Here is a 115,343-nt window from a genome sequence, read left to right as displayed (position 1 = left end):
CGGTGTCGACAAGATCGCCTGGGAAGTCGGCCAGGCCGGCACCCGCGTGCAGAAGCTGGACGTGGCCTGGACCGGCAAGGGCTACCAGTTTTCGCTGGACGCCAACAAGGCCGCCTACGACGGCATCCTCGACAACTCCGACAGCCGTCCGTTCATCTGGACCGTGATGGGCTGGGCCGGCACCCAGCGCTACGCCGTGGCCTGGACCGGCGACCAGAGCGCCAGCTGGGACTACATCCGCTGGCACGTCCCGACCCTGGTCGGCTCCGGCCTGTCCGGCCAGGCCTATGCCAGCGGCGACGTCGATGCGATCTTCGGCGGCAGCCCGGAAACCTATGTCCGCGACCTGCAGTGGAAGAGTTTCACGCCGGTGCTGATGGGGATGTCCGGCTGGTCCGCCGCCGAGCGCAAGCATCCGTGGTGGTTCGAAGACCCTTACCGCAGCATCAACCGGCGCTACCTGAAGCTCAAGCTGCGCCTGACGCCTTACATGTACACGCTGGCGCGCGAAGCGGAAGACAGCGGCGCGCCGCTGGTGCGCGGCCTGATGTGGGACTACCCACAGGATCCGGCGGCCTTGAGCGAACGCTATAAATACCAGTTCCTGCTGGGCCGCGACCTGCTGGTGGCGCCGGTCTACCGCAGCCAGGCCGCCAGCGGCGGCTGGCGCAAGGGCATCCACCTGCCGCAGGGCACCTGGTACGACTACTGGGACGGCCGCCAGGCCACCGCCGGCGCCGAGGGCCGCGACCTCGACATGCAGGTCACGCTCGACAAGCTGCCGGTGTTCGTGCGCGCCGGCGCCATCCTGCCGATGTACCCCGAGACGCTGTTCGACGGCCAGAAGCCGAAGGACCGCGTCACCTTCGACGTCTACCCGGCGGCGCGGGAAGCATCCGAATTCGTCCTCTACGAAGACGACGGCAACACCCGCCGCCAGCGCATCCGCATGCATGCCGAAGGCGCCGACCTGCAACTGGAAGCGGGCGCGGTCGACGGCAGCTACGCCGGCCAGGAAGCGCGCCGCGGCTACGGTCTGCGCATGCCGGCCGCGCAGGCGCCCGCTTCCGTGCTGGCCGGCAGCCGCAGCCTGCCTGCCCTGCAGAATGCCGCCGTGCTGCAGACCAGCGCCGAGGGCTGGTTCTTCGACAAGGCGGAGCGGGGCGGCACCCTGCACGTGAAGACCGCGCCGCAGGATATCCGCCAGCCGCTGGCGATCAGCGTGCGCGGCGTGCTGGCGGCGCGTGCCGACGATGCCTTCCCGGCCGCGCCGGACTTGGGCCGCGCGATTCCCGCGGATGCGATCGTCGTCGTCGGCCGGCCGGCCGAAGAACCGGGCCAGGGCCTGGAGCGCGCCTTCGACGACAAGCCGGATACCTGGTTCCGCACCGTGCGCAGCCAGGCGGTGCGCAGCGGTCCGCACGAATGGGTGCTGGGCTTCAGCGAGCGCCGCCTGCTGGACGGCATCGAACTCGCCCCGCGCAACGACAAGCACTGGAAGAGCGGCCAGGTACGCGACTACGAAGTCTACGTCGCCGACAGCAATGGCGACTGGGGCGTGCCGGTGGCGCGCGGCCGCCTGAAGCTGGCCGAGGGCATGCAGACGATTTCCTTCCCGCCCAGCGCGGGCCGCCTGCTACGCTTCCGCGTGCTGAGCGTGCACAACCCGGACGGCGACGGCGCCAGCGCGCTGGATCCGATGGTGACCGCCGCCAGCGGCAGCGCACCGGCCCGCGCCTTCGATGCCGCACTGCCGGCCGATGTGCCGCCGATCGCGCTGTCCGAATTCCACGTGCTCGAGCACCGCACGCCGGACCGTCCGGAAGTCCAGCGCTACCTGTCCGAGCTGCCGCTGCCGAAGACGGTGGCGCGCGACCGGCCGGCCAGCAAGGCGCTTGAGATGCGCATGAATGGCCTGCGCTTCCGCAAGGGCCTGGGCGTCGGCCCGAACAGCCGCATCGACCTGGCCCTGAACGGCGACTGGACACTGCTGCGCGCCGACCTCGGCGTCGACGACAGCTGCCGTACCGCCGGCGGCCTGCAGTTCCAGGTCTGGAGCGGCGCGAAGCTCCTGTACGACAGCGGCCTGGTGAAAGCGCCAGGCGTGGTCAAGCCGGAAATCGATGTCCGCGGCCTGCGCGAGCTGAGCCTGCGGACCCTGGGTGCGACAGGCCCGAGTCCGGGCAAGGTCTGCGCCAACTGGGCCAATGCCCAGCTGACGGGAAGCGAAGGCGCCACCGTCAACCCTCGCTGATTCAATCCACTAGACAAAAGCAGGCCCCTGTCCCGAACAGGGAGGGGAGCCTGCATCCTTCACCAAGGGAGAAGTGCATGAAAACGAAGCGTCTCACACTCCGCGACGATGCCATCAGCCGCGCCGCCGCCATCCTGATCGCACTGGCAGCCGGCGGCAGCGGCCAGGCCTGGGCCCAGTCGAATGCCACCACTACCATCTTCGGCGAGGTCCGCGCACCGGCCGGCGCCACGGTGGTGATCGAGAATTTGGCCACCGGCGCGCAGCGCAGCCTGACCCCGGACGCCACGGGCCGCTACGTGGCGAGCTCGATGCCGCCGGGACGCTATGCGGTCAAGGTGCTGCGCAGCGGCGCGGTGGAAGCCAGCCGCGAGGTCGAGGCGGTGGTCGGATCGGGCGTGGAAGCCAGCTTCGGCGCCGGCGCGGATACCGCCGCGACCCAGACCGTGCTGGTGAGCGCGACGCGCCAGGTGATCGATGTCTCCAACACCAATAATGGCGTGGTCTTTACGGCGCGCGAACTGCGCGCGCTGCCGGTGGCGAACGACATCGCCTCGGTGGTGCAACTGACCCCGGGCGCCAACCGCGGCACCAACGGCCAGTACGGTAACGCGCCTTCGATCTCGGGCTCCGGCCAGTCCGAGAACGCCTTCTATGTCAACGGCTTCCCGGTCACGAACATCCTGACCCAGGTCGGCGCTTCCGAACTGCCCTTCGGCGCGATCTCCAACATGCAGGTGCTCTCGGGCGGCTACGGCGCCGAGTTCGGGCGCTCGACCGGCGGCGTGATCAACGTGACGACCCGCAGCGGTGGCAACAAGTTCGAGTTCGGCGGCAAGCTGCAATACCTGCCGGCGCACCTGCGCGCGGCCCCGGAAAATGTCTACTGGCCGCAGACCGGCGCCCATCCCGACACCGACGGCAAATTGCTGTACTGGAATCGCGACAACACGTCCCGCAGCCGCATCGCCGGCCTGTACGGCAGCGGCCCGATCCTGCGCAACAAGCTGTTCGCCTTCGTTGCGCTGGAGCGCACCGTCAACGACGGCGAGGCGGTAGCCGCGTCCACCGATTCCAGCGCCGCCACCAAGGCCACGTCCGGCTGGAGCAGCACGCACAGCGTCACCAACCGCTACCTGGCCAAGCTGGACTGGAACATCACCGACGACCACCACATCGAGTTTACCCGCCTGTACGATCGCACCACCGGCAACAGCAGTTCCTACGGCTACGACTACGCCACCTTCACCAAGGGCAGCACCGTCACCGCGGTCAACCCGACCACCATCAATTGCTGCGGCGGCGGTTCGGCGCCGGGCGCCGACGCCAGCATCCTCAAGTACACCGGCTACCTGAGCGACAATCTGACCGCCACCGCGCTGTATGGCGACACCCGTTCGATCCACCAGCGCATCCCGACCGGCTACGATCCGACCCTGGCCCAGACCTCGTCCAGCATCACGACCCAGGTGCCGGGCCTGGTCTACAACAACCCGCAGAAAGTGACCGGCAGCCTGCCCGATCCGGCCTCGGAAGACCGCCAGAAAGGGCTGCGCCTGGACCTCGAGTACAAGCTCGGCGCCCACGCGCTGCGCGGCGGTATCGACCGCATCGAGGTGGAGTCCTTGGTCGGCAACGTGCTGGCCGGCGGCTACCGCTGGACCTACCGCAAGACCGCGAATCCGACGCGTCCGATCAACGGCGCCTTCGAAACCCCGGCCCAGGGCGGCGGCTACGGCGTGCAGGGCTATTACGTCAGCAAGGACCTCGACACCAATCTGGCGAAGCCGACCAGCGTGCAGTCGGCCCAGTACCTGCAGGACCACTGGCAGGTGAGCGAGCGCGTGCTGCTCGACCTCGGCCTGCGCCGCGAGCAGTTCACCAATTACACCAGCAGCGGCGAAGCCTTCATCTCCCAGCGCAACATGATCGCGCCGCGCTTCGGCGCCACTTGGGACGTGATGGGCGACAGCTCGCTGCGCGTGTTCGCCAACGCCGGCCGCTATCACCTGCCGGTGCCGTCGAACCTGTCCAGCAACATGGCAGCGCCGCTGCTGCGCACCAGCCAGTTCTACACCTACACCGGCGTCGATCCGGCCACCGGCGCGCCGACCGGGCTGCATGCGATCAGCGAGCCGTACTCCGCCAATAATGCCTATGGCAAGGGCCGCGATGCGCGCGAGGTGACTGCGATCGGTCTCAAGCCGCTGTCGCAGGACGAAGTCTCGCTCGGCTTCGAACGCGCCTTCAACAAGCGCCTGGTGGCCGGCGCCAGCGTCCTGTACCGGCGCTTGAACGACACCAACGACGATACCTGCGACGCCCGTCCGATCGAGGCCTGGGCCGCGCGCAACGGTGTCGACACCAGCAACTGGGGCGGCTTCCAGTGCGCGATCATGAACCCGGGGCGCGACAATAACCTGTACGTCGACTTCGCCGACGGCAAGGGCCTGCGCCGGGTCGACATCACGGCGGCCGAGTGGGGCAACCCGCTGCCCAAGCGCACCTACAAGGCGCTGACCGTATTCGCCGAGCACCCATTCGCGGACGGCTGGTACGGCAAGCTGACCTACACCGTGTCCGCGCTGAAGGGCAACATGGAAGGTCAGACCGACACCATCGGCGGCGGCGACGTCGCCCTGACCGTCAGCGACGACCACAAGGAGCTGATGTACAACGCCTACGGCTACCTGCCGGGCGACCACCGCCACCAGATCAAGGCCTATGGCTTCATGCAAGTGATGCCGCAGGTGACGGTGGGCGCCAACCTGGCGCTGATCTCCGGCTCGCCGCGCAACTGCATCGGCGAGCTGCCGGCCGAGCTGCACTTCGACGATGATTACGGCGCAGCCTATTTCTACTGCGAAGGCAAGCCGGCGCCGCGCGGCAGTCGCGGACGCACGCCCTGGCAGATGCAGCTGGACCTGAACGCGGCCTGGAACCCGGTCTTCGCCAAGGGCATGAGCCTGAAGCTGGACGTGTTCAATGTCCTGAACCGCCAGACCGTGACCCGCTACAACGAGACCCGCGAGGACGGCAGCGGCGACATAGCGCGTAGCTACCTGCAGATCGCGAGCCGCACCGCGCCGCGCTCGGTGCGCGTGAGCGCCGAATATAACTTCTGAGCAGCAAGGGAGAAACGATGAAACGACGCGAATTCATGTTAAACGGTGCCAAGGCCGGCGGCGCTGTGCTGGCCGCGGGCATGGCCGGCCCGGTGTTCGGTGCCGCCCGCGAGCGCCTGCGCCTCGGCATGATCGGCACCGGCATGCGCGGCCAGGTGCTGCTCAAAGAACTGCTGCGCCGCGACGACGTCGACGTTGTCGCCCTGTGCGACATCGAACCGGTGATGCTGGGCCAGGCCCTGGCGCAGGTGGAGAAGGCCGGCAAGCCGCGTCCACGCGTGTATGGCGAGGACCGCGACAGCCGTGCCTACGGGCGCATGCTGGATGCGCGCCAGCTGGACGGCGTGATCATCGCCACTCCCTGGGAATGGCATGCGCCGATGGCGATAGACGCCATGCGCGCCAAGGTACCGGTCGGCTGCGAGGTGGTGGCCGGCATCACCCTGCAGGATCACTGGGACGTGCTCGACACCCAGGTCCAGACCGGCACACCCTACATGCTGCTGGAGAACGTCTGCTTCCGGCGCGACGTGATGGCGGTGCTGCAGATGGTGCGCGCCGGCGTGTTCGGCGAGATCGAGCACCTGCAGGGCGGCTACCAGCACGATCTGCGCGCCGTGAAACTGAACGGCGGCGATGCGGCGCATACCTATGGCGGCGGCGTCGAATTCGGCAGCAAGGGCTGGTCCGAAGCCCGCTGGCGTACCGAGCACTCAGTGCGGCGCAACGGCGAGCTGTACCCCAGCCACGGCATCGGTCCGTGCGCGATGTATACCAACATCAACCGCGGCAACCGCTTCACTTGTATCAACAGCTTCGCCACCAAGGCACGCGGCCTGCACGACTACATTGCCAGCCAGGCGCCGGACCACCCTAACGCGAAAGTGAAGTTCAGCCTGGGCGACGTGGTCACCACCACCCTAGCGACCGCCAACGGCGAAACCATCATCCTGCAGCACGATACCTCGCTGCCGCGCCCTTATTCGCTGGGCTTCCGCGTGCAGGGCACGAAGGGTTTGTGGATGGACGTGAATCAGGGTGTACACGTGGAGGGCATCAGCAAGGCGCACAGTTGGGACCCGTTCCAGGTCTGGCAGGACAAGTACGACCACCCGCTGTGGCGCCGCCACGGCGAGCGCGCCGCCGGCGCCGGCCATGGTGGCATGGACTTCTTCGTAATCCACGCGTTCGTCGAAGCGCTAAAGGCGGAGGCGCCGATGCCGATCGACGTGTATGACGCCGTGACGTGGAGCGCCATCACGCCGCTGTCCGAACAGTCGATCAAGCAGGGTTTCCAGACCATGGACTTCCCGGACTTCACGCGCGGCGCCTGGAACAAGCGCAAACCGATCTTTGCCTTCGACGACCGCTACTGATCCGCTGCTCCAGCGACGCATCTTTATCCAGGGCATGGCCGCGATGGCGCTGCCCTTGGTTTCTATCGCGCAGATTGCGCCGGCCGTGCGAATCCGCATTCCGGCGCGGGCCATCGGCGCTACGGTGCCGCAGTTCATTGCCGGCCTTGGCTACGAGATCGACAACCTGCGCGATCCGCGCTTCTTCGCCGCGGCGAACACGAGCCTGGTCGAAGCCTTCCCGCGCCTGAACCCGCAAGGCGTGCTGCGTCGGGGTGGGAACACCAGCGACCTGGCGCGTCCGGCAGGCTTCGATCGACCGTTGCCCGTGCTGCACCCGCTGTACCGCAAGCGCGACCAGATCCAGCCCTATTACGACGTCACACCGGCAGCGCTCGATGCGCTGGCCAGCTTCCTCGACGCCACCGGCTGGAAGCTCATCTTCGGCATCAACATGCGTGCACGGCTGCGCCGGCATCTGCTGGTGATTCAGCTCGGCAACGAGGCGAACAACTACTTCAAAAGCTACGAGGCCTATAAGGCGGCCTGGGCCCGTATCGTCGCGCCGCTCGGCCGCGCCGGCATCGCCGGGCCGGACAGTGGCGCCAATACCGACTGGGTGTGCCTGGCGTCGCGTGGCGCTTGCACTGCCACGATTTGCCGCCGGTTGCGCGGGACGGCAGTATCGAACTCAACCTGCCTGGCGGCTCCATGCTGCTGCTGCACACAAGCTGATAACCATGGCGAAGAGAGAACATCAAGTTGAAGGCGATAAACATGCCTGGAACCTATTTGGGCGCCAGTACGCGCTGTCGGCGGCCTACAAGTTCTGGTAAGCGGCAACACCTCTGAAATGCCCGGCCGCTTCGATAAAGTAGCCGGGCTTTTTATTTTATACGCGCTTGGCGCGGCGGCGGCTTGCGCCCACGCCGGCCAGGCCCAGGCCCAGCAGCGCAATGGCCGACGGTTCTGGCAGTTGCACCGACAGGCTGTCGATGCCGATGTAGTTGGCGCTGTCGGACGGGCCAGTGTAGCGGATCGCGAAGCGGCCCACGCTGCCGGCGATGCCGGTGCCCGCGAAGTCGAGGGTATAGCGGGTCCAGTCGCCGGTGGGCGCCGCCGTCAGCGCGCCGAGCACGAAATCGGCGGCACCGGTGCCGCCCGTGCTCAGGCCGAACTGAAAGCTGTCGACATAACCCGGATCCGCCCCGGCGCGCGCATAGAAGGAGATGGTGCCGCGGGAAGCGGTCGAGAACTCGGGGCTGATCAGCCAATCGTCGATGCTGCCGCCCGCGGCCGCGCTGTCGTAGTTGGCGCCGAGGTAGGCGTTGGACGCGCCATCATAGGCGCTGAACACACGGCTGTTCCCCTGGAAGAAAGCATTGGTGCCGGCGGGCGTGCTGGCATTGCGCAGGATGAAGCCTTTGGCGGCCAGACCGGCGACGTCGTCGAAGCTTTCGATGATGCTGGCATGTGCGGCGCCGGCGCAGGCGAGGAGTAGGGCGCAGAATAAGGTTTTGTGCATGTGGGTCTCCTGGATGGTCGTGATCACTGCAGCGGCAAGGCGTTGAGGTCGACGCTCGGCGCCGTGCCGGTGGCCGGGCGCGTGAAGTTCTGGTTGATCGTCACGTAATTGCTGAAGAAGCCGCCGTTGCGCAGGTAGAAGCGGCTGTTGCGCAGGCCGCCGGCGTAATCCATGCGCTGGGCGTTGGCGGCGGTGGCGTCGCCGGTGAAACGGGCGCTCGTGATCTCGGTCCAGTTGCTGGCCGCTGTACGTGCCCACTGGTTGCCGTAGTCGGCCGAGCGTTCCATGTAGCCGTTGGTGTCGATGAAGTTTTCGAGGAAGGAGTAGACGCCGGTCAGGTAGCTGTTGGTTGTCGCAGGGCGCTTCCACGTGGCGATGTACTTCCAGACCCCGGTCTCGGGCGCGAAGAACCAGGCAGAGTAATCGGTGCCGCCAGCGCCGTCGGCGTGAGCGCGTGTGATGAAGCGGTAGGTATTCCCGGCCACCCAGGGGAAGCTCAGGTAAGACTGGCCGCCCGTGCCTTCGCCGCCGAAGCCGTTGTCGACCACGCCGCCGCCCTTGCCGACCAGGGTTGTCCTGGCGCCGTTGTCGGCGTCCCAGACCGAAAACAGCATCCAGCGCTCGCTCGCCGACTTCACTTGCATGCCGAAATAGCCGCCATTGAAGCCGTTCGCCATGAAGTAGGAGCCGATCTTGTCCTGGCCCTGCGGCACCGTCACCTCGTTGTAGAAGTACTCGGTTTGTGCCGGCACCGTAAAGCCGAGGTGCACCGAAGGACCGCGCCGCGACCAGTAATAGTTGGCCGGATCGTTCGCGTAATTCAGCGTGGCATTGGTCGATACGCCGATAGACGACACGTCGCCGAAATAGCCACCGTCCTTGCTGACGCCCTGCAGGTCGACCTTGACATAGCCGGCGGGGACGATCAGGGTGCCGACCGCGTAGTTTTTGTTGACGTTTCCGGACAGCTTGACGTCGAAAGGCACGCCGTTGACGCTGACGCGCACGGTGCTGTTGTTGCTGCCGGCCAGGCGCGCGTTGAGCGACACCGTCACCGACGCTGGGCAGCTTCGCGAGCAGTTCGGCGACGCGGCCACGCGGAAGTAGGTGCTGGTGACGGTGCTGGCGCTGGTCCAGTTTCCCAGACCGTTCGAGGTGATGACTTCCGCGGCGTTGGGCGCGGCGCTGGTGATAAAGGCATTCCCGGCTAGTGCGACGACGGCGTCAGCGGCATGGGCCAACAGCGGCGCGGCGGCCATTGTGGCGGCAAATGCGGCCGCTTTCAACAACATGATCCTGTGTTCCATTCTTATCTCTCCTTGTGGTTTGACATACGCCCCGGCAGCGGGCAAGAATACCCACGCAACATTAAACGAAAGAAAATTACCAAAAAAAGTTTCCTTTTATTTATGTTTGCATAAGTAATCTACGAACAAAAGAAAGTTAGGTCAACAAAAAGATAGGTTAAATGGATTTAATTGGTAGAATTCATGTTATAAAATTTCGTTTTATTAAAATGTGGATTTTTTTCTTTCGATTGCATCGGGATTAGTTGCATAAATCACACTCGGTCGGCGTAAGACGCGTAGGTTCGGCTATGTGAGCGGGATGAAACCAGCTCCCACATAACCACATGACAAACTTAGACGTATAACGAAGCGCTGAAATAAAGCGGTTTGCTGCCCCTCTGGTTCGACCCGACGACAAACGAGCGTGAGTAACCGAGGGGCAAACGAGGGCGCAGCCAGACGTTCAGCCACGAGGCGGTCCAGTTCTGGCTGAGCATCATGTTCCTCTTAAATTTGCCACTACATCAGAGTGACCGACAACAGTGTCGGCGATGCACCTGAGCTACCGGCGCTGCTCAATCAGGTTACTGATAACGAGCGTGTCGCCAGCGTCAGTGGCGATGGCATCGCCTTGCGCGCTGCGCATGCCACTATCCCGACATGCCGGAATGTGCCGTCCTGGAAGTCAAACCGCTGCGGTGTCGATGCACGCAACGAGATCCTGCGACCAAAAAGGTGGGCCGCGTAATCTGGACGCGATAGTCCCCCCGGTCACGGTCCTGGTGCTATTACAAATAGCGTCAGCAAGGCCGGGGCCGTTTTGCTCAACAAAGGCCGATCGACATAAAATTTACTGATGAGTAATGCCGTTGTTACTGGGTCAAGAATCGATGACCTTGGCATGGTATCGTGAATGGTACTGGACTAAGAGTGCCACGAAAATGCTAAGCAGTTCAAAGGCCTGGCTCAGCCATTGATGATCGAGTGAGATTAGTGAGGGCGTGGACTCCGCTCCCACGACGATTGCCGAGGCAGATAGCGATGCTTTCGTTCCTCCGGTCGCGTCTCCGCAGGGGGACAGGGACTACCAAAAGAATGTTCTCCCGACCAACGGGACGCTGACCTTCGATCACCGCCAGTTCTTCTATTACATACAGGTCAACATGCGCCTGCCGGCCAGGACCACCGGCCCAGTCACAGTGGCATACATCACGCTATTCTAGGCGCGGTTACCAACGCGGAGTGAATGAGCAGGCGCTCGTGTTTGCCGATGCATGCAGGAACGCCTGCTCCCACTAGGTAGCAGGCAGGACTGCTTTTTATTCCCAGTTGAGTTCGTTTGGACATCACATCGAAGCGCAGCGCACCCCACGCATGGACCGCCTGCAGGCCGCCCTTGATCTGCCCCCCCGGATGCGTTCCAATGAACGAAAAAAGCCGCCTGGAAAGCGGCCTTTTGTCTGCATCGGTATGGACCTGCCATCGCCCTCCAGCCTGCAGCAAGCGCGGCGTCAGGACCGTGCGCGCGTCACTTCGTGCCGGTTGCGGGTGCGGCTGCCGGCGGCGTGGTGCTTGCCGCCGCGTTGGCAGCCGCCTGCTTCTTCTTGGCGGAATGGTGGCCGATCGCGCACCCGATGGCCGCACCGGCGACGCCATGCTTGCCGGCGACGTGGCCCACCACGCCACCCGCCACGGCGCCTTTGCCGCAGCCCGCGCTGGTGGTGCCTGCGGCGAACATCAAGGCTGCAGAGACGAGGGCAAGTTTGCATTTCGTATTCATGACATTTCTCCTGGAGTGGGGTGAAAATCCAGCTTAGGCACCCGGTCCGAGCCGCACTGTACGCCGCTTAACGTAGTCCCGGGATCCTCACTCACATTACCAAATCGTAATCCTGGGCTCGAGGTCAGGCTGGTGTTCCGCCACCATGCACGAACCTTTCGGAACTGTAATCCGGGGCCGGCGTGCGCGCACATGAAACGGGTGCATACTCATTCGATGCAAAAACGACGTGATGTACGATGAGAACCGGACCGGCCCTTGAACGGCAGATACGCGAAGTCTGGATTGCACGCGGGGCGATCCTGGTCACGGCAGCGCTCAATGGCTTCCTGATCAATAACCTGACGCCTTTCCCATGGTGGCTGGCATCGGCGGTCGAGGTGGCGCTTCTGGTGCCGCTATCGGTGGCAACCGCCTGGACGCACAACCGGATGCGCAACGCGACCAGCGAACATCACTGGATGCGCATCCATCATCACCGGCGCATCATTCGCCGCGCCGCCCTGGTGCTGACGGCCATCATCACGCTCATCAACTTCCAGGCGCTGTTCGCCGTCCTTCACGCCCTGCTATACGGCGCAAAAGGAACGACCGGACAAAGCCTCCTGATCGACGCGCTCAACATCTGGTTGACCAATGTCGTCGTCTTCGCACTCTGGTTCTGGAACATCGACAGAGGCGGCCCGGCTATGCGCGGCCTCGCGAAACAGCCGGTGGCGGACCTCATGTTTCCGCAGATGAGCCCAGACTGTCCGGGAAGCCAGGGATGGACGCCGGGTTTCTTCGACTACGTGTTCGTGTCCTTCACCAACGCGACCGCGTTTTCTCCCACCGACACGATGCCGCTTTCGGTGCGCGTCAAGCTGCTCTTCATGGTGGAATCGAGTGCCTCGCTGCTGACCGTGGGCCTGGTAGCGGCGCGCGCCGTGAACATACTCTCATGAGGCCTGAACTGGCCGGAAGGTGAAATGGACGACGATTACGACATGCCCACGCCGCACGAGCACGCGCTCGAGGAGGCCGCCGAACGGGGAAGCGACAGCCTCGCACAGAAAGTCGCGTTGATGACGGCGATTCTGTCGACTCTGGGGGCACTCATCAATTACCAGAGCGGCAACGCGCAGACGGAAGCCATGTTTCTGAAGAACGAAAGCATCCTCAAGCAGGCCCAGGCCAGCGATCAGTGGGCTTATTACCAGGCCAAGTCCACCAAAGCGCACATCGCCGACGCTGCCGCGGCGATGGCCACCGTGCCTGCGGTGCAGGCACGCTTCATCGACGAAAGAAACAAGGAAAACAGGGAAAGGGGGGAAGTCCAGCGCGCGGCAGCGCAGCTGGAGGCGGCGTCGCGCAGGCTGGCGCTCGAGTCCGACGCCAAACTGCGGCCGCACGAACGGCTTGCCCTCGCACTCAGCTGTGTGCAGATAGCCGTTGCCCTGGCGGCGATCACGGTGCTGACGCGGCGTCGCTGGCTGTTGTGGGGGACCGGGTGCGCCGCGCTGGTAGGCATCGGGGCCGCGGCCTCGGCCTTCTTCATGTCATGGTGACCCGTCGATGCAGATGCCACCGGGTACCGCTAGCCGAACCATTTGTTTGAGGCGGTGTCAGCGACCCGGGCGGTGCGGCCGGCCATGAGGTGCGGATCGTGGCGCGGGCGCGTCGCCGGTCGGCATGGCCGCTTCCCATGCCCGCCGCCGGCGCTCGCCGTTGATCCGCCTCACGCGTGCATGCCGCGCGTGGCCGATGTCCAGGCAAAGAAGAACGGCGATTGCCGCCCCGGCGCCCAGCACCGGCACGCCGAAAGCCAGCGCCTGCATGCCCAGTACCACCGCGGGCGACTGTGCGGTGCCCGGTACATATCCCAGCGCCGCGAGTGTCCAGCCAATGGTTGCCAGGCCGGCGGCGCCACCGCCCTTGAGGAGTACCAGCATGATGGCAAAGGCGATGGTTTCACGCCGCTCGCGGTGACGGAATTCGGCAAAGTCGATGATATCCGCCAGGATGCCCCACGGCAGCATGAAGACGCCGGCCAAGCCGATGCCTGCCAGCGCGGCGCATGCGTGCAGCAAGGGACGATGCGCGCCCGCCGCCGCGAACAAGGCGATGCCGACGGCGGCCACGGCGTGGCTGGCCGCCAGCAGCCTGGTCTTGTCGTGGCGGCGCACCAGCGCGGTCCAGAGCGTCGCGCCGGCGATCTGGCTGACGGCCAGCGTGAGCAGCACATGGCCTGCGAAGGTGGCATCCTGCAGCACATAGGTGCACAGGTAGAGCAGTGTCTTGCCGAACATCGGTACCGCGAAGCCGGTGACCAGCGCCACCAGCGCGAGCGCACCGTACAGCTGGTCGGGTCGTGGCACCAGGCGGCGCGCGGGGGATGGCGCGGGCGGTACGTAGCGTGTACTGCATGCGGCACGGGACGACCAGGCCGAGACCAGCAAGGTCGCGCAGAACAGCAAACCCGCGCCGACACCCAGCCAGGCCAGGCGTCCGGCAGTCGTTGCGTTGGCGGCGACATGCATGGTCGGTGCGACGACCGTGGCCACGACGACGCCGGCGCTGGCGCTGAACAGCGTGCGGTAGCCCGAGGCCCGTCCACGCGCGCGGCTGTCGCTGGTGACGCGGGCCAGCAGGGTGTTGTGAGGCACATCGATCAGCGCGTAGGTTCCCCGCAGCGCCAGCAGCAGTGCGGCGACGAGGATGAACGCCTTCAAGTGGAGCAGCGGCAGCGCATACAGTACGCCGAACGCAAGCGAGCATGGTAGCACGCACAGCGCAATCAGGCGTGGATAGCCGATGCCACGGCGCTCGGCCCACGCTGTCACGACACCGGCGCCGAGGTCGAACCCGAGATCGCCGAGCAGCACGATCAGCATGAGCAGACTGACGTCGCGCGCCGGCATCCCGATGATGTCGGTGAGGAGGAACAGGAGCGTGACGTCGATGCTGCCGAGGAAGATCGCCTTTCCGAAATTGCCCGAGGCATAGCCGATGACGTGGCGGTCGTTCTTCAACTGGGCGATGGCGGAGCGGCGTTCTGGCATCGCGCCCATGATACGCTGCGACGATGACAGTTTGATGTACGGCGCTATTGATACACCAGGGCGGTCGCCGCATGGATCGGCAGCAGTGCGGCGCCGAGCGCGATGGCGCTGCCGCCCAGCTTGGACACCCGCACCTGGCCGCGCGCCCGGTATTCGGGCCAGCGCAGGGGCAGGGCGTTCAGGCGCGCCGCCAGGCGTGCCACGACCCATTCCGGCAGCGGGCTGGAAAATACGATGTCATCCGGGTCGAACCAGGCGATGGCACCGTTGACGAGGCCTTCCAGCTGGCCGGCGGCGCGCTCCAGCCATCCTTCGATGACGTCGGCGTAGCCGGCCGTGAGTTCGTCGAAGCGTGCCACCGACTCGATCGGGCAGCCGGCCGCGCGCAGCACCGACAGCAGGTCCAGCGTGCTCGGGCGCGGCGCGTCGCCAGGATACAGGCGCCCGATTTCGCCGGCGCCGCCGAACTCGCCCCTGACCAGGCGTCCTTCCTCGATGACGCCGGCACCGATGCCGTAGCCGAGCAGGATCAGGACGACGGTGGCCGCCTTGCCGGCCGTGCCGTCCAGGTAGTACTCGGCCAGTGCCGCTGCCTTGGCATCGTTTTCCAGCAGGACGGTCGTGCCCAAGGCTTCGTCGAGCAGGCGTCGCAGCGGGACGTCGCGCCATCCCGGCAGTTCCATGACGGTATGCCAGCGCTCGCCCATGCGGGTCATCGCCGGTCCCGGCACGCCGACACCGATGCCGAGGAAGCGCATGCCGAGCAGCCGGTGCTGCACCGAAAGGGCGTGGATGCGCTGCTCCAGGATGTCGGCAAACTCGGCCGGATCGGGCGCGCCGACCTGCTCGCTGGTGAGGGCAATGACGCCGCCGGCAAAATCGACGAGCGCGATCTCGAGCACACCCTTGTGCACCGTCGCACCGGCCGCGAATCCACCCGTGGCGGCAATCCCCAGGGGAACGGTAGGGCGGCCCCGCGCCGGCGCGTCGGCTGCGGCCCGTTCCTCGACCAGCCCCAGGCTGATCAGGTTGTGCGACAGCTTGGTCAGTGCCGAATTGCTGACCTGGAGCGACAGCGCCAGTTCGGTACGCGGCATCGCGCCCTTCGTGCGCAGATGCCAGAGCAGGCGTTTTTCTTCCGACAGCAGGTGCAGGCGCGCAGCCTTCATCCCCGCCTCCCCGATTATGACAAGAATATTAATCTATTTATTTTACAAGTAATAAATAAAGCGGTCAAAATTCCTGCTTATCCTGTGCCTCGATATCGAACCCACAAACCAGGAGTCAAGATGATCAGGAAGAAAACCACAATCGCCGTCGGCTGTGCACTGGCCGCGCTGGCGTGCCCGGCGTTTGCGCAGGAGAATCCGCCGACGGCCCAGGCCGCGGGCGCCGGCACCGAGGGCGGCGATGCCCAGGTCGTCGTCGTGACCGGCTCGGCGCGTCCACAGCGCCGTTTCGACGTATCGTATGCCGTGAACGCGCTGTCGCAAAGCGATATCCAGAAGCTGGCGCCGCAGAACATGGCGGACCTGCTCGGCAAGATGCCGGGCATCCAGGTCGAGGCCACCGGCGGCGAAGTGCAGAACGTCACGCGGGTGCGCGGCATTCCGACCGACGACGGCTACGCGCTGTTCCAGCAGGACGGCTTGCCGCTGATGACCGAAATCAATGGCTTCTTCTTCCGCGGCGACAGCATGAACCGCTATGACCTGATGACAAAGTCCATCGAAGTGGTGCGCGGCGGTCCGGCACCGATCTATGCCAGCCAGGCGGCCGCGATCGTCAACAGCACGACGGTGACCGGTACCGACAAGACCAAGGTCAAGGCCCAGGTCACGGTCGGCACGACCGGCCTGAAACGCCTCGACGCCTACCAGTCCGGCAAGATCGACGACCGCACCTTCTATGCGATCGGCGGCTTCGTGCGCAAAGACGACGGCCACCGCGACAACGGCTTCCCGAACGACCAGGGCGGCCAACTCCGCGCCAACATCAAGCGCGTGACGGAGGCGGGCACGTTCAAGGTCAGCGCCAACTACCTGAACGACCACAATGTCTTCTACCTGCCGATCCCGACCGCCGACCCGCGCAATCCGTCGGTGTCGCTCGACCCCTATATCGATTACTTCAAGGGCACGCTGAATTCGCCGGCGCTGCGCAACGTCCCGCAGAAATACCTGGACGGCACGGGGGCGCTGCAGACCGACCGGCGCGACCTGGCCAACGGCCGCCACCTGGAGTACGCCAACATCGGCCTGCAGTACGACGGCGACCTGGGCCCATGGCAGCTCTCGGTCAAGGGTGGCCTCACCAAGGGAAGCCTCGATTTCGACGCGTTCTATTCCACCTCGAACCCGGCCGACGCCCGCACCTTCGCCAACGGCTTCCTGGCTGCGGCGAAAACCGCCTTTGGTCCAGTGGACCACCTGGGCTACGCCTATGCGGGCACGAACGGCAGCCAGGCCTACGATCCGTCCGGCGCATCCGGCCTCGTCATGCAGGGACAGTACCGCGCGGCCGGCGCCGACTTCCGTTCGAACCAGGTCGACGTCAATGTCACCCGCAACTTCCAGACCGGCATGGGCAGCCACGACGTCAAGGCCGGGTTCTACGGCAGCGTCTATGGCACCACCAGCAAGTCGGTCTACAACGACATGCTGATCGAAGTGCAGAGCCGGCCGCGCACCCTCGACCTGGTCGCCTATGGCGCCAACGGCGCGGTGCTGGGATCGGTGACGGACAACGGCGTACTGCGCTACACGACGACGCTGAACCAGGGCGACGTGCATGCGCGCATGGGCGCGCTCTACCTGAACGACACCTGGGACCTGACCGAGCGCCTGCGCCTGGACGCCGGCGTGCGCACCGAGCGCTATCGCTACGAGGGCTACGCGCTGCTGACCCGCCAGGCCAACCTGGGCGATGCCGCCACGCTTGCCGACGACACCACGCGCGCGTTCACGGGCCAGCGCCAGGCGCATGTTTACACGCCGCACACGACCAACTGGACGCTGGGCGCCAACTACGACTTCAGTCCGCGCCTGGGCGGCTACGCGCGCATCTCGCACCTCGAAGTGCCGCCGACGATGAACGTGGCATCGACGGTCGATCCGCTGGTGCTGACCACCAAGGCCGACCAGTACGAAGCGGGCTTCAAGGCGACCTTCGGCCGCTCCTACCTGTACGTCACCGGCTTCTATACCGAGTTCAATCCGCTGAATGCCTCGTTCGCCGCCTTCAACCCGGTCACGGGCCGCAACGACCAGACCGTCCCGTTCTTCGGCAAGGCCGTCGTGCGCGGCGCCGAGGCGGACGGTGCCTGGTACGTCACCGACCGCTTCGCGGTGCACGCCTCGCTGACGCTGCAGGATCCGCAATACCGCAACTTCGTCAGCGCCACCGGCGCCGATCCGTCCAAGGTGGTCGGCAACCAGATCATCCGCGAGCCCAAGGTGTTCGGCAATGTCCGCCCGAGCTACAGCTTCAGCGCCGCCGGCAACCAGGTCGACGTCTACGGCAGCTATGCCTACACCGGCAAGCGCTACGTCGACTTCTTCATGGCGACCGAACTGCCGGCGTACCACTCGCTGGGCGCCGGGATCACGGTCACGCGCGGCGACTGGCAATTCCAGCTCACCGGCGACAACCTGACGAATGCCAAAGGTCTTACCGAAGGCAATACCCGCACCGATACGCTGGCGGGACAGGGCAGCAGCACGGCCATCTACGGCCGTCCGGTGTTCGGCCGCAGCGGCCGCTTCTCGATCAGCAAGGCATGGTGATTCGATGTTCAAACGACTCCTGACCACGGCCGCACTGGCCACGGCGCTTCCCCTGCAGGCCGCGCCGGCCGTCGACCAGCAATGGGCGCTGATGGCCACGCGCATGTTCCCCTTCGTCGCCAGCGTCAAGGCCGGCGCCGGCCAGCCGTCCGCGGCGCTGGCAAGCGTGCTGGACGCGCGCAGGAAACGCATCGACGCCTGCTCGCTGGCACCCAAGTGCCTGTTCCTGGCCGCGACCTGGACCGACGCTGAAATGGACGCGGTGGCGGCCGCCGTGCCGCCGTCGGCCAATCGACCGGCGCTCGCCGACGACGGCATCCGGGCCCAGGTGGTGCGCGAACTGCGCGGCCTGAACGCGGTGCTCCAGACCTACGGCTTCGGCACCCAGGCGCGCTACCCGATGATCGACGGTCCGGTGGAGCAGACCGGCGGCGCCGACTTCAAGGCGCTGGTGGCGGACGCCATCTGGCTGGCCGACGCCGGCAAGAACGATCCGGCCGTGCGCCTGGACCCGAGCCTCGCGCTGGCGATCGCGCTGGTCGACGCCAGCGAGCGCCACGACGCCGTGGCCTTCGAGCCGCTCGACGCAGCCCACAACGCGGCCCCGTTCGCGCTCGCGCGCACGCTCGATTGGAAGCGCTACCGCTACAGCGCGATCATCATCCCGGGCGTGGGGCCGGAGAATCCGACCATCTCCTTGAGCGCGCGCGGCAAACTGCACCTGCAGCTGGCGGCGCGCCGCTTCGCGCAGGGCGACGTCGCCTTCATCATCACCAGCGGCGCGGCCGTGCATCCCAAGGGGTCGCATTTCGTGGAAGCGGTGGAGATGCGCAAGGCGCTGGTCGAACGCTACGGCATCCCGGCCGAGCGCATCGTCATCGAACCCTACGCGCGCCACACGACGACCAACCTGCGCAATGCCACGCGCCGCCTGCACGCGATGGGGGCGCCGCTCGACAAGCCGACGCTGATTGTCGCCAATGCCGACCAGAGCCGCTACATCACGAGCCCGGAGTTCGCGGCGCGCAATCCGGCGGAGCTGGGCTACGACCCCGGAACGGTCGGGACGCGGCTGTCGCCGTACGAGGTGGAGTTCACGCCGTCGCTGCGTTCGCTGCGTGTCGATCCGTGGGATCCGCTCGATCCCTGACGCAGCCTGCGGCCGGGTGCTTCATCGCGCGACGCCGTAGCGTCGCTTGCACGCTTCGACCCCCGCGCCGTAGTCGACGATGGGCGCCGGGTAGTCGGGAATCGGCTGGCCCCGGCGCGCCGGCTCGTGCAGATGGCGGGGTTCGATGCCGGCCAGCCTGGGCAGCCAGTGCTTGATGTAGGTCGCGTCCGGATCGTAGGTCTTCGACTGCGATGACGGGTTGAAGATCCGGTAGGGGGGCTGGGCATCGGCGCCTGTCGACGCCACCCATTGCCAGTTGCCGTTGTTGTTGGCGTGGTCGTAGTCGTTCAGCTTCAGGGCGAAATAGGCTTCGCCCTGGCGCCAGTCGACGCCCAGGATCTTGACCAGGAACGAGCCGGCGATCAGGCGCGCCCGGTTGTGCATGGCGCCGGTGCTGTTCAATTGCGTCATCGCCGCGTCCACGATCGGGTAGCCCGTGGCCGCGTTCTTCCATGCGTCGAGGAGGCGCTCGCCGGCCTCGCCCCCGACCCAGTCGAGCCGCGCGTACTTTTGCAGGTAAGGGCCGTTGGCGACGCGCGGCACGTGGTACATCAGCTGGGCGAAAAACTCGCGCCAGCAGACTTCGCGGATCCAGCCGGCCAGGCTGGCATCCTGCACATCCTTGCGCTTGCCCAGTTCGCGGAAGATTTCCCGGATCGAGAGGGTGCCGAAGCGCAGATGGATATCCAGGCCGGAAGTGGCCGGCAGCGCCATCACATTGCGCAATGCCATGTAATCGTCGACCTTGCCGACGAACTCGTCCAATACCCGGCGCCCACCACGCGTGCCGGGGTACAGGCTCAGGCTCTCCAAATCGACTTCGTCAAAGCCGAGCTGCGCGAGTGGAATGTTGGACGGACCCGGCACGCTGGCATCCAGACGGCGCTTGAAAGGGGCAGGGTCGTAATCGCCCAGTATCCGCTGATCGCGGCCCAGTTCGCGCAGCCACGCATTGTAGTAGGGTGTGAAGCGCGTGTAGGGCGTGCCGGACTGGCTGAGCACCTCCTCCTTGTGCAGCAAGACCTGGTCTTTGGATAACAGCAATGCGCGGCCGTCATCCGCGAGCGCTTGCGCGATCGCCTCGTCGCGCCGGCGCGCGGCAGGTTCGTAATCGTCGTTCGCAAACACGCGCTCGGCGCCGATGCGCTGCGCGAATTCCGGGATAACGCGCCGTGGATCACCTTCCAGCGTGAGCAGTTTGCCGCCGAGGGCGGCAATGTTCGCGGCCGCCTCGCCGATGCTGGCGTGGATGAAGGCCACGCGCCTGTCCTGGCGCGGCAAGTCGTCGAGAATGGTGCGGTCGTAGACGAAGACGCAGACCACCTGGTCGGAAGTCGAGAGTGCCGCGTGCAAGGCCACGTTGTCGTGCGCCCGCAAGTCGCGCCGCATCCAGAAGATCGATCGTCGGTGGTTCATGACTCGTGGGTCCGCTTGTTGGTGTATGTGCATTCTAACAACCACCGGTAAGGCTGGCGCACTGCTGAGCAGGGCCGGCACCGTGCTCGCCACGCTGCATCGACATCCATCTCGAGCAGGGTCGTTGCTCAATTTCGACAAAAGATCATTTATTGCCACTTGGTAATAATAATGGATCGGAAATTCGGTTAGTCTAGATTTGCAGGGCCGGCCTGCTGCTGGCACCCGTTGTCGCGTTCGACGGTCGAACGCATCGATCACTTCGCTTCCCCGTAGAGCACGACATATCATCAAAAATGACAAATAAACTGACAATTCGCGCGCGCCTGGTCGCGACGATGGCCTTGCTCGGCCTGATCATCCTCGCCTTCGGTGTGCTGTCCATGTTCGGCATGCGTGCACTGCAAACGTCGCTGGACGATGTGTATTCGAACCAGCTGATGTCCAGCATCGCGATCAATAATTCCAAGAACTTTCTAGCGCGAACACGCTTCGCGATCGATCGCGCCGCCCTGAATCCGCACGCCGCCGACGTCGCGGCCACACTCGAGCGGGCCCACGGCTTTCTCGTCGAGTCCGACAAGGCCTGGGCGGCCTACATGGCGCTGCCGCAGGACGACGAAGAGCAGCGGCTGGCACAAATCGTGGTCGCGAAGCGCGCGGTCTACATCAACCAGGGCTTGCAGAAATTCGCCGACGCCGTGGCGCGCGGCGAACCGCAGGCGATCGATGCGATAAGCCGGGGCCTTGTCGGCGTGTTCGGAGCGTACAACGATGCCTCCAACACGCTGGATGACTACCAGATCAGGCAGGCCAAGAGCCAGTACGAGGACGGCGAACAGCTTGCCCATCGTGGGCGTTTCATCGCGCTGGGCGGCATCGCGCTGGGCGCCGTGCTGATCGTGGCGGCGTCGCTGTCCCTGATCCGGGCCATCATGCGGCCGCTGGACCAGGCCCTTGCCCATTTCGATGCCATGGCGCGTGGCGACCTGTCGAACGTCGTCAGGATCGAGCGGCAGGACGAGCTGGGCAAACTGCTGGGGGGCTTGGCGACGATGCAGGACAAGCTGGCCGCGACCGTCGGCACCATGCGCGACAGCAGCGGCGCGATCGCGGGCGCCAGCAGCCAGATCGCCGCGGGCAACCTGAACCTGTCGCAGCGCACCGAGGAACAGGCCGGCAGCCTCGAGGAAACAGCGTCCTCGCTGGAGGAACTGACGGCGACGGTGCGCCACAATGTCGACAACGCGCGCCAGGCCAGCCAGCTCGCGCTGGACGCGTCGAGCGTGGCCGTGCGCGGCGGGCAGATCGTGGAGAAAGTGGTCGACACCATGGGTGCCATCAGCGCTTCTTCGCGCCAGATCGTGGAGATCATCAGTGTCATCGACGGCATTGCGTTCCAGACCAATATCCTGGCGCTGAATGCCGCGGTGGAAGCCGCCCGCGCCGGCGAGCAGGGACGCGGATTTGCGGTGGTCGCCGGCGAGGTGCGCAGCCTGGCGCAACGGTCGGCCGCCGCCGCCAAGGAAATCAAGACCCTGATCACGACATCGGTGGCGAATGTCGAGGTCGGCTCAAGCCTGGTGGTGCAGGCCGGCAGTACGATGCAGGATATCGTGGCGAGCGTGGGTCGTGTCACGACCATCATGACCGACATCACAGCTGCGAGCGAGGAACAGTGCGCCGGCATCGAGCAGATCAACCAGGCGGTCGTGCATATGGACCAGGTGACGCAGCAGAACGCGGCGCTGGTGGAAGAAGCCGCCGCGGCTGCCGCCGCGCTGCGCGAGGAGGGCGACCACTTGCTGGGTGCGGTATCCGTGTTCCGGATCGACACCCGTGCACCCGCGCGGCAGCCGACATCGACCGCGGGTGGGCGGACAGCGCCGCTGGCGCTTGCCGTCCACTGAGGCTAGGACTCTTTCGACGCCCACTCCTTCACCTTCTTGCGCATTTCCCGTTCCTGGCGCTCGAGCCGGTGCTGGTCCTGCTGCATGGTGCGCCACAGTGACCACACCATCAGCAGGATGACCAGCGCAAACGGCAAGGCAAACACGATGGTGGCCGTTTGCACGCCCTTGAGTCCACCGGCCAGCAGCATGCTGATCGCGATCCCCGCCACCAGCAGGCCCCAGACGATCTTCACCCGCGGAGCAGGGTTCGGATTGCCGCCGGAACTCATCATGCCCAGCACCAGCACCGCCGAGTCGCCCGAGGTGACAAAGAAGACCAGCACCAGCACGGTCGCCACTACTGACATGACGATTCCGAATGGCAATGCGTTGAACAGGGTGAACAGCGCGGTCGACGCGTCGGCCTTCACCGCTTCACTGAGCGGCACGTGCTGCCAGATTTCCATGTACAGCGCGGTGCCGCCGAAGATCGAAAACCACACGAAGCCGGCCAGCGACGGTGCCACCACGGTGCCGATGATGAATTCGCGGATGGTGCGTCCGCGCGACACGCGCGCGATGAACAGGCCGACGAAAGGCGACCACGCAATCCACCAGGCCCAGTAGAAGACGGTCCAGGCGCCGACCCAGTTACTGTCGCGGAAAGGCGTGGCACGCAGGCTCATGCGCACCAGTTCGCTGAGGTAGCTGCCGAGCGTGGTACCGAAGGTGTCGACGATGGCAACGGTGGGCCCGACCAGGAACACGGCCAGTGCGAGCAGGAGCGCCAGCACCATGTTGAAGTTCGACAAATACTTGATGCCGCGGTCGACGCCGCTCACGGCCGAGGTCACGAACAGCAAGGTGGTGACGACGATGATCGCGACTTGCGCCATCGGCGTTGTCGCGATCCCGAACACGGCCGAGAGGCCACTGTTGATCTGCAGCGCGCCCATCCCCAGGGAAGCGGCCACGCCAAAGGCGGTGGCGACCGTCGCCAGGCCGTTGAAGGTGCCGGCAAGGCGGCGCAGTGGTGCCCAGGGCAGGGCGCGGATCGACTCGCTGATCAGCGCGGCGCGGCCATGGCGGTACTGGAAGTAGGCGATCGCCAGCGCCACGATGCTGTAGACCGCCCACGGATGCAGGCCCCAGTGGAAAAAGGCGTAGCGCATCGCCGCGCCGGCGGCCTCGGGCGTGGCGGCGGTCAGGCCCGGCGGGGCCGTGGTGAAATGCGAGATCGGTTCGGCCACGCCCCAGAACACCAGGCCGATGCCCATGCCGGCCGCGAACAGCATCGAGAACCAGGTCGCATTCGAAAACTCGGGTTCTTCATCGTCCTCGCCCAGCTTCAGGTTGCCGTAGCGGCTGAACGCGAGAAAGCCGGCGAAGAGTACCAGGCCAAGCACCAGCCACAAATAGAACCAGCCGAAATTGCGGGTGATGGCGGCCAGCAGCATGTCGAACAGGCCTGCCATACTCGCCGGGGAAAAGATGCCCCATAGGACGATCAGGAAAATGAAGCCTGTCGTAAGAATTAATTGCATGCGAACGTAGACATGGAGTCTTTACAAAAAGTCATCTCATCCTACCCGCTTTGCGGCGCCTTGTCAGGCGTGGCGCGGCAAGCGTGTCCGCCCCTGCCCGCCACGCCTCCGCCTTACACCGGTGAGCGACCGGCGCACCGGCGCGCAACCGCTTGCGTGACGCGCACCAGGTCGTCCAGTTGCAGCGGCTTGGTGATGTGCTCGTCAAATTGCGCCGCGCTGGTCAGGTGGCGGTCCTCTTCACGGCCCAGTCCGGTGAGTGCGATCAGCGGCAGTTCGCGCCCGCGTGGCGTGGCGCGGATGCGCAGTGCGACTTGCACGCCGCTGATGTCGGGCAGGCCGAGATCCAGGAAGGCCATGTCGATCCGGTGGTCGGCGGCGCGTGCGACCGCATCGACGCCATTGAATGCCAGCACCGCCGTATGGCCCAGTGCTTCGAGCAGCAGGGCCAGCGTGCTGGCGCCATCGACGTTGTCGTCGACCACCAGCACCGTCAGCGGCGCCTGCACGACCGCCGGCGCCTCCGGGACGGCGAGCGGCAGCGCGGCGGGCTGCGCCGCCAGCGGCAACACGACCGTGAAACAGCTGCCTCTGCCGGCTCCTTCGCTCGACACCGTCACACACCCGCCATGCAGTTCGACCAGCTGCTTGACCAGACTGAGGCCGATACCCAGGCCACCCTGGGCATGGATGCCTGTCGCATGGACCTGGACGAACAGTTCGAAAATGTCGTCGACCACCGACGCGGGCAGCCCGATGCCTTGGTCGCGTACATGCACGACGACCTTGTCGCCGTCGACGCCGGCGTCGATGGCCACGGGTGCGCCGGGTGGTGAATACTTGGACGCATTCGCCAGCAGGTTGTTGAAGATCTGCGTCAGGCGCAGCAGATCGCCGCTCACCCAGAGCGGTGTCGGCGGCAAACGGTAAGCGACCGGCTGCTGCTTCTGCTCGAATAAAGGGCGCGCGCTTTCCAGGGCGTGGTCGATCACGGTCTGGATGGTGACGGGCTTGCGTTCGATGTCCAGCTTGCCGGCGCTGATGCGGCCGACCTCCATCAAATCGTTCACCAGTCCGGCCAATTGCGCCACCTGGCGCTCGATGATCTCGCGCGCCTTGTCGCGCACCTGGCGGTCGGTGGAAAAACGGATCAGGTGCGCCGCCGACGAGATCGGCGCCAGCGGGCCGCGCAGTTCATGGGCCAAGGTCGCCAGGTATTCATTCTTGCGGCGGTCCGCCTGCCGCAGCGCCGCACCGTCTTCGCGCACCTGGCGGGCGTCGCGTTCGCGCTCGGTGTGGTCGCTTGCCACCGTCAGCACGGACTCGACCCTGCCCTCGGGGTCGAACGAGGGCAGGGCGCGCGTGATGAAGAAATGGCCGCTGCCGTGCTGGTCGACCAGCGTGAAGTCGAATTCGCGTGGCGCGCCGTCGCGCATGACACTCTCCAGCACGGCGCTCCAGCGCGCGGCGACGTCGGCCGGCAGCTTGAAATCGCCGCACGACTTGCCGATATAGGATTCGGGTGCTTGTCCCGTCAATTCCATGATGCGCGACGACATGAATACACAGCGGCAGTCGCGGTCGAAACGGCAGATGATGTCCGGCAGGTGCATCGCGATGGCAGCCAGCTCGCGCTCGCGCTGGCGCGTCGCGTTCTGGGCGATGGTGGTCTCGGTGACGTCGATCACGGCGCCATTGACGCCGGCGGCGCGGCCATTGCCATCGGTATCGACCCGCCCGCTACCGCGTACATAGCGGATCGAGCCATCGTCGAGCCGCAGGCGGAAGCGCATCGCATAGTCGGCGCGGTCGCGCAAGGCGGTCTTGATCGTCGCATCGACCTCCGCCAGGTCGTCGGGATGCACGCGCTGCCGAAACATCGCATGGGTGACCGGCGTGCCGGCGGGCCAGTCGAAGATGACGTAATGGCGCTGCGACCAGCGCACCGAATCGCGCGCCAGGTCCCAGAAGAAGACGCCGATGTCCGCGGATTCGATGACATGCTTGAAGGCGTCCAGGCGGCTCGCCAGGCCGGCGCGGCGCTCGGCCGCGCTGGTGGACGAAGGCGTGGCCGGCGTGCGACGCCGCCGGATGATCGATAGCAACCAGGCCGCGCCCGCGCCGGCCGCGAATCCAAGGACTGGCCCTGCCACCTCTGCCCATTGCATACGCTTATCCTTCGAAAGTGCTTGTCCAGGGTTCCGGGAACATCGACCTCACTGCAATGGATACACCGCACGCGTCCTCGCGGCAAAACGCGCACCGCGTGCGGCACTGGCGTCCACGCCCAGGCTGCCGCCGAGGGCGTGCACGATCGATCGGGACAGCGCCAGGCCCAATCCCATGCCGGGCGTGGCCGCGCGCGCTTGCGCGCCGCGATAGAACCGATCGAAGATATGCGGAAGATCTTCCGGCGCGATACCGGGGCCCTGGTCGTCCACCACGAGCATCACATCGTCGCCGGCCTTGTAGACAGTGACCTCGACCTCGCTTCCGGGCGGAGAAAACTTGATCGCATTGTCCAGCAGGTTGGTCAGGACCAGGGCAAGTGCCGGATGCACGCCGGCGCCGCCTGCGCTGCCCATGATGTCCAAGCGGATGCGCATGCCGCGATCTTGTGCAGCCGGCTGGAGGCGGCCGACGACGGCCTGCGCCATCATGGCGACCGGCAGCGTATCGGCACCGCCTTCCTGCGTACCGGCGTCGATGCGTGCGAGCGTCAGCAGCTGGTCGACGAGGCCGGACAGGCGCAGCACCTCTTCCAGGCAGGATCGCAGGGCCTCGGCATAGTATTCCTCGCTGCGCGGCCGGCGCAGGGTCACCTCGATTTCCATGCGCAGGCGCGACAACGGCGTGCGCAGCTCGTGCGAGGCATCCGCGGTAAAGCGGCGCTGGACCATGAAGGCCGATTCCAGCCGGCTCAGCATCGCATTCAGTGTGTCGACCAGCTTGCCGATTTCGTCGTCCGTGCCCTGGTGGGGAAGGCGTTCATGGAGGCTGGCGTCGCCGATCAGGCGCGCCCGGCTGACCAGGCCGTCGATGGCACGCAAGATGTCGCGCGTCAGCAGCAGACCGGCGCCGCTCACCGCAAGCATCAAGGCAGCCGCCATTGCGGCGAATAGCAGCCCTGCCGCTTGCAGGGTGTGGTCGACGTCGTCCAGCGAGCCCGCCACCTGCACGGCAAGCGTACGGCCATCGATGACCGTGGGCAGCGATACCATGCGCAGGGGTTCTTCGCCGGCGTGCGGCAAGGTGTCGAACACGGTCTCGCCGGCCGCGAGACGGGCCTGGAGTGCCGTTTGCAAGGGCAGGGTCCCATTCGCCAGGTTGCTGCTGCGTGCGAGCACCCGGCCTTGCAGGTCGACGATCTGGATGAGGCGATCGAGCCGCGTCAGGGACGGCACGTTGCCCGAAGGCGTGTCGTGTACCCGCACGGGCGTGCCGTGGGTGGCGACCAGGATGCCGGCTTCGGCTTCGGCCAAGGCAAGCAAGGCACCATCGAGCTGGCCATGAAGGGAGCGCGACAGTTGCCACCAGCCCGCCAGCGCCGCGCAACCGACGATGATCAGGACCGCGCCCGCATGGCCCAGCACCAGCCTGCCGCGCAGGCTAAACACAGGCCGACCCGCCGAGCCGGAATCCCTGTCCCCGTACCGTTTCGACCAGGACGCTGCTGTCGGCGCAATGGAACTTGCGGCGCAGGTTCTTGATATGGACGTCGATCAGGTTATCGATCGCGATCAGGTCGACGTGCCAGACCTGCTCGGCCAGTTCGCGCCTGCTGACCACGTGGCCAGGCCGTGCGTCCAGCAGGATCAGGATCGCGTATTCCTTCGGCGTCAGCGACAGTTGCCGGTTTTCGCACGTGACCTTGTGCGTCAAGGGATCGATCGCCAGGTCGCCGATGAAGCGGCGCTGCAGCGCGGGCAGCGCCGCCCGCCGCAGCAGGGCACGCACGCGTGCCAGCAATTCATCGAATTCGAACGGCTTGACCAGGTAATCGTCGGCGCCGCTGTCGAGTCCTTCGACACGATCCTGCAGGCCGTCGCGCGCCGTCAGCATGAGCACCGGCAGCCGTATCCCGCGCTGGCGCCATGCGCGACACAGTGCGGCGCCGCTCTGTCCGGGCAGCATCCAGTCGAGGATGGCGATGGCATGGCCGTCGCCTGCCAATGGCGCGGCTTGTTCCGCCGATGCCGCCACGGTGACCGCGTAGCCGTCCTCCTCGAGACCGCGCGCCAGCAGGCGCGCCGCTTTCGGATCATCTTCCACCAGCAGTATTTTCATGGCTCATCCTCGCTTCGCCCGGAGTATAGCAGCGGCCACGTGCGGGTTTCCTGAAGAAGAATTCATGATCCCCGGCGGGCGAAGTGCCTACCATGCCGGGCATCGGATATACCGGAGTGGATGTGGTCATGAATACGAAAATCTTGCGCCACCGGCGGCGGCGCCGGCTGGTCGCGATCGGCGGCGCCTGCATGGCGGCGCTGTGCGCCTGGCGCTGGGGCCTGCTGCATGCCGAGGAAACGCAGTCGCCCGCGCCCCAGCCGGCGCTGCGCCGCGAAGGCACGCAGCTCGTCGTAGGGCCGGAGTCGCCGCTGCGCGCGGCGCTGGCCGTGGCCGCCGTGGCGGAAGAACGGATCGATGCCCGCTTCACGCTGCCGGCGGTCGTCGAAGCCGATCCGGCACGGGTCGTCAAGGTGACGACCCCGGCGCCCGGCCGCATCGTCACCCTCGACAAGCGGCTCGGCGACGTGGTCAAGGCGGGCGATGTCCTGTTCACCATCGACGCGGCGGACCTGGCGCAGGCCAGGGCCGACGACGCCAAGGCACGCGCCGCGCTGGACCTGGCGCGCAGCAATCTGGCGCGCCAGCGTACGCTGGCCGGTGCCGACATCGCGGCCACCCGCGACCTCGAACAGGCCCGTGGCGACTACGAGCAGGCCGACAGCGAGGCCGCCCGCACCGCGGCGCGCCTTGCCCAGCTCGGCGCGCGCGGCGCCGCGCCCGGGCGCGCGCTGGCGGTACGGTCGCCGATCGGCGGCCGCGTCGTCGAACTCGCCGCCGGGGCCGGCGGTTACTGGAACGATGCGACCGCGGCGCTGATGGTGGTGGCGGACACCTCCCGCGTCGACGTCACCGCCAACGCCAGGGAGCAGGATCTTGCGCACATCTACGAAGGACAGCGGGTAGCGGTGCGTGGCGCCGGCTTCGGTGACGTGACGGATGCCCGCGTGGCCACCCTGGGCTGGGCGCTCGATCCGGACACGCGCACGCTCAAGGTACGCCTGCCGGTCGCGAACCGCGACGGACGGCTGCGCCCCGGCATGTTCGCGCAGGCCGATTTCGCCGAACGGCCGCGCCGCGGCATCATGCTGCCCCTGGCGGCGGTGGTACAGGACGGTTTCGCCAGCCGGGCTTTCGTCGAGGTCGCGCCGTGGCGCTTCGAAGCGCGCGCCCTGCACCTGGGCACCCAGGTCGGCGAACGTATCGAGGTCACGGCCGGCCTGCGCGCCGGCGAGCGCGTGGTGGTCAGGAACGGGGTGCTGTTGAATGATTGAGCGCATCGTCACGCTGTGCTTCCACAAGCGTGGGCTGGTCGGCTGCCTGTTCATGCTGATCGCCGCGTATGGCGCATGGTGCTGGACCCAGTTGCCGCTCGAGGCCTATCCCGACATCGCGGATACGACCTCGCAGGTGGTCACGCAAGTCAACGGGCTGGCGGCCGAGGAGGTCGAGCAGCAGATCACGATCCCCCTGGAACGCGAGATCATGGGCACCCCCGGGATGCAGGTGATGCGCTCCAAATCCACTTTCGGACTATCCCTGATCACGGTCGTCTTCAAGGACGGGATGGAGGATTACTGGTCGCGCCAGCGCCTGCAGGAGCGTATCGCCGCCGTCAGCCTGCCGTACGGCGCCCAGCCCGGCCTCGATCCGCTGACGTCGCCGATTGGTGAAATCTACCGCTATACGCTGGAGTCGCCGACGCGCAGCCTGCGCGAACTGTCCGAGCTGCAGCGCTGGAAAGTGATCCCGCGCCTGAAGCAGGCGGCCGGCGTCGTCGACGTCAGCAACTTCGGCGGCATCACGACCCAGTTCCTGCTTGAACTGGATCCCGCCGCCCTGTCGAAGTACAAGCTGACGCTGGCGCAGGTCACGCAGGCGATCGCCGCCAACAACGCCAGCGCCGGCGGCAGTGTCATCGCCCGCGGGGAGCAGGGACTGGTCATCCGCGGGACCGGGCTGATCCGCGGCATGGACGATCTCGGCAACATCGTGGTGGCGCAGAAGGCGGGCGTCCCGGTCCTCCTCTCGGACCTGGGCCGGGTCACCCTGGGCAGCCAGGAGCGCCATGGCATCCTTGGCAAGGATCGGATACCGGATACGGTGTCCGGCATCGTCCTCCTGTTGAAGAACGAAAATCCATCCGAGGTCATCGCGCGCGTGCACGAGGCGGTGCGCGACCTGAACGACCATGTGCTGCCGAAGGACGTCAAGGTCGTACCCTACATGGACCGCAGCATGCTCGTGGACGCCACCGTCGGCACCGTCGGCAAGACGCTGGTCGAGGGAACGGTGCTGGTTTCCGTGGTCCTGGTCCTGTTCCTCGGCAGCCCGCGCGCGGCACTCATCGCCGCGACCGCCATTCCGGTGTCGCTGCTGTTCGCGTTCGCCATGATGCGTCAGTTCCACGTGCCGGCCAATCTTCTGTCTCTCGGGGCCATCGACTTCGGCATCATCGTGGATGGCGCGATCTTCGTGCTGGAAGCGATCCTGCAGCGGCGCGAAGCGCAGCCCGACGGTCCGCTTGCCGCCTCGGAGGCGCTGGGCGCGGCCTTGCAGGTGATGCGGCCGACCTTCTTCGGCATGCTGGTCATCATGATTGCCTACCTGCCGCTGTTCGCGTTCCAGCGGATCGAATACAAATTGTTCTCACCGATGGCCTTCGCCGTGGCCTTCGCGCTGCTGGGCGCGCTGTCGATGACGCTCATGCTGATTCCCGGCATGGCGTACGCGGCATTCCGCTCGCCCCGCAAGATCTTTCACAACCCCGTGCTGGCCTGGCTGATGCCACGCTACCAGGGGCTCCTGGAGCGCCTCGTTGGGCGTTCAGGAACCGTCCTGTCGCTGGTCGTCGCCACCTTCGCCGCCGTGGCGGTGCTGGGGGCCACGGTGGGCCGCGATTTCCTGCCCGTCCTCGATGAAGGATCGATCTGGCTGCAGGTGACCCTGCCGCCCGGGATCTCGCTGGACAAGGCGACGCAGATGGCGGACGCCTTGCGCGCCGCCACCCTGCGCGAACCGCAGGTGGCGCACGTGGTGACGCAGCTGGGACGCAATGACGACGGCACCGATCCGTTCACGCCGTCGCATATCGAATGCGCCGTCACCTTGCTGCCCTACGAGCGGTGGCCGTCCGGCATGCGCAAGCAGGACCTGATCGACCGGCTCGCGGCACGCTACCGCCGGCTGCCCGGCACCGACGTCGGATTTTCCCAGCCCATGATCGACGGCGTGCTCGACAAGCTGGCGGGCGCGCACAGCGACCTGGTGGTCAAGGTGTACGGCGACGACTTCCGCGCCACGCGCCGCCTGGCACGCGATGTCGAACGGCTGCTGCGCAAGGTGCCCGGGGCCCAGGATGTCATCGTCGACCAGGAGCCGCCGTTGGCGCAGGTGCGCGTCGAGGTCGACCGGGCGGCCAGCGCGCGCCTCGGGGTCAACGTCGCGGACGTGATGGCGCTGATCCAGACCGGTATCGGAGGAAGTCCCGTCGGCCAGGTCTACCTGGACGACCGTAACTACGACATCGCCGTGCGCTTTGCCGGGACCGCGCGCGCCGACCCGCAGGCGATCGCCGGGCTGCCGCTGTCGACGCCCGGCGGTGCCCAGGTGCCGCTGTCCCAGGTGGCGCGCGTCACGATTGCCGAAGGCGAAACGACGATCACGCGCGAAATGGGGCGGCGCCACCTGACGGTCCGTACCAACCTGCGCGGACGCGACCTGTCGTCGTTCCTGGCGGATGCGCAGGCGCGCATCGAGCGCGACATTCCCTACGACCACGCGCGCTACCATATCGCCTGGGGCGGCCAGTTCGAGAACCAGCAACGCGCGCAGGCGCGCCTGGCGGTGATCGTGCCCGCGGTCCTGGCCTTGATGTTCGTCTTGCTGTATTCGCAGTTCGGCAACTTGCGGCAGCCTGGTCTGATCCTGGTCGCCGTGCCCCTGTCCTTGCTGGGTGGCCTGGCCGCGCTGCACCTGCGCGGCATGACCCTGAACGTGTCGTCGGCGGTGGGCTTCATCGCCCTGTTCGGCGTGGCGGTATTGAACGCGGTCGTGATGATCTCCAACCTCAACCGTTGGCGCGCCCTGGCGCCCGATGACTTGCGGGGGGCCGTGATCCAGGGCGCGCGCGAGCGCGTGCGGCCGGTCCTGACGACGGCCACCGTGGCCGCGCTGGGCCTGGTGCCCGCCGCCCTGGCGCATGGCCTGGGCAGCGACGTGCAGCGGCCGCTGGCGACGGTGGTGGTGGGCGGCCTGGTGACGGCGACCATCCTGACCTTGCTGTTGCTGCCGGCACTGTACTACCTGGTCGAGGAATGGCACGGGCGGCGGCGCGCCGGCGCGCCGTCGTATGAAGGAGATCTCGCATGAAACCGGCTCGTTTGCTTGCGGCGTGTTCGATCGCCGGCCGTTTGATCTTGCCGGGCGTGCTGGCGGGCGCCCTCGGGGCTTGCGCGGTCGGGCCAGACTTTGTCGCGCCCGCCGCCCCGTCCGATACCGGCTATACCGCGCAGCCCTTGCCGGCGGCGGCGGTCGGCGGGCCCGGCCCGACCGGCACCGCCCAATACTGGGTGCCTGCGCAGACCGTCGAGCCGGACTGGTGGAAGGCTTTCGCCTCGCCCCGGCTGGATGCCTTGCTGGCCGCCGCACTTGCCGACAGTCCCGACCTCCAGTCGGCCGATGCCGCCTTGCGCGCGGCCGGCGAACTCGCGGCCGCACAGCGCGGCGCCTTTGCGCCGAGTGCGAGCCTGGAATTCCTGCCGACGCGGCAGCGGGTCGCGTCGACCCTGTCGAGTCCAACCGCCTCGGGTGCCAACCTGTATACATTGCACACGGCGCAGCTGAGTGTCGCCTACGCGCCCGACGTGTTCGGTGGGCAGCGCCGCCAGTCCGAGAGTGCGCAAGCCCAGGTCGACACGGCACGCTTGCAGCGCGCCGCCGCCCGCCTGACGCTGGCATCGAACCTTGTCAACGCGGTGATCAACCAGGCGGCACTCGAGGAACAGCTCGCGGCGGACCGCGCCATCGTACAGGCCGCGCAGGCCTGCCTCGACGCCATGCGCGCCGCGCGCCGCGCCGGGCAGGCGGGTGCGGCCGATGTGGCGGCACAGGAAGCGTTGCTGGCCCAGGCGCAGGCCGCGCTGCCGGCACTGGAGCGGCAGCTTGCCCAGCAGCGTGACCTGGTGGCCGCGCTGGCGGGGCGGACGCCGGCGACGGATCGGCTGCCGCGTCCGTCGCTGGACGACTTGCAGCTGCCAGCCAGGCTGCCGCTCACGCTGCCGGCGCGTCTCGTCGAACAGCGGCCCGACATCCAGGCCGCGCAGGCGCAAATGCGTGCCGCGTCGGCGCAAATCGGTATCGCCCAGGCGGCGCGCTTGCCGAATATCGCCTTGAGTGCGGCCATCGGCAGCGCCGCGCTGACGCCGGGCACGCTGTTCCAGTCGGGGGGCGGTTTCTGGAGCATCGGCGCCGACCTGGTGCAGCCGCTGTTCCAGGGCGGCGCACTACGGCATCGCCAGCGCGCGGCCGAGGCATCCTACGAGGAGGCGGCCGCGCAGTATCGGCTGGTCGTGCTGGGCGCATTCCAGAACGTCGCCGATGTGCTGTACGCGATCGACGCCGACGCGCGCGGCCTGCAGGCCGCCCTGGCGGCGCAGCAGGCCACGCAGCGTGCACTCGCGATCGCGCAGGCGCAATGGCGGGCCGGCCAGCTGGGGCATCCGGCGGTATGGCAGGCCGAGCAAGCCTGGCAGCAGGCGCGGGTGGCGCTGATCCAGGCGCGCGCCAGCCGCTTGAGCGATACCGTCGCGTTGTTCCAGGCGCTGGGCGGCGGCGCGGTGGCCGCGCCATGAGGACACTCGCTGCTTGCATGTGCGCGGCTTGCCTGGCAAGCGCTTGCGCCGATGTCGGCGATGCACGCTATCCGCAGCGGGACGGGTGGCGCGTTGGCATTGTCGAGTCGATGGCGCCCGCCGGCAGCACGCCGGGCAACGGCTGCGGCGAGGCAGCCCCGCTCGACCAGGCCGTCTACGTCCGCTACTACGCGGGCATGCGGCCGCGGCGCACCGTCGTTGCGATCGTGCCCGGAACCGACTGGCCTGCCGGACAGCGCCTGTACTTCAACCTGCGCGACTGCCGGCGCCAGGGCATTGCCATCCCGGACGCGGGTCGGCGCATTCAGCTTGCCAGCGGCGAGTCGGCCCAGTGATGCAACAAGGTGCCCGGGTCATCATAGATTGCCGCCGCATCGGAAAAGGCCGCATCGTCCCAGTAGCCGCCGCAACGCAGTGCGATGCCCCGGACCCCGGCCGCCTTGGCAGCGGCGATGTCGTAAGGCGTGTCGCCGATCATCACGGCCTCCGCCGGTTGCACGCCGGCCTTGCGCAAGGCAACTTCGATGATGTCACCGTCGGGTTTGGAGTCCTGCAGTTCATCGGAAGAGACCGCCGTATGGAGCAGATCGTCCACCTTGGCCTGCGCGAGCAACGCAGGCAGCTCTTCTCCACTGGATGAGGCGATCACCAGGCGCAGGCCCGCGGATCGCATGCGTTCGACCAGCAGTCTTGCGCCCGGTGTGGGCTTCAAGTTCGGGACAAAGCTGTTCAGTAATAACTGCGTACGCTCGGTTGTGATCTGTTTCGCGAGGGGCGAGTCCGACTCGATGCCGAGCAGCTCGGCGAACACCTTGTCGGATCCCTTCCCGATCAAGCGCCTTATCTGCTCGTAATCGACGGCGTGGCCGTGGCGTGCCAGGGTTTGCACCCATGCTTGCGTATGCGCATCATTGCTATCGATCAGCGTGCCGTCGATGTCAAAAAATACAGCTTTCAATCCAGTCTTGTTCGTCATTTAATTTAATTAAGGGGCATCTTCACTGTTGATGTTGGTAGCGACTGTTCAGCCCGAGGAACAAAATTCATGGCTCTATACCGCTGACATGCCCGGGCCGCAGCACTCTCCGCCATAGTGTGCTCCAGCTCGCGCGGTCCTGTCGCGTTATTGAGAAGACCGGCAGACTACACGGGGCCGTCCTGTGCCCGCCGGAGCGGCGTACGGTTCTTGCCGGCCGAGACCGAAATTGACGAATTCCGATGAAAAGATGCGAGATTGTCATGAATTGTTGCGTAGTAAATACATAAATCTCTCCTGCATCATTATTTCTTTATGGAAATTTGATCATTGCTCGACCGACTATCGACGCTCATGGATACTGAACACGTTTCCAATATCCACACCGATCATGGTCCATGTTGCCCCGTATCCCAAGCTGGTCGCTGCGCTCTCCCTGATGTTGTGTGGCTTGGCACATGCCGCAGGAGATGACACGATTTCCACCGATCGCCCGGATTTCGTCGAGTCCAGCCAGGTCGTCGGCAGGGGCCGGATCCAGCTCGAAACCAGCGTCCAGTGGGACCGCCAGCGCGATGGCACCAGCCGCGAGCGCTCACTCAGCACCCCGACACTGCTGCGCATCGGCATGGGCGACAGCACCGAGCTGCGCATCGAAACCGATGGCCGCACCGTCGTCCATGACGACGCCGCCTCGAGCGCCGCGCGTACGAGCACTGCCGGTTATGCGGATACCGCGATCGGCGTCAAATGGCATCTCGCGGATCAACAGGATCGGCAAGCGTCACTCGGAGTACTGCTGCATGCCGAGTTGCCCAGCGGTAGCCGCGCGCTGCGCGGCCATGGTGTGCGGCCGTCACTGCGCCTTGCCGCCGAATGGGACCTGCCGCAGGACTTTTCCTTCGGCATCATGCCGGGCATTGCCGTCGACCGGGATGACGCGGACAAACGTCACGGTTACGGCATCCTGGCCGCAACCCTGGGCAAGGAGTTCGGCGAGCGCGTGCGCGGTTTCGTCGAGCTGGCGGCGCCGCAGATCGCGCGCGCGTCGTCCGGTGGCACCCAGGCCAGCGTCGACACCGGCCTGACTTACCTGATCGAGAAGAATATCCAGGCCGACGTCCTGCTGATGCATGGCCTGAACCGCCGCACGCCCGACACGAGCGTGGCCATCGGCCTGTCGGTACGCATGTAACAGCAACAGAGAGCGACATGAAGAGCATGACTATCAAATTGCGCCTGCTGGCGTCCAACCTGGGTGCAATCACCTTCGTGGTCCTGGTCGGCGCAATCGGCTACCTGAGCGTCGGTGAGCTCGATGCGGCCATGGATTCGATTACCGACAACGGCAGCGCGATCAAGGACCAGATGGGCGCCGACCAGGTACACGATGCGCTGCGCGCCGACGTGCTCGCGGCTCTGCTGGCAGGCACCAGCGGGGATGCCGCCGAACGCGACGGCATCCAACGCGACACCGCGGCCCATATCGCGCTGTTCCGCAAGCTGATGGCCAGCCTGGACAAGACCACCGATCCGGCTATTCGCCAGGCGATTGCGGAAGCCCGCCCGGACGTCGATCCCTACCTCGACAGTGCGCAGAACATGGTGGCCCTGGCATTGTCCGACGGGGCGGCAGCGCGGCGGGCGCAGCCGGGCTTCATGGCCAATTTCCACAAGCTCGAGCAAAGTATGGAAAAGCTCAGCGAGCGTATTGCGCAGGCATCGGAAACGACGCGCGCCGCCGGCGACGATACGGTGGCAAAAGCGAAACGGCGCATCCTGCTGAGCGCACTCGCGGCCGCCCTGGTCGTCATGGGCAGCGGCCTGCTGCTGTCGCGCTCGATCCGCCGTCCTCTCGACGATGCGATCGGCTTTGCCGGCCGCATTGCCGAAGGCAGGCTGGACACCGACATCGCGTGTGCGCCGGATGATCGCACCGAAACCGGCCAGCTCAAACTGGCCCTGCGCAGCATGCGCGACAGCCTGCGCCAGATTGTCGGCGACGTTCGCGGCGGCACCGATTCCATCGCCACCGCGGCAAGCCAGATCGCCGCCGGTAACAGCGACCTCTCGACCCGCACCGAGAGCCAGGCCAGCGCGTTGGAGGAGACCGCTTCCTCGATCGAGCAGTTGACCTCGACCGTCCGGCAGAACGCCGACAACGCCCGCCAGGCCAACCAGCTGGCACAGTCGGCCTCCAACGTCGCGGTGCGCGGCGGCGAGGTGGTAAGCCAGGTGGTGCGAACCATGAACGCGATCGACAGCGCGGCGCATCGCATTGTCGATATCATCGGCGTGATCGAAGGTATTGCTTTCCAGACCAATATCCTCGCGCTGAACGCGGCGGTGGAAGCCGCCCGGGCCGGCGAGCAGGGGCGAGGCTTTGCGGTGGTAGCGGGAGAGGTACGCACTCTGGCCCAGCGCGCCAACAGCGCGGCGCGCGAAATCAAGCAGCTGATCGACGATTCCGTGCGCCAGGTCGGCCTCGGGAACAGCCTGGTCGGCGAGGCCGGCAGCACGATACAGAGCGTCGTCGAGAGCGTACGCCGGGTCAGCGACGTGATCGGCGAGATCAGCGCCGCCAGCCGCGAACAGGAAGACGGTATCGGCCAGGTGAACCGCGCCATCGCCGACATCGACAGTGCGACCCAGCAGAACGCCGCCTTGGTCGAGGAGGCCAGCGCGGCCGCCACGGCGATGGAGCAGCAGGCCAACCAGTTGCGCCGGCTGGTCGGCAGTTTCACGTTGGTCACCAGCGAGGACGACGGCGGTTTGACCAGACGATTCGCCAATCCATTGATCATCGAGTCAGGGCAAGCGCGATTCAGTGCTTACCTGAACCGATAAGATCATGTGAAACACCTTTGATCATCGATGAAGATAATCAACGGCTTTTTCATTACCGCCGCCGGATGCCGGCGCCCCGCATCATGCTTGCCGGTCCGCGACCGCGTCAACGCGGCGTCGTCCCGGTCCGCACCTCGTGCTGTCCCAGAGTCGGTCTGACTCCCCCCTGGCGCAAAACCGACTGCGGCTGGTTCAAGGGCCGCGACAACGCCGAGCGCCGCCCGACGGCAAAGTCGCTCGGACGATTCAACCCGGTGGCCACCACGGTCACCCGCATCGCATCACCCAGCGTATCGTCGAACACCGCCCCGAACTTGATGATGGCATCGTCGCTGGTCTGGGCGCAGATCGTGTCCATCACCAGCCGGGTTTCACGCAGTTTCAGGCTTTCCTCGGAGGCGGCGATGTTGACCAGCAGCCCGCGCGCGGCGCGCAGGTTGGAGCCGTCGAGGAGGGGACAGGAGATCGCCTCCTCGGCCGCCTTGACGGCGCGGTCCTCGCCCTCGTGCTGGGCCGAGCCCATCATCGCCATGCCGGTCTGGCGCATCACGGTGCGGACGTCCTCGAAATCGACGTTGACCATGCCGGGCACGGTGATGATGTCGGCGATGCCGGTGACTGCCTTGGCGAGCACCTCGTCGGCGGCGGCGAAGGCTCCCTTTTGCGTGATGTCGTCGCCCAGGACTTCCTCGAGGCGGCTGTTGAGGACGATGACGAGCGAGTCGACGCAGCGCGCCAGCACCGCGATGCCTTCTTCGGCCACGCGCATGCGGCGCGGGCCTTCGAACTGGAAGGGCTTCGACACCACGCCGACGGTCAGGATGCCCAGCTCGCGCGCCACTTCGGCCACCACGGGCGCGGCGCCGGTGCCGGTGCCGCCGCCCATGCCGGCGGTGAGGAAGACCATGTCGGCGCCCTTGAGCGCGTCGGCGATGACGCTGCGTTCGTGCATCGCGCTTTCGCGCCCGGCGACCGGGTCGCTGCCGGCGCCGAGGCCGCTTTCGCCCAGCTGGATCCGTTTTTCGGTACGGGTGTTCGACAGCGCCTGCGCGTCCGTATTGGCGCAAATGAATTCGAAGGCGGACAGGTTGGAGGACGCCATGTGGCTGACGGCATTGCCGCCGGCCCCGCCTATGCCGATGATTTTGATAACCGTTTGCGGTTGAGGAACATTAGTGTCGGACAAGGAAGACTCCGTTTGAAGAAAAAGCGATCGGCCCGCCGTGAGGCGCCGTCACGAGCCTGGCTGGTACCGAGCCCATTAGGTTACTTGCTGAGCCGCACACGCGAAAGTTAGGAAAAGTTTCAATCGAAACCTTTTGTAATAGCGCGTGCAATCCCGGCAAAAGGATGCAGCTGAGGTGCGGCGCTACGGCACCAGGGGAGGAGGGATGCCGGCGTCAATTTATTTGGGTCGAACATTCGTTGCAATCGGGCAATTTTTTTCATGGCATGCGCACAAAAATCGATAGGTTTTTGACAAAGCGTTGCTTTTATTGAACGCTTCGACTTTTCGCAATCTTTCGCGTGTCGTCCGTCAAAAATGGGCACAAAATGATGTGGCTCGCAGTAGACCGCTGTCTATTGAAGATGTGTGGCCACTGCATGTGTTCCGCATCATCTCCGGTCAAGCCAACCGGCGATGGTCACCTTGTGAAGGATTACCATGCGCCCCTCTTTCAAAAAAGTGAGCCTGGACCAATTCTCCGAGTTGCTCACCCGTTTTCCGTTCTCGCGTTCCATCAACGCCGTCCACATGCACCATACGTGGCGCCCCGACCGCCGCGGATTCAAGGGGGAGGACACGATTGTCGCGATGTGGCGTTATCACACCGAGCACAACGGCTGGAGCGATATCGCCCAGCACATCACCATCGACCCGAACGGCGAGATCTGGCTGGGGCGCGACTGGAACAAGCCGCCGGCGAGCGCCAAGGGTTTCAACGGCGACGATCGGGCCGGACCCTTCATGTTCGAGATGATCGGGGACTTCGATGTCGGTGCCGACCCGTTCAACGGCAAGCAGCGCGCCACCGCGGTCGGCGTGGTCGCGATGCTGCAGCAGGCCTTCGACTTGCCGCTGTCGACCCTGAAATTCCACAACATGATGTCGGAGAAAACGTGTCCGGGCGACAGCATCGACTATGAGCGCATGCTGGACGACGTCATGCGCAAGCGCCGCGAGATGGGACAGGCGCGGCGGGCCTTGCCCGAGAGCGAGCCGCCGTTCCATCCCGATGCCATGGCGGCCAACGCCGTCATCACCGACTTGCTCGACGAGATGAAGAGCCGGGAGGGCGGCGTGATGGCGGCCTTCGAGGCCGATGCCGACGCCTGCACCCACCACCCTGAGCATCACGAACATGCCGAAGCGCCCGCGGCTTACGCCGGCCAGGGCCGGGACGCAGCGCTGCCGCTGCGCAAGCCCGACCTCAGGCCGCACCTGGTCAACCTGTCGATGGGAGAGCTGTCGAGCGGCGGCGAATGGAGCACCACCCGGCAGGACGTCGAGGCGATCTTCTCGGAACACCTGCCGCGCGCGCTGGAGCGGGCCCAGGCCGCGAAGCGGCCTCTGCGCCTGATGTTCCAGGCCCACGGCGGCCTCAACTACGACGCGGCCGGCCTGGCGATTGCCCGCAAGAGCGTCGCCTGGTGGCTCGAGAACGACATCCATCCCATCTATTTCGTATGGGAGACCGGCCTGTTCGAAAGCGTCGGGCAACTGCTGCAGCGGGCGATCTCCGGCAAGCGCGACTTCGCCGACTATACGAGCGACCCGCTGATCCAGGAAACGGTGCGCTTTCTCGGCGCCCCCAAGATCTGGGGCGTGATGAAGCAGAATGCCCGCACCGCGTCCTCGCCGGACACCCTGGGCGAGACGCGCCAGGTGCAGCCGGGACGAGAAGGCGGCGCCTACCTCGTCGCGCAGCAGCTTGCGGCATTCTGCAAACGCTACGGCGACGCCGTGGAGCTGCATGCCGTCGGCCACAGCGCGGGCGCGATCTTCCATGCCTGGTTCATCCCCTGCGCGCTCGACCTCGGCGTGCCCGAGTTCCGCTCGCTCCACCTGATGGCGCCCGCGGTCCGGGTCGACCTGTTCAAGGAGAAGCTTGCACCCCTGGTCGGCGATCGCGCCGGCATCCGCGATCTGACGGTGTACACCATGAGGGAGGCGCTCGAGGCGCGCGACAACTGCGCCGGGATCTACAACAAATCGCTGCTGTACCTGATCTTCCATGCGCTCGAGCCGCAGCGCAAGACGCCGATTCTCGGGCTCGAGGAAAGCCTGCGCGCCGACGCCGACTTGAGCCGCCTGTTCGGCTTGAGCGGTGGACTGGGCAGGGCGGAGGTCATCTGGTCGCAGACGCCGCCAGGGATGGTGGACAGTGCCAGCCGCTCGACGACGCACGGCGGCTTCGACGACGACCGCGCCACCATGAACAGCATCGCCCGCCGCATCCTGAGCCGCGGCGACGACGGCACCATCGTCGAATACCCTGCCGCCGAAGCCGCGGACCGCGGCATGGCGCCGGCACCGGCCACGCCGACGGTACGCGACTTGGTGAAGCAGGACCGGCGCAGCGACGATATCCGGATCGACGAGCGGCGTGGCGCCAGGCGGGCGCTGTGCGTCGGTATCAATGCCTACGCCGGCCAGCCATTGGCAGGCTGCCTGGCGGATGTCGAATCCTGGTACCGGGTCCTGGACCGTGCCGGTTTCGCGGTGACGCGCCTGCTCGACCAGGATGCCACGCGCACCAATATCATGGGCCAGCTGAAGCGGCTGATCGCCGACAGTGTCCCGGGCGACGTCATCGTGTTCCAGTATGCCGGGCATGGCACCCAGATGCCGGACCGGAACGGCGACGAGAAAAAGAGCGGCTGGGATCAGGCCATCGTCCCTTACGACTTCCAGACCGGCGCATTCGTGCTGGACGACGAACTCGGCGAGATCTACGCGAGCGTTCCCGCCGGCGTCAACCTGACGTGTTTCACGGATTGCTGCCACTCGGGGGACAACCAGCGCCTCTTCATTGCCGACGGCGACCAGCGCCAGCGCTTCATGCCGCCGACAAAAGAGTTGATCAATGCGTTTTACGACTATCGCGAGCGGGTGGTCGGCGACGCCGGCGCTGCCCGGGCTTTCGTGGCCGGCGTCGAAGAGAAGGTGACCAACGAGGTGAGCTTCGCCGCCTGCAGCCGCGACGAGTCCGCGTGGGAGAGCCAGGGCCAGGGCGAGTTCACCGTCCGCGCCACCAGGATCCTGGAGACCGCCGGTACCAAGCTGACCAACAGCGCCTTCATCGAACGGGTCCGGGCCGACTTCGGCAAGACGCCGCGCCAGCATGTCCAGCTCGACGCGAGCTCCCGCGCGGCGGCCAAGCGGCCCTTTCTGCAGCCGCTGGTACAACCGTCACCCGCGCGTCCCGAGCGCGCAGCCGTGCCGCCACCCGGGCCGTCGCCCGTACCCGAAGGTGGCGAACTGCTCGGCGTGTTGCGCAGCGTCGAGCGCCTGCTGCAGCAGATCCAGCTGCAGCAGACGTCGGCGAGCGACTTGCAGCGCCCGAACGGCGGTATCCAGCACCCGCCGCCGCAATCGCTGCAGTCGGGCGGACAGCAGAACCGGTGACCAAGCATGGCCACAGGTCAGCAACAGCTCGACAGCTCCACCCCGCAGGCCACGGCTGCGCAGGCGCAAAGCCGCGATGGCACGGGCGCTTTGCCGCCGCCCGTGCATGGTCCGCCCAGCGCCCAGCGCCGAGCGCGACGGGCTGGGCGTGCGCTTCCAGGTGGCCGCTTCGGTCACGCGCGCCGTCGCCAGGCCGTTCGCGCGCAAGGCAGGCGACCCCTTGTACCGCCCATTGAAGGTATATACCAGCGATCCCGCCGCCTCGCGGATGGAAGCGGCGGTGACCCTGATCAATGTGCCTTACGAGCCGCTGGCGCCGGGGCCCGACGGCAGCCTGTTCAAGGTCGACAGCCAGGATCCCCAGCAGAACGGCAACGGCACCGGGATATACCCGCCGGGCGAGCTGCCGGCCGACCTGACCGAATTCCTGGCGCATGCGGCCAGCTCGCTGGCCGGCCATTTCCAGGCGCTGATGATCCGGGCCGTCGACTATTGCCCGCCGGTGGACATTACCCTCGGTGAATTCCTGCGCGCCCTGGTCACGGCAGACTACGACCTGGTCCCGGATGACCCCTGGGGATACCGCGAGGCCTTGATCGACGCCTTTTCCAGGCGCGCGATCTATCCGCGCCACGTGCCCACGCTGGCCGAGGATGCGCTGCTGTGGCGCGCCCCGCGGCGCGTGATGCCGCCCGTGATCGCGCTGGACGCGGCGCACCTGGTGTTCGATTGCGACATGGCCTGCGGCGCGGCGCCGGCCGAACTGACCCGGCAGGCGAGGGCCCTGGGCGAATTCGCCACCCGGCCCGAGCACCTGCAGGAATTCGGCCTGCTGTCCGGCAGCGAAGCCGAGGCACTGGGCGGCAGGGCCGAGCTGCCGGTGGTGGCGTCGGTCCGGATCGCCCGCCGTGCCGGTCCGGATGGCCAGATCGTCAACGACCTGGTTGCGGAGATTACCCAGCAGGTGATGATGCAGCCGGGGGCCGGCAAGGCGGACTACGCACTCGTCGGCGGCACCACCGTCATCCTGGGACCGAACGGGGAAATACGCTACCTGATCTCGAAAAGCGCCGTCGGCAGCGAACGGATCCAGCGGCGGCGTGCCTTCCTGGACTCGCTACAGGGACGACAATTCTGGCAGCTGCGCGGTACGGCCTACCAGGAAAAGCGGCCCCTGTACGAGGCCTTGCACGCCGGCGCCTAGTCCAGGCCGAGATCGCTCGCCAGCTGCTCGCGCAGCAGGTACTTCTGGATCTTGCCGGTCACCGTCATGGGAAACCCCGATACGAAGCGGATATAGCGCGGCACCTTGTAGTGCGCGATCTGCCCCTGGCAAAAGGTGCGGATTTCGGCTTCGTCCGCAAGCGCCCCGGGCCGCAATATAATGCAGGCGCACAGCTCTTCCCCATATTTACTGTCCGGTACCCCGACGCACTGCACGTCCAGCACCTTGGGATGCCGGTACAGGAATTCCTCGATCTCGCGCGGATAGATGTTTTCCCCACCCCGGATCACCATGTCCTTGCTGCGCCCGACGATGGCGGCAAACCCGTTCTCGTCGATGACCGCCAGGTCGCCGGTATGCATCCAGCGGCTGCGATCGATCGTTTCCAGGGTCTTGTCGTCGTCGCCCCAATACCCCAGCATCACCGAATAGCCGCGCGTCAGCAGCTCCCCCTTGACGCCGCGCGGCACGATGCGGCCCTCGGCATCGACGATCTTCACTTCGAGGTGCGGATGGACGCGGCCGATGGTCGTGACGCGCAGTGCGACCGGGTCGTCGACCGAACTCTGGAACGACACCGGCGAGGTCTCGGTCATGCCGTACGCGATCGTAATCTCGTGCATGTGCATCTTCTCGATCACACGGCTCATCACCTCGGCCGGGCAGGGCGATCCCGCCATGATCCCGGTGCGCAGCGTCGACAGGTCATAGCCGGCGAAATCCGGCTGGTCGAGGATCGCGATGAACATGGTCGGCACGCCGTGCAGCGCCGTGCAGCGTTCCGCCTGGACCGTCCGCAGCACGGCTTGCGGATCGAAGCCTTCGCCGGGATACACCATCGCGGCGCCGTGGGTCACGCACGCCAGGTTGCCCAGCACCATGCCGAAGCAGTGATACAGCGGCACCGGGATGCAGAGCCGGTCGCGGCTGCTTAGCTTCATCGCCTCGCCGATGAAGAAGCCGTTGTTGAGGATATTGTGGTGGCTGAGCGTAGCGCCCTTGGGTGCGCCCGTGGTGCCGGAGGTGAACTGGATATTCACCGGATCGTCGAACTGCACGCGCGCCTCGACCTGGGCCAGGCGATCGAGCAGGGCGGCGCCCGGCGCCACCAGCAGGCTATCGAAATTCAGCATCCCGGGCGTACGCTCGGCGCCCAGGCGGATCACATGGCGCAGATGCGGCAGGCGTGCCGACCGCAACGCGCCCGGCGCGGCATCGCGGATTTCCGGCGCCACGTCCTGCAGCATTTCGATGTAATTGCTGGACTTGAAGGCGGGCGCCAGGATCAGCGCACTGCATTGCACCTTGTCGAGCACGTATTCGAGTTCGGCACGGCGGTAGGCCGGATTGATGTTCACCATGATCAGGCCGGCGCGCGCGGTGGCGAACTGCACCAGCACCCATTCCGCGCAGTTCTGCGCCCAGATGCCGACCCGTGCACCGGGTTCGAGCCCCAGCGACAGCAGGGCCGCGGCCAGCCAGGTCACTTTGTCGTCGAATTCGCGGTAGGTCCAGCGGATACCCTGGTAGGGCACGACGAGCGCGTCGCTGTCGCCGTATTGCGCCGCGATGGATGTTAAGTAGGGGCCGATTGCCTGTCCGATGAGCGGTATGTCGTGCGCGCCGTGCACGTAGCTCGCTTGCTGTTCCATAGGAGGTCTCCGTTATTGTCGTTCGAGGGCGTACCCGGCACAGAATACTGTATTGACAGGACGTCCAGATTCCCGGACGAGTAGAATGTTAAAACCTTTTCGACTCGACAAACAAAATCATGAAACAAATTCAATCATCGATGGTCACTTACAAGCGTCCGGACGGCCAGGAAGTGCAAGGCTATCTGGCCCAGCCGGAGAAGCTCGAAGGCGCACCCGCCGTCGTCGTCATCCAGGAGTGGTGGGGACTGAACGACCAGATCCGCGGTGTCGCCGACCGCCTGGCCCTGGCCGGCTATTTGGCCCTGGTGCCCGACCTCTACCGCGGCAAGATGACGGTGGAAGAGGAGGAAGCCCATCACCTGATGGACAACCTGAACTTCGGCGATGCCGTCAGCCAGGACATCCGCGGCGCCGTCGCCTACCTGAAGGAGCGGGCGCCGGCCGTCGCCGTGACCGGCTTCTGCATGGGCGGCGCACTGACGCTGCTGGCGGCCTCGCAATTGTCCGACCTGTCGGCCGCCGTGGTCTGGTACGGCTGCCCGCCGCTCGACTATATCGACGCCGGCAAGATCACGGCGCCGCTGCAGGCCCACTGGGGTACCCAGGACGCGTTCTTCCCGATCGCCACCATCGACGAACTCGACAAGAAGCTGGCCGCCGCCAACGTCGACTACGAGCCGCACCGCTACCTGGCGCATCATGCCTTCGCCAACGAGGAAGCCGTCGGCGCCGGCCGCATCGCCGGCACCCAGTACGACCCGGCTTGGGCGCAGGTGGCGTGGGACCGCACGCTGACCTTCTTCGGCCGCACCTTGTGGAAAAACGCGGCCTGAGGCACAACGCCTGAATGGGCGATGACGGGCGCGCGGCGTTTCAGCCACGCGCCTTCTTACTCAGGACAAACGTAGGAAAATTTGCATGCAGGCTGGCAGCGCAATGCTGCCCTCGACGCCTGTGGAAGGCCGTGCGCGCCGGGCCATCCCGAGCAGGCAAAAAAAAGCCCGCTCGGAAGCGGGCTGAATCTATCCTTTTTTGAGGAGAATAGAGGAGACAGGTGCAGTATGGCGCCCGGCACACCAACCGTCCAATGTTTGTTGGTGATGCCCGCGATTCAGAATTCGAATGTCTTTCCTCGCGTCATCAGCCAGGCGCCACCGCCGCCTGTGTCTGCACGCATGACACCTCACCCCGCATGGAGCCTGGTCCAACCAGAATCGCTCACGCGTGCGCGTCGTCGTCCGACAGCTTGTAGCGTACGTAGTCGATATGCGCCTGCATCGCCGTGCGGGCTTCTTCCGGACGGCGTTCGCAGATCGCGTCGCAGATCGTGCGGTGCTGCATCAGGAGCAGGTCGGACAGGGAGCGGTCGATTTCGCGCAAGCCATCGACGTTCAGGATGATGTGCTCGCGCAGCATCTTGGTGATGCTGCCGTGCAGGTGCAGGAACATGCTGTTGCCCGAGGCGAGCGCGATCGCTTCGTGCAGTTCGACGTCGATGCGCGACTCGCCGGCGACGTCGCCGACCTGGCGCGCATGTTCGAGCCTGTCCATCGCGTCGCTGATGCGCGCGCGGTCCTCGTCGCTGCAGCGCAGCGCCGCGAAATACGCGGTCGCCCCCTCTAGCACGCGGCGGAATTCGAGCATGTCCTGGTGCCGCGCCGGGCTGCTCGATATCAGGTGCGCCCAGGGCGATGGCGCAGCGCCGGTGCGCATGCGGTCCGACACGAAGATGCCGCTGCGCGGCTTGATCTGGATGAGGCCGCGCGCCTCCAGTTGCCTGATCGCCTCTCGCACCGTGTTGCGCGACACCCCGTGGCGTTCTGCGAGCTCGCGCTCCGACGCGAGCTGGGTGTTGGCCGGCGCGCTGCCGTCGAGCAGCGTGTCTTCGAGTTTGGCGATCAGTTCGGCGACGCGGCCGCGTTGTTGGCTTTTTGGCATTCCGTGTAGTTCTCCTTCATCTGGCCCAACCAGTTTGTTTTGTTACGAGAATAGCGCAAATATTTACAAACTTAAAGAAAAACAAAAATCGGACACCTTGCCGGTGACTGCCGGCCTGTGCCATATCCCCCTGGCTGTGTCCTCCGAAGCTCTGCCCGACAGACTTATTCAATAAAAATGAGGAGACACATATGGCATGGCAACAAATTTATGATCCATTCCGCAGTATGCTTACATCGTCACTGCTGGCAGCGATACCGGTGGTGGTGATGCTGGTCGCGCTCGGCTTCCTGCACATCAAAGCGCATGTGGCGGCCGCCCTCGGGCTGGCGGCGGCGCTGCTGGTGGCCGTGTTCGCGTACCAGATGCCGGCCGGGATGGCGGGCAGGGCGGCGTTGCTGGGTGGGTTCACGGGCTTGTTGCCGATCGGTTGGATTGTGCTCAATATCATTTTCCTCCAACAGTTGTGCGTACAGAACGGCAGCTTCAAGGTGCTGCAGGCGTCGCTGTCGGGCATCACCGGCGACCGCCGTCTGCAGCTGCTGCTGATCGCGTTCTGTTTCGGCGCCTTTTTCGAAGGCGCGGCCGGCTTCGGCACGCCGGTGGCGGTCACGGCCGGCGTGCTGATCGGCCTCGGCTTCTCGCCGCTGGCGGCGTCCGGCCTGTCGCTGATCGCCAACACCGCGCCGGTGGCCTTTGGCGCGCTCGGCACGCCCGTGATCACGCTGGCCAAGGTGCACGGCTACGACCTGCTGCCGCTGACCGCGGTCATCGGCCGCCAGTTGACGGTGTTCTGCCTGCTGGTGCCGTTCTGGCTGATCTGGGCCTTTGCCGGCCGCAAGGCCATGATGGAAATCTGGCCTGCGATCCTGGTGACCGCGGTGTCGTTCGCGATCCCGCAATACCTGATGTCGAATTTCGTCGGTCCGGAACTGGTGGCGATCGTGGCGGCGCTGGTCTCGATGACCTGCCTGATCCTGTTCCTGCGCGTGTGGCAGCCGAAGACGATCTGGACCTCGACGACGATGCGCGGGCGCGACACCAGCAATGCCGCGCAAGAGGCGCCGGCCGCGGTCGAGACCTATTCGCGCGCCGAACTGGTACGCGCCTGGATGCCCTGGCTGATCCTGACCGTGTTCGTCTTCATCTGGGGCCTGCCGCCGGTGAAGGATTTCCTGAACAGCCTGTTCGCGCCCAAGTTCCCGATGGACGGCCTGCACAACCTGATCATCCGCGTGCCGCCGGTGGTGCCCACGCCGCATCCGGAAACCGCTGTTTATACGCTCAACCTGCTGTCGGCGACCGGCACCGCGATCCTGCTGTCGGCCATCGTCGGCGCGCTGTTCATGAAGTTCAACCCGGTGCAGATCGTGAGCGCCTTCTTCCGCACCGTGTGGCTGGTGCGCTATTCGCTGCTGACCATCGTGCTGATGCTGGCGCTGGGCACGCTGACCCGCTATTCGGGCTCCGACACGACGCTCGGCCTGGCCTTCGCCAACAGCGGCGCGCTGTATCCCTTCTTCGGCACGCTGATGGGCTGGCTGGGCGTGGCGATGACCGGATCCGACACCGCTTCCAACGTGCTGTTCGGCGGCATGCAGCGGGTCGCCGCGCAGCAGCTCGACCTGCCGGTGAACCTGATGGGCGCCGCCAACAGCTCGGGCGGCGTGATGGGCAAGATGATCGACGCCCAGTCCATCGTCGTCGCCTCCACCGCCACGCGCTGGGTGAACCACGAAGGCGACATCCTGCGCTTCGTGTTCTTCCATTCGCTGGCCCTGGCGGCGCTGGTGGGCATACTGGTGACCCTGCAAGCCTACGTCTGGCCCTTCACCCTGATGGTCTCCAATTAACTCGAGGATGAAAAAATGAACGCTCCCGTTTCCGCCGACACCCATGCCGTTCCCCATCGGGAAGCGCTGGCGGCCCTGCGTGCCGTGCTGCCCGACCGCGTGATCCGCGCCGACGAAGAGGAACTGCGCGCCTACGAATGCGACGGCCTGGCCGCGTACCGCCAGATGCCGATGATCGTGCTGTTGCCGGAAAACGAAGCGCAGATCGTGGCGGCGATCGGCGTGTGCCGCCGCCTGAACCTGGCGATCGTGCCGCGCGGCGCCGGCACCGGCCTCTCCGGCGGCGCCATGCCGATCGCCGGCGGCGTCGTGCTGTCGACCGCGCGCCTGAACAAGATCGTGAAGCTCGATCCGAACGCCCGCATCGCCGTGGTCCAGCCGGGGGTGCGCAACCTGGCGATCTCGGAAGCGGCGGCGCCGCATGGCCTGTACTACGCGCCGGACCCGTCGTCCCAGATCGCCTGCACCATCGGCGGCAACGTGGCCGAGAATTCGGGCGGCGTGCACTGCCTGAAATACGGCCTCACCGTGCACAACGTGCTGCGGGTACGGATGGTGACGACCGACGGCGAGATCGTCGAGCTGGGCGGCGAGACGCTCGACGCCCCGGGGCTCGACCTGCTGGCCGTGGTCATCGGCTCCGAGGGCATGCTCGGCGTGGTCACCGAAGTGACGGTCAAGCTGGTGCCGAAGCCGCGCGTGGCGCGCGTGGTGATGGCCTCGTTCGACGACGTCGTCAAGGCCGGCGACGCGGTGGCGCGCGTCATCGCCGCCGGCATCATCCCGGCCGGGCTGGAAATGATGGACCGGCTGTCCACGAAGGTAGCCGAGGAATTCGTCCGTGCCGGCTACGACACGGATGCCGCCGCCGTCCTGCTGTGCGAATCGGACGGCATCGCCGAAGAAGTGAACGAAGAGATCGCGCGCATGGACGAGGTGCTGCGCGAATGCGGCGCGACCGCGATCGCGGTGTCGGGCGACGAAGCCGAGCGCCTGCGCTTCTGGTCCGGCCGCAAGAACGCCTTCCCGGCGGTCGGCCGCATCTCGCCGGATTACTACTGCATGGACGGCACCATCCCGCGCAAGCACCTGGCCCATGTGCTGCAGCGGATCGAACAGATGGAGCAGCAGTACGGCCTGCGCTGCGCCAACGTGTTCCATGCGGGCGACGGCAACCTGCACCCCCTGATCATGTTCGACGCCAACGCGCCGGGCGAATTCCACGCCGCCGAACAGTTCGGCGCCGACATCCTCGAACTGTGCGTCGAAGTCGGCGGCACGATCACGGGCGAGCACGGCGTCGGCATCGAGAAGATCAACTCGATGTGCGTGCAGTTCTCGCGCGACGAACTCGACATGTTCTTCGCCGTCAAGCGCGCCTTCGACCCGGCCGGCATCCTCAATCCCGACAAGGCCATCCCGACGTTGCGCCGCTGCGCCGAATACGGCCGCATGCACGTCCACCAGGGCCAGATGAAATTCCCCAACCTGCCGCGTTTTTGACATGGACACCACATTACAACGATTCTCCGACCAGATCGCCGAAGCCTCCGCCAGCGGCGCATCACTGCGCATCCGCGGCGGCGGCAGCAAGGACTGGTACGGACAGGACCTGCACGGCACGCTGCTCGACACCACCGTCTACCGCGGCATCACCGACTATGAGCCGACCGAACTGGTGATCACGGCGCGCTGCGGCACGCCGCTGGCCGAGATCGAAGAGCACCTGACGCCGCACGGCCAGATGCTGGCCTTCGAGCCGCCGCACTTCGGCCCAGGCGCCACGCTCGGCGGCATGGTGTCGGCCGGGCTGTCCGGCCCGCGCCGCCAGGCGGCCGGCAGCGTGCGCGACTTCGTGCTCGGCGCCGCGCTCATGAACGGCCGCGGCGAACTGCTGCGCTTCGGCGGCAAGGTGATGAAGAACGTCGCCGGCTACGACGTGTCGCGCCTGCTGACCGGGTCGCTCGGCATGTTCGGCCTGATCGCCGAGGTCGCGCTCAAGGTGCTGCCCAAGCCGGTGGCCGAGCTGAGCCTGCGGCTGGAAATGCACCAGGACGAGGCGCTGCGCCGCCTCAACGAATGGGGCGGGCAGCCGTTGCCGATCTCGGCCTCGGCCTGGGTCGACGGCGTGCTGGCCGTGCGCCTGTCGGGTGCCCGCTCGGCGGTCGACGCGGCGCGCGCGCGCCTCGGCGGCGAAGTGATCGACGAGGCCGACGCCTGCTGGCGCTCGCTGCGCGAGCAGGACAATGCCTTCTTTGCCGAGGCGCGGCAGCATTCGAACGGCCTGTGGCGCCTGTCGCTGCCGTCGAGCGCGGCGCCGCTGGCGCTGCCCGGCACGCAGCTGATCGAGTGGGGCGGCGCCCAGCGCTGGCTGCTCACCGATGCCGATGCCGCCACGATCCGCGCCGCGGCGAGCCAGGCCGGCGGCCATGCGACGCTGTTCCGTGGCGGGGCCAGGGATGCCGGCGTGTTTCATCCGCTGGCGCCTGCGGTCCGTACGATCCATAAACAGCTGAAGGATGCATTCGATCCGGCCGGCGTGTTCAACCGCGGCCGCATGTACAGGGAGTTCTAACCATGCAAACCAATCTTGCCGATTTCATCCGCGATACGCGCGACGGCATCGAGGCCGATGCCATCCTGCGCAAATGCGTGCACTGCGGCTTCTGCACCGCCACCTGCCCGACTTACCAGTTGCTCGGCGACGAACTGGACGGCCCGCGCGGCCGTATCTACCTGATCAAGCAGGTGCTCGAGGGGAAACCGGCGACTCGCGCCACCCAGGTCCACCTGGACCGCTGCCTGACCTGCCGCAACTGCGAATCGACCTGCCCGTCGGGCGTGCAGTACGGGCGCCTGGCCGACATCGGCCGCCGCGTGGTCGAGGCGCAGGTGCCGCGGCCGCCGGCCCAGCGCCTGCTGCGCACGGTGCTCAAGGAGACCCTGCCGCGCCAGTGGCTGTTTGCGCCGGCGATGAAGACCGGGCAGGCGGTGCGCGCCCTGCTGCCGCAGGCCCTGAAGGACAAGGTGCCGGCGCCGCAGCCGGCCGGCGCCTGGCCGACGACGCAGCATGCACGCAAGATGCTGATGCTGGAAGGCTGCGTGCAGCCGGCGATGTCGCCCAACATCAATGCGGCGACCGCGCGCGTGTTCGACGCGGCCGGCGTGCAGCTCTTGACCGCCAAGCGGGCCGGCTGCTGCGGCGCGATCCGCTGGCACATGAACGACGCTCCCGGCGGCCTGGCCGACATGCGCCGCAACATCGACGCCTGGTGGCCGTTGATGGAGCAGGGCGTCGACACCATCGTCATCAACGCTTCCGGCTGCGGCTCGATGATCAAGGAGTACGGCCACCTGCTGGCGGACGACCCGGCGTACGCGGAAAAGGCCGCGCGCATATCGGCCGCGGCCAAGGACGTCAGCGAAGTGCTGCCGGAATTCGAGGCGCGCCTGACGCAAAAGCTCGCCGGGCGCAAGACGGCGCAACGCGTGGCCTACCACCCGCCGTGCAGCCTGCAGCACGGCCAGAAGATCCGCAGCAAGGTCGAGTCGCTGCTGACTGCCGCCGGCGTCGACGTCAGGCTGTGCGCCGACAGCCACCTGTGCTGCGGTTCGGCCGGCACCTATTCGGTGCTGCACAAGGAGATCGCTACGCAGCTGCGCGACGACAAGCTGGCCAAGCTGGAAGCGACCGGGCCGGAACGCATCGTCTCGGCCAACGTCGGCTGCATCAACCACCTGCAATCGGGCACCGCCAGGCCGGTGGAGCACTGGATCGAGCTGCTCGACCGGATGCTGGCTTGATCGCCGGCCGTGACCGCCGTCCGCGGGTCAGATCCAGAACGAGCCGCGCCGCTCGGCGAATTTCCAGCCGCTTTCCGTCAGGCTGAACCTGTCGTGAAAGACGCCGGGCACCGGCGCCTCGGCGGGACCCGGCGCCGCATCTTCCTCAGACGGCCGTTTCGTGGACAGCAGCAGGATGCGCGACTGCGCATGCGCGGACGTGGCGTCATCGACGGTGACGATCACGTCGGTGCAGAGGTGGAAGGTCATCATGTCGGCCGGCCGCTTGCGGAAGGCGGCGAGGATGTCGTCGTGGCCGGCAATCGCCGTGTCCGGCGCCGAATGCCGGAACAGCAGGGCGTCCGGCGTGAACAGCGCCGCCAGTTCCTCGAAGCGGCGCCCGTCGTTCAGGTAGGCGTACTGCGCGATCAGGCGGCTGCAGGCCCGTTCGATGGCTGCGTGGTCGTCGCTATGCATGTTCATCGTTCCTACGCCGATTCCGGCACGCGCCGGGTTTTCAGGAAGTCTTCCAGCGTCTCGCCGCGCATGCTGGCGTAGACCGCCAGGTTCGACATCTTGACGACGCGCGCGAATTTTTCCAGCACGAAGAAGCTCACGCCATAGCGGATCAGTCCCAGCCAGTCCTGCCCGGTCACCAGGGCGCGCTCTTGTTCGGTCAGCTGCAGTTCGTCGAAGGCCGCGTGCAGGTCGCGCGCGACCAGCGCGCGGAAGGCCGGCTCCCGATGGCGCCAGAAGAAGCGGTTCAGGCGCGCCGCGTGCAGGCTGGCGTGCAGGTCGAACGGGTAGGTGCCTTCGAGCGCATCCAGTCCCGCCAGCTGCGGATTGCCGTGCACCGGCGCGGCGGGCGCCTGGCCGTCGCCGGCCTGTTCGTAGACGGCGACCGCCATGTTGGTGGTGGTGGCCAGGTAGTGGTTCTGGTGGATGCAGCGGATATTGTCGTTCAGGGCGCCGCGCATCGCCAGCCACATGATGACCTCGGCGCTTTCGGCGCCGCCCAGTTCCACCAGCTCGGCGTGGCGCATTTGCGCCAGTTTTTCGGGATCGTCGACGATCAGGCGCAGGAATTCCTCGTCCCACTCGACGTTGTTGAAGCCGGTGCGTTCACCGTGGATCTGGTGCGACAGACCGCCGGTGCCGACGATCGCCACCTTCAGGTCTTCCGGATAGGATTCGATGGCGCGCCGCACCGCCTTGCCCAACTTGTAGCAGCGCGCGGCCGTCGGCAGCGGGTACTGCAGCACGTTGATCGCGATCGGCACGATGGCGCCGGGCCAGGCCGGTTCGTGCGGCCACATCAGCGCCAGCGGCGAGTTGCAGCCGTGGTCGAGCGGGCGGTCCTGGAACACCGCCATGTCGAATTCGTCGTTGACCAGCGATTCCATCACGTGGATCGCCAGTTGCGGATGGCCCTGGATGTCGGGCAGCGGGCGGCGGCCGGCGCCTTCGTCGGCCATCTCGAAATTCGGCGAGATGCCGACCGCGAAGGTCGGGTAGCAGTCGAAGAAGAAGCTGTTCGCGTGGTCGTTGTAGAAGAACAGCAGCACGTCCGGCTTCTGTTCTTCCAGCCATTGCGCGACGGGCTCGTAGCCCGCGAACAGCGGTGCCCAGGCAGGGTCGTCCTGGCGCTTCCTGTCGTATGCCAGTCCGATGGTGGGGACGTGCGAGGTCCCGATGCCGCCAATGATCTTGGCCATTACATCATGTCTCCTCGTGGGTTGTCGGGGGCAGCGCCAGCCATTCCTGCAGCGCCCCCAGCACCGCGCCGGGTGCTTCCATCATGACCATGTGGCCGGCGCCGTCGATCAGGCGCAGCTGCGCACCGGGGATCAGCTCGGCCATGCGCTGGTGACGCTCCGGCGGACTCCAGCCGTCTTCCTCCCCGCAGATGACCATGGTCGGGCAGGCAATGCGCTGCAATACGTCGGTCGCATCGGGGCGTCCGAGCAGCGCCCGGGTCTTGCCGGCGTAGATCGGACCCGACATCCGTCCCACCATCGCGACGACCGCCTGCACCAGTGCCGGGTCCTTGCGGTTGGCCGGCGCCAGCATCGGCAAGCCCCAGCTTGCTGCGATCGCGCCGATCCCTTCCCGCTGCGCCTGGTCGACCAGCACCGCGCGCTTTTCGGCTTCGCCGGGGGCCGCCGGCTCGTAGCCGGTGTCCAGCAGCGCCAGCCGCTCGATGCGCTGCGGCGCGCGCCGATAGACTTCCAGCGCCACCCGTCCCCCCATCGAGTGGCCGGCCAGCGCGAAGCGTGCCGGTGCATCCGCCAGCACCTTGTCGGCCATGGCCTGCATCGAATCCAGGCCCTCGAAACTGATCACGCGCACGTCGTAGGCCGCCCCCAGCGCTCGCGCCTGGGCATCCCAGACGACGCTGTCGCACAGCAGTCCGCATAGCAGATAAACGACCTTTTTCATGGCCTCGTCCATCCCGTCAGTCGATGTACTTCAGCCCGGCCCTGGCGAGCGGCTCGCGCATACTGTACATGTCGAGGCCGAGCACGCCGGATGCCAGCTTGGCGCGCTTTTCGCCTTCCAGGTCTTCGCGCTTCCGGGCGACGTCGGCCACGCGCACGGCGTCCGCGGCCGGCACCACCACCACGCCATCGTCGTCGGCCACGATCGCGTCGCCCGGGTTGACCAGGGCGCCGGCGCAGATCACCGGAATGTTGACCGAGCCCAGCGTCGCCTTGATGCAGCCCTTGGCGCTGATCGCCTTGCTCCACACCGGGAAGCCCATCTCCTTCAGCACGCGCACGTCGCGCACGCCGGCGTCGATGACCAGGGCTCTGGCGCCGCGTGCCATGAAGCTGGTGGCGAGCAGGTCGCCGAAGTAACCATCCGTGCACTCGGCCGTGATCGCGGCGACGACGATGTCGCCCGGCTGGATCTGTTCGGCGGCCACGTGCAGCATCCAGTTGTCGCCCGGGTGCAGCAGCACGGTGACGGCGGTGCCGCCGACCTGGGCGCCGGCATGGATCGGACGCATATAAGGTTTGAACAGGCCGACTCGGCCCATCGCCTCGTGCACGGTGGCGCTGCCCAGTGTGCCCAGGCGTTCGACGGCATCGGCATCGGCGCGCTCGATGTTGCGCTTGACGATGCCGAGCTGGTTCATCAGGGGCGTGCTCATTCAGCGTCCTTTCTGGGTCAAGGCAGCGTCCAGGCGCGTGAAGACGCGGCGTGCATTGCCTTCGAAAATCTGGAAGCGGTCTTCCTCCGAGAGCGCGGCGGCCTCGATGTAGCGCCTGGTGTCGTCATAGTAGTGGCCGGTCTCGGGATCGATGCCGCGCACGGCGCCGATCATCTCCGAGGCGAACAGCACGTTCTTGGTCGGGATGACCTTGGCGAGCAGGTCGATGCCGGGCTGGTGGTAGACGCAGGTGTCGAAGAAGATGTTATTTAGGAGGTGTTCTTCCAGCAGCGGCTTCTTCATCTCCTGCGCCAGGCCGCGGAAGCGCCCCCAGTGGTAGGGCACCGCACCGCCGCCATGCGGGATCAGGAATTTCAAGGTCGGAAAATCCTTGAACAGGTCGCTGGTCAGGCACTGCATGAAGGCGGTGGTGTCGGCGTTCAGGTAGTGGGCGCCGGTGGTGTGGAAGCATGGGTTGCAGCTGGTCGAGACGTGGATCATTGCCGGGATGTCATACTCGACCATCTTTTCGTAGATCGGATACCAGTGGCGGTCGGACAGCGGCGGCGAGGTCCAGTGGCCGCCCGACGGGTCTGGGTTCAGGTTGATGCCGACCATGCCGTATTCCTTCACGCAGCGCTCCAGCTCGGGAATGCAGGTTTTCGGATCGACGCCGGGCGACTGCGGCAGCATGGCCGCGCCGATGAAGTTGTCGGGGAACAGCTGGGACACGCGGTAGCACAGTTCGTTGCAGATGGCGGCCCAGGTGGCGCTGGTCTCGAAGTTGCCGATGTGGTGGGCCATGAAGCTGGCGCGCGGCGAGAAGATCGTCAGGTCGGAACCGCGCTCGCGCATCAAACGCAGCTGGTTGGTTTCGATCGACTCGCGCAGTTCGTCGTCGCCGATCTTCAGGTCGGACGCACGCGGACCGCGTTCCGGCGTGTTCAGGTTGGCGATCTGCCGGTTGCGCCAGTCTTCCAGCGCCTTCGGCGCGGTCGTGTAGTGGCCGTGGCAATCGATGATCAGGGGCTTCTTCATTGGCTGTTCTCGTTCAGGAGGGAAGCGGGCACCAGGACTTCGCCGCGCATGATGGGACGCGCCGTACGCAGCAGGGCAGCGCTGGCGACCTTTTGTGGATCGTGGGCGTCGAGTTCCAGCTCGACGCTGAATTCGCCGGTGGGGTGTTCCAACGAGATGGTGCGCTGCGCACCGCTGCCGGCCCGGGCCAGCCCCTCGGTCACCGAGCCTTCCAGCACGCAGGCCGTGGCCACGGTCACCGCCGCCAGCACGCCGATGGCGTCGTGGCACACGTGCGGGATGAAGCAGCGGGTCGACACGGTGCCGCCGGCCGTGGGCGCGGACACCAGGCACATCTTCGGGTAGTTCTTGCTGCCGACGTCGCCCAGGCCCATGGCCGGGCCGACTGCCAGGCGCAGGGCTTCCAGCCTGGCCTTGAGCGCCGCGTCTGCATTCAGCTCGGCCGCGCTCTCGCGTCCGCTGATGCCGAAATCCGCCGCGCGCACCAGCACCATCGGCATGCCGTTATCGATCAGGGTAGCGTCCACCTCGCGCGTGGCGCCGTCGGGGGTCGCGTACGACACCCGATCCAGCGTGTGTCCGGTCGGAAGCAGCGCCGGGCAGACCGAGCCGGCGGTGTCGAGGAAGTTGATCTTGACCGGCGACGCGCTGCCCGGGACGCCGTCGATACGGGTGTCGCCGGCGTAGCGCATGCGGCCGCCCGGCGTCTGCACGGTGACGTCGCACTGCATGCCGGTGTTCAAGGTCAGGATGCGCGCGGTGGTGCTGTCGTCGCTTGCCTGCACCAGGCCGCGCTCGATGGCGAAGGGCAGGACCGCCGCCAGCATGTTGCCGCAGTTCGGGGTGGTGTCGACCTTGTCGGACCCGGGCTGCAGCTGCGCGAACAGGAAATCCAGGTCGACGCCCGGCGTGGCGCTGCGGCTGACGATGCCGACCTTGCTGGTCAGCGGATGGGCGCCGCCCAGGCCGTCGATCTGGCGCTTGTCGGGCGAGCCCACGACGGCAAGCAGCACCCGGTCGCGGCGGGCGACGTCGGCCGGCAGGTCGGACGCCAGGAAGAAGGGGCCGCGGGAGGTGCCGCCGCGCATCAGCGTGCAGGGCAGGGGACGATAGTCGTCGCTGTCGTCCTCGTAAATGGGCTTGTCGGGCATGTCGGGATCGTAAGCAAGTTCGGATAATGGCCAGTATCGGCCGCGGGACCCGCTTCTGGGTTGCCTTATGCGCGCAAACTGTTCGAAAATACTTATCGGGTGTTCCGCGTACGGACGGAACCGCTATCCTTCCTGTCCATGCCTGCCATTCAACTTCATCATCTGCGCGCGTTCCAACTCGTCGCTAGCACCGGCGGCATCCGCCGCTCGGCCGATGTGCTGTACCGGGCTTCGAGCGCGGTCACGCGCTCCGTCGCCACGCTGGAAGCATCCCTGGGCGCCCAACTGTTCGAACGCAAGGGCAGGGGCATGCTGCTGACCGCGGCCGGCGAGGTGGTGCGCCTGCGTGCGCAGATCATCGAGGCCGAGTTGCGCGAGGTGCGCGACGACGCCGCCCGGCTCGGCGCGCGCGAAGGCTACCTGGTCAGCGGCATGGATGCGCTGTTCAACGAGCGCCGCCTGCAGGTGGCGACGATGCTGGCCGACGTGCACCACATGCCGACCGTGGCGCACACGATGGGCATGTCGCAGTCCGCGGTCAGCCAGGCGCTGGCCAAGCTGGAGGAGGGCCTTGGCCAGGGCCTGTTCCGGCGCACCGCGCGCGGCATGCTGCCGTCGGATGCGGGCAGCCGCTGGATCGTGCGCTTCAACCGGGTGCTGGTCGAACTCGATCACATCCTGGCCGACCTGGCGGCACTGAGCGGCGTGCTCGAAGGCGTGGTCACCGTTGGCGCGCTGCCGCTGGCGCGCACCCTGGTGCTGCCGGCGGCGATTGCCGCCCTGGTGAAGAAGTACCCGCGCGTGCGCGTGCGCTCGCTCGAAAGCCCGTACGAGGAACTGGCGGCCGGCCTGCTGAGCGGGCGGGTCGACTTCGTCATCGGCGCGCTGCGCCAGGCGGCGGGGAGGGAGCTGGAGCGCACCGTCTTGATGCAGGACTCGAGCGCCGTGATCGCCCGCGCCGACCATCCGCTAGCCCGCAGGCTCGTGCTGACCTTCGACGACCTCGCGTCCTATCCCTGGGTGCTGTCGCGCGCCGACGCGCCGCTGCGCAAGTCGCTTGACCAGTTCTACCGCGAGCACGGACGGACCCCACCGCAGGCGGCCGTCGAAACCGGCGACCTGGCGCTGCTGCGCGGCCTGCTGCTGTCGTCGGACATGCTGACGGTGCTGTCGCCGCATCAGCTCCATTACGAGATCCAGGCGGGGCAGCTCGCCGTGCTGCCGTTTCATGCGCCCGGCCTCGAGCGTCAGATCGGCGTAACCACGCGCGCGGGCGCGCACCTGTCGCCGGCTGCCAAGGCCTTGCTGGCCGAGCTGACCGATGTGGCGGCCGCCGTGCAGTCAGTCAATAAGTAAATTGGAGCATATTCGGTGTCGGCCATGGAGACTCGAATCGTGTATGGTTCAATCGGAAATCGGAAACAAAATAATAAATTCTACAAGATCCGAAACTCATTGACGCGTTGCAACTTGTCCTGTCAGTATCAAGCTTATAGAGTGAGCCATACTGGCTGTCCGCTATCGGCTGCTCATTGGATCTTTATACTTCAGGAAATGTCCACAATGCGCGATCCGGCCAGGATTAACGAGGTACTCGAACTGCTGCGAGAGATTTGGACAATTGAGCCTGATTTGCGGCTGGGGCAGCTCATCTACAACGCTGCACGAATTAGCGAGCCGGGTTTGAGTGATGTAGCTTCAATCGAAGACACCAGTCTCTGTAAGGGTTTGGCTCGTTACCATGAACATTTTCAGGTCGATAAGTCTTGAGCCGACTGGTGAATCCAAGGTCGGAAGCAGCACCAGTTGAACGGCAGCAACCGGCCAGGGGCGGACACAGGCATCTGGACAATTCCGAGACGACTTTAATGAATACTCATAAACTCTTTGATTCGTTTTTGAGTCCGGAACGGCCGCCGGAATGTCCATACTCGCCGGATTCCGACGTTTTTTTGATTCGCACCGCGAACGACATTTCTGCAATCGCAGAGATTTACGAAAAGTCTGGTGGCTCATATGGGTTCCGGTTTCAAGCTTGGGTGGCCTGGCGGGACGCTGGAGGAGTAGCGCGTAGCCATTCATGGCACGAGATTAATGCCAAAGAGGTACTCTTCACCGACTGTGTCGAGGAGGCGCAGCGTGCGGCAGACGCCTATGCTGCAGCAATTGGAATATCACTCACTGGAGATTGGCACTTCCCTCGCTAGACGGTGGCCAGCGTTTGCTTCGGGTCGGTAGCAGTCTATCGCGACAGTCGATGTGCTTTATGCCTGGATAAGATGCATTACTGGCTACTACGGACGATAACAGGAGCGGGCATGTGTGATCCTATGACAAAGAACGGAACTTCATGAAAAGTGCAGCGCTCCTGCTGTTGGCCATGGCCTTGGGTGGAAATACAGTCGCGGCGGGCCTGGATCCGCACCAGTGCTTGCCACGTGACATTCATAGAGAAACATATTCAGACGACAGTGCTAAAGCGCTGGCGGCGGCAATGCGGTCCAAGGTCAAGCTGGCATCCCATTGGAATGATGGCCAGATTCTCGCAGCCTTCGGCTTTACCCAAGCCACAGCCGCAGATAGTGAGCAAGGAATAGATGGTACTCAAGCAGCCTACCACGTGGGCAAGACCAGCATATCGATCGTGAGGTCTGCTTCAACAGGCCTTGTGATCAGCATAAATCGTGGACCTTATGCAGGGCATTGGATCGTTGAGCCCTGTTATTGACGGCCAAACCCGCCCACGTCGGCAAGGCTGCGAAGCCGGTCTATCGGGGCAGTTCCCAGCTGCCCGGTCAGAAATTCGAACCGGGCATGCCGCCATATCACACCGGATTTTATTGCGCCTGATCCTGTTGAAACTGCGTGCGCTGCATCTCGACTTCCTGCATGAAGCCTTCAAATTCAGCAGCCGTCTCAATGCGGCGAACGACCTGGTCATTGCTGTCCTCGACGGTAAAGGCACCGTTGCGCTCCAGGACGCCCAGGACGGTAGCCCGCACATTCGCAAGTGTCGTGTCGCTACCAGTCGTGACTAGCGCGGTCCATGTGTCCTCTGCAATCGAGACGTCGTGTTCCAGAAAATGCAGTTCGAAGTTCATCGTTAATCTCCTTTGAATAAAACTTGTTACCAAGTTGATGCATTGCTCATGGTTGTCGGGCGATGTCTGGCGTCGGCCAGTTCAGCAAGCCGGCGACGCGCTGGATTACCCACCGTAATAAAGGTGGTTCGCCCCATCCAAGCGCCTCGACCAGACGATAGGATTTCAGCAGGATGTCGATCGGCCTGACAGACCGGTCCGACTCCATCTGCACTTGAGCACACTCACTTGCGAGGTGCAGTGCAAGTTCCTCGCATATATTCCAAGTCACGCAGCGATGCCAGTGCGACCCGCCGGGTTCGTATGGAAAATCGAATGGAACAGCGGTGTAATCCGTGTTGGCTGCGCGCTGTTGCGTCATGCTGCTTCTCTTCAATAACCGGACAGGGCCTATCATACTGTATAAATGTACAGTACTGGCGTACGGTAGCGATCTTGTCGGAGCGCTACCCCCTGTGCGAAGTTTTATGACGATCTACCGGCTTTGCGCGGCGACGCGCCAAGAATGCGTTTGAACGCTGCGCCAAAGGCACTCTCCGACTCGTAGCCGAGCGATGCTGCGACACGGCTGATGGTGGCGCCTTTGACGCTCAGGTGCTCATGGGCCAGCAGCATGCGCCATCGTGTGACGTAAGCCATCGGTGCTTCACCCACCGTCTCGGCAAAGTGCGCCGCGAATGCCGAGCGCGACATGCCGGCGGCCGCGGCGAGCAGGGCGACGGTCCAGGGGCGCCCCGGTTCGGCATGCAGGGCGCCGAGCGCGCTGCGCAGCTTGCTGTCCTGCAGGGCGTACAACCAATTGCCCCGGCCCGGCGCGGTGCCGTCGAGGTGATGGCGCAGGGCTTCAATGAGGAGGGCCTGTGCCAGATGGCTGGCCATCAATTGTCCGCCTGGCCGCGGACAGCGCAGTTCTTCCATCAGCCGTGCAATCGATAGTCGCAAGGCTTCACCTGCGCTAGAGGCGACGTGCAATACCTCCGGCAACATGGCGAGCAAGATGCCGGCATGGGTATTCGCAAAGCCGAAGTAGCCACCGAGCCCGGCGCAGTCGCTGCCGGTCCCGATGCGCGCCACATTCCCTGGACCGACTACCGTCAATGCCTCGGCGACGTCGACCGGCTGTTGTTCCAGGTTGCTGCACAAACGGAAGGCGGTGCCGCCCGATACCATCACCACATCGCCTTGGTGCAGCAGGCGCTGGCCGATCGGCGCATCGCCGACCAACCAGCAACTGCCCAGGCTGATGGCGAAGCACTTCAGCGAGCCGTCGGCGGGGTAATGGAGGGACCAGCTGCCGCCGGCTTCCAATCCGCGAAAGGCATAGTCGGTAGGACGCAGCATCGACAACATATCGGACAAGGGATCCATCAATCGGGCCAACACGAGCATTCAAAGCACGCATCATATCCGCTTGCAATGGCATCCGGCGACTGCCGGCGACGTACCCGGCAAATAATCCTCGCGATGCGGTTTCTGGACGATTGCGACGAATTCAGCGAGTTTTACGCATTCTTCATCTGGTCTTGCCTCCCTAAAATGGGCGTTCTTTATCGAGGAGCGCACATGCAAGAGACTCTCAACAAGGCCTTGTGGCTTGCTGCCAAGCAAGCCCCGTTCAGCGTGGCGGAGGCACCTTATACGGCGCCGCGCGGCCGCGAAGTGGTCGTGCGCACGCGCGCCGTCGCGCTCAATCCTTTCGATCGCCATCTGCAGACGATCGGTTCGCTGGCTTGTCCGTGGCTGAATTATCCCATGGTCGTCGGTCACGATCTGGCAGGCGATGTCGTCGAGGTGGGGGAGGCCGTCACCCGCTTTCAACCGGGAGACCGCGTGCTGGGCTTGGCCGGCGGTGTCGACAAGGGGCGCAATCGCGCGGCGGAAGGCGCGTTCCAGGACTACGTCGTGCTGCTCGAACACATGATGACGCCCTTGCCCGCCGCGCTGGGTTACGACCAGGCCAGCGTGTTGCCGCTGGGCCTGTCGACGGCGGCCTGCGCCTTGTTCCAGGATGAATTCCTGGCCCTCGCGCCGCCCCGGGTGCAGCGGCAGCGCCGCAGCGAAACTGTCGTCGTCTGGGGCGGTTCGACCAGCGTCGGTGCAAATGCGATCCAATTGGCCGTCGCCGCCGGCTACGATGTCCTGACCACCTGTTCCCCTAAAAATGTGGACTTCGTCCGGGGATTGGGAGCACGCCAGGCATTCGATTACCGCAGCGCCACGGTCGTGGCCGACCTGGTCGGCGCACTTGGACAGTCGCGCTGTGCCGGTGCGGTGGCGATCGGTACCGGCGCCGCGAGCGCATGCCTGGACCTGGTGGTCGCGGCAGGCGGCGCGCGGACCGTGGCGGTAGTCACACCACCTGCCACCTTCGACGGCATTCCCGCCGGTCGCGGACGCCTGCGCAAACTGCTACCCATCCTGGTCGGTAACGCAAGCGGCCTGCTGAAGCTGATGTGGCGTGCCAAGCGGCACGGTGTCGCGACGCCCTTCGTATGGGGCACCGCACTGATCCACAACCACGTGGGTCCGCTGATTTTCCAGGATTACCTGCCGGAGGCGCTTGCAAGCGGCGCATTCCAGCCCAGTCCGCCCTGTCGGGTTGCTGGTCACGGCCTGGAGGCGATACCGGCGGCGATGGCAATGCATGAAGCAGGCTTGTCTGCCGCTAAACTGGTGGTGACGCTCTGATCCATGCGCATGAAAAACCTGTAGTACAGCGGACTTGTCAGGGGAATACGATGAACGGAACAACACGCCCAATCAACATGACAGCGCGATCGACCTTATCGAAAGCGGTTCGCTACGGCGGCGCGCTGCTCGCCGTGTGTGTCGGATTGCTTTCCTGTCGCTACATCGTGCAAGCCGGACCGGTGCCGGACAACGTGCTCGCCAACCGCTTCTTCGACCACTGGATCGCCGTGCATGCCGGTGCGGCGTCGACCGCCCTGATACTGGGCGCCATGCAACTGTCCAACGTCGTGCGGCGGCGGCCCGGACTGCATCGCGCGAGCGGGCGCTTGTATGTGGCGGCTTGCATCGCCGGCGGCGCCTCGGCACTCGTCCTGGCAGCGGGCGTGTCCACCGGCCCTGTGGCGGCGTCGGGTTTCGGCGCGCTCGGTACGCTGTGGCTCTACGCCACGCTGCAGGGTTTGCGCACGGCGCGCGCACGCGATTTTCCGCGACACCGGGCCTGGATGATCCGCTCCTACGCATTGACGTTTGCGGCGGTCACGCTCAGGATCTACTTGCCGCTGTCCCAGGTCCTCGGTATCGATTTCGCTCTTGCCTACCGCTGCATCGCATGGCTGGCCTGGGTGCCGAACATGGTCATTGCCGAAATCTATGTCCGGCACCGTGGGCCAGGCCCGCGTGTCGTCAGTCAGCCGTTCCCGGCACCCAGTTGTTCGAGCCAGACAGACCGCATGTTATAGCAGTGGAAGGCCTTGACCTTCCCTCCCTCCATGACGAACACGTCGCAGCACGGGACATCGAACCGTTTGCCGCTGGCACGCAGCACACCGCCCCGGGTTGGAAAATCGCCCACATGGGTGCCCTGCAACCTGAGCTCGACGACGATGACGCCATCTGCTGCCGAATACACCTTCAGCAGTTCACGGTGAAAATCCGGGAAGGTCGATGACAGACCCTCGAGCGGCTGGCGAACCTCGGCCCCGGTCCATTTCTGGCCCGAAGACATATCCAAAAAATAACCGTCTTCTGCGAAGAGGGCGGCGAACCTGTCCAGGTCCGGGTTCGCACCTTCTGCGACGACATAAAGTTCCCTGATGATTTCTTCGTTGGTTGACATACTGGTTCCCGGTAAGGTCGCAAACACTGCGACAGGTACATTTGGCGCCGTGACGATAGCCTGCCAAGGCCATGTTCGTCATCGGCGGAAGAGCCGACGACATGATTGTAGGCATGCGGTTTCATCTATACTAGTACCTACCAAAAGGTAAGTAGGGGTGGCGTATGGAACCGGTTTGTGGCCTGGATGTGGCATTGCATTACGTTGGAGGAAAGTGGAAGCCGCTCTTGCTGTTCTACCTGCAAGGGTCGCCGCGGCGCTTTGGCGAGCTCAAACGCCTGGTGAGCGGCATCAGCGAGAAAGTCCTGATCCAGCAGTTGCGCAGCCTGACCGAAGACGGCATCGTCACGCGCCATGACTACATGGAGATCCCGCCGAGGGTGGAATACGCGATCACCGACTTTGGACGGTCGCTCGCGCTGGCGCTGCAGCCCTTGTGTGAGTGGGGGAACCGCAATCGGGCGCACTTCCAGGCGCAGACGCCCATGCCCGCGCCCGAGCCTTCTTGATCGCCGGCCGCCGTCCGCTATGCTGAGAGCATGTCATCGGCAAATTTCCTTGCCCTTGCATCGGGAGACCATGATGAAACCTTCTCTATGGCGGTATGCCGGACTGGCGCTGGCAGCCGCGCTGCCGGCCGCAAGCGCCCTCGGCCAGATCGACAGCCTGCTGGGCAAGGGGGACCGCGGCGGTGACCTGAAAAGCATCGCCGACATGGCAGGCGCCCCCATGACGTCCGGCAGCATCGGCAACGTGGCCGGCTTGCTGCAATACTGCATCGGCAACAATTACCTGAGCGGCGATCGCGCTGCATCGGTCAAGGACCAGCTGATGGGCAAGCTGCCCGGCGGCGAGCGCACCCAGGACCAAGGCTACGCCGACGGCATGAAGGGCTTGCTGCGCGGCAGTAACGGCAATGCGATGGACTTGCGCGGCGGTGGCTCGAAGGCCGAGCTCGCCAGGAAGGCGTGCGACACGGTCCTGGCGCAGGCCAAGTCCTTTCTCTGACGCTGTGCGGCGGCGCTGCAGGCACGCTGCGCCATACGCCGCATGCGCAGGCCGGGCGTGGAGACGGACCCGGTATCGTTGTGCTATCTTGGCATCCCAGTGGCCCAGGCCGGGCAGCCATGCTTTGCAGCAGCAACGAATTCAACGTCAGGAAACTAACATGCGGCAACTTTCTCCCGCGGGACAGCAGATCGTCGACGACATCGCCAAGCGCTACGGCTATAGCACCGAAGCGGTCCTGAGCATGCTGCAGGCGGTCATCGACGGCAACGGCCGGATGGCCCAGTTCAATCACCCGGAATTCGCGGGCTCGGGGCAGTGGATGAGCGGCGGCATGACCATGGTGTCGGACATGTTCAACAACACCCTCAAAGCCAGCATCGACAAGCTGTGCGCCGAGCTGGCGCACCTGGTGGCAACCCAGCCGGACCTGCTTGCGAGCGGCAGTTTCCAGTCGCAGCGGCAGGGCGGCCAGCAGCAGGCCAGCCATGGCGGCGGCCGGGATGACGTGGCCTGGCATCAGGCGGCGGCCGGCAGCGGCGCCAGCCTGTTCGTCGCACCGGCGCCGGGCAGCGCGGCCGACTGGTGGGGAACCGGCCTGGGCCGGCCCGACAGCACCGGTGCCCAGAACGGCGTGCGCTACGCCTATTTCGCCCAGGCGCGCCGCCTGGCGATCGACGTCAACGGCAAGGTCACGGTCTACGACACCCGGGATCACCGGATCGGCGGCTTTTCGCAGCAACAGTCGCAGGGCGGCTCGCTCGCCTTCACCAGCCAGCACGGCCTGATCGACATAACGAGGCTGCCGGTAGTGTCGGTCGACGGCGCACAGGCGGCGGCACCAGCCAGCCAGGCAGCGTCAGCCGCGTTGGCTACGTCACCATCGTCAGCGCCGGCAGCGCCGGCAGTGTCGCCTGCGCAAGCAGCGTCACCGGCCTCCACACCGCCCGCCGCGCCAGCGCAGCCTGCCAGTGCCGGCAATGCAGCCGGCATGGACATCTTCGCGATGATCGACCGGCTCGCCGAACTGCGCAGCCGGAACATCCTGACCGAAGCGGAATTCAACGCCAAGAAGACGGAACTGCTGGCGCGCCTGTAGCGCGCTTCATGCCTCACCCGGCAGCGGCAGCGGCGTCACCGTGACTTCCACGGCCAGCGTCTGCATGCCGCCGCCGAGCACTATGCCGCGCATCGGAGTGACGTCGCTGAAGTCGCGGCCCCAGCCCAGCGTGATGTGTTCGTGCTGCACCAGGCAACGGTTGGTCGGATCGAAATCGACCCAGCCCAGCACCGGGCAGAACACCGACACCCAGGCATGCGACGCATCGGCGCCGACCAGGCGCGGCTTGCCGGCCGGCGGGTGGGTCAGGATGTAGCCGCTCATGTAGCGCGCCGGCAGGCCGATGCTGCGCAGGCAGCCGATCATGAGCTGGGCGAAGTCCTGGCAGACGCCGCGGCGGTTGCGCAGCACCTGTTCGAGCGGCGTGGAAATCTCGGTGGCCTTGCTGTCGAATTCGAAATCGTCGAAGATCCGCTGGGTCAGGTCCAGCGCCGCGTCGAGTTGCGGCCTGCCGGGCGTGTAGCTGTGGCGTGCATACGCTTCCAGCTCGGGGAACACGGTGACGTGCGGCGAGGTGTACAGGTAGCGGCACGCCTCCAGCGTGGCGGCGCTTTTTTCCTTTCCCATCATGTCGCGCACGCTTTCCCAGGGCAGCGTGCCGGCGATCTGCGCCAGGCCGGGGCGCGGGCGCAGCGCGACCGTCGACTCGGCGTGCACCAGCAGGCTGTCGTGCGGCTGGGTGAGCGCCACGTGGCGGGTGTGGTTGCCGAAGTAGTCGATGCCCTCCTGGCTGTCGCTGACCGGTGGGTCGAGCCAGATCAGGTGCGACTCGGTCGCTTGAAACGCAAACGAACGCGGCGTCATGTGCAGGTATTGCTGCGACAGGCTGACCGTGCTCTGGTAGGCATAGCGCGTTTCGTGCACCACGCGGTAGCGCGCGCACACGTCTGCGCCCGGCGTCGGATCACTCATGCGCGCTTCCTTTGCGCGCCCTTGCTGCCGCCGTAGTTGAAGAACTGGATGCCGAGCTGCTCGTACAGGGCCGCGCTGGCCGACTCGATCCGGGTCAGCAGGTCGGTCAGCTTCGCGTTGCCATGGTTGAGGTCGGTGTCGGGCCGCAGCGCGACCAGTTCCTGCTTCAGGGGCAGCAGCAGGTGGGCGCCGCAGGGGCCATGGGTGTGCGCGATCTTGTCGAGCGTGCCCAGGATGCCGTTGATCTGGAACAGCACCGAGCGCGGATTGGTCTCGTCGCACAGCAGCAGATCCAGCACCGGCAGCCATTCGGGCTGGGTCCGGTAGCGCACGCGATAGGTGATGCTGCTGTCCGACAGCTCGAGCAGCCAGTCGAGGTTGCCGTTGCCGTCCATGGCCAGCGCACGCTGCAGCACCAGGCTCTGGAATTGCAGCCGCTCCAGGCGGCGCCCGAGCGACATGAAGCGCCAGCCGAGGTCGCGCGTCATGCCGTCGAGTGCGAAGCCGGCCAGCGTCATGAGTGCGGTGGCGGCCTCGTCCAGGATGGTCATCACTTCGGATTGCGACGGCCGCTCGCCGCGGACGATCGCCGGTTGCGCCATCCGGCTCAGCGCGCGCCAGTTGTCGGCCGAGAAGCGTTCGTGCAGCTGGTCCGCGAGCCGGTGCAGTTCCTGCTGCTGGCGCGCCAGTCCCGGGACGGCCGGAGAGACCACCGCCTGCAGCAGGGCCGCTTCGATCGCCGCATCGGTGAAGATGCCGGCGCGGCGGACGCCCGGCGCCGGCATGATGGTCTGCACGTCGATCAGCTGGAACCAGATGCACAGCGCCTCGACGGTCGGCCATTCGGGGCCGCGCTCGTCGACGCGCACGTTGAACAGGATGTTCAGGGCGACCCGCAGCAGGCGGCAGATATTGTCGCAGCGTTCGGCATGGCGCCCGAACCACAGCAGGTTTTCCGCCGTGCGGCTGGACAGGCTGGTATCTTCGCGCACCAGGTCTTCGCCGCGGACGCGGCGTTTCTGCATGCGGTGCGGTTCGGCGCGGGCGCGCGCCTGCACCCAGGTGTCCTTGCTGGCGCCGCCCTTCAGGATCGTCAGCACGCGCGCATCCGGTCCGGTGGCGACGCGAGTCAGGCCGCCCGGCATCACGACGTAGCCGTTCGGGGTGGCGCAGGCGAACACGCGCAGGCCGACGGCGCGCGGCCGCAGGCTGGGCGAGCCGCCCGGCGCCGCGCCGTCGGTCCACACCGGCGCCAGCGACAGCTGCACCACTTCCTGGGCCACGTAGTTGTCCGGATCGGCGCGCAGTTTGGCGATGAAAGCGGCGCGCCCGGCGGCGTCCAGGTCCTGGCCGAACACCGCGAACGGCGGCAGATGGGGAAAGGCCGGCTTGATCACCAGCCGGTCGAGCCCGTCGACCACGGCTTCCAGCGCGGCCGGTTCGCCGCACCACCAGGTCGCCACCGAGGGCATCTTCAGGGGCTCGCCCAGCAGCCGCTTCGACAGCGCCGGCAGGAATCCGAGCAGGGCGCCCGAGTCGAGCAGGCTGGAGCCGAGGCTGTTGGCGACCAGCACATTGCCGCGCCGGGCGGCCTGGGTCAGCCCGGGCACGCCCAGCAGGGCGTCCTGGAGCGTGTTCTGCAGCTCGAGCGGATCGCAGGCCGCGTCGTCGACCCGGCGCATGATCACGTGGACCCGGTGCAGGCCGTCCAGGGTCTTCAGGTAGACCACGCCGTCGCGCACGGTGAGGTCGTCGCCTTCGACCAGCGGCAAGCCCAGGTAGCGCGCCAGGTAGGCCTGTTCATAATAGGTTTCGGCGGCCGGACCCGTGGTCAGCAGCACGATCAGCGGCATTTCGCCTTCGCGCAGCGGCGCCGGCGCGTCGCCCTCGGCCGCGCACCGGCGGCCCCAGTGCACCAGGCTCTCGTGCATGCTGCGGAAGAACCCGGCCGGCGAGCGCACCTTCAGGTGGCGCAGCAGGTCGGGGAAGATGGGCGTCATGATGGCGCGGTTTTCCAGCGCATAGCCGGCGCCCGAGGGCGCCTGGGTGCGGTCGGCGATCACCCACCAGCGGCCGTCGGGCGCGCGCGCCAGGTCGACCGCATAGAAATGCAGGGCGACGTCGTCCTGGTGCCGCAGGCCGTGGCAGGGGCGCAGGAAACCGCCATTGCCGTGCACCAGGGCCGGCGGCAGCAGGCCTTCGCGCAGCAGGTCCTCGTTGCCGTAGACGTCGCACAGGATCTTGTTGAGCAGGGTGGCGCGCTGGATCACGGCCGCTTCGATGGCGCTCCATTCGTCGTGCGGCAGGATCAGCGGCAGCGGGTTCAGGTCCCATGGCCGTTGCCGGCCGCCGGCATCGCCCTGGACGTTGTAGGTGATGCCGTTTTCGCGCACCTGGCGCTGCACCGCTTCGCGGCGCTGGCGCATCAGGTCCGGCGCTTCGTTTTCCAGGCTGGCGAGCAGGGCGCGCCAGTGCGCGCGCGGCACACCGGCCGCGTCGAGCATTTCATCAAAGCCATCCGGTGCGCCCAGATAGTGGTCAAGTAGTCGGTTCGGCATGGACGCGGCGGGTGTAAAGGTGAAACATGATAACCGGTCAGTCCGGTTGCCAGCGCAGATCCAGCGTCATCGGGAAACCCGGGTTGAGCTCCTCTTTGCGTACCGTCATGGGTCCCGGCGTGTGGCCGTGCGGCCAGAAGCGCGCGACCCGGCGTGCCTCGGCGGCGTTGGCATTCACCGGCGCGCCCGTCTCGTTGCGCCCGCCGGGGTGCGCCACATGGTAGGTGCAGCCGCCGATCGCGCGTCCGCTCCAGGTGTCGACCAGGTCGAACACCAGCGGCGCCTGCACCCGGATGCTCGGATGCAGGGCCGACCACGGGCTCCAGGCACGGAAGCGCACGCCGGCCACGTACTCGCCCGGCACGCCGGTCGGATGCAGCGGCAGCAGGCGGCCGTTGCAGGCGACCACGTGGCGGCCATCGGTCAGGCCGCGCACCCGCAGCTGCATGCGCTCGACCGACGAATCGACATAGCGCGCGGTGCCCCCTAGGCTGACTTCCTCGCCGAGCACGTTCCAGGGCTCGATCGCCTGGCGCAGTTCCATCTCGACACCCTCGTAGACGACGGTGCCGAAGCGCGGGAAGCGGAATTCGATGAAGGGATCGAACCAATGCTCTTCGAAGGCGTAGCCGGCCGCGCGCAGGTCGCGCGCGACGTCGCGGATATCCTGGGTGACGAAATGCGGCAGCATCCAGCGGTCGTGCAACGAGGTGCCCCAGTGCACCAGCTTGGCCTTGAAGGGCTGCTGCCAGAAGCGCGCCACCAGGGCGCGCAGCAGCAGCATCTGCAGCAGGCTCATGCGCTCATGCGGCGGCATCTCGAAGGCGCGGAATTCGACCAGGCCGAGGCGCCCGGTCGGGCCGTCCGGCGAATACAGCTTGTCGATCGAGAATTCCGAGCGGTGCGTATTGCCGGTCAGGTCGACCAGCAGATTGCGCAGCAGGCGATCCACCATCCAGGGCTTGTCGCCCGCGGACAGGGTCGGCAGCACCTTGTCCATCTGCTGGAACGCGATCGCCAGCTCGTACAGGTTGTCGTCGCGCGCTTCGTCCACGCGCGGGGCCTGGCTGGTCGGTCCGATGAAGGTGCCCGAGAACAGGTAGGACAGGGCCGGATGCACCTGCCAGTAGGTGATCAGGCTTCTCAAGAGGTCCGGCCGGCGCAGCATCGGGCTGTCTTCGGCGCTGGCACCGCCCAGGGTGGCGTGGTTGCCGCCGCCGGTGCCGGTATGGCGGCCGTCGAGCATGAATTTCTCGGTGCCCAGGCGCGTCAGGCGCGCTTCCTGGTAGAGCGTGGTCACGTTGTGCACCAGCTCGTCCCAGCTGGCCGCCGGGTGGATGTTCACTTCGATCACGCCGGGGTCGGGCGTGACGCTGAGCAGTTTTACGCGCGGGTCGCGCGGCGGCGCGTAGCCTTCGATGCGTACCTTCACTTGACATTGCGCCGCGCTGCCTTCAACCGCCGCCAGCAGCGCCAGGTAATCCTCGATGCGTTGCATTGGCGGCATGAAGACGTGCAGGCGGCCGTCGCGTACCTCGACGCAGAGGGCGGTATGGATGACCTCGCGCGCACCCGGGGCGACTGGTTCGACCGGCCTGAAGGCCACGCCCGGACTCGGCCGCTGGTTCCTGTGTGGCGCAGGTAGTGGGCCGCGCGGCGCGAACGGGTCGACAGCGAAATCCGGATCGCGCTCTTCCGGCGTCACCCACGGCAGCGTGCCCAGCGGCAGCCGCAGGCCCATCGGCGAATCGCCTTCGATCAGGTACAGGTGCTCGCGCCGGACCGGCCAGGCGGAGGTTTCCCAGGCGCTGTCGTCGGCGGCCTGTTCCCTGGGCTTCAGGGGCAGCACGTAGCCGGTCACTTCGCCGAGGCCGCGCTCGAGCAGCCGCGCCAGCCGGCGCCGTTCTTCCGGCGCCTTGAGGTCGGCCAGCAAGGGGTCGAGGTTGGCAGGCAGCGCCTGTTCGCGCAGCGCCTGCACCAGCACGTCCTCGTAGGCCGGGATGGCGCTGCCCTCGGCCAGGCCCAGCGACTTCACCAGCGCGGCGGCAAAGCGGCCCGCCTCGCCGTTGCCATACCCTTCGCCCGCCTCGTCGTCCGAGAACAGCGATGGATCGGACCACATCGGCTGGCCGTCGACGCGCCAGTAGATATTCAGTGCCCAGCGCGGCAGCGGCTCGCCCGGATACCATTTGCCCTGGCCGTAGTGCAGCAGGCCGCCCGGCGCGAAGTGGTTTTTCAGCCGCTGCGTCAGCTGGCCCGCCAACGCGCGCTTGTGCTCGCCGTGGGCGAGCGTGTTCCATTCGGCCCCGTCCATGTCGTCGATCGACACGAAGGTGGGTTCGCCGCCCTGGGTCAGGCGCACGTCGTGGCGCGCCAGGTCGGCGTCGACGCGCTGGCCGAGGCGCTCGATCTTTTCCCAGTCCGCTTCCGAGTACGGCTTGGTCACGCGCGGGTCTTCGTGGATGCGCGTGACGGTCATTTCGTGGACGAAGCTGACTTCGGCCTTGTCGGTAAAACCGCTGACGGGCGCCGCCGACGAGGGCATCGCCGTGCAGGCCAGCGGGATATGGCCTTCGCCGGCCAGCATGCCCGAGGTCGGGTCGAGGCCGATCCAGCCGGCACCGGGGATGTAGACCTCGGTCCATGCGTGCAGGTCGGTGAAATCCTCCGCCGTGCCGCTGGGGCCGTCCAGCGCCTCCTGGTCGGCGCGCAGCTGGATCAGGTAGCCGGACACGAAACGCGCCGCCAGCCCCAGTTCGCGCAGGATGTGCACCAGCAGCCAGCCGCTGTCGCGGCAGGAGCCGGAGCACAGCTGCAGGGTGTCTTCCGGCGTCTGGACGCCGGGCTCCATCCGCAGAAGGTAGCCGATGCGGCCTTGCAGGCGCTGGTTGATCGCCACCAGGAAGTCGATCGTCGACATCGGCTCGGCCAGCAGCTCGCGGCGTACCGCGGCCACGAATTCGTTCAGGAGCGGCCCCGCCGGTTCCTTGTGCAGATAGGCGCCCAGTTCGGTCTTCAGCTGTTCCGGATACGTGAATGGAAACGTCTCGGCATAGCTCTCGATGAAGAAATCGAAGGGATTGATGACGGTCATGTCTGCCACCAGGTCGACCGTGAACTCGAGCTTGTCCGCTTTCTCCGGGAAGACGAAACGGCCGATGTAGTTGCCGTAAGGGTCTTGCTGCCAATTGATGAAATGCGTGTCCGGCTCGACCTTCAGCGAGTACGACAGGATCGGCGTGCGCGCATGCGGCGCCGGCCGCAGGCGCACCTCATGCGGCGACAGGGTGACCGGCCGGTCGTAGCGATAACTGGTCTTGTGGTGGAGCGCGATACGGATTGCCATGCAGGGCTGCCTTTCGTGGTGGGCGCGATCGACGTTGAATGTTCGTCATACTGGCTATTTAATCATGTTTATCCGCGATCCGATTGAATTGCCATTCGTATCATAGTTTCACGGTGTTTCTTGTTACTATGCCGGCATAGGAGGAGACGATGCCGAATTTTTACGATGAGATGTATTCCACGACGGCGACCGTGCGGCCTCACTACACCGCGTTCGCCGAGTGGCTGGCGCAACAGGCGCCGCAGGTGATCGAACAAAAAAGAGCGGAAGCCGAGCTGAATTTCCAGCGCGTCGGGATCACGTTCGCCGTGTACGGCGACAATGCGGGCAAGGAGCGCCTGATCCCGTTCGATATCATTCCGCGCGTGATCAATGCCGCCGAGTGGACCCGGCTGCAGGCCGGCCTGGTGCAGCGCGTGACGGCGCTGAACCGCTTCCTGCACGATGTCTACCACGAGCAGGCCATCCTGAAGGCCGGCGTGATCCCGCGCGAGCAGGTGCTGAACAACGCGCAATACCGTCCCGCCATGCAGGGCGTCAAGCTGCCTTCTGATATCTACGCCCACATCGCCGGCGTCGACATCGTGCGGGCAGGCGAGGGCGAGTTCTACGTACTGGAAGACAACCTGCGCGTGCCGTCCGGCGTCTCGTACATGCTGGAAAACCGCAAGATGATGATGCGCCTGTTCCCCGACCTGTTCGCGAGGAACCGCGTGGCCCCGGTCGACCACTATCCCGACCTGCTGCTCGACAACCTGCGCAGCGTGGCGCCCCCTGGCGTCGACGACCCGACCGTGGTCGTGCTGACCCCCGGCATGTACAACTCGGCCTACTTCGAGCATGCCTTCCTGGCCCAGCAGATGGGCGTGGCGCTGGTGCAGGGCCAGGACCTGTACGTGCGCGACAACACCGTGTACATGCGTTCCACGCGCGGCCCGCAGCGCGTCGACGTCATCTATCGCCGCATCGACGACGATTACCTGGATCCGCGCGCCTTCCGTCCCGAATCGACGCTGGGCGTGCCGGGCCTGCTCGACGCGGTACGCGCCGGCCGCGTCGGCCTGGCGAATGCCATCGGCACCGGCGTCGCCGACGACAAGTCGATCTACCCGTTCGTGCCCGACATGATCGAGTTCTACCTGGGCGAAAAGCCGATCCTGAACAACGTGCCGACCTACCAGTGCCGCAAGAAGGACGCGCTGCAGTACACCCTGGACAACCTGTCCGAGCTGGTGGTCAAGGAGGTGCACGGCGCCGGCGGCTACGGCATGCTGATCGGGCCGGCGTCGACCAAGGCCGAGATCGAAGCCTTCCGCCAGCGCCTGCTGGCCAAGCCGGAAGGCTATATCGCCCAGCCCACGCTGGCCCTGTCGGCGTGCCCCACCTTCGTCGAATCGGGCATCGCCCCGCGCCATATCGACCTGCGTCCCTTCGTCCTGTCGGGCAAGAACGTGACCATGGTCCCGGGGGGCCTGACGCGCGTGGCCCTGAAGGAAGGCTCGCTGGTCGTGAATTCGTCGCAGGGCGGCGGCACCAAAGATACCTGGATATTGGAGAGTTAGTATGTTGAGCCGTACCGCAGATCATTTGTACTGGATGGCCCGTTATACCGAACGGGCCGAGAACACCGCGCGCATGCTCGACGTGCGCGTCCAGTACTCGCTGATGCCGCAATCGGCGGCCGCCGAGCAGCAGGGCTGGCGCACGATGCTGGGCGTGTCCGAGCTCCAGTCGCAGTTCGATGCAAAATACAGCACCCTGAGCCAGAAGGAAGTGCTCGACTTCATGGTGCGCGATCCCGACAATCCGTCCTCGATCGCCAGTTGCCTGCGCGCCGCGCGCGAAAATGCGCGCGCCGTGCGCGGCAGCCTGACCACGGAAGTCTGGGAAACCAAGAACACCACCTGGCTGACGCTGCAGCAGCACCTCAAGAGCCGCATGTTCGAAACCCATCCGGGCAAGTTCCTGGAGTGGGTGAAGTATCGCTCGCACATGTCGCGCGGGGTCACGCTGGGCACCATGTTCCAGGACGAGGCCTTCAACTTCATCCGCCTCGGCACTTTCCTGGAGCGGGCCGACAACACGGCGCGCATCCTCGACGTCAAGTTCCGCTTCCTGGATGCCGACGCCATCCGGGCCGATGCGCAGGTCGAGTTCTATTACCTCGCCGCCTTGCTGCGTTCGGTGTCCGCGTTCGAGACCTACCGCAAGGTGTATCGCGACGCCATCACCCTGAACCGGGTGGCCGAGCTCCTGATCCTGCAGCCGAAGATGCCGCGCTCGCTGATCGCCTGCATGTGCGCCGTCGTCACCAACCTACAGGAAGTGCGCAACGACCTGTCGCAGGACACCGAACGCCTGGCCGAAAAGCTGTACGGCGAGCTGCAATCGGCGCAGATCGGCGATATCCTGCAGGAAGGCCTGCACCCCTACCTGACGCGCTTCCTGGCCTCGATCGCGGAGCTGGGCAACGGCATCGGCCGCGATTTCCTGCTGCCGGTGGCGCCGGAACTGCCCGAGGAAGCGCCGGCGCCGGGCCAGACGCAAACCCAGAGCCAGACGCAGACGCAGACGCAAACGCAGACGCAAACGCAGGCGGGTTGAACCAGAGGCGTAACCGATGACGGCGCCCCGGCTGCATGGCCGGGGCGCCGTTGTTATGGCTGGACCAGGCCCGGCACCGCCACCGGCGCCTTGATCTGCGCACGCACCACCTTGTGCACGAACCCGAGCTTTTCCAGCACCGGCGTGCTGAGCGTGAACGGATACGAGTCCGGCATCCCGATGCTGCGGTTCAGGCTGTTCAGCACGTAGGTCAGCGCGAACCAGTCGTGCTGGATGTCGTCGAAGTCATCCGTCTTGGTGGGCAGGGTAATCTTTTCGATCTCCGGCTCGTCGGCCTTGACCGGATGCAGCGACAGGCCGCAGGCATTCGCGGTTTCCAGCGTATCGAGCATGTGCAGGTAATGGGCCCAGGTCTCGGCCCAGTCTTCCCACGGGTGCGAACTGGCGTAGCTGCTCACGAAGTGCGAGGGCCAGTCGGCGGGCGGGCCTTCCTTGTAGTGGTGTTGCAAGGCCTGGCCGTAATCCTGGCGCTCGTCGCCGAACAGGGCGCGGTATTCGTCGATCCATTCGCTGCCCACCACCAGCCGGTCGAAATAGTAGTGGCCGCTCTCATGGCGGAAATGCCCCAGCAGCGTGCGATAGCGCTCGTGCATCTGTTCGCGCGTGCGTTCGCGCTCGGCCGGGTCGGCTTCGGCGATGTTCAGCGTGATGACGCCGTTGGCGTGGCCGGTCATCACGCATTGGTCGGAGACGCCGTCTTCCAGGAACTTGAACGCCAGGCCGGTCTCGGGTTCCACTTCCTTCGACGCCGGCGTCAGGTGCAGGGTCGCCAGCGAGAACAGCAGGCGGCGCTTGGCCGCTTCCAGGCGTCCCCAGAGGATCTGGTTCTTTTCCGACGACAGCGCCGGAATCACGGCCGTCAACTGGCACGACTCGCACAGCTCATGCGTGTCGTCGGCCGGCAGCATCCAGTTGCAAACATTGTGCTCGACATAATTCTTGCACTTTTTATAGAGCTTGCCCTCGTCCCTGCTGTGCAGGCTGCGCCATTGGCCGTTCTCGGCCTCCTCGAAGGCGTTGATGCTGCGCGTCGCCGTCTGGTAGCCGAGCGTGCTGTTGCAATGGAAGCAGAGGGTGTTTTCAAAAAAGATCTGGTTGGAGCACTTGTCGCAGTGGAACGTTTTCATGGTGGATGAGCGATGAATGGTTTAGGTTGTAATGACAATCTAACACCAAATTCAGGTGCGTTCGGTTCGTGTAAGACAATGCCTTATATCGTGCTCACGCAATGCGCGCGCGAGCTTGCGTTGACGATCCATTATAATTTTTGCTTGACTATTTAACAGGCACAGCCATGACAATCGCCCCGCCCGTCGAGACCACGCCCTGGTGGCGCGAAGCCATCATCTACCAGGTCTACCCGCGCAGCTACCTCGACACGGATGGCGACGGCGTCGGCGACCTGCCGGGCATCACCGATAGACTCGACTACATCGCCGGCCTGGGCGTGGACATCGTCTGGCTGTCGCCGTTCTTCAAGTCGCCAATGAAGGACTTCGGCTATGACATCGCGGACTACTGCGACGTCGACCCGCTGTTCGGCACCCTGGCCGACTTCGACAGGCTCATCGAAAAAGCCCATCGCCTCGGGCTGAAGATCATGATCGACCAGGTCATGTCGCACACGGCCGACGCCCACCCGTGGTTCGTCGAGAGCCGCGCCAGCCGCGACAACCCGAAGGCCGACTGGTATGTCTGGGCCGACCCGCGTGCTGACGGGAATCCGCCCAACAACTGGCTGTCGGTGTTCGGCGGCTCGGCCTGGCAGTGGGATACGCGGCGGCGCCAGTACTATTTGCACAACTTCCTGACCAGCCAGCCGGACCTGAACTTCCACAATCCGGACGTGCAGCAGGCCCAGCTCGACGCGCTGCGCTTCTGGCTCGAGCGCGGCGTCGACGGCGTGCGCATGGATGCCTGCAACTTCCACTTCCACGACCGCCAGTTGCGCAGCAATCCGCCGGCGACCCGGGCCGACAACATGATGGCCACCGACGTCAATCCCTACGGCATGCAGTCGCACCGCTACGACAAGACCCAGCCCGAGAACCTGGCCTTCCTGCAGAAGATCCGGAAGCTGCTCGACGAGTACGGCGCGATCTCGATCGGCGAAGTGGGTGCCGACGATTCGCTCGCGGTGATGGCCGACTACACCTCGGGCGGCGACAAGCTGCACATGGCCTACAGCTTCAACCTGCTGACGCCGGACTTTTCGGCGGCGCACATCCGCTCCCAGGTCGAGGAATTCGAGGCGCGCGTGCGCGGCGGCTGGGTTTCGTGGTCGGTCGGGAATCATGACAGCGTGCGCGTGATGACGCGCTGGGGCGGCGAGGATGCGCCGCCGGCGCTGGCCAAGCTGGTGCTGGCGATGCAGCTGTCGCTGAAGGGCACGCCCTGCCTGTACCAGGGCGACGAGCTGGCGCTGCCCGAGGCCGACGTGCCCTACGAGCTGCTGCAGGACCCCTACGGCATCGCCTTCTGGCCCGAGTTCAAGGGCCGCGACGGTTGCCGTACGCCGATGCCCTGGGTGTCCAACGCGCCGCATGCCGGGTTCACGAGCGGCACGCCGTGGCTGCCGGTGGTGGCGCCGCACGTAAAAGCGGCGGTGTCGACGCAGGAAGGAATTCAGGATTCGCCGCTCAACTTCGCGCGCCGCTTCATTGCGTGGCGCCGCAGCCAGCCGCAGGTCGTGCGCGGCGATATTGCGTTCTTCGATGCGCCCGAGCCGGTGCTGGCGCTGCGCCGTGAACTGGAAGGAGAGCCGCCGATGCTGGCGGCCTTCAACCTGTCGAATGCACCGGTGACGTTCGAATGGCCGGCCGCGGCTGGCGCCAGGGATATCGATGGGCATGGACTGCCCGGCACGCGCACCGGTGCGCAGGTGAGCTTGCCGCCGTACGGTGCGTGGTATGGCAGCCGCTAGGCGGAAGGGGTAGGGTGGGCTCGCCGAGCCCACGCGAACGTATACGGTTTATTGGCGCTACGCGTGGGCACGGGGTGCCCACCCTACTTATGCGGCGCTGTGCTGCGCCTGGTCCCACCGGGCGCGGCGGTCGGTACCGCGGCGCTCCTCTGGCTCCGCCAGTCTGACCGGCTGCGCCTGCCAGATCTGGTCGGCATACTCGCCGATCGCGCGGTCGGACGAGAAGCTGCCCATGCCGGCCACGTTCAGGATCGCCTTGCGGGTCCAGGCATCGGGCTGGCGATAGAGTTCGTCGACCTGGTCCTGGGTGGCGACATAGCTGGCGTAGTCGGCCAGCAGCAGGTAATGGTCGCCCCAGGTGACCAGCGCATCGTAGATGCCCGAGAAGCGGCCCTTGTCGTCCGGCGAGAAGGCGCCGTCGCGGATCTGTTCGAGCACCTGCTTCAATTCCGCATTCTGCTCGACGATGCGGCCCGGCTGGTAGCCTGCGGCACGCAAGGCATCGACTTCGGAGGTCGTGTTCCCGAAGATGAAAATGTTGTCGGCACCGATGTGCTCGCGCATCTCGACGTTGGCGCCGTCGAGGGTGCCGATGGTCAGCGCGCCGTTCAGGGCGAACTTCATGTTGCCGGTGCCCGAGGCTTCGGTGCCGGCGGTCGAGATCTGTTCCGACAAATCGGCCGCCGGCATGATGATTTCGGCCAGGCTGACGCTGTAGTTCGGGATGAACACGACCTTCAGCTTGTCGCCGACGCGCGGATCGTTGTTGATCGTGGTGGCGACGTCGTTGACCAGCTTGATGATCTGCTTGGCCATGTGATAGGCCGACGCCGCCTTGCCGGCGAAGATCACGGTGCGCGGCACCCAGCCGGCATCCGGATTGGCGAGGATGCGGTTGTAGCGCGTGATCACGTGCAGCACGTTGAGCAGCTGGCGCTTGTATTCGTGGATGCGCTTGACCTGCACGTCGAACAGCGAGGTCGGGTCGATCGCGATGCCGAGCTTGTCCTGCACCCAGTTCGCCAGGCGCTGCTTGTTGACCAGCTTGGCGGCGCGGAAGTGCAGGGCGAACACGGGGTCGTCGGCGGCCGCGCGCAGGTCCGCGATCTGCTCGAGGTGGCGGCGCCAGGTGCGGCCGATGCGCTCGTCGATCAGCGCCGACAGCGACGGGTTGGCCTGCGACAGCCAGCGGCGCGGCGTGATGCCGTTGGTCTTGTTGTTGAAGCGGTCCGGGAACAGGCGCGCGAAGTCGGCAAAGATCGACTGCTTCATCAGGTCCGAGTGCAGGGCCGAGACGCCGTTGACCTTGTGGCTGGCCACGACTGCCAGGTAGCCCATGCGCACGCGGCGTTCGCCGTTCTCGTCGATCAGCGACACGCGGCGCATCAGCTCGACGTCGGCGCCAAATTCGGCGGTGATGCTGTCGATGAAGATCTTGTTGATGTCGAAGATGATCTGCAGGTGGCGCGGCAGAATGTGGCCGAGCATGTCGACCGGCCAGGTTTCCAGCGCTTCCTGCATCAGCGTGTGGTTGGTGTACGAGAACACCTTTTGCGTGATCGCCCAGGCGCGCGGGAAGGCGATGCCGTGGTCGTCGATCAGGAGGCGCATCAGCTCGGGCACCGCCAGCACCGGGTGGGTGTCGTTCAGGTGGATCGCGACGTGCTGCGGCAGCTGATCGAAATCGTCGTGCTTTTCCAGGAAGCGGCCGACGATGTCCTGCAGGCTGGCGGCGCAGAAGAAGTACTCCTGGCGCACGCGCAGTTCGCGGCCAGCCAGCGTCGAGTCGTCCGGGTACAGCACGCGTGACACGTTTTCGGACGCGTTCTTTTCCTCGACCGCACCGACGTAGTTGCCCCCGTTGAAGGCGGCCAGGTTGAATTCCTGGCCGGCCTTGGCCGACCACAGGCGCAGCAGGTTGGTGGCTTCGGTGGCGTAGCCCGGGACGATGGTGTCGTAGGCCAGCGCCATCACGTCGTGGGTGTCGACCCACTCGACCTTGTCGCCATGTTGTTCGATGCGGCCGCCGAAGCGCACGCGGTACTGCACGTCCGGGCGCGCGATTTCCCACGGATTGCCGCCGGCGAGCCAGTAGTCGGGCAGTTCGACCTGGCGGCCGTCGACGATCTGCTGCTTGAACATGCCGTAGTCGTAGCGGATGCCGTAGCCGACGCCGGACAGGGCCAGCGTGGCCATCGAGTCGAGGAAGCAGGCGGCCAGGCGGCCCAGGCCGCCGTTGCCGAGGGCGGCATCCGGCTCGAGGTCGGGCAGCGTTTCGAGGTCGACGCCCAGTTCTGCCAGTGCCTGGCGCACGTCTTCATGGATGTCGAGCGCCAGCAGGGCGTTGGTGAAGGTGCGGCCGATCAGGAATTCGATCGACATGTAATACACGCGCTTGGCATCCTGCTGGGATTGGGCGCGCTCGGTCTTCATGCGGCGCTCGACCAGGCGGTCGCGCACCGCCAGGGCGGTGGCATGCAGCCAGTCGCGCGGTTGCGCGGTCGAGGCATCCTTGCCCATCGTGTACATCAGCTTGTTGGCGATTGAACGCTTGAGGTCGGCGACACCGCCGGATGGATCGTCTTGATTGAGGTCGGTAAGATTCATTGCTGTTGCGTTCAGTGATTTTGTTATTGGTCAGTGGCGATTTGCCGGTAAAGCGCGAGATAGTGAGTCGCGGCTGCATCCCAGCCGAATTGTTGCCGCATGCCACGTTCTTGTACCTGCTTCCAGTCGGCTTCACGTTGATACAGCGCGAAGGCGCGGCGCAGGGCGGCGCCCATGCCGGCGTCGTCGAAGCTGTCGAAGACGAGACCGGTGGCCAGTTCCTCGCCCAGGTTCTCGATCGAGGCATCGACAACCGTGTCGGCCAGCCCGCCCACCTTGCGGACCAGCGGCAGGGTGCCGTACTTGAGCCCGTACAGCTGGGTCAGGCCGCAGGGTTCGAAGCGGGACGGCACCAGGATCACGTCGGCGCCGGCGATCAGGCGGTGGGCGAGCTGCTCGTCGTAGCCGATGCGTACCGCCACCGATTGCGGATGGGCCGCGGCGGCGGCGCGGAAAGCGGCTTCCAGCGGCGCGTCGCCCGCGCCCAGCAGCATGATCTGGCCGCCGCGCTGGACGATCAGGGGCAGGTCGGCCAGCACCAGATGCAGGCCCTTCTGTTCGGTCAGGCGGCTGACGACGCAGAACAGCGGCGCGGCGTCCTGGATGGCGAGGCCGGCTTCCTGCTGCAGCGCCGTCTTGCATGCCAGTTTGCCGCCGGGTTTGTCGCCAGCGTTCCGCATGTCGTAATGTTTGGCGATCAGCGGGTCCGTCGCTGGATTCCACACCGCATCGTCGACACCGTTCAGGATGCCGGCCAGATCGGCGGCGCGGGTGCGCAGCAAGCCATCCAGCCCGCAGCCCTGTTCGCTATCCTGGATTTCGCGCGCATAGGTCGGGCTCACCGTCGAGATTTTATCGGCGAAGAACAGCCCGGCTTTCAGGAAGGAGACCTGGCCGTGGAACTCGACGCCATTGATGTCGAAGAAATGCGCGGGCAAGCCCAGGTAGCCGAATACGTGGCTCGGGAAATTGCCCTGGTAAGCCAGGTTGTGGATGGTCTGCACGCTGGCGGCCAGCTTGCGGCCGGTCGACTGCTCGGCCGCCTTCAGGTAAGCCGGGGCCAGGCCGGCGTGCCAGTCGTGCGCATGCACGACCTGCGGCTGCCAGGACGGGTCGAGGCCTTCGGCCAGGCGTGCCGCCATCCGGCCGAGCAGGGCGAAGCGCTGGAAATTGTCGGGGTAGGCCTGGTTGGCGGCGTCGGCATACGGATTGCCCGGACGGTCGTACAGGTTCGGGGCATCGATGACGTAGGCGGCGACACCGGTATCGGGCAGCGTGCCGCGATACAGGCGCAGCGTCTCGGCGCCGAAGGCCGGCGCCAGCTCGGTCACCAGTTCCTGGTCGAGGATGCCGGCGCGCAGGGCCGGAAAGCCCGGCACCAGCACGCGCGCATCGCAGCCGGTCTTGCTTTGCGCGGCCGGCAGGGCGCCCGCCACATCCGCGAGGCCCCCGGTTTTCAGCAATGGGTAGATTTCAGTACAAACGTGTAATACGCGCATCATGGTTCCTGTGTCCGTGCGTTCGCCATCTTGCCGCACGGAAGGGCCCGCGTCCGTGCGCCGTCTTACGTAACTCGACGCTTATTTACAGCTTGTTCAGCATGTCGGTGGTCACCAGCACCACGCCGTTCTCGCTGCGGTGGAAGCGTTGCGCATCCAGTTCCGGATCTTCGCCGATCACCATCCCGGCCGGGATCTTGCAGCCGCGGTCGATGACGACCTTGGTCAGGCGGCAGCCTTCGCCGATTTCGCAATGCGGCAGGATCACCGCCTCGTCGATGTGGCAGAACGACTCCACCCGCACGTTCGAGAACAGCACCGAGGCCGCGACGTGCGAACCCGACACGATGCAGCCGCCCGACACCAGCACGTTCACCGCCATGCCGTGGTCGCCGTTACGGTCGTGCACGAACTTGGCCGGCGGCAGCTGTTCCTGGTGGGTCCAGATAGGCCAGTCGGCGTCGTAGATGTTGAGTTCCGGCGAAATCGAGGCCAGGTCGAGGTTGGCGGACCAGAAGGCATCGACGGTACCGACGTCGCGCCAGTAGGCCGGGATACCGTCGCCGTTCGGGATTGCCGACATGCTGAACGGGTGCGCCACCGCGCCGCCCTCGCTCACCACGCGCGGAATGATGTCCTTGCCGAAGTCGTGGCTGGAGGCGGCATTCGCGACGTCGTCGTTCAGCAATTGGTACAGGTAATCGGCATTGAAGATGTAGATGCCCATGCTGGCCAGCGTGGTGTCCGGCTTGCCGGGCATGGTCGGCGGATCGGCCGGTTTTTCGACGAAGTCGGTGATGCGGCGCTCCTCGTCGACCGCCATCACGCCGAAGGCCGAGGCCTCGGCCTTGGGCACCTCGATGCAGCCGATGGTGCAGGCGGCGCCGGTGGCCACGTGGTCTTGCAGCATCAGCGAATAATCCATCTTGTAGATATGGTCGCCGGCCAGCACGACCACGAACTCCGGATGGTAAGAGCTCAGGATGTCGATGTTCTGGTACACCGCGTCGGCGGTGCCGCGGTACCAGTGATCCTCGTTGACGCGCTGCTGGGCCGGCAGCAGGTCGATGAATTCGTTCTGGTCGCCGCGCAGGAAGCTCCAGCCGCGCTGCAGGTGGCGCAGCAGCGAGTGCGATTTGTACTGCGTCACCACGCCGATGCGGCGGAAGCCGGAGTTGATGCAGTTGGACAGGACGAAATCGATGATACGGAACTTGCCGCCGAAATAGACCGCCGGCTTGGCGCGCTTGTCGGTCAGTTGCTGCAGGCGCGACCCGCGGCCGCCGGCTAGCACCAGCGCGACGGCGCGTTCCGGCAAGCGGTGGGTGAGCTGGTTCTTCCTTCGTTCGGGTTGCCGATGGATCAGCGTTTTCATGTTGCCTCCACTGTTTTTATGGTCGATGACCTAATTAATAAGCTTGGGTTGGATGCTCAGTTCCACGGCAGGGCCAGCAGCAGCACCGCGTGCGCCGGAACCTCCACCGTGCCGTCGGCATCATGCGGCGGCAATTCGGGAAACGCACTATTCGTCAGCGCTCGCCAGGTGCCCGGCGGCAGCGTGAAATCGGCCGGCTGCGCATCGGCATTCACCAGCAGCAGGCAGGTTTCGTCGCCGTGCTGGCCATCGGCCGGCGCGCTCATCCGGATGCCGATGCAATGGCTGCCCCCATTCCAGGCCGCGTCATCCATGACGGCACCGTCCGGCTTGAGCCAGGTTATGTCGGCGTGGCCATCCGCCCCCACCGCACCGCTGTACCAGCCCGGGCGGCGCAGGGCGCGGTAGCGCCGCCGCAAGCCGGTCAGCGTACCGACGAAGCCGGCCAGCGCATCGTCGGCACGGCGCCAGTCCAGCCAGCATACGGCATTGTCCTGGCAGTAGGCGTTATTGTTGCCGTGCTGGGAATGGCCGATGTCGTCGCCTGCCAGCAGCATCGGCGTGCCCTGCGAAAAGAACAGCGTCGCCAGCAGGGCGCGCTGCAGGCGGGCCCGCAGTTGCAGTACTTCGTGGTCGTCGGTGACGCCTTCCACGCCGCAGTTCCAGCTCAGGTTATGGGCATGGCCGTCGCGGTTCTGTTCGCCGTTGGCTTCGTTGTGCTTGTCGTTGTAGCTCACCAGGTCGCGCAGCGTGAAACCGTCGTGGGCGGTGATGAAATTGACGCTGGCGGTGGGCTGGCGGCCATCGTGCTGGAAGACGTCGCTGGAGCCGGCGAAGCGGCGCGCGAATTCGCCCAGCGCGGCAGTTGGTTCGCCCTGCCGCAGCCAAAACGCGCGCATGGTGTCGCGGTACTTGTCGTTCCATTCGAACCAGCCCGGCGGGAATTGGCCGAGGCGGTAGCCGCCCGGACCGATGTCCCATGGCTCGGCGATCAGCTTGACCCGCGCCAGCACCGGATCCTGGCGCAGCGCGGCCAGGAAGGCGGCGGCGCCGGAAAACCCGTCGGCATCCCGCGCCAGGATCGGTGCCAGGTCGAAGCGGAAGCCGTCGACGTGCATCGCCTCGACCCAGTAGCGCAGCGAATCCATCACCAGCTGCAGCACGCGCGGCTCGGCCAGGTTCAGGCAATTGCCGCAGCCGGTCCAGTTTTCGTACAGCGCCGGATTGTCTTTCTGCAGGTGGTAATAGAGCTGGTTGTCGATGCCGCGGAAGCTCAGCGTCGGTCCGCATTCGTCGGTCTCGGCGGTGTGGTTGTAGACCACGTCGAGCACGACCTCGATGCCGCGGCCGTGGACCGCCTTGACCATGTCTCGGAACTCGGACACCGGCGTGCTGCCGGGCTGCCCGGACCAGTAGCGGCGCTCGGGCGCGAAAAAGCCGATGCTGGAATAGCCCCAGTAATTCGACAGGCCCATCTTCTGCAGGCGCATCTCGTCGGCGCGCGTATGCACCGGCAGCAGGCTGAGCGTGGTGACGCCGAGCCGCTGCAGGGCGTCCAGCACGGCGGGTTGCGCCAGCCCGGCGTAGGTGCCGCGCAGCGCCTCGGGCACGTCGGGGTGCAGCCGCGTATAGCCCTTGACGTGGACTTCGTACAGCATGGTGTCGGCCGCTGCCACGCGCGGCGGCTTGTCGTCGCCCCAGTCGTAGGCGTCGTCGACCACCTGCGCCTTGAGCGCGATCGCGGCATTGTCGGCCGGGTCGGGCTGGTCCGCGGCGTCGGCGGCATGGCCTTCGAAGCCGGGCTGCGCCAGGTAGTCGCCCACGACCGCGCGCGCGTAGGGGTCGAGCAGGATCTTGTTCGGGTTGAAGCGCTGGCCCTGCTGCGGCGCATACGGTCCGGCGACCCGGTAGCCGTAGACCTGGTCCGGCGCGGCGCCCTCGAGGTAGCCGTGCCAGACACCGTCCTCGCAGGCCGGCATGCGCAGGCGAGCCAGTTCCTGCTTGCCCTCGGGATCGAACAGGCACAGGTCCACGGATTCTGCATGCGGGGCCACCAGCGCGAAATTCACGCCCTCGCCATCGCGGTGCGCGCCGAGCGGGTAGGGAAGGCCTGCGCGCAATGCTTTTGCTTCCATCATTGTGCAGGCTCCAGCTTCAGCATGATCGTCGCCAGCGGCGGCACGGTCAGGCTCAGCGACTGGTCGCGGCCATGGAGAGGGGCCGGCTCGGTATGCAGCTCGCCGTTGCACATGCCGCTGCCGCCATACTGCTTGGCGTCGGTATTCAGGATTTCGACGTAGCGACCCGGCTGGCCGACGCCGATGCGATAGCCGTGGCGCGGCACCGGCGTGAAATTCGACACCACGATCACCGCATCGCCGTTGCCCGCCTTGCGGATGAAAGAAAACACCGAGTTGTCGCGGTCTTCATGCGTGATCCATTCGAAGCCGCGCGCCTCGACGTCGAGCTGGTGCAGGGCCGGGTAACGCTGCTGGACCGCATTCAGGTCGCGTATCAGGCGCTGGATGCCCTGGTGGCGCGGGTTGTCGAGCAGGTGCCAGTCGAGGCTGCGGTCGACATTCCATTCGCGCTCCTGCGCAAATTCGCCGCCCATGAACAGCAGCTTCTTGCCGGGATGGCCCCACATGAAACCGTAATACGCGCGCAGGTTGGCGAAGCGCTGCCAGTCGTCGCCGGGCATGCGGTCCAGCAGCGAGCCCTTGCCGTGCACCACTTCGTCGTGCGACAACGGCAGCACGAAGTTTTCGGTAAAGGCATACACCAGCCCGAAGGTCATCTTGTCGTGATGGTAGCGGCGGTTGACCGGGTCTTCCTGCATATAGCGCAGCGTGTCGTTCATCCAGCCCATGTTCCATTTGTAGTGGAAGCCCAGGCCGCCCATTTCGAGCGGGCGCGACACGTTTGGAAAACTGGTCGATTCTTCCGCGGCCATGACGGCTTCGGGGCGCTCGGCGCACACGACCCCATTGGCGCGGCGCAGGAATTCGATCGCTTCCAGGTTTTCGCGGCCGCCGAACTGGTTCGGAATCCATTCGCCTTCCTTGCGGCTGTAATCGCGATACAGCATCGACGCCACCGCATCGACACGCAGGCCGTCGATCCCGAAACGCTCGATCCAGTACAGCGCATTGCCGACCAGGTAATTCAGGACTTCCTTGCGCCCGTAGTTATAGATCAGCGTATTCCAGTCCTGGTGGAAACCTTCGCGCGGATCGGCGTGCTCGTACAGGTGACTGCCGTCGAAACGCGCCAGTCCGTGCGGATCGGACGGAAAATGCCCCGGCACCCAGTCCAGCAGCACGCCGATGCCGTTGGCATGCGCGGTTTCGACGAAATAGAGGAAATCTTCCGGCGTACCGAAACGCGAGGTCGGCGCATACATCCCGACCGGCTGGTAACCCCAGGAACCGTCGAACGGGTGCTCGCTGACCGGCATCAGTTCGATGTGGGTGAAGCCGAGGTCTTTCGCATACGGAATCAGCTGGTCCGCGAGTTCGCGGTAGCTCAGCCAGCGGTTGCCTTCTTCGGGCACGCGGCGCCACGAGCCCAGATGCACCTCGTAGATGCTGACCGGCGCACCGAGCGCATTCGCCGCCTGGCGCGCGCCGGACGAGGCAAACACCGGCGGCAAGGCATTCACCACCGAGGCCGTATCCGGCCGCAATTCGGCGCGGAAGGCAAACGGATCGGCTTTCAGCAGGATCTCGCCGCTCTGCGCCTTGATTTCGAATTTGTACAGGTCTCCGGCGGCCAGCTGGGGAATGAAGATTTCCCACACGCCGGATGCGCCGCGCGAACGCATCGCATGGCGCCGGCCGTCCCAGTTATTGAAACTGCCGACCACCGAGACCCGGCGCGCATTCGGCGCCCACACCGCGAAGGCGACGCCGGGGACGCCGGCGATCTCGGTCGGATGGGCACCCAGCTTTTCGTAGGGCCGGTGATGCGTTCCTTCCGACAGCAGCCAGACATCCATGTCGCCGAGGATGGGCGGGAAGCGGTAGGCGTCCTCCATCTCCTGCCGGTGCGTGCCCCAGTCGACCCGCAGGCGGTAGGGGAACGGGTTCTTGCGGCGCGGGATGGCGGCGGAAAACACGTCGCTGTCGTCGACCCGCTTCAGGGTGGCCAGCTTGCGGCCGGTCTTGGTGTCGATCAGCTCGACCGCGGCCGCGCCGGGCAACAGGGCGCGTACCACCAGGTCGCCATGGTGACGATGCATGCCGAGGACGGAAAACGGGTCGTGATGGTCGCCTTGCATCAGCGTGGCGACGCTTGCCTGGTCAAAAGTCATACGTGTTCTGGTAGTGGTTGCCGGTGGAAGGTGGCGGCGCGAGGGGGGAGGGTGTGACGTAAGACACAATCCGGGAGCATTCACAACGACACGACATGGCCCACATATTTCTTCCGGATCGAGAACCGAGGGTGCCCTCGGATGCTGAGTGCGTCTCTAATGAAGGGCAGGGGTGCGCCGCATGGAGCAGTCACCATTGCCTTGTTGTTTTCGCAATTATACTATTTTAACTTTTACAGCGTGAAATCGTGAAAATATGATATCAATTGTGCGCCACAATTGTCGGGATACGACACGCCGGTTCTTTCAGACGCTCTCCAATGCCCCCATGGCAGTCTCCATCTTTTCCGACAAGGGCGACGCATCGCTATGGGTCATGACCAACTCGCTCGTCGCGCGCGTCATGGCCACGTACAGCAGGCGCGCTTCATCCTGAATCGCCTCGCCGTCGCGGGAAGGTGCGCCGATACCGGGAATGCAGACGAAGGGGAACTCCAGTCCCTTGCTGCTGTGCATGGTGATCAGTTTGACGCTGTCATGTGCCGGGGCATAGGCGTGCCGTTTGTCCTGTTGCCACTGGATCGGAATATTTTTGCGCGCCAGGACCTCGGCCAGCTTCTGACCAATGCCGTATCGCCGGTACACCACGGCCATCTCATTCCATGGCATGCCCAACTTGTTGGCTTCGCTTAAGCGCTGCGCCAGGAATTCCGCTTCCTGCTGAAGCGTGGGGAGTTTGACGAGCAAGGGTTTCGGACCATGGCGGCCTGCACTCATCGGTAACACAGTCGGCGCCTGGTCTTCTTCCGCATCCGCGGGCGACAGCAAATCATCGGCGAATGCCCGGGCCACGGCCAGTATTTCCGTCGTGTTCCGGTAATTCAGTTTCAGAATCGTGGTGCGGCCTTTTGCCTGGATCCCGACACTGGAAAACGAGAATTTCCTTTTCTGGGGGCCGCTGTAGATGGACTGCGCATCGTCATACAAGACGAGGAGCGATTTCGAATCCGGATGAATCATCTGCACGACCAGTTTGAACCATTCCGGTTTGAAGTCGTGCCCCTCGTCGATCAGCACCGCATCGTATTGGGCAGCCGGGATCAGCTTGCGATCGACCGAATGGATGACGCGCTCCACGCATGCTTCGAAAAACGCGTTGGTATCGCCGTTGTTGACCGGTTTGCCGGCGTGATAGGTATCGAGCTGCCGCACGCACCAGGCATGGAAGGTCGCCACCTTGACCTTGTCCTGCAAGCCCTTCGCTTCCATGACGCTGGCCAGTTTCGTCGCCAGTGTCTTGTTGTAGCAGAGAACCAGGATAGGGCGTGCGTGCGTTTTCGCCAGATGCTCGGCGCGATAACCCAGGATCAGCGTCTTGCCCGAGCCGGCAACACCGTGGATGACGCGATGGCCTTCGCCGAGGCTGCGCGCCAACTGTTCCTGTTGCAGATCCATCACGCGCAACAGGTCAGGTATCTCCACCTGATTCCGGCCGACCCCGTCCGGCAGGTCGGGCTGGGCTGGGATGCGGACCTCTGGAAACATATGCCAGCGTATGCGATCGATCTGCGGCAAGGACAGCGGCATCTTGAATTTGATGGGGAACATATTCCACAGCCGCTGCTGGAAAGCTTCGGCGTCGGCGCTTTCCGTCATCTCGTCCTGGCAGATGACGAGATGCGACGGCAGGACCTCGCCCATATCGGTGCTATCGAACTGTTTGCGGGTAATGTTGGTGAGCACGACACCGTGGCCGTAGGGAAAGAAAGGTTTGCCTTTCAAGGAGCCGCTCGGCCATACCAATAGCGCATCTCGCTCCAGCTTGTTTGTGACTGTAAACATGTACTGGCGCGCCTGTTCCAGTGGATTCAGCACGCGTTTGTCGCCATCGGCCGTCACGAGCGTCGCATATTGTTTGTCGCTGTTGACGATCGTGTCGAGGCGCCAGTCCTTGGCTTCCAACACCAGCAGGCCCCTGCTCGGATGAAAGACGACGAAGTCAGGATGTTGGGTACGATCGCCGATCGAGACGTCGTACCAGCACAGATAGTCGTCTTCCAGTTTGTCCTCGAGGCGGGCTGCGAGCCTGCGTTCTCCAGGTGTCATGCGGGAAGAACAGGCGCCGATCGACGGGATAAGAGTTGCCAAAAGAAGCTCCTTGGTAACGACAAGATGTCGCTGCTAAGCTGATACTGTGACGTAATAATTTATTGGCAGCAAGATCTTTGCATTGCTGCGCTGAAATTACGACACACTTTCCCGGTATGCCGCACGGCTGAAAGGACGGATAATGGCGGCTATTTTGCTTTGAACACTGATTTGGAACTCTGCAATGGAAATTAAGGTCAACTTCCTCGACAAGCTTCGCCTCGAAGCCAAGTTCGACGACTTCACGGTCATCGCCGACCAGCCGATCCGCTACAAGGGCGACGGCTCGGCGCCGGGCCCGTTCGATTACTTCCTGGCCTCGTCGGCCCTGTGCGCGGCCTACTTCGTGAAGCTGTACTGCGATACCCGCAATATCCCGACCGAAAACATCCGCCTGTCGCAGAATAATATCGTCGACCCGGAAAACCGCTACCAGCAGATCTTCAAGATCCAGGTCGAGCTGCCGGCCGATATCTCCGACAAGGACCGCCAGGGCATCCTGCGCTCGATCGACCGTTGCACCGTCAAGAAGGTCGTGCAGCAGGGCCCCGAGTTCGTGATCGAGGAAGTCGAGAACCTGGACGCCGACGCCCAGGCGCTGCTGACCGTGCAGCCTTCGAGCGAAGCGGCGACCTACATCCCCGGCAAGGATCTGCCGCTGGAGCAGACCATCGCCAACATGTCCGGCCTGCTGGCCAAGCTGGGCATCAAGATCGAGATCGCGTCGTGGCGCAATATCGTGCCGAACGTGTGGTCGCTGCATATCCGCGATGCCCATTCGCCGATGTGCTTCACCAACGGCAAGGGCGCGACCAAGGAAAGTGCGCTGGCCTCGGCGCTGGGCGAATATATCGAACGCCTCAGTAACAACCACTTCTATGCGGGCAGCTATTGGGGCGAGGAGATCGCCAACGCCGACTTCGTGCATTACCCGAACGAGCGCTGGTTCCAGCCTGGTCCGGACGATGCAGTCCCGGGCGAGATCCTCGACGAGTACAGCCGCGGCATCTACGATCCGGACGGCGAACTGCGCGGCTCGCACCTGGTCGATACCAATTCCGGCAACGCCGAACGCGGCATCGTCTCGTTCCCGTATATCCGCCAGTCGGACGGCGCGACCGTGTATTTCCCGTCCAACCTGATCGAGAACCTGTACGCCAGCAACGGCATGAGCGCCGGTAACACGCTGGCCGAAGCCCAGGTGCAGTGCCTGTCCGAGATTTTCGAGCGCGCGGTCAAGCGCGAGATCCTGGAAGGCGAACTCGCGCTGCCGGACGTGCCGGCCGAGGTGCTGGCGAAGTACCCGGGCATCGTCGCCGGCATCAAGGGCCTGGAAGAGCAGGGCTTCCCGGTGCTGGTCAAGGATGCCTCGCTGGGCGGCCTGTACCCGGTCATGTGCGTCACGCTGATGAACCCGAAGACCGGCGGCGTGTTCGCTTCCTTCGGCGCGCACCCGAGCTTCGAGGTGGCGCTGGAACGCAGCCTGACCGAACTGCTGCAGGGCCGCAGCTTCGAAGGCTTGAACGACCTGCCACCGCCGACCTTCACCAGCGAAGCGGTCACGGAACCGAACAACTTCGTCGAACACTTCATCGATTCGAGCGGTATCGTGTCGTGGCGTTTCTTCAGTGCCAAGGCCGACTACGGTTTCGTCGAGTGGGACTTTACGGGCCAGGGCGAGAATTCGAATGCCGACGAAGCCGCGACCCTGCTCGGGATTCTCGAAGAACTGGGCAAGGAAGTGTACATCGCGGTGTACGACGAACTGGGCGCCACCGCCTGCCGCATCCTGGTGCCCGGCTATTCGGAAATCTACCCGGTAGAGGACCTGGTCTGGGACAACACCAACAAGGCGCTGCTGTTCCGCGAGGATATCCTGAACCTGCACCGCCTCGATGACGATGCCCTGGCCGACCTGCTGGACCGCCTGGAGAACAACGAGCTCGATGAGTATTCCGACATCGCCACCCTGATCGGCATCGAATTCGACGAGAACACCGACTGGGGCCAGTTGACGGTGCTCGAGCTGAAGCTGCTGATCCACCTGGTCTTGCAGGACTTCGAAGCCGCGCACGAACTGGTCGGCGCCTTCCTGCAGTACAACGACAACACTGTCGAACGGCGCCTGTTCTACCAGGCGCTGAACGTGGTGCTGGAAGTCGTGCTCGACGAAGAGCTGGAACTCGACGATTACGTCGTCAACTTCCGCCGCATGTTCGGCGACGCCCGCATGGACGCCGTGCTGGGATCGGTGGACGGCAGCGTGCGTTTCTTCGGCTTGACCCCGACCAGCATGGGGCTGGAAGGCCTGGACCGCCACCAGCGCCTGCTGGACAGCTACAAGAAGCTGCACAAGGCACGCGCCAAGGCTGCCGCCGCGCGCTGATCGTCAAGAAAGTCTAGCCGGTCGCTGTGCAACGCAGCGATCGGGTCCAATGCTGCGGTTCAGCGCGTGCCGCCAGCCTTCGCCCCGGCCACCCGCATCGGGCTGTCCAGCAACGCAGCCGTCTCGGCATCCGGCTCGCCATCGATCTTCGACGGCCGGTAGTGGGTCTGGAAGGCGATCAGCACGTTGCGTGTTGCCTGGCCAGGCTGGCCATCGCGCGGCACGACGTAGCCGATCGCGGCCAGCTTGCGCTGGAACCAGGCGATGTTCGGCAAGGCAGCCTTATAGCGGGCGCGCTTGGCGGCCGCCACGCTTTCGTCGGGCCAGGGCACGATGCCTTCGGCCGCCAGCCGCTTCCACGGGAACAGGGCGCCCGGGTCCTGCTTGCGCTGCGGCGCGACGTCGGCGTGGCCGACCACGTTGTCCGGCGCGATGTGGTGGCGTGCCATGATGTCCTTGACCAGCGGGATCAGCGTATCGATCTGCTTCTCCGGGAAGGGCGTCCAGGTGCGCCCGTTGGGACCGTCGACCCAGCCGGGATTCACGATCTCGATGCCGATCGAGCTGTTGTTCAGGTTACGGTCGGTCTTCCAGCCCGAGTCGCCGCCGGCCTGGTAGGCGGCGCGGCTTTCATCCACGATGCCGTAGATGACCGGCCTCTCGTCGTCGCTCAGCAAATAATGGATGCTGGCTTCGACCCCGGTCTGGTGCGTCAAGATGCGGATCGATTGCGGCGTGTCGGTGACGGTGTAGTGCAGCACCAGGTATTTCACCCGGCTGCGCTGGTCGGGCGTGGAAAGCCAACGGTCGATCCCCGGGCCGCTGACACATCCCACCAGCAGGCCGAGGGCGAACATGCCGGCCACCAGGCAATTCAGAAGCAAATTCATGGGTGTTACTTATTAGTACATAATCGACTGCTATTATCTTTTGAATGGCTGGGCAGTGCCAACGCGGGGGTTTCGGCGCGGCTGCTCGATAACGGCGACAGCCTGTCAGCCTTGCGCCGGCTGAGCGCGGCGCCTGGACCGCTGCGTTGCAGGTAAGATGCGCTGGCCGTGCCGGATCGATCGCCCCCTCTATATCAAACCTTCAGGAATACCGGATGTCCGCATCGCCCATCACCGTCGAACAAGCCATCGAACTCGCCGGCGTCGGCAAATTCCAGCGCCGCCTGTTCCTGATTTTTGGCCTGGTCTGGATGGCCGACGCCATGCAGGTGCTGTCGATCGGCTTCAGCGCGCCGACCATCGCGAAAACCTTCGGCATCCCGGTGCCGCAGGCGCTGCAGAGCGGCACCAGCTTCTTCGTCGGCATGCTGATCGGGGCCTTCGTGTTCGGGCGCCTGGCGGACCGCTTCGGACGGCGGCCGGTGCTGATGGCGACGGTGGCGATCGATGCCTGCTTCGGCGTGGCGTCGAGCTTCGCCCCGGATTTCACCTGGCTGCTGGCGCTGCGCTTCCTCACCGGGATCGGCGTCGGCGGCACCCTGCCGGTCGATTACACGATGATGGCCGAATTCCTGCCCAGCGACCGGCGCGGGCGCTGGCTGGTGATGCTCGAATCGTTCTGGGCGGTCGGCACCGTGTTGCTGGCGCTGCTGGCCTGGGTGGCCCAAGGGTGGGGGCCGGATGCCTGGCGCTTGATCTTCCTGGTCACCGGCCTGCCGGCCCTGGTGGGCATCGTGCTGCGCCTGGCGCTGCCGGAATCACCGCTCTACCTCAGCCGCAGCGGCAAGGCGGCGCAGGCGAACGCGGTGCTGGAACGGGTCGCGCGGGTGAATGGCCGCACGGCGCCGATGCCGCCGCTCGGCCCCGAGGTCGCGCAGCGGCCACCGGTGTCGGCACTGTTCGCGCAGCGCCTGCGGCGCCGCACCGCGGCCCTGCTGGCCGCGTGGCTGCTGGTCTCGATCGCCTATTACGGCGTGTTCGTCTACCTGCCATTGAAGCTGGGCGCGGAGGGCTTCGGCTTCATGCGCGGCCAGGCCTTCCTGGTCTTGCTGGCCATGGTGCAATTGCCGGGTTACGCGCTCGCGGCATATGGCGTGGAGCGCTGGGGCCGCAAGCCGACCCTGATCGGCTTCCTGCTGCTGAGCGCGGTCGGCTGCATGCTCTACAGTCTCGGCAATACGACTGCGCTAGTGGTGGGTTCGACCCTGTTGATGAGTTTTGCTCTGCTGGGCACCTGGGCCGGACTGTACGCGTTCACGCCCGAAGTTTATCCGACCGGCCTGCGCGCCAGCGGCATGGGCCTGGCCGGGGCGCTGGCGCGCTTCGGCGGCCTGCTGGCGCCGGCCATCGTGGCGCCGGTGATGGTGGCGCATTTCACGCTGGCGCTGGGCATGCTGGCCGCCTTCCTGGCGCTGGGCGCGCTGGCGGTGCTGTGTGTCGACGTCGAATCGCGCCGGCGCGCACTGGAGTAAGCGGGCACGCCAGCCGCTGAGGAACTTCCGCACGGTGTGCGGGGTCTATCCTGGTCATCCGTGTACCTCGCAGGGGGAGGCTGACCGTGTGGACCCGCGTAAGTCCGACAAGCGCCAGGCTGGCGGGCGCGGTATGCCTGGCCGCCCTGTGCGCCTGCCAGCGTGGCAATCCGCCCACGCCGCCAGCGCCGCCGCCACCGGCAGTCACGGTGGCGCAGGCGCGCCCGGCGCGCGTGCCCGTCACCCTCGAATTGCCCGGCCGCGTCAATCCCGTGCGAGTGGCCCAGGTGCGCGCGCGGGTCGATGGCGTCGTGCTTAAACGCGAGTTCCGCGAGGGCGGCGACGTGCAGGCCGGGCAGCGCCTGTTCAAGATCGATCCGGCGCCCTATGTCACCGACCTGCAGAGCGCCCAGGCCACGCTCGGCAGGGCGCAGGCGAACGTCGCCGCCCAGGACGCGCAGGCGGCGCGCTTCGGCAAGCTGGTCGGCAGCGACGCGGTCAGCCGGCAGGAATTCGACAATGCGCTCGCCTCCCAGGGCCAGGCGGTGGCCGACGTCGCTTCCGGGCGGGCATCGGTGCGTTCGGCCCGGATCAACCTGGGCTACACCGGCGTGGTGGCGCCGATCACCGGCCGCGCCGGCATTTCGGCGGTCACCGAGGGCGCCTACGTGCAGGGCAACAGCGCGACCCTGATGACGACCATCCAGCAGATCGACCCGATCTACGTCGACCTGACCCAGTCCAGCGTGCAGGGGCTGCGCCTGCGCCAGGACCTGGCCAGCGGCAAGGTGCACAGCGCCGGACCCAACCGCGCCCGGGTCACGGTGCTGCTGGAGGACGGCACGCGCTACCCGATGCCGGGCACCGTGCAGTTTTCCGACGTCAACGTCGATCCGGGCACCGCTTCGGTGACGATCCGGACGCTGGTGCCGAACCCGCGGCACCTGCTGTTGCCCGGCATGTTCGTACGCGGGCAGCTCGAAGCCGGCGTGCTCGAGGATGCATTGCTGGTGCCCCAGGCCGGGGTCGCCCACGATGCGCAGGGGCAGGCCACGGCGCTGGTCGTCGGGCGCGACGGCAAGGTGCTGCAGAAGACGATCCAGGCGCCGCGCACTTACGGCGGCGACTGGGTCGTCACCGGTGGCCTGGACGCCGGCGAGCGCGTCATCGTCTCCGGGCTGCAGAAGGCTAGGCCGGGGGCGCCGGTCCGGATCGCCGGCGATACCGGGGCGGCGCCCGGGCCGGCGTCCACTACCGCGAGCCGCTGAGCGCGCGAACGAGCTCGCCATGTCCGCCTTCTTCATCGCCCGCCCGATCTTTGCGATCGTCATCGCGATCCTGATGTCGCTGTTGGGCGCACTGTCGATCCTGCGCATGCCGATCGAGCAGTATCCGTCGACGGCGCCGCCATCGATCCAGGTCACCGCCACCTATCCGGGCGCCTCCGCCGAGACGGTGGAATCGACCGTGGTGCAGGTCGTCGAACAGCAGATGAGCGGCCTCGACCACCTAATCTATCTGTCGGCCACCAGCGATGACAGCGGCCAGGGCGTGATCACGCTGACCTTCGCACCCGGCACCGACCCCGACATCGCCCAGGTGCAGGTCCAGAACAAGCTGCAGCTGGCCGTGCCGCAGTTGCCGGGCGCAGTCCAGCTGCAGGGCATCCGGGTAACGAAGTCGAGCGCGTCCTTCCTGATGGTGGTCGGCTTCGTCTCGGAAAACGGCAGCATGAGCCGGGAAGACATTGCCAACTACATCGTCTCGCGCGTCCAGGACCCGGTGAGCCACGTCGGCGGGGTCGGCAACTTCACCGTGTTCGGCACCCAGTATGCGATGCGCATCTGGCTCGACCCGAACAAGCTGAATAACTATGGCCTGACGCCGGTGGACGTCGGCAATGCGCTGCAGGCCCAGAACGTCCAGATCGCCGGCGGCCAGCTCGGCGGCGCGCCCGCCGCCGGTCCGCAGCAGTTCAGCGCTACCATTCGCGCCGCCACGCTGCTGCGCACGCCGCGCCAGTTCGAGGACGTGCTGCTGAAAGTGCTGCCGGACGGCGCCCAGGTGCGCCTGGGCGACGTCGCACGGGTGGTACGCGGCGCCGAAAACTACAATATCGACAGCAAGTACAACGGCCGTCCGTCCTCGGGCATCGGCATCTACCTGGCGCCGGGCGCCAACGCGCTCGATACCAGCGCCGAGATCCACGCCCTGGTCGACCGCCTGCGACCGTATTTCCCGCCGGGCCTGAAGGCGGTGTATCCGCTGGACGCCGCACCCTTCATCCGCGAGTCGATGATCGAAGTGGTGAAAACCCTGTTCGAGGGCATCGCGCTGGTGTTCCTGGTGATGTACCTGTTCCTGCAGAACCTCCGCGCGACGCTGGTGCCGACCGTCGCGGTGCCGGTGGTGCTGCTCGGGACCTTCGGCATCATGGCGGCGGCCGGCTTCACGATCAACATCCTGTCGATGTTCGGCCTGGTGCTGGCGATCGGCTTGCTGGTCGACGACGCCATCGTGGTAGTCGAGAACGTCGAGCGCATCATGGAAGAGGAGGGCTTGCCGCCCGTGGAGGCGACGCGCAAGGCGATGAGCCAGATCGGCGGCGCGCTGGTCGGCGTGGCCACCGTGCTATCGGCAGTGTTCGTGCCGGTGGCGTTTTCGAGCGGCTCGGTGGGCACCATCTACCGCCAGTTTTCGCTGACGATCGTGTCGGCGATGCTGCTGTCGGTGTTCGTCGCGCTGTCGCTCAGTCCGGCCCTGTGCGCCACCATCCTGAAACCGCCCGGACCGAAGGAGGGCGGCAAGGAGAAGGCCGGGAAACACGGCTTCTTCGGCTGGTTCAACCGTGGCTTCGAACACGTGCGCGGCCGCTACATGGGCGGCGTGCGCGCCATCATCGCGCGCTACCGGCGCTGGCTGCTGGTCTACCTCGGCGTGGTGGCGGCTGTGGTGCTGCTGTTCTGGCGCCTGCCCTCGTCCTTCCTGCCGGACGAAGACCAGGGCTACATGTTCGTGCTGGCGCAATTGCCGGCCAATGCCAACCACGGGCGCACCGCCGCCGTGCTGAGCGAGATCAATCACTATCTGCTGAACGAGGAGGGCCGCATCGTCGATGCCGCCTTCGAGGTCAGCGGCTTCAATTTTGCCGGCCGCGGCCAGAACCAGGGTCTACTGTTCGTGCACTTCCGGCCCTTCGACGAGCGTGCCGGCAGCGCACTGCGAGTGCCGGCGCTGATGGGCCGGATCGCGCGCCGCTTCGGCGGCTACCAGGGCGCGCTGGTGATCCCTGTCAATCCGCCGCCAATCCCCGAGCTGGGCACCGCATCCGGCTTCGACTTCGAACTTATGGACCGCGGCGGACTCGGGCACGAAGGCTTGCTGCAGGCGCGCAACCAGCTGCTCGGCATGGCGCGCCAGCATCCGGTGCTGGCCGGCGTGCGTCCCAACGGTCTCGAGGATAATCCGATGTTCGCGATCGAGGTCGACCGCGAAAAAGCCAGCGCGCTTGGACTGGTGCTGAGCCAGGTCGACCAGAGCTTCTCGGCGGCCTGGGCCTCGAGCTTCGTCAACTTCTTCCTCGACGTCGACGGCCGCCTGAAGCGCGTCTTCATGCAGGCCGACGCGCCTTTCCGCATGGGGCCGCAGGACCTGGACGGGATCTACGTGCGCAACGCCGCCGGGACCATGGTGCCGTTCACGGCCTTCGCCAGCGGCCGCTGGATCTACGGCTCGCCCAAGCGCGAACGCTACAACGGTGTTTCTTCATTCGAGATCCAGGGTGCCGGCGCGCCCGGACACAGCACCGGCGAGGCGATCGAAGTCATGGAGACGCTGGCCCAGCGGCTGCCGCCCGGCACCGGCTTCGAGTGGACCGGGATCTCGCGCCAGCAGGTCGAGGCCGGCCAGCAGGCGCCCCTTTTATACGCTCTGTCGGTGCTGGTCGTGTTCCTGAGCCTGGCGGCGCTGTACGAAAGCTGGTCGATCCCGGTGTCGGTGATCATGGTAGTGCCGATCGGCGTGCTGGGCGCGCTGCTGATGGCATCCGGCTTCGGCATGGCCAACGACGTGTATTTCCAGATCGGCCTCTTGACCACCGTCGGGCTGTCGGCCAAGAACGCGATCCTGATCGTGGAATTCGCGCGCGAACTGTCTGCCCAGGGGCGCAGCGCCGCCGATGCGGCCCTGGAGGCAGCCCACATCCGCTTGCGCCCGATCCTGATGACCTCGCTCGCATTCGGGCTGGGCGTGCTGCCGCTGGCGCTGGCGCGCGGCGCCGGTTCGGCCAGCCAGAATGCGGTCGGGCGCGGCGTGCTGGGCGGGATGCTGGCGGCGACCTTCCTCGCCACCTTCCTGATTCCGATGTTTTATGTGTTCATTGCCGAGAAATTGCGGGTGCGGCGCAGGGAGCCTGTACGTTCGGATGCGCCGCCGGCGCCGCCGCCGCCGCCGCGGCCTGTCACATGAACACAAACTTGCTTAGGAAATCTTGAACTCGGAATTAACGCCAGGTTACGAACACGTGGTCTACCCACATCCGGCGATGGCGGGTGCACTGGCAGACGGGCTGCGATAAGGGACTGTGGCTCGTCGAGAAATGCGTGGCTGGCTATGGCATCAGTCCGGCAAAGAACAGACCCTTCCGCGTAACACCAAGACGGTGGCTGCGTACGGCTGAAATCGACCCAAAGCGGATCTTCCAGTCAAAGCATTCGCTGCGGAAGCCGTTTGCCTCAGAAAAACCAGCCGTAAGGAAATCCATAACGCCAGACACTGAATAGTTCGGCAGAGCTATGGACACCACAAATTTCCATCACTTTGGTCAAATACGCCAGAACCTGATCGCGCTCCTCAGATTCTGGCGCGTCGAACTTGGCCAAGGTGTTCTTCATCGCTCTGAGGACTGTCGATCGCTGCGGATGCTTGGGCAACTCTGCAATGAGAGCCTGTATGGTCGAATCCACGGCTTGTTGCGCCTTCAGCCTGTCGACTTCGTTCATAGCGCCGGGATAGAAGGTGACGCTATCAGGACCAAATTTTCGCTCCGACTGCAAACTGCGTAAGCGCTGTAGAACTTCAGGCGTTACGGTCAGCTTGTAGTCATCGAATCCAGTTGGCCAAACTCGGAAGCTGAGCCCAGAAAGCCCGGCAATCAGAATCAAAACAAACACTATGACGATGCTGGCGAGCGCTTTGAAAAGCAAATTGCCTCCTCGTTATTAGTATGTATCAGAGCGTCCGATCCTGGCCGGTAGCGGACGGTCGAGCCAGCATAGCAGGCTGTGGCGCAGACAAACTCGCCGACTGTCACGACGGGCAGCTTTCGACCCGAAGCGGGTATAGCGCGAGCTACCTTTGCCAGACCAGTTCAAGGTCACCGTCGACAAACCCAACTGCAATTCCTTCCCGAGTTTTGAGCACTTTACAGGTGTTATTCTCATCAACGGCCGCAATTACCATCCTCTTCACCGCTTCCAAACATGCTTCCCAAGAACGAGAGGAGAACGCTACAGGAATCGCCAGCATTCGAGGAGTCGCCGCCCAGACTTCGTTACAGGCCCAGTCGCTACCTTCGGTGTCAAAATCGGAAGAGCCGATTAGCTCGACCCCGAATGCCGAGCCGTCTTTTTGCAACTCATACAGATTGAACGAAAACGCTCGAACCGACGCGGGAACACCTGCACTCGTTGAACTTGTTAACCAAGCCTTGAAGTCATCGTCAAAGACCATCTTCTTCCTAATCAGTGTCTATTTCAAATGTCAGTTCCTGACCGGTAGCATACGGTCTAGCCAGCATCGCAGGTTACCGAGGCGAAAAACCCTTAGGCTGTTACAAGCATCCGCAATCGACGCATTACAGGCGTTTGCTAGGGATAAGGATAAAAATTTTCTTGCTGAATTGCACGGAAGTCAAGCCAGCGCCGTCTTGCGATTGAGCCGCCGTCGTGACATGCACCTATTTGCCCAACAATACAGAAAGAAAGCATTTCTTCTAGGGCCAGCTCGTTAAGAATGCCCGCCATCTGCGCGGGCGTTTCTCCGAACTCGTTTTCGTTTAGTACGTTCGCGCCGCTCTGTAAAAGGATATAGGCAGCCTCAATCGCTCCGCCTAACACGGCATAGTGTAGCGGCCGGAGTCCAAGGTCTCCCACTGCATTCGTATTCGCTCCGGCCTGAAGGAGAGCTACGATATCCGTGCACTGGTTTGCAAACGATGCTAAGTGAATAATTTGCGATCCAAACGCGCCGACTTGCTCTACATCGTTCAGGTCTCCACCTAAGAACTCCACATGGCTTGCGTACTTAATCAAGATTTCTTCTATTGCAACACTTCCGAAATGCTCTTGAAGAGGTAAAGACATAAATGTCGAATAGGTTAAATAGTTGTGTGGCGTAATGGTCGGGAACGTCAGCTTCTGGCCGGTTGCTGTTCTCTAGTGTACGGCAGTAGCCGACCCGGAGCGGACAGTTCACCTATTCATCGTTTAGTTCGCGCCGTTCTGGCAGTGGCGTTCCGTCCTCGAACGGTCCGAGCTCTTTCCTTGCCATCAGCACGAGCTTTTCTATTTCTGTGAACGGCAGTCCTTCAGAAAACGACGAGATGGTTAACGAGTGATCAGCATCGCACCTGAATACCTTGGCGAGAACGTTCCAACTCTCGTCCGTGAGTTCTAGCCCCATGCTGTCTCGGATAACATCGGATGCGAATTGATATCGATACTGCATCGTGTTCTCCAGTAATCAATGTCTGCTTGTGGCCAGTTGCGGAAGTTCGCCAGAGACGCAATATACGATTCCTGTTGTTTATTGGCAAATACGACCTTTATCAGGCTGACGGTCAGACATACAAGATCATGCGCCAGCAACGCAGACCAGCAAATTCTCCTTGATGCTCCAGCCCGGCCGGGGTAACGTAGAATTTTCTCTAAAGAAAAGCATGCGTCTTGCCCGTTCGTTCATCGCCATCGTTAGCGCAGCCTTAGGCGCGGCCTGCATGTCGGCTGCGCTGGCCAGCACGTCTACTACCGAGCCAATCGACGGGCAGCCGGCGAAGCCGCTCTACCAGATGCAGCCGGTCGAGGTCGGACGCTACCTCGCCTGGGAGCACGCCCACGAGCCCGACGTGCGCAGGCGCATCGCCGCGATCGCGCGCAAGAACATCGGCCAGCCGTACCGCCTAAATTTATTGGGCGAATTCCCGTTCCAGGTACACGACGCGCTGCCGATGTTCAGTCTCGATCACAGCGATTGCACGGTCTTCGTCGAACACACCTACGCGATGGCGTTGTCGAAATCGTGGGACGAGTTCTTCTGGATGCTGCAGCGCATCCGCTACCGCGACGGCATCATCGGCGTCGCGACGCGCAACCACTATACGGAGCTGGACTGGAACGTTGCCAACCGCTGGCTGGTGACCGACGTCAGCGCCCAGCTCGTCGGCTCGGACGGCCCGAGCTACCCCATGACAGTCGACCGCGCGACTTTCCTCAGGACGCGCCATCACACCGATGCCGACATTCCGGTCGAAACCAGCCGCCAGGCCTACGTGCCGAAAGCGCGCGCCGTCGCGCTAGCCAGCCAGCTGCGCGAAGGCGACTACGTCAACGTGGTCTCGCTCCTCGCCGACGGAAAGACCATGGTCACCCACGTCGGTCTGGTGGTGCTCGGTCCGGACGGCGAGCGTCACTTCCTGCATTCGTCCGACCCGGCGGTGCGCGAAGAAACCTTCGCCAGCTTCATCGCCCGCGCCGAAGCGCGCGAGGAACGCAACCGGCAAGCGGGCAAGAAGGGGTCGACGCTGATCGGCTTCAAGTTCCTGCGCCTGAACGACGACATTGTCGTGCCGCCGATGGCGCCGCAGCCGCGGCCTTCGTGAACTCTCAATAGCCAGCTGACCGGTCACGATCATGCGCGGAGTCCATGGCTTCTCGTATTGCAGCCGCTGCCTCCTGGGCGTTTTCCATCGTCAGGAGGACTGGTACGCCCTGCATGCCCCGGCGCTTTAACGTGAGCACGAGTCCCCTGAAGTCATCGCCTGATGTCGAGGCATCGGCGCTGTCGATTTCATGCCACGCGAAATGCGCAGTCCGGTCGGTCGGGCTGTTGCCTTCGATATGGTGGATACCATCCTGGTCCAGCCAGAAGTAGCGGAAGTAATGCAGCTTTGGTGCCTTCCGCAAGAGCTGGACATAGCCGAGAACCGCCATGGCGAGGATGACGCCGCCGGCAACAGATGCGCCCGTTCCTGTGGCTGTAGAAAATAGCAGTACGCCACCAAGCAGCGCAAGAGCGCTCATGACGTAGCCAGCGTCCAGCTTTGCGCTCCTGGAACCGTCGATCTTTTCGAACGCAATGTCGTTCAATTCGTGGCGCTCCGGACAATTATTCTGTATCGCAGACTGCGGCTGCCGGACCTATTAGAACGCAGTCTGCGATCCCGTACAAGGTATCGATCACACCGGCACCCCAGCGCCAAACTCGACCAGCCCCGAGCGCGCCGCCAGATGCATCAATTTGAAATCGTTCTCGGCATGCAGCTTCTGCCGGATCGAGGTCAGGCAATTCAGCACCGTCTTCGGACTCAGGTGCATGGCGGCCGCGATGTCCTGCACCGACTCGCCGTGCACGAGCAGGCGCAGCAGCTCGAACTCGCGCGGTTTCAGTTCGTGCAGCGCGCTGTCGCCCTCGGGCGCCGCCAGTGCCTGCATGTCGCGCGACAGCACGCGCCGGCCGCGCATCACGCCACGGATGCCGTCGATGACTTCCTCGGGTTCGCTGCATTTGGTCAGATAGCCGTGGGCGCCGGCCTTCAGCGCCTGGGCCAGGTGGCCGGCGCCGTCGTGCATCGACAGCACCAGCACGCGCAGCTGGGGCAGGCGTGCCAGCATGCCGGTGATGGCTTCGAGGCCGCTGCTGCCTTTCAAGCTCAGGTCGACCACGGCGACATCGGGCTGCACGCGTCCCACCAGCGCGTTCGCTTCCTGCACTGTGGCGGCTTCGCCGACGACCTCGAAATCGGGTTCGGCGGACAGCAGGCGGCGGTAGCCGCTGCGGACGATGGTGTGGTCGTCGACCAGGACAATATGGATCATGACAGCGGGCTCATGGCAGTGCTCTTTCGGTCGGGGCGGCCGGCTGTGTGACCACGGCCGCCAGCGGGAACCGGGCACGCAGGCATAGGCCGCCGCCCGGATTCGGCAGGATGTCGAGCTGGCCACCGGCCATGTCGACCCGCTCGCGCATGCCGAGCAGGCCGCCGTGCCAGTGCAATGTGCACGCGTTCGCCGGCACGCCGCGGCCGTCGTCGCTGACCTCGAGCGCGAGCAGGCCCGGGCCGGCGGCGATCCGCACCGTGCAGTGGCGCGCGCCGCTGTGGCGCACGGCATTGGTCAGCGCTTCCTGCACCACGCGGTAGACCGTCAGCGCCAGCGCGTCGTCGATGCCGGACAGCGGCTGCGCCAGGTCGAGCGAGAAATCGATCTCGGTATGGCGGCCGCGCCAGCCCTGCACCAGCTCGCCCAGCGTGTACGCCAGGCCACTGGCGTGCAGGCCGTGCGGGCGCCGCGTCTTGAGCATCGCGCGCAGCTGCTCGCTGCAGGTGCGCAGGTCGCGCCGCAGGTCGCTGGCGCACTCGGCCACCGCCGGCGGCGGCAGCCGGGCGGCGTTGCGCGCCAGGTGGGCAGCGGTGACGTTCAGTGCGGTCATGGTCTGGCCCATTTCGTCGTGCAGTTCGCGCGCCAGCGCACGGCGCTCGTCTTCCTGCACCGCGATCAGCTGGCGCGCCAGGTCGCGCTGGGCGGCGCGGGCATCTGCCAGGGCCCCGGCCAGGTGCTCGATGGCGCGCGCAACGCGGCCGAATTCGCGCAGCGCAAAGGCGGGCAGGGCGGGATCGGGCTCGCCGCGCGCCAGGCGCTGCAGGCTGGCCTCGAGTTCACGCACCGGCGCCAGCGCGCGGTCGGCGCACCACCAGGTCACCAGGAGGGTTGTTCCGAAAAAGAACAGCAGAGTGCTCCATATTTGAACAGTGTCCGCCAGGCGTTCATCGATTTCGGAACGCGGCTTCGGGGCGATGTACAGCATCTGGTCGCCGATGCGGATCGCCTGCTCGCCGCGCTCGGGCGGCGCCAGGCCGAGGCGGTTGAGCAGCGGATGCGGCTGGTAGACCGGCGGCGGCTGCTCCGGCGTGCGGATGCTCAGGTGGCGCAAGCCGCCGGCGGCCAGGCGCTGCGCCAGCGATGGCCCGGGCGCAGCGGCTGACGGCGGATCGGTCGCCGCCAGCAGCACGTTGACCAGGCGTGTCGAGGCCTCGACTTCGGCGTCGATATCGCTGCGCAGCGATACCAGCTGGATGACGGCGATGATCGCAAGCAGGCTCCCCAGCAGCAGGCCGAGCGAGCCGATCAGGCGGCGGCGCAGGTCCATGGTCTCCTCGTTTTGACTTGTTTGCCTCTGTTCATGCAAGCGGCGTGCCACGCATACACTGCGCATGTCGGGAAATTTTCCCTGGCGGCGCCGTAGTGCGGCTTGGCATAATTACAACTGAAGAACACGAGGAGATTCCATGGCTCAGCACGCGGCAGCACGGTGTCCCATTGCGCGAAAACGCCTGTGCCTGGCCATCGCCGCGGCCCTCGCGGCCGGCTGGTCGGGGACAGCGGTCTCACAGCCGGCGGCACAGCGCGCGACCGCGATCGCCACCGTCGAGGTGGTCGGCGTCACGCCGCTGCCCGGCCTCGACCTGCCGCGCGACCAGGTGCCGGCCAACGTGCAGACTCTCGACAGCGGCGCCGCCACCGGCCCCGACAGCGCCAACCTGCCGGACGCCCTCAACCGGCGCCTGGGCAGCGTGTACGTCAACGACATCCAGGGTAACCCGTTCCAGCCGGACGTCAATTTCCGCGGCTTCACCGCCTCGCCGCTGCTCGGCACGCCGCAGGGCTTGTCGGTCTACCTGGACGGCGTGCGCATCAACCAGCCCTTCGGCGACGTGGTCAGCTGGGACCTGATCCCGCGCGCGGCGATCGCCTCGGTGACGCTGATGCCCGGCTCGAATCCGCTGTTCGGCCTGAACACGCTGGGTGGTGCGCTCGCGATCCGCACCAAGGATGGCCTGCACGCGCCCGGCACGGCGCTGCAGGTGCTGGCCGGCAGCCATGGCCGCACCGAGCTCGCATTCGAGCACGGCGGCCACGACGCCCGCGGCTGGCACTGGTACCTCAGCGGCAGCGGTTTCCGCGACAACGGCTGGCGCGATGCCTCCCCGACCCGGCTCGGCCAGCTGTTCGGCAAGGTCGGCTGGACCGACAGCCGCACCGACGTCGCGCTGAGCGCCGCGCTGGCGCCGAGCCGCCTGACCGGCAATGGCCTGCAGGAAGGGCGCCTGCTGGCGCGCGACTACGCCAGCGTGTACACCGTGCCGGACCAGACCCGTAACCGTTCGCTGCTGTTCAACCTGGCGGCCAGCCAGGCAGTCGGCGATCATCTGCGCCTGTCCGGCAACGCCTACTACCGGCGTATCCGCACCGCCACCCTGAACGGCGACCTCAACGACGACAGCCTGGACCAGTCGATGTACCAGCCCGGCGCCGCCGAGCGGGCGGCGCTGGCGGCGGCCGGCTACACCGGTTTTCCGCTGGCCGGGGCGAACGCCGCCAACACGCCGTTTCCCTCCTGGCGCTGCATCGCCAACGTGCTTCTGGGCGACGAGCCGGCCGAGAAGTGCAACGGCCTGCTGAACCGCAGCGACAGCCGCCAGCAGAACGGCGGCCTCAGCGTCCAGGCCACCTGGGACGGGCCACTCCTGGGGCGGCGCAACCTGTTCAGCGCCGGGGCCGCCGTCGACGCCAGCCGGGTCGACTTCCGCCAGTCGGCGCAATTCGGCTACCTGAATCCCGACCGCAGCATCACGCCGGTCGACTTCTTTGCCGACGGCAGCGTGCTCGACGACGACGGCACCCCGGTCGATGCCCGCGTCGACCTGCGCGGACGCACGCGCACCGCCAGCGTGTTCGCCACCGATACGCTGGACGTCGGCGAAACGTTGCACCTGACGCTGTCCGGCCGCTACAACCGCACGATCGTGCACAACCGCGACCGCATCACCCCCGGCGGCGGCCCCGGCTCGCTCGACGGCGACCACGGCTTCGGCCGCTTCAACCCGGCCATCGGCGCCAGCTGGACGCCGCTGCGGGCGCTTACCGTGTACGGCGGCTACAACCAGGGCAGCCGCACCCCGACCGCGGTGGAGCTGGGCTGCGCCGACCCCGACAACCCGTGCAAGCTGCCGAATGCGATGGCCGGCGATCCGCCGCTGCGCCAGGTCGTCACCAAGACCTGGGAGGCGGGTTTGCGCGGCACCGCCGGCCCGGTGCGCTGGAATGCCGGGCTGTTCCGGGCCGACAACGTCGACGATATCCTGTTCGTGGCCGACAACGCGGCCGGCTTTGGCTACTTCCGCAACGTCGGCAAGACCCGGCGCCAGGGGCTGGAACTGGGCGCCGAAGGGCGGGCGCGTTCGCTCGACTGGTCGCTTCACTATACCTGGCTGGACGCGACCTTTAGAAGTCCAGAATTGCTCAACGGCGCAGCCAACAGCAGCGCGGACCAGGACGGCAACATCGCCATCGCGCCGGGCGACCGCATCCCGCTGGCGCCGCGCCATGTGTTCAAGGCGCGCGCCGACTGGCGCATCACGCCGGCGTGGTCGGTCGAAGCCGGCGTGCTGGCGGTATCGGGTTCGAACGCGCGCGGCAACGAGAATGGCTTGCACCAGCCGGAAGGCATCCATTTTGTCGGCAGCGGACGTTCAAGCGGCTATGCGGTGTTCGACCTCGGCAGCACATGGGAACTGCAGCCGCGCCTGCGCCTGTTCGTACAGGTGAACAACCTGTTCGACCGGCGCTATGCGACGGCAGCGCAGGTGAACGCGACCGGTTTCACCCCGGACGGCAATTTCAGCGCACGGCCGTTCGCGGCGCAGGGCGACAATGCCGGCGTGGTCCACGCGACCTTCTATGCGCCGGGGGCGCCGCGCACCGTGTGGGCTGGGCTGCGCTACACGTTGACGCGTTGAGACGGGCCGACTGCCAAGCCTCGACGCCGGGCACGCGGCTGAAAGAATCCGCCAAACGCTGTAAGATGCCGGCCTTTGGCATTCTTGGGCGCAACATGAACGACTCGACTACTACCCCGGTCCTCTTTCAACTGCACGGGCGTATCGGACGGGTACGCTACCTGGCCTACAGCTTCGCGTTCGGCATGCTGGTGCTGCTGGCCACCTTGCTGCTGGCTGGCCTGGCCGGCGACACGGTCGCCACCTGGCTGTCGGTTGGCGCCTCGGCGGCGATCGGCATCGTCGTCGGCGGGCGCCGGTTGCACGATCTGGGCCGCAGCCGCTGGATCGCGCTCGGGCTGCTGGTCCCGGTCGTCAATCTCATCATCGGCCTGTGGCTGCTGTTCGCGCCGGGCAGCCCGGCCGAAAACCGCTTCGGGCCGGCGCCGGGTCCGAACACGCGCGGCGTGATCGCGCTGGCCTGGGCGGTGCCGGTGGTGTTCCTGGCCGGCGTGCTGGCCGCCTTCGCGCTGGCGCCGCACAAGTCGACTACCCAGCGCGCCCACGACGAAATGGAACAGGGCATTTGACGCGCTGTCCTTACAGCCTTACGCGAAGCTGAAATCGTCCGCGCCTTCCTGGCGCCATGCTCTACAATAGGCCAAGCCGCGTCGGCGATGCACCAGGAATACGGATCACAATGCTTCACCTGCAGAACACATGGCGCCGCAGGGCGTCCGCGATGGCTGGCATGGCGCTGGCCTTGGCCGTGCCCACGCTGGCCTCGGCCGGTGGCGCGCCCAGCGTCTATATGGAAGAGCTGACTTCGCCCGAACTGCAGGCGCGTATCGATGCCGGCGCCACCACGGCGCTGGTGCCGATCGGCGGCACCGAGCAGAGCGGACCCCATATCGTGCTCGGCAAGCACAACGTGCGCGCGCACATCCTGGCCGGCCGCATCGCGCAGCGCCTCGGCAACGCCACTGTCGCGCCGGTGATCGCCTACGTACCCGAGGGCGCGATCGCGCCGCCGGCAGGGCACATGCGCTTTGCCGGCACTCTCTCGATTCCGGAAGCCGCCTTCGAATCCATGCTCGAATCCACCGCGCGCAGCCTGTGCCAGCACGGCGTGCGCGACGTGTTCTTCCTGGGTGACCATGGTGGCTACCAGAAAAGCGAAGAAAAGGCCGCGGCGCGCGTAAATGCGAAAGGCAGATGCCGCGCCCATGCCTTGCTCGATTATTACCAGGCCACCCAGGCCGGCTATGTGGCCGACCTGAAGCGCCGCGGCCACGGCGACGCCGAAATCGGCCTGCATGCCGGCCTGGCCGACACCAGCCTGTCGCTGGCGCTGGATCCGGCCGGCGTGCGCAGCGGGTTGCTGGCCGCCGGCGCCAAGGCGGGGCCGAACGGCGGCGTGCGCGGCGACCCGACCCGCGCGTCGGCCGAACTGGGCCAGCTCGGCGTGACCCGCATCGTCGACGCCTCGGTGGCCGCCATCCGGGCCGCGACCGGCGCCAAGAATCCATCCAAACAACCGTAGAGAAGTCCATCGTGCCCTTCAAAAGAATTGCCGCTGCCTGCCTGGGCCTGGCCATCCTGGCCGGCGGCGCCGTCGTCGCCACGCGCGTCATCGGCGCGTCCGGTGCCCAAACGCCGCCGCCTCCGGCGAGCCCCCAGCCGGCACGCATCGCCACCGTGCCCGGCATGGCGCCGGTGGTCGACGCCCGCAACGTGTACAGCGAAATCGGACCGTCGCACCTGAGTCCCGCGGTGCGCGGCGACCTGCAGCGCATCTACGTGCCGAACCTGCGCAGCAACGACGTCAGCGTGATCGACCCGGCCACTATGAAGGTGGTCGACCGCTTCAAGGTCGGCACCAGTCCGCAGCACGTTATCCCGTCGTGGGACCTGCGCACCCTGTGGGTGGCCAACAATGCCGAGCGCCGGAATACCGGCAGCCTGACCCCGATCGACCCGCGCACCGGCAAGCCGGGGCCGGCGGTGCCGGTCGACGACCCATATAACATGTACTTCACGCCGGACGGCAAGTCGGCGATCGTGGTGGCCGAGGCCCGCCACCGCCTCGACTTCCGCGATCCGCACACGATGGCGATGCAGTACGCGATCGACGTGCCGCAATGCGGCGGCATCAACCACGCCGAATTCTCGATCGACGGCCGCTACGCGCTGTTCACCTGCGAGTTCGACGGCAGCCTGGCCAAGATCGACATGGTGTCGCACAAGGTGGCCGGCTACCTGAAGCTGTCGATGCCTGCGACGCGCCTGCGCGAAGGCGCCGATCCGCGCATCCCGGGCGCCGACGAGGTGTGCAGCTCGCGCAAGGGCATGCCGCAGGACGTGCGCATCTCCCCGGACGGCAAGCGCTACTACGTGGCCGACATGGAAGCCGACGGCGTGCACGTGGTCGACGGCGACAACCTGAAGCAGATCGGCTTCATCCCGGCCGGCCTGGGCACCCACGGCCTGTACCCGAGCCGCGACGGCAAGCTGCTGTACATCGCCAACCGCGGCACCCACCGCATCCACGGCAAGCGCCACGGCGGCGGCAGCGTGGCGGTGCTCGACTTCGCCAGCGGGAAGATCGTCGCGCGCTGGACGGTGCCCGGCGGCGGCAGCCCGGACATGGGCAACGTCAGCGTCGACGGCAAGTGGCTGTGGCTGTCGGGCCGCTTCGACGACGTCGCCTACCGCTTCGACACCCAGAGCGGCGCCGTCACCCAGATCAAGGTCGGCGGCGAGCCGCACGGCCTGACCGTATGGCCGCAGCCGGGCCGTTATTCGCTGGGGCATACCGGCAACCTGCGCTGATGCTGCGCTGATAGTGGATAAGCACGTGCCGCCGATGTAGACTCGGCGGTATGACACCCGACCCGAGCATTCTCCTGACCTTTGGCCTGCTGGCCCTGACGGTATTGCTGCTGTGGGTGCCGGCACCGGCCATCCGTGGACGGCGCGACTGGGCCTGGTGTCCCGGCCTGGCGTTGGCCTGCGTCGCCGGTCTGGCCGGCGGTTTGCTCGACTGGCGCGCGCCACTGTGGATACTGGCCTACGCGGCGCTGGCGATCGGTGCCCGCGTGGCGAGCCGCGCCTGGATACGGGTGCCGCTGCTGGTCCTGACCGGCGTCGCCGCCTTCCTGTTTGCCCTGCACCGCTTTCCCGGTTTTTACAATCCGGTGCTGGCCGAGGGCATCCGCTTCTCCGCCGACACGCCGGCGTTTTCCCTGCGTGCGAATGCCGACACCGCGGTGGCCGGGATCGTGCTGATGGGCGTGTTCTGCGAGCGCATATCCCGCCTCGCGGACTGGCGGGCGATGCTGCGCCAGGTATGGCCGGTGGTGCTGTCGACGCTCGTCGTCGTGCTGGGGCTGGGCTGGGCGCTGGGCTACGTACGCCCCGACTGGAAGTGGACGCCATACTCCGCCTGGTTCCTGGCTTCCAACCTGCTGTTCACCTGCGTTACCGAGGAGGCTTTCTTCCGCGGCTTCATTCTCGAGCGGCTGGCGCGCGGCATGGCGCGCTGGCGGTACGGGGTGCTCTTTGCCACGGTGCTGTCGTCGCTGCTGTTCGGGCTGGCGCATGCCCGTGGCGGACCGCTGCTGGTGGCATTGGCGACCCTCGCCGGTGTCCACTACGCCGTCGCATACCTGCGCTCGCGACGGATCGAGGGCGCCATCCTGACGCACTTTGCCCTCAATGCCGTGCACTTCGTCGCGTTCAGCTATCCGTACCTGACGCCCTGAAGCCGGCCACTCAGGCGATCATGCCGCCGTCGATCACCAGTTCCGCGCCTGCCACGTAGCGGCTCTCGTCGCTGGCCAGGAACAATGCTGCATCCGCGACTTCTTCCGGCCGGCCGAGACGCTTGAACGGAATGCGGCTGCTCAGCGTTTCGCGCACCTCGTCGCTGGCCTTGTCGAACATCGGTGTATCGATCGGCCCCGGGCTGATGGTGTTGACGCGGATGTTGCGCGGCGCCAGTTCGTGGGTCCAGGTGCGCGCGTACGAGCGTACCGCCGCCTTGGTCGCCGAATAGGTGCCGTAGCCCGGGTTGGCGATCTGGCCGGCAATCGAACCGACCAGCACGATGGCGCCGCCGTCCGTCATCCGGCGCACGGCGCGCTGCACCGTGAATACCATGCCGCGCACGTTCACGCCGAATGCGGCGTCGAGGTGCTCGGGCGTGGTCTCGTCCAGGGTCGAGAAGTCCGACACGCCGGACGAGGTGACGAGGATGTCGAGCTTTTTGCCGGCCGCATCGATCGTGTCGAACAGGCGGTCGAGGTCTTCTATACGGTTGACGTCGCCCTGGATCGCCGTGGCTTGCGCACCGATCGATGCGGCCGCCGTGTCGAGCTGCGCCTGGCGCCGGCCGGTGATGAACACGTGCGCGCCTTCGGCCGCGAAACGGTGGGCGATGGCCAGGCCGATACCGCTGTTGCCGCCGGTGACCAGGGCTGTTTTTCCTTCGAGTTTCAACATGGGATTCTCCAGATTGGTTAGGCGGCTCATGATATACGGCGTATATCTAGTGTCAATTACGCACTTGATATACACTAGATATACTTGAGGAAACCGTCATGACATCGACACCAGACACTGCAGCACTCGACACTGTCCTTGCACAGATCAACGGCACCAAGCCGGTACTGGAACAGATCGCCAATAAATGGTCGGTGCTGATACTGGCCGTGGTTTGCACGCAGCCTTCACGCTTCAATGCGATCAAGCGGCGCCTCGATCCGATCACGCACAAAGCGCTCACCGAAGCCTTGCGCCGCCTCGAGCGCAACGGACTGGTGGACCGGCGCGTGATTGCATCGTCGCCAGTGGCGGTCGAGTATTCGATCACGCCCTTGGGCAGGACCTTGCAGGCGCCCTTTACGGCACTAATCGCCTGGGCGCAGGAGCACGGTCCCGCTCTGGAGGCGGCGCGGGCGGTCGCCGAAGCGCACACGGAAGAGTAGGTGACGGCGACGCAACAGGAGGATCTTGCAGACCCGGCTCGGCTTTGCTATAGTTCGCCTCCTGCTTCTGCAGCGCAAATAAAGCTGAACGAAATCAAGTAGTTGAGCGCGGTGTTTTGACAACACCGCTGGCGCTGAAGAAAAAGATGGGGTTGACGAGTTAAGCGATGTAGTGCATAATCTTCTTCCTCTGCTGCTGACGAACAAAACGATTCGCAGAATGCGGCAAGGCAGTACCGCCCTCGGCGGGAGCCTAAGTTCTTTAAAAATTAACAGTCGATAAGTGTGGGCGTTTGATGAAGGTGCCGGCTGACTAGTTTAGCTGATTACTTAAATTATCAAATGTTCACAAAAGTATTAAGCGTTGTCTCAGCAATGGGATGACGGTCAGTATCTTGAGTGAGCGACTCGGTAGCAATACCGATGGCAGCAATGCCAACAAACAGAGATTAAACTGAAGAGTTTGATCCTGGCTCAGATTGAACGCTGGCGGCATGCTTTACACATGCAAGTCGAACGGCAGCGCGGGGCAACCTGGCGGCGAGTGGCGAACGGGTGAGTAATATA

The 115,343-nt window shown here is 65.7% G+C and carries 87 protein-coding genes, 1 rRNA gene and 1 pseudogene (1 of these 89 running past the window's edge); 46 read left to right on the top strand and 43 right to left on the bottom strand.

Features of this window, described 5'->3' with window-relative positions; genetic code table 11:
- From U1H99_RS19430 to U1H99_RS19415, 4 genes are all read left to right on the top strand, one after another.
- Positions 1–2,254 carry the 3' portion of a TIM-barrel domain-containing protein gene (locus U1H99_RS19430; protein ID WP_323143362.1) on the top strand. 1,052 nt of this gene lie to the left of the window's left edge, so 2,254 of the gene's 3,306 nt are visible here — the last part of the coding sequence; its start codon lies off the left edge, out of view; the stop codon is at positions 2,252–2,254.
- Positions 2,255–2,331: 77 nt separating this feature from the next.
- Entirely contained in the window at positions 2,332–5,379 is a 3,048-nt protein-coding gene (locus U1H99_RS19425) for a TonB-dependent receptor (RefSeq protein WP_323143361.1), read from the top strand.
- A 17-nt stretch (positions 5,380–5,396) separates the two neighbouring features.
- Positions 5,397–6,755, top strand: a complete 1,359-nt coding sequence (locus U1H99_RS19420; RefSeq protein WP_323143360.1) for a Gfo/Idh/MocA family protein — start codon at positions 5,397–5,399, stop codon at positions 6,753–6,755.
- The gene (locus U1H99_RS19415; RefSeq protein ID WP_323143359.1) at positions 6,733–7,500 is read left to right on the top strand and encodes a hypothetical protein; all 768 of its coding nucleotides are present in this window, start codon (positions 6,733–6,735) and stop codon (positions 7,498–7,500) included. Before U1H99_RS19420 ends, U1H99_RS19415 begins: the two co-directional genes overlap by 23 nt.
- A 126-nt stretch (positions 7,501–7,626) precedes the next feature.
- Here U1H99_RS19415 and U1H99_RS19410 read toward each other — a convergent pair whose 3' ends face one another.
- Entirely contained in the window at positions 7,627–8,259 is a 633-nt protein-coding gene (locus tag U1H99_RS19410) for a choice-of-anchor J family PEP-CTERM protein (RefSeq protein ID WP_323143358.1), read from the bottom strand.
- Between the two features lie 23 nt (positions 8,260–8,282).
- Positions 8,283–9,566, bottom strand: a complete 1,284-nt coding sequence (locus U1H99_RS19405; RefSeq protein ID WP_323143357.1) for a DUF3472 domain-containing protein — start codon at positions 9,564–9,566, stop codon at positions 8,283–8,285.
- A 354-nt stretch (positions 9,567–9,920) separates the two neighbouring features.
- Between U1H99_RS19405 and U1H99_RS19400 the strand changes: the two are divergent.
- Positions 9,921–10,284: pseudogene (locus tag U1H99_RS19400) on the top strand (transposase); the annotation flags it as partial.
- A 792-nt stretch (positions 10,285–11,076) separates the two neighbouring features.
- Here the strand turns inward: U1H99_RS19400 and U1H99_RS19395 are convergent.
- On the bottom strand, positions 11,077–11,286 hold the full coding sequence (locus tag U1H99_RS19395; protein ID WP_323143717.1) for a hypothetical protein: 210 nt from the start codon (positions 11,284–11,286) through the stop codon (positions 11,077–11,079).
- Between the two features lie 281 nt (positions 11,287–11,567).
- Here U1H99_RS19395 and U1H99_RS19390 point away from each other — a divergent pair, with 281 nt between their 5' ends.
- Positions 11,568–12,272 (top strand): hypothetical protein, encoded by a 705-nt coding sequence (locus tag U1H99_RS19390; RefSeq protein WP_323143356.1) that lies wholly within the window; start codon positions 11,568–11,570, stop codon positions 12,270–12,272.
- 24 nt (positions 12,273–12,296) lie between these two features.
- Entirely contained in the window at positions 12,297–12,875 is a 579-nt protein-coding gene (locus U1H99_RS19385; RefSeq protein WP_323143355.1) for a DUF4337 domain-containing protein, read from the top strand.
- Between the two features lie 57 nt (positions 12,876–12,932).
- On the opposite strand, the gene U1H99_RS19380 is transcribed toward U1H99_RS19385, so the two are convergent.
- Positions 12,933–14,378: an MFS transporter gene (locus tag U1H99_RS19380; protein ID WP_323143354.1), complete on the bottom strand. Its 1,446-nt coding sequence runs from the start codon at positions 14,376–14,378 to the stop codon at positions 12,933–12,935.
- A 35-nt stretch (positions 14,379–14,413) separates the two neighbouring features.
- On the bottom strand, positions 14,414–15,538 hold the full coding sequence (locus tag U1H99_RS19375; RefSeq protein ID WP_323143353.1) for an ROK family protein: 1,125 nt from the start codon (positions 15,536–15,538) through the stop codon (positions 14,414–14,416).
- Positions 15,539–15,658: 120 nt separating this feature from the next.
- Between U1H99_RS19375 and U1H99_RS19370 the strand changes: the two genes are divergently transcribed.
- Positions 15,659–18,154, top strand: a complete 2,496-nt coding sequence (locus U1H99_RS19370; protein ID WP_323143352.1) for a TonB-dependent receptor — start codon at positions 15,659–15,661, stop codon at positions 18,152–18,154.
- Positions 18,155–18,158: 4 nt separating this feature from the next.
- Complete coding sequence (locus U1H99_RS19365; protein WP_323143351.1) at positions 18,159–19,304, top strand: YdcF family protein; 1,146 nt, start codon at positions 18,159–18,161, stop codon at positions 19,302–19,304.
- 21 nt (positions 19,305–19,325) lie between these two features.
- On the opposite strand, the gene U1H99_RS19360 is transcribed toward U1H99_RS19365, so the two are convergent.
- Positions 19,326–20,741 carry a cryptochrome/photolyase family protein gene (locus U1H99_RS19360; RefSeq protein WP_323143350.1) on the bottom strand — a complete coding sequence of 472 codons (1,416 nt, stop codon included), beginning with the start codon at positions 20,739–20,741 and terminating at the stop codon, positions 19,326–19,328.
- Between the two features lie 296 nt (positions 20,742–21,037).
- On the opposite strand from U1H99_RS19360, the gene U1H99_RS19355 reads away from it, so the two are divergent.
- Positions 21,038–22,651 carry a methyl-accepting chemotaxis protein gene (locus U1H99_RS19355; RefSeq protein WP_323143349.1) on the top strand — a complete coding sequence of 538 codons (1,614 nt, stop codon included), beginning with the start codon at positions 21,038–21,040 and terminating at the stop codon, positions 22,649–22,651.
- 2 nt (positions 22,652–22,653) lie between these two features.
- Here U1H99_RS19355 and U1H99_RS19350 read toward each other — a convergent pair whose 3' ends face one another.
- The 4 genes from U1H99_RS19350 to U1H99_RS19335 all read right to left on the bottom strand — a co-directional run bounded on the left by U1H99_RS19350 (position 22,654) and on the right by U1H99_RS19335 (position 28,464).
- Entirely contained in the window at positions 22,654–24,177 is a 1,524-nt protein-coding gene (locus tag U1H99_RS19350; protein ID WP_323143348.1) for a BCCT family transporter, read from the bottom strand.
- Between the two features lie 113 nt (positions 24,178–24,290).
- Positions 24,291–26,345: a hybrid sensor histidine kinase/response regulator gene (locus U1H99_RS19345; protein ID WP_323143347.1), complete on the bottom strand. Its 2,055-nt coding sequence runs from the start codon at positions 26,343–26,345 to the stop codon at positions 24,291–24,293.
- A gap of 48 nt (positions 26,346–26,393) precedes the next feature.
- On the bottom strand, positions 26,394–27,794 hold the full coding sequence (locus U1H99_RS19340; RefSeq protein ID WP_323143346.1) for a sensor histidine kinase: 1,401 nt from the start codon (positions 27,792–27,794) through the stop codon (positions 26,394–26,396).
- Positions 27,787–28,464, bottom strand: coding sequence for a response regulator transcription factor (locus U1H99_RS19335; RefSeq protein ID WP_323143345.1), 678 nt, complete (start codon positions 28,462–28,464; stop codon positions 27,787–27,789). The genes U1H99_RS19340 and U1H99_RS19335 overlap by 8 nt, the downstream gene beginning before the upstream one ends.
- Before the next feature lie 128 nt (positions 28,465–28,592).
- On the opposite strand from U1H99_RS19335, the gene U1H99_RS19330 reads away from it, so the two are divergent.
- From U1H99_RS19330 to U1H99_RS19315, 4 genes are read left to right on the top strand one after another with little or no spacing between them, the layout of a single operon-like run.
- A complete protein-coding gene (locus U1H99_RS19330) occupies positions 28,593–29,738 on the top strand; it encodes an efflux RND transporter periplasmic adaptor subunit (RefSeq protein ID WP_323143344.1) in 1,146 nt (381 codons plus the stop codon).
- Positions 29,731–32,835 carry an efflux RND transporter permease subunit gene (locus tag U1H99_RS19325; protein WP_323143343.1) on the top strand — a complete coding sequence of 1,035 codons (3,105 nt, stop codon included), beginning with the start codon at positions 29,731–29,733 and terminating at the stop codon, positions 32,833–32,835. Before U1H99_RS19330 ends, U1H99_RS19325 begins: the two co-directional genes overlap by 8 nt.
- Positions 32,832–34,316, top strand: a complete 1,485-nt coding sequence (locus U1H99_RS19320; RefSeq protein WP_323143342.1) for an efflux transporter outer membrane subunit — start codon at positions 32,832–32,834, stop codon at positions 34,314–34,316. Before U1H99_RS19325 ends, U1H99_RS19320 begins: the two co-directional genes overlap by 4 nt.
- Positions 34,313–34,672, top strand: coding sequence for a hypothetical protein (locus U1H99_RS19315; RefSeq protein WP_323143341.1), 360 nt, complete (start codon positions 34,313–34,315; stop codon positions 34,670–34,672). The genes U1H99_RS19320 and U1H99_RS19315 overlap by 4 nt, the downstream gene beginning before the upstream one ends.
- On the opposite strand, the gene U1H99_RS19310 is transcribed toward U1H99_RS19315, so the two are convergent.
- Complete coding sequence (locus U1H99_RS19310) at positions 34,642–35,313, bottom strand: HAD family hydrolase (RefSeq protein WP_323143340.1); 672 nt, start codon at positions 35,311–35,313, stop codon at positions 34,642–34,644. The two genes, U1H99_RS19315 and U1H99_RS19310, sit on opposite strands and share 31 nt — an antisense overlap.
- Before the next feature lie 391 nt (positions 35,314–35,704).
- Here U1H99_RS19310 and U1H99_RS19305 point away from each other — a divergent pair, with 391 nt between their 5' ends.
- Together U1H99_RS19305 and U1H99_RS19300 are read left to right on the top strand one after the other, a co-directional pair.
- The gene (locus tag U1H99_RS19305) at positions 35,705–36,508 is read left to right on the top strand and encodes a transporter (RefSeq protein ID WP_323143339.1); all 804 of its coding nucleotides are present in this window, start codon (positions 35,705–35,707) and stop codon (positions 36,506–36,508) included.
- Positions 36,509–36,534: 26 nt separating this feature from the next.
- On the top strand, positions 36,535–38,160 hold the full coding sequence (locus U1H99_RS19300) for a methyl-accepting chemotaxis protein (RefSeq protein ID WP_323143338.1): 1,626 nt from the start codon (positions 36,535–36,537) through the stop codon (positions 38,158–38,160).
- A gap of 106 nt (positions 38,161–38,266) precedes the next feature.
- On the opposite strand, the gene ftsZ is transcribed toward U1H99_RS19300, so the two are convergent.
- Complete coding sequence (gene ftsZ / locus U1H99_RS19295) at positions 38,267–39,346, bottom strand: cell division protein FtsZ (RefSeq protein WP_323143337.1); 1,080 nt, start codon at positions 39,344–39,346, stop codon at positions 38,267–38,269.
- A 480-nt stretch (positions 39,347–39,826) separates the two neighbouring features.
- Between ftsZ and U1H99_RS19290 the strand changes: the two genes are divergently transcribed.
- Complete coding sequence (locus tag U1H99_RS19290; RefSeq protein ID WP_323143336.1) at positions 39,827–42,790, top strand: caspase family protein; 2,964 nt, start codon at positions 39,827–39,829, stop codon at positions 42,788–42,790.
- A 106-nt stretch (positions 42,791–42,896) separates the two neighbouring features.
- A complete protein-coding gene (locus U1H99_RS19285) occupies positions 42,897–43,994 on the top strand; it encodes a gluzincin family metallopeptidase (RefSeq protein WP_323143335.1) in 1,098 nt (365 codons plus the stop codon).
- Here the strand turns inward: U1H99_RS19285 and U1H99_RS19280 are convergent.
- Positions 43,991–45,667 carry an AMP-binding protein gene (locus U1H99_RS19280; RefSeq protein ID WP_323143334.1) on the bottom strand — a complete coding sequence of 559 codons (1,677 nt, stop codon included), beginning with the start codon at positions 45,665–45,667 and terminating at the stop codon, positions 43,991–43,993. The two genes, U1H99_RS19285 and U1H99_RS19280, sit on opposite strands and share 4 nt — an antisense overlap.
- A 119-nt stretch (positions 45,668–45,786) precedes the next feature.
- On the opposite strand from U1H99_RS19280, the gene U1H99_RS19275 reads away from it, so the two are divergent.
- Complete coding sequence (locus U1H99_RS19275) at positions 45,787–46,503, top strand: dienelactone hydrolase family protein (protein ID WP_323143333.1); 717 nt, start codon at positions 45,787–45,789, stop codon at positions 46,501–46,503.
- Between the two features lie 385 nt (positions 46,504–46,888).
- Here U1H99_RS19275 and U1H99_RS19270 read toward each other — a convergent pair whose 3' ends face one another.
- Positions 46,889–47,608, bottom strand: a complete 720-nt coding sequence (locus U1H99_RS19270) for a FadR/GntR family transcriptional regulator (protein ID WP_323143332.1) — start codon at positions 47,606–47,608, stop codon at positions 46,889–46,891.
- Positions 47,609–47,799: 191 nt separating this feature from the next.
- Between U1H99_RS19270 and U1H99_RS19265 the strand changes: the two genes are divergently transcribed.
- Genes U1H99_RS19265 through glcF form a run of 4 tightly spaced genes read left to right on the top strand, consistent with a single transcriptional unit; the run spans position 47,800 to position 53,265 of the window.
- Positions 47,800–49,461, top strand: a complete 1,662-nt coding sequence (locus U1H99_RS19265) for an L-lactate permease (protein ID WP_323143331.1) — start codon at positions 47,800–47,802, stop codon at positions 49,459–49,461.
- A 15-nt stretch (positions 49,462–49,476) separates the two neighbouring features.
- The gene (locus U1H99_RS19260; protein WP_323143330.1) at positions 49,477–50,964 is read left to right on the top strand and encodes an FAD-linked oxidase C-terminal domain-containing protein; all 1,488 of its coding nucleotides are present in this window, start codon (positions 49,477–49,479) and stop codon (positions 50,962–50,964) included.
- A 1-nt stretch (position 50,965) separates the two neighbouring features.
- Positions 50,966–52,036, top strand: coding sequence for a glycolate oxidase subunit GlcE (glcE, locus tag U1H99_RS19255; RefSeq protein ID WP_323143329.1), 1,071 nt, complete (start codon positions 50,966–50,968; stop codon positions 52,034–52,036).
- A gap of 2 nt (positions 52,037–52,038) precedes the next feature.
- Positions 52,039–53,265, top strand: coding sequence for a glycolate oxidase subunit GlcF (gene glcF / locus U1H99_RS19250; protein WP_323143328.1), 1,227 nt, complete (start codon positions 52,039–52,041; stop codon positions 53,263–53,265).
- A 27-nt stretch (positions 53,266–53,292) separates the two neighbouring features.
- Here the strand turns inward: glcF and U1H99_RS19245 are convergent, their stop codons facing one another.
- The 6 genes from U1H99_RS19245 to U1H99_RS19220 are packed head-to-tail and all read right to left on the bottom strand — an operon-like array spanning position 53,293 to position 58,587.
- Positions 53,293–53,721: a nuclear transport factor 2 family protein gene (locus tag U1H99_RS19245; RefSeq protein WP_323143327.1), complete on the bottom strand. Its 429-nt coding sequence runs from the start codon at positions 53,719–53,721 to the stop codon at positions 53,293–53,295.
- Positions 53,722–53,732: 11 nt separating this feature from the next.
- On the bottom strand, positions 53,733–54,959 hold the full coding sequence (locus tag U1H99_RS19240; protein ID WP_323143326.1) for a gallate dioxygenase: 1,227 nt from the start codon (positions 54,957–54,959) through the stop codon (positions 53,733–53,735).
- A 4-nt stretch (positions 54,960–54,963) separates the two neighbouring features.
- Positions 54,964–55,683: an alpha/beta fold hydrolase gene (locus U1H99_RS19235; RefSeq protein ID WP_323143325.1), complete on the bottom strand. Its 720-nt coding sequence runs from the start codon at positions 55,681–55,683 to the stop codon at positions 54,964–54,966.
- Positions 55,684–55,699: 16 nt separating this feature from the next.
- Entirely contained in the window at positions 55,700–56,383 is a 684-nt protein-coding gene (ligK, locus tag U1H99_RS19230) for a 4-carboxy-4-hydroxy-2-oxoadipate aldolase/oxaloacetate decarboxylase (RefSeq protein ID WP_323143716.1), read from the bottom strand.
- A 15-nt stretch (positions 56,384–56,398) separates the two neighbouring features.
- Positions 56,399–57,424: an amidohydrolase family protein gene (locus tag U1H99_RS19225; RefSeq protein ID WP_323143715.1), complete on the bottom strand. Its 1,026-nt coding sequence runs from the start codon at positions 57,422–57,424 to the stop codon at positions 56,399–56,401.
- A gap of 8 nt (positions 57,425–57,432) precedes the next feature.
- Positions 57,433–58,587: a 4-oxalomesaconate tautomerase gene (locus tag U1H99_RS19220; protein ID WP_323143324.1), complete on the bottom strand. Its 1,155-nt coding sequence runs from the start codon at positions 58,585–58,587 to the stop codon at positions 57,433–57,435.
- Between the two features lie 138 nt (positions 58,588–58,725).
- On the opposite strand from U1H99_RS19220, the gene U1H99_RS19215 reads away from it, so the two are divergent.
- The 3 genes from U1H99_RS19215 to U1H99_RS19205 all read left to right on the top strand — a co-directional run bounded on the left by U1H99_RS19215 (position 58,726) and on the right by U1H99_RS19205 (position 61,315).
- Complete coding sequence (locus U1H99_RS19215; protein WP_323143323.1) at positions 58,726–59,943, top strand: LysR family transcriptional regulator; 1,218 nt, start codon at positions 58,726–58,728, stop codon at positions 59,941–59,943.
- Positions 59,944–60,150: 207 nt separating this feature from the next.
- The gene (locus U1H99_RS19210) at positions 60,151–60,357 is read left to right on the top strand and encodes a hypothetical protein (protein ID WP_323143322.1); all 207 of its coding nucleotides are present in this window, start codon (positions 60,151–60,153) and stop codon (positions 60,355–60,357) included.
- A 580-nt stretch (positions 60,358–60,937) separates the two neighbouring features.
- Positions 60,938–61,315 (top strand): hypothetical protein, encoded by a 378-nt coding sequence (locus tag U1H99_RS19205; RefSeq protein ID WP_323143321.1) that lies wholly within the window; start codon positions 60,938–60,940, stop codon positions 61,313–61,315.
- A gap of 109 nt (positions 61,316–61,424) precedes the next feature.
- On the opposite strand, the gene U1H99_RS19200 is transcribed toward U1H99_RS19205, so the two are convergent.
- The 3 genes from U1H99_RS19200 to U1H99_RS19190 all read right to left on the bottom strand — a co-directional run bounded on the left by U1H99_RS19200 (position 61,425) and on the right by U1H99_RS19190 (position 63,056).
- The gene (locus U1H99_RS19200) at positions 61,425–61,688 is read right to left on the bottom strand and encodes a hypothetical protein (protein WP_323143320.1); all 264 of its coding nucleotides are present in this window, start codon (positions 61,686–61,688) and stop codon (positions 61,425–61,427) included.
- A gap of 46 nt (positions 61,689–61,734) precedes the next feature.
- The gene (locus U1H99_RS19195) at positions 61,735–62,049 is read right to left on the bottom strand and encodes a hypothetical protein (RefSeq protein WP_323143319.1); all 315 of its coding nucleotides are present in this window, start codon (positions 62,047–62,049) and stop codon (positions 61,735–61,737) included.
- Between the two features lie 104 nt (positions 62,050–62,153).
- The gene (locus U1H99_RS19190; RefSeq protein ID WP_323143318.1) at positions 62,154–63,056 is read right to left on the bottom strand and encodes an AraC family transcriptional regulator; all 903 of its coding nucleotides are present in this window, start codon (positions 63,054–63,056) and stop codon (positions 62,154–62,156) included.
- Positions 63,057–63,251: 195 nt separating this feature from the next.
- Here U1H99_RS19190 and U1H99_RS19185 point away from each other — a divergent pair, with 195 nt between their 5' ends.
- A complete protein-coding gene (locus tag U1H99_RS19185) occupies positions 63,252–64,376 on the top strand; it encodes a zinc-binding alcohol dehydrogenase family protein (protein ID WP_323143317.1) in 1,125 nt (374 codons plus the stop codon).
- 50 nt (positions 64,377–64,426) lie between these two features.
- On the top strand, positions 64,427–65,119 hold the full coding sequence (locus U1H99_RS19180; RefSeq protein ID WP_323143316.1) for a DUF2306 domain-containing protein: 693 nt from the start codon (positions 64,427–64,429) through the stop codon (positions 65,117–65,119).
- On the opposite strand, the gene U1H99_RS19175 is transcribed toward U1H99_RS19180, so the two are convergent.
- Entirely contained in the window at positions 65,068–65,496 is a 429-nt protein-coding gene (locus U1H99_RS19175) for a nuclear transport factor 2 family protein (protein ID WP_323143315.1), read from the bottom strand. The genes U1H99_RS19180 and U1H99_RS19175 overlap by 52 nt on opposite strands.
- A 164-nt stretch (positions 65,497–65,660) precedes the next feature.
- Here U1H99_RS19175 and U1H99_RS19170 point away from each other — a divergent pair, with 164 nt between their 5' ends.
- The 3 genes from U1H99_RS19170 (at position 65,661) to U1H99_RS19160 (ending at position 67,603) form a co-directional block, all read left to right on the top strand.
- A complete protein-coding gene (locus U1H99_RS19170) occupies positions 65,661–66,005 on the top strand; it encodes a winged helix-turn-helix transcriptional regulator (RefSeq protein ID WP_323143314.1) in 345 nt (114 codons plus the stop codon).
- Positions 66,006–66,075: 70 nt separating this feature from the next.
- Positions 66,076–66,504: a DUF2501 domain-containing protein gene (locus U1H99_RS19165; protein WP_323143313.1), complete on the top strand. Its 429-nt coding sequence runs from the start codon at positions 66,076–66,078 to the stop codon at positions 66,502–66,504.
- Between the two features lie 160 nt (positions 66,505–66,664).
- Complete coding sequence (locus U1H99_RS19160) at positions 66,665–67,603, top strand: SHOCT domain-containing protein (RefSeq protein WP_323143312.1); 939 nt, start codon at positions 66,665–66,667, stop codon at positions 67,601–67,603.
- Between the two features lie 6 nt (positions 67,604–67,609).
- Here the strand turns inward: U1H99_RS19160 and U1H99_RS19155 are convergent, their stop codons facing one another.
- From U1H99_RS19155 to U1H99_RS19145, 3 genes are read right to left on the bottom strand one after another with little or no spacing between them, the layout of a single operon-like run.
- Entirely contained in the window at positions 67,610–68,536 is a 927-nt protein-coding gene (locus U1H99_RS19155; protein WP_323143311.1) for a transglutaminase family protein, read from the bottom strand.
- Entirely contained in the window at positions 68,533–71,094 is a 2,562-nt protein-coding gene (locus U1H99_RS19150) for a circularly permuted type 2 ATP-grasp protein (RefSeq protein ID WP_323143310.1), read from the bottom strand. Before U1H99_RS19150 ends, U1H99_RS19155 begins: the two co-directional genes overlap by 4 nt.
- 37 nt (positions 71,095–71,131) lie before the next feature.
- Complete coding sequence (locus tag U1H99_RS19145) at positions 71,132–74,440, bottom strand: transglutaminase family protein (protein ID WP_323143309.1); 3,309 nt, start codon at positions 74,438–74,440, stop codon at positions 71,132–71,134.
- A gap of 149 nt (positions 74,441–74,589) precedes the next feature.
- Between U1H99_RS19145 and U1H99_RS19140 the strand changes: the two genes are divergently transcribed.
- Both U1H99_RS19140 and U1H99_RS19135 read left to right on the top strand, forming a co-directional pair.
- A complete protein-coding gene (locus tag U1H99_RS19140) occupies positions 74,590–76,002 on the top strand; it encodes a circularly permuted type 2 ATP-grasp protein (protein WP_323143308.1) in 1,413 nt (470 codons plus the stop codon).
- 1 nt (position 76,003) lies between these two features.
- Entirely contained in the window at positions 76,004–77,044 is a 1,041-nt protein-coding gene (locus tag U1H99_RS19135) for an alpha-E domain-containing protein (RefSeq protein ID WP_323143307.1), read from the top strand.
- A gap of 53 nt (positions 77,045–77,097) precedes the next feature.
- On the opposite strand, the gene U1H99_RS19130 is transcribed toward U1H99_RS19135, so the two are convergent.
- Positions 77,098–78,192, bottom strand: coding sequence for a zinc-binding metallopeptidase family protein (locus U1H99_RS19130; RefSeq protein WP_323143306.1), 1,095 nt, complete (start codon positions 78,190–78,192; stop codon positions 77,098–77,100).
- A gap of 167 nt (positions 78,193–78,359) precedes the next feature.
- Between U1H99_RS19130 and U1H99_RS19125 the strand changes: the two genes are divergently transcribed.
- Complete coding sequence (locus tag U1H99_RS19125) at positions 78,360–79,988, top strand: alpha-amylase family glycosyl hydrolase (protein WP_323143305.1); 1,629 nt, start codon at positions 78,360–78,362, stop codon at positions 79,986–79,988.
- 87 nt (positions 79,989–80,075) lie between these two features.
- On the opposite strand, the gene U1H99_RS19120 is transcribed toward U1H99_RS19125, so the two are convergent.
- The 6 genes from U1H99_RS19120 to U1H99_RS19095 all read right to left on the bottom strand — a co-directional run bounded on the left by U1H99_RS19120 (position 80,076) and on the right by U1H99_RS19095 (position 91,929).
- Positions 80,076–82,595: a glycogen/starch/alpha-glucan phosphorylase gene (locus U1H99_RS19120; protein WP_323143304.1), complete on the bottom strand. Its 2,520-nt coding sequence runs from the start codon at positions 82,593–82,595 to the stop codon at positions 80,076–80,078.
- Between the two features lie 23 nt (positions 82,596–82,618).
- On the bottom strand, positions 82,619–84,094 hold the full coding sequence (glgA, locus tag U1H99_RS19115; protein WP_323143714.1) for a glycogen synthase GlgA: 1,476 nt from the start codon (positions 84,092–84,094) through the stop codon (positions 82,619–82,621).
- An 85-nt stretch (positions 84,095–84,179) separates the two neighbouring features.
- Complete coding sequence (glgC, locus tag U1H99_RS19110; RefSeq protein ID WP_323143303.1) at positions 84,180–85,469, bottom strand: glucose-1-phosphate adenylyltransferase; 1,290 nt, start codon at positions 85,467–85,469, stop codon at positions 84,180–84,182.
- A gap of 56 nt (positions 85,470–85,525) precedes the next feature.
- Positions 85,526–87,607 (bottom strand): glycogen debranching protein GlgX, encoded by a 2,082-nt coding sequence (gene glgX / locus U1H99_RS19105; protein ID WP_323143302.1) that lies wholly within the window; start codon positions 87,605–87,607, stop codon positions 85,526–85,528.
- The gene (glgB, locus tag U1H99_RS19100) at positions 87,604–89,781 is read right to left on the bottom strand and encodes a 1,4-alpha-glucan branching protein GlgB (protein ID WP_323143301.1); all 2,178 of its coding nucleotides are present in this window, start codon (positions 89,779–89,781) and stop codon (positions 87,604–87,606) included. Before glgB ends, glgX begins: the two co-directional genes overlap by 4 nt.
- A gap of 306 nt (positions 89,782–90,087) precedes the next feature.
- Positions 90,088–91,929: a DEAD/DEAH box helicase gene (locus U1H99_RS19095; protein ID WP_323143300.1), complete on the bottom strand. Its 1,842-nt coding sequence runs from the start codon at positions 91,927–91,929 to the stop codon at positions 90,088–90,090.
- 184 nt (positions 91,930–92,113) lie between these two features.
- On the opposite strand from U1H99_RS19095, the gene U1H99_RS19090 reads away from it, so the two are divergent.
- Positions 92,114–94,315: an OsmC domain/YcaO domain-containing protein gene (locus U1H99_RS19090; protein WP_323143299.1), complete on the top strand. Its 2,202-nt coding sequence runs from the start codon at positions 92,114–92,116 to the stop codon at positions 94,313–94,315.
- 59 nt (positions 94,316–94,374) lie between these two features.
- Here the strand turns inward: U1H99_RS19090 and U1H99_RS19085 are convergent, their stop codons facing one another.
- A complete protein-coding gene (locus tag U1H99_RS19085) occupies positions 94,375–95,205 on the bottom strand; it encodes an N-acetylmuramoyl-L-alanine amidase (protein WP_323143298.1) in 831 nt (276 codons plus the stop codon).
- Positions 95,206–95,420: 215 nt separating this feature from the next.
- Between U1H99_RS19085 and U1H99_RS19080 the strand changes: the two genes are divergently transcribed.
- The 3 genes from U1H99_RS19080 (at position 95,421) to U1H99_RS19070 (ending at position 101,204) form a co-directional block, all read left to right on the top strand.
- Complete coding sequence (locus U1H99_RS19080) at positions 95,421–96,737, top strand: MFS transporter (RefSeq protein ID WP_323143297.1); 1,317 nt, start codon at positions 95,421–95,423, stop codon at positions 96,735–96,737.
- 86 nt (positions 96,738–96,823) lie between these two features.
- The gene (locus U1H99_RS19075; RefSeq protein WP_323143296.1) at positions 96,824–98,005 is read left to right on the top strand and encodes an efflux RND transporter periplasmic adaptor subunit; all 1,182 of its coding nucleotides are present in this window, start codon (positions 96,824–96,826) and stop codon (positions 98,003–98,005) included.
- Between the two features lie 19 nt (positions 98,006–98,024).
- A complete protein-coding gene (locus U1H99_RS19070) occupies positions 98,025–101,204 on the top strand; it encodes an efflux RND transporter permease subunit (RefSeq protein WP_323143295.1) in 3,180 nt (1,059 codons plus the stop codon).
- 266 nt (positions 101,205–101,470) lie between these two features.
- Here the strand turns inward: U1H99_RS19070 and U1H99_RS19065 are convergent, their stop codons facing one another.
- The 4 genes from U1H99_RS19065 to U1H99_RS19050 form a co-directional block, all read right to left on the bottom strand.
- Complete coding sequence (locus U1H99_RS19065; RefSeq protein ID WP_323143294.1) at positions 101,471–101,941, bottom strand: DUF4844 domain-containing protein; 471 nt, start codon at positions 101,939–101,941, stop codon at positions 101,471–101,473.
- Positions 101,942–102,086: 145 nt separating this feature from the next.
- Positions 102,087–102,467 (bottom strand): hypothetical protein, encoded by a 381-nt coding sequence (locus tag U1H99_RS19060; RefSeq protein WP_323143293.1) that lies wholly within the window; start codon positions 102,465–102,467, stop codon positions 102,087–102,089.
- A 137-nt stretch (positions 102,468–102,604) separates the two neighbouring features.
- Positions 102,605–103,099, bottom strand: coding sequence for an ankyrin repeat domain-containing protein (locus tag U1H99_RS19055; protein WP_323143292.1), 495 nt, complete (start codon positions 103,097–103,099; stop codon positions 102,605–102,607).
- A 112-nt stretch (positions 103,100–103,211) separates the two neighbouring features.
- Complete coding sequence (locus U1H99_RS19050) at positions 103,212–103,463, bottom strand: hypothetical protein (RefSeq protein ID WP_323143291.1); 252 nt, start codon at positions 103,461–103,463, stop codon at positions 103,212–103,214.
- 211 nt (positions 103,464–103,674) lie between these two features.
- Here U1H99_RS19050 and U1H99_RS19045 point away from each other — a divergent pair, with 211 nt between their 5' ends.
- Positions 103,675–104,613 (top strand): N-acetylmuramoyl-L-alanine amidase-like domain-containing protein, encoded by a 939-nt coding sequence (locus U1H99_RS19045; protein WP_323143290.1) that lies wholly within the window; start codon positions 103,675–103,677, stop codon positions 104,611–104,613.
- A 4-nt stretch (positions 104,614–104,617) separates the two neighbouring features.
- Here the strand turns inward: U1H99_RS19045 and U1H99_RS19040 are convergent, their stop codons facing one another.
- From U1H99_RS19040 to U1H99_RS19030, 3 genes are all read right to left on the bottom strand, one after another.
- Positions 104,618–105,100, bottom strand: a complete 483-nt coding sequence (locus U1H99_RS19040) for a hypothetical protein (protein ID WP_323143289.1) — start codon at positions 105,098–105,100, stop codon at positions 104,618–104,620.
- A 90-nt stretch (positions 105,101–105,190) separates the two neighbouring features.
- Complete coding sequence (locus tag U1H99_RS19035) at positions 105,191–105,829, bottom strand: response regulator (protein ID WP_323143288.1); 639 nt, start codon at positions 105,827–105,829, stop codon at positions 105,191–105,193.
- 10 nt (positions 105,830–105,839) lie between these two features.
- A complete protein-coding gene (locus U1H99_RS19030) occupies positions 105,840–107,159 on the bottom strand; it encodes a sensor histidine kinase (protein ID WP_323143287.1) in 1,320 nt (439 codons plus the stop codon).
- Between the two features lie 139 nt (positions 107,160–107,298).
- Between U1H99_RS19030 and U1H99_RS19025 the strand changes: the two genes are divergently transcribed.
- From U1H99_RS19025 to U1H99_RS19005, 5 genes are all read left to right on the top strand, one after another.
- Complete coding sequence (locus U1H99_RS19025) at positions 107,299–109,809, top strand: TonB-dependent receptor (RefSeq protein WP_323143286.1); 2,511 nt, start codon at positions 107,299–107,301, stop codon at positions 109,807–109,809.
- 95 nt (positions 109,810–109,904) lie between these two features.
- Positions 109,905–110,378 carry a DUF805 domain-containing protein gene (locus U1H99_RS19020; RefSeq protein ID WP_323143285.1) on the top strand — a complete coding sequence of 158 codons (474 nt, stop codon included), beginning with the start codon at positions 109,905–109,907 and terminating at the stop codon, positions 110,376–110,378.
- Positions 110,379–110,488: 110 nt separating this feature from the next.
- Positions 110,489–111,331, top strand: a complete 843-nt coding sequence (locus U1H99_RS19015; RefSeq protein WP_323143284.1) for a creatininase family protein — start codon at positions 110,489–110,491, stop codon at positions 111,329–111,331.
- Positions 111,332–111,495: 164 nt separating this feature from the next.
- Entirely contained in the window at positions 111,496–112,620 is a 1,125-nt protein-coding gene (locus tag U1H99_RS19010) for a YncE family protein (RefSeq protein ID WP_323143713.1), read from the top strand.
- A 50-nt stretch (positions 112,621–112,670) separates the two neighbouring features.
- Positions 112,671–113,552 (top strand): CPBP family intramembrane glutamic endopeptidase, encoded by an 882-nt coding sequence (locus U1H99_RS19005; protein ID WP_323143283.1) that lies wholly within the window; start codon positions 112,671–112,673, stop codon positions 113,550–113,552.
- Positions 113,553–113,562: 10 nt separating this feature from the next.
- Here the strand turns inward: U1H99_RS19005 and U1H99_RS19000 are convergent, their stop codons facing one another.
- Positions 113,563–114,291, bottom strand: a complete 729-nt coding sequence (locus tag U1H99_RS19000; RefSeq protein ID WP_323143282.1) for an SDR family NAD(P)-dependent oxidoreductase — start codon at positions 114,289–114,291, stop codon at positions 113,563–113,565.
- 98 nt (positions 114,292–114,389) lie between these two features.
- Here U1H99_RS19000 and U1H99_RS18995 point away from each other — a divergent pair, with 98 nt between their 5' ends.
- On the top strand, positions 114,390–114,776 hold the full coding sequence (locus U1H99_RS18995; protein WP_323143281.1) for a winged helix-turn-helix transcriptional regulator: 387 nt from the start codon (positions 114,390–114,392) through the stop codon (positions 114,774–114,776).
- A 451-nt stretch (positions 114,777–115,227) separates the two neighbouring features.
- Positions 115,228–115,343, top strand: a 16S ribosomal RNA gene (locus U1H99_RS18990); the annotation flags it as partial.

Origin of the sequence: Massilia phyllosphaerae (genome assembly GCF_034659755.1) — a bacterium.
GTDB lineage: Bacteria > Pseudomonadota > Gammaproteobacteria > Burkholderiales > Burkholderiaceae_D > Telluria > Telluria phyllosphaerae.
Note: the sequence above shows the minus strand (reverse complement) of the source record. Positions and strands in the feature narration are given on the sequence as shown.

Coding starts and splice junctions, on each gene's coding strand:
- U1H99_RS19015 (WP_323143284.1), top strand. CDS start 110,489: ATGCTTCACCTGCAGAACACATGGCGCCGCAGGGCGTCCGCGATGGCT.
- U1H99_RS19380 (WP_323143354.1), bottom strand. CDS start 14,378: ATGGGCGCGATGCCAGAACGCCGCTCCGCCATCGCCCAGTTGAAGAAC.
- U1H99_RS19290 (WP_323143336.1), top strand. CDS start 39,827: ATGCGCCCCTCTTTCAAAAAAGTGAGCCTGGACCAATTCTCCGAGTTG.
- U1H99_RS19000 (WP_323143282.1), bottom strand. CDS start 114,291: ATGTTGAAACTCGAAGGAAAAACAGCCCTGGTCACCGGCGGCAACAGC.
- U1H99_RS19085 (WP_323143298.1), bottom strand. CDS start 95,205: ATGAATTTGCTTCTGAATTGCCTGGTGGCCGGCATGTTCGCCCTCGGC.
- U1H99_RS19365 (WP_323143351.1), top strand. CDS start 18,159: ATGTTCAAACGACTCCTGACCACGGCCGCACTGGCCACGGCGCTTCCC.
- U1H99_RS19325 (WP_323143343.1), top strand. CDS start 29,731: ATGATTGAGCGCATCGTCACGCTGTGCTTCCACAAGCGTGGGCTGGTC.
- U1H99_RS19200 (WP_323143320.1), bottom strand. CDS start 61,688: ATGAACTTCGAACTGCATTTTCTGGAACACGACGTCTCGATTGCAGAG.
- U1H99_RS19155 (WP_323143311.1), bottom strand. CDS start 68,536: ATGAGTGATCCGACGCCGGGCGCAGACGTGTGCGCGCGCTACCGCGTG.
- U1H99_RS19045 (WP_323143290.1), top strand. CDS start 103,675: ATGCGTCTTGCCCGTTCGTTCATCGCCATCGTTAGCGCAGCCTTAGGC.
- U1H99_RS19310 (WP_323143340.1), bottom strand. CDS start 35,313: ATGACGAACAAGACTGGATTGAAAGCTGTATTTTTTGACATCGACGGC.
- U1H99_RS19120 (WP_323143304.1), bottom strand. CDS start 82,595: ATGAATCTTACCGACCTCAATCAAGACGATCCATCCGGCGGTGTCGCC.
- U1H99_RS19030 (WP_323143287.1), bottom strand. CDS start 107,159: ATGGACCTGCGCCGCCGCCTGATCGGCTCGCTCGGCCTGCTGCTGGGG.
- U1H99_RS19050 (WP_323143291.1), bottom strand. CDS start 103,463: ATGCAGTATCGATATCAATTCGCATCCGATGTTATCCGAGACAGCATG.
- U1H99_RS19190 (WP_323143318.1), bottom strand. CDS start 63,056: ATGGATCCCTTGTCCGATATGTTGTCGATGCTGCGTCCTACCGACTAT.
- U1H99_RS19170 (WP_323143314.1), top strand. CDS start 65,661: ATGGAACCGGTTTGTGGCCTGGATGTGGCATTGCATTACGTTGGAGGA.
- U1H99_RS19355 (WP_323143349.1), top strand. CDS start 21,038: ATGACAAATAAACTGACAATTCGCGCGCGCCTGGTCGCGACGATGGCC.
- ligK (WP_323143716.1), bottom strand. CDS start 56,383: ATGAACCAGCTCGGCATCGTCAAGCGCAACATCGAGCGCGCCGATGCC.
- U1H99_RS19025 (WP_323143286.1), top strand. CDS start 107,299: ATGGCTCAGCACGCGGCAGCACGGTGTCCCATTGCGCGAAAACGCCTG.
- U1H99_RS19280 (WP_323143334.1), bottom strand. CDS start 45,667: ATGGAACAGCAAGCGAGCTACGTGCACGGCGCGCACGACATACCGCTC.
- U1H99_RS19345 (WP_323143347.1), bottom strand. CDS start 26,345: ATGCAATGGGCAGAGGTGGCAGGGCCAGTCCTTGGATTCGCGGCCGGC.
- U1H99_RS19010 (WP_323143713.1), top strand. CDS start 111,496: ATGGCGCCGGTGGTCGACGCCCGCAACGTGTACAGCGAAATCGGACCG.
- U1H99_RS19275 (WP_323143333.1), top strand. CDS start 45,787: ATGAAACAAATTCAATCATCGATGGTCACTTACAAGCGTCCGGACGGC.
- U1H99_RS19145 (WP_323143309.1), bottom strand. CDS start 74,440: ATGGCAATCCGTATCGCGCTCCACCACAAGACCAGTTATCGCTACGAC.
- U1H99_RS19350 (WP_323143348.1), bottom strand. CDS start 24,177: ATGCAATTAATTCTTACGACAGGCTTCATTTTCCTGATCGTCCTATGG.
- U1H99_RS19370 (WP_323143352.1), top strand. CDS start 15,659: ATGATCAGGAAGAAAACCACAATCGCCGTCGGCTGTGCACTGGCCGCG.
- U1H99_RS19235 (WP_323143325.1), bottom strand. CDS start 55,683: ATGAAAAAGGTCGTTTATCTGCTATGCGGACTGCTGTGCGACAGCGTC.
- U1H99_RS19125 (WP_323143305.1), top strand. CDS start 78,360: ATGACAATCGCCCCGCCCGTCGAGACCACGCCCTGGTGGCGCGAAGCC.
- U1H99_RS19245 (WP_323143327.1), bottom strand. CDS start 53,721: ATGCATAGCGACGACCACGCAGCCATCGAACGGGCCTGCAGCCGCCTG.
- U1H99_RS19080 (WP_323143297.1), top strand. CDS start 95,421: ATGTCCGCATCGCCCATCACCGTCGAACAAGCCATCGAACTCGCCGGC.
- U1H99_RS19135 (WP_323143307.1), top strand. CDS start 76,004: ATGTTGAGCCGTACCGCAGATCATTTGTACTGGATGGCCCGTTATACC.
- U1H99_RS19215 (WP_323143323.1), top strand. CDS start 58,726: ATGCCTGCCATTCAACTTCATCATCTGCGCGCGTTCCAACTCGTCGCT.
- U1H99_RS19130 (WP_323143306.1), bottom strand. CDS start 78,192: ATGAAAACGTTCCACTGCGACAAGTGCTCCAACCAGATCTTTTTTGAA.
- U1H99_RS19375 (WP_323143353.1), bottom strand. CDS start 15,538: ATGAAGGCTGCGCGCCTGCACCTGCTGTCGGAAGAAAAACGCCTGCTC.
- U1H99_RS19385 (WP_323143355.1), top strand. CDS start 12,297: ATGGACGACGATTACGACATGCCCACGCCGCACGAGCACGCGCTCGAG.
- glgX (WP_323143302.1), bottom strand. CDS start 87,607: ATGATGGAAGCAAAAGCATTGCGCGCAGGCCTTCCCTACCCGCTCGGC.
- U1H99_RS19240 (WP_323143326.1), bottom strand. CDS start 54,959: ATGGCCAAGATCATTGGCGGCATCGGGACCTCGCACGTCCCCACCATC.
- U1H99_RS19175 (WP_323143315.1), bottom strand. CDS start 65,496: ATGTCAACCAACGAAGAAATCATCAGGGAACTTTATGTCGTCGCAGAA.
- U1H99_RS19425 (WP_323143361.1), top strand. CDS start 2,332: ATGAAAACGAAGCGTCTCACACTCCGCGACGATGCCATCAGCCGCGCC.
- U1H99_RS19270 (WP_323143332.1), bottom strand. CDS start 47,608: ATGCCAAAAAGCCAACAACGCGGCCGCGTCGCCGAACTGATCGCCAAA.
- U1H99_RS19205 (WP_323143321.1), top strand. CDS start 60,938: ATGAAAAGTGCAGCGCTCCTGCTGTTGGCCATGGCCTTGGGTGGAAAT.
- U1H99_RS19035 (WP_323143288.1), bottom strand. CDS start 105,829: ATGATCCATATTGTCCTGGTCGACGACCACACCATCGTCCGCAGCGGC.
- U1H99_RS19020 (WP_323143285.1), top strand. CDS start 109,905: ATGAACGACTCGACTACTACCCCGGTCCTCTTTCAACTGCACGGGCGT.
- glgB (WP_323143301.1), bottom strand. CDS start 89,781: ATGACTTTTGACCAGGCAAGCGTCGCCACGCTGATGCAAGGCGACCAT.
- glcE (WP_323143329.1), top strand. CDS start 50,966: ATGGACACCACATTACAACGATTCTCCGACCAGATCGCCGAAGCCTCC.
- U1H99_RS19140 (WP_323143308.1), top strand. CDS start 74,590: ATGCCGAATTTTTACGATGAGATGTATTCCACGACGGCGACCGTGCGG.
- U1H99_RS19405 (WP_323143357.1), bottom strand. CDS start 9,566: ATGGAACACAGGATCATGTTGTTGAAAGCGGCCGCATTTGCCGCCACA.
- U1H99_RS19195 (WP_323143319.1), bottom strand. CDS start 62,049: ATGACGCAACAGCGCGCAGCCAACACGGATTACACCGCTGTTCCATTC.
- U1H99_RS19305 (WP_323143339.1), top strand. CDS start 35,705: ATGGTCCATGTTGCCCCGTATCCCAAGCTGGTCGCTGCGCTCTCCCTG.
- U1H99_RS19420 (WP_323143360.1), top strand. CDS start 5,397: ATGAAACGACGCGAATTCATGTTAAACGGTGCCAAGGCCGGCGGCGCT.
- glgC (WP_323143303.1), bottom strand. CDS start 85,469: ATGAAAACGCTGATCCATCGGCAACCCGAACGAAGGAAGAACCAGCTC.
- U1H99_RS19360 (WP_323143350.1), bottom strand. CDS start 20,741: ATGAACCACCGACGATCGATCTTCTGGATGCGGCGCGACTTGCGGGCG.
- U1H99_RS19090 (WP_323143299.1), top strand. CDS start 92,114: ATGGAAATTAAGGTCAACTTCCTCGACAAGCTTCGCCTCGAAGCCAAG.
- U1H99_RS19185 (WP_323143317.1), top strand. CDS start 63,252: ATGCAAGAGACTCTCAACAAGGCCTTGTGGCTTGCTGCCAAGCAAGCC.
- U1H99_RS19210 (WP_323143322.1), top strand. CDS start 60,151: ATGCGCGATCCGGCCAGGATTAACGAGGTACTCGAACTGCTGCGAGAG.
- U1H99_RS19335 (WP_323143345.1), bottom strand. CDS start 28,464: ATGAAAATACTGCTGGTGGAAGATGATCCGAAAGCGGCGCGCCTGCTG.
- U1H99_RS19330 (WP_323143344.1), top strand. CDS start 28,593: ATGAATACGAAAATCTTGCGCCACCGGCGGCGGCGCCGGCTGGTCGCG.
- U1H99_RS19390 (WP_323143356.1), top strand. CDS start 11,568: ATGAGAACCGGACCGGCCCTTGAACGGCAGATACGCGAAGTCTGGATT.
- U1H99_RS19055 (WP_323143292.1), bottom strand. CDS start 103,099: ATGTCTTTACCTCTTCAAGAGCATTTCGGAAGTGTTGCAATAGAAGAA.
- U1H99_RS19265 (WP_323143331.1), top strand. CDS start 47,800: ATGGCATGGCAACAAATTTATGATCCATTCCGCAGTATGCTTACATCG.
- U1H99_RS19060 (WP_323143293.1), bottom strand. CDS start 102,467: ATGGTCTTTGACGATGACTTCAAGGCTTGGTTAACAAGTTCAACGAGT.
- U1H99_RS19395 (WP_323143717.1), bottom strand. CDS start 11,286: ATGTTCGCCGCAGGCACCACCAGCGCGGGCTGCGGCAAAGGCGCCGTG.
- U1H99_RS19285 (WP_323143335.1), top strand. CDS start 42,897: ATGGTCCGCCCAGCGCCCAGCGCCGAGCGCGACGGGCTGGGCGTGCGC.
- U1H99_RS19220 (WP_323143324.1), bottom strand. CDS start 58,587: ATGCCCGACAAGCCCATTTACGAGGACGACAGCGACGACTATCGTCCC.
- U1H99_RS19410 (WP_323143358.1), bottom strand. CDS start 8,259: ATGCACAAAACCTTATTCTGCGCCCTACTCCTCGCCTGCGCCGGCGCC.
- U1H99_RS19150 (WP_323143310.1), bottom strand. CDS start 71,094: ATGCCGAACCGACTACTTGACCACTATCTGGGCGCACCGGATGGCTTT.
- U1H99_RS19300 (WP_323143338.1), top strand. CDS start 36,535: ATGACTATCAAATTGCGCCTGCTGGCGTCCAACCTGGGTGCAATCACC.
- U1H99_RS19005 (WP_323143283.1), top strand. CDS start 112,671: ATGACACCCGACCCGAGCATTCTCCTGACCTTTGGCCTGCTGGCCCTG.
- U1H99_RS18995 (WP_323143281.1), top strand. CDS start 114,390: ATGACATCGACACCAGACACTGCAGCACTCGACACTGTCCTTGCACAG.
- U1H99_RS19165 (WP_323143313.1), top strand. CDS start 66,076: ATGATGAAACCTTCTCTATGGCGGTATGCCGGACTGGCGCTGGCAGCC.
- U1H99_RS19180 (WP_323143316.1), top strand. CDS start 64,427: ATGAACGGAACAACACGCCCAATCAACATGACAGCGCGATCGACCTTA.
- U1H99_RS19070 (WP_323143295.1), top strand. CDS start 98,025: ATGTCCGCCTTCTTCATCGCCCGCCCGATCTTTGCGATCGTCATCGCG.
- glcF (WP_323143328.1), top strand. CDS start 52,039: ATGCAAACCAATCTTGCCGATTTCATCCGCGATACGCGCGACGGCATC.
- U1H99_RS19320 (WP_323143342.1), top strand. CDS start 32,832: ATGAAACCGGCTCGTTTGCTTGCGGCGTGTTCGATCGCCGGCCGTTTG.
- U1H99_RS19315 (WP_323143341.1), top strand. CDS start 34,313: ATGAGGACACTCGCTGCTTGCATGTGCGCGGCTTGCCTGGCAAGCGCT.
- U1H99_RS19160 (WP_323143312.1), top strand. CDS start 66,665: ATGCGGCAACTTTCTCCCGCGGGACAGCAGATCGTCGACGACATCGCC.
- glgA (WP_323143714.1), bottom strand. CDS start 84,094: ATGCGCGTATTACACGTTTGTACTGAAATCTACCCATTGCTGAAAACC.
- U1H99_RS19260 (WP_323143330.1), top strand. CDS start 49,477: ATGAACGCTCCCGTTTCCGCCGACACCCATGCCGTTCCCCATCGGGAA.